Consider the following 114725-nt stretch of genomic DNA (forward strand, 5'->3'; position numbering starts at 1 on the left):
AATTCGCAAGTTCTGATAAACTTGCCCGCAAGTTGTATGGCCTGCCTTTTGTCGGCGGTCATCGGCTTACTGACCACCAAGATGGGGATTTAACGGATGAAACTGAAGAACACCCTGGGCGTCGTGATCGGCTCCATGATCGCCGCTTCCGCCGTGAATGCTTTCGCTCAAGGCCAAGGCGCAGTCGAAGCCGAAGCCTTCGGCAAGCGCTACTTCACTGACAGCACCCGCAACATGAAGAACGGCGACCTCTACGGCGGTTCCGTCGGCTACTTCCTGACCGACGACGTCGAGCTGGCGCTCTCCTACGGTGAATACCACGACATTCGTGGCACCTACGAGTCCGGCAACAAGAAGGTCCATGGCAACCTGGCTTCCCTGGACGCCGTCTACCACTTCGGTACTCCGGGTGTCGGCCTGCGTCCGTACGTTTCCGCCGGTATCGGTCACCAGAGCCTGACCAACGTCAACAGCGCCAACGGCAGCCGTCAGAACCTGACCATGGCCAACATCGGCGCCGGTCTGAAGTACTACTTCACCGAGAACTTCTTCGCCAAGGCCAGCCTCGACGGCCAGTACGGCCTGGAGAAGCGTGACAACGGTCACCAGGGCGAGTGGATGGCTGGCGTCGGCGTCGGCATGAACTTCGGTGGCGGCGCCAAGCCGGCCCCGGCTCCGGAACCGGTCGCTGAAGTCTGCTCCGACGAAGACCACGACGGCGTCTGCGACAACGTCGACAAGTGCCCGAACACCCCGGCCAACGTCACCGTTGACGCCAACGGCTGCCCGGCCGTCGCTGAAGTCGTCCGCGTCCAGCTGGACGTGAAATTCGACTTCGACAAGTCCAAGGTCAAAGAGAACAGCTACGCTGACATCAAGAACCTGGCTGACTTCATGAAGCAGTACCCGTCCACCTCCACCACCGTTGAAGGCCACACCGACTCCGTCGGCACCGACGCCTACAACCAGAAACTGTCCGAGCGTCGTGCCAACGCCGTTCGTGACGTACTGGTCAACGAGTACGGTGTGGAAGGCGGCCGCGTGAACGCCGTTGGTTATGGTGAGAGCCGTCCGGTTGCTGACAACAGCACCGCTGAAGGCCGCGCCGTCAACCGTCGCGTAGAAGCCGAAGTGGAAGCCCAGGCCAAGCAGCAGTAATTGGTCTGAGTTCCAGGAAAAACCCGGCTTCGGCCGGGTTTTTCTTTGTCTGGGGAAAAGCTCGTTTAGGTGGTTGGGATAGGGCTATGGATTCGCTTGCGAGCCCTTGCACCCAACCTAATCTCGTCATTCCCGCGAACGCGGGAACCCAGAGACTTCTTGTTTGGGTGTGTTTGCGCCGCTTCGGCGTGCTCGGATGTTTCTTGTTTCGCCCCCTCGGGCGAGTCCCTTTTGTCAAACGGTGGAAGGCCACCCCCGCAAAAAGGAACCAAAAAGGCTTGCCCCGCATACGGGCCCGACAGAGTCGGGCTACCCTCACGAATTCCCCCGCCACGGAGGCCCGCCCCGAGGGTACGTCCCTGTAGCCCGCGGGGCTCTCGCGACATCCATGTCGCATGACCTCCTGAGCGCGGGTTTCGCTCGGCCTTCTGAAGGGGCGTTTCGGAGTGCGCGGATGTTTCTCTGGAAATCCTGCTCTTCGTAGGAGCGAGCTTGCTCGCGAACCCCGCAGTCACTGGGTTATTCCCCTTCGGGCCAGCGCAAGCGCTGTTCGCGATGGAGCCGCGTCCCGCGTTCGCGGGAATGACGGGGTGGGGTTAGGCGTTTTCAGGATGACTCAGGACTCTCCCCCCACTCAGGACAGCCCCCTCTCCCGCTTGCGGGAGAGGGCTGGGGAGAGGGCGCTCTTTGCAGAGCCCCAACCTCTGCCGCAACCCCGTCGGAAATCCGTAGGGCGCATAACGCCTACGGCGTTATCCGCCGAATCGCGGACAGAGTCCGCTCCTACGGTTCTGGGAAGCACGGGCGTAGGAGCGGACTCTGTCCGCGATTGGATTCCCCGGCCACGCCGAACGCCCCGGTAGCACGGCCAACGGCGGATAACCGCGAACGGTTGTACGCCCTACGTCTCTGCGGAAAGGTCGTTCAGGCGCTACGCGCCAGCTCCAGCGCGGCCTCGGCGGCCACTTCGCCGATCACCAGGATGGCCGGGCTGCGCAGGCCGAAGGCGCTGGCGTCGTCGAGCATCGCGCCCAGGCTGCTGCGACACTCGCGTTGCTGCGGCAGCGAGGCGTTCTCGATCATCGCCACCGGCATGCCCCGGCGCATGCCGCCTGCCAGCAGGCCGTCGCGGACTTCCGCCAGGCGTGCCACGCCCATGTAGACCACCAGGGTGGTGCCGGACTGGGCCAGCGCCGGCCAGTTCGGTTCGCTGTCGTCCTGGGTGTGTGCGGTCACCAGAGTGACGCCGCGGCTGATGCCGCGCAGGGTCAGGGATATGCCGCAGGAAGTGGCGGCGGCCAGCCCGGCGGTGATGCCGTTGACCAGTTCGCAGGCGATGCCGCGGGCCTCCAGCCAGGCCGCTTCCTCGCCGCCACGGCCGAAGATGCACGGGTCGCCGCCTTTCAGGCGCACCACGCTGAAGCCCTGGCGGGCGTAGCGCAGCATCAGGCGCTGGATGAAATCCTGGGGCGTGGAGCGGCAGCCGCCGCGCTTGCCCACGCGCACGACCCGCGCCGCCGGGCAGTGCTCCAGCAGCTGCGGGTTGACCAGGTCGTCGAGCAGCACCACCTGGGCGCCGGACAGGGCGCGCACGGCCTTCAGCGTCAGCAGCTCCGGGTCGCCGGGACCGGCGCCGACCAGCCAGACTTTTCCACTCATCTTCTCTCTCCTCAGGCGTTGGCGGCGAGGGCGCCGGCTTCGCTGGCCAGCAACCGCCGTATTTCGGGAACGCAGGAACCGCATTGAGTGCCGCAGCCCAGTTCGCGCTTCAGGCCGTCCAGGTCCAGGCCGCGGACGATGCCTTCGCGCACCTGGCTCAGGCGCACGTTCCTGCAGTTGCACAGGGTCTTGTCGCTGGCCGCGGCGACCTGCGCGCCGGGCGGGGCGAGCAGTTTGCGGCGCAGGTCGGCGTCGCTTTCGCCGGACAGCCACAGCGCCTTGAGCCAGTCGCTGGCGATGCCGCTGCCGGCCAGGCGCAGGCCGGCGATGCGGCCGTCTTCCAGGCGCACCCGCTTGCCCTGGACGCGGCGCGGGTCGTCGTAGGCCAGCACCGGGCCTTCGAGCAGGTCGAGCAGCGCATCGACCTGCTGCAGCCAGGCGGCGTCCGGCGCCGCGCCGGCGGCGGCGCGCACCTGCAGGGCAGGGCGCTCGCGGCCGGCCAGGGTGAAGCTGGCGTAGTCCAGGCCGTCGAACAGCGGGCGCAGCGCCTCGAAACGTCGCTGCACGTCGCCCTCGACCAGCGCGTAGAACTGCCAGGGCAGCGCTACGGCGGCGACTTCCACGCTGGCGTGCTTGAGTTCCGGCTGCCGCGACAGCGGGTCGAAGGCCGGCAGGGTCAGGGCGTTCACCCCCAGGCCCTTGAGGAAGCGTTCGCCCCAGTGCATGGGCAGGAAGGCCTGGCCGGGCAGCAGGCCGTCGTCGGCCTGCACCGGCAGCACCAGGCTGCCGCGGCGGCTGCTCAGGCGCACCAGCTGGCCGTCTTCCAGGCGCCGCCGGCGCAGTTCCGCCGGGTGCAGGCCCAGGCAGGCTTCCTCGACGTGGCCGAAGGCGCTGGCGGCGGTGCCGGTGCGCGTCATGCCGTGCCACTGGTCGCGCAGCCGGCCGGTGTTGAGGATCAGCGGGAAGCGCGCCTCGCGGCGTTCCTTCGGCGCGCGGTAGGCCTCGGCGATGAAGTGCGCGCGGCCGTTGGCGGTGGCGAAGTTGCCGTCGGCGTAGAGGCGTTTCAGGCCTTGGCTGCTGCCTTCGGGCAACGGCCATTGCTGCGGGCCGCGCGTATCCAGCAGGGCATAACTGATGCCGCCCATGTCCAGGTCGCGACCCTGGGTGAGCGGGCGGTATTCGTCGAACAGCGCCTGGGGTTCGGCGAAGTCGAACAGGCTCGGCTGGCCGGGGCGCAGGCGGCGTTCCAGGCGGCGGGCGAAGTCGCAGGCGATGGACCAGTCGGCGCGGGCCTCGCCGGGGGCCGGCACGGCGCGGCGCACGTGGCTGACGCGGCGCTCGGAGTTGGTCACGGTGCCTTCCTTCTCGCCCCAGCTGGCGGCCGGCAGCAGCAGGTCGGCGTAGCGGCAGGTCTCGCTGGTAGCGAAGGCTTCCTGCACCACCACGAAGGGGCAGGCGGCCAGCGCCTCGCGGACCTGCGCCTGGTCCGGCAGCGATTGCGCGGGGTTGGTGCAGGCGATCCACAGCGCCTTGATGCGCCCGTTGCGTAGCGCGTCGAAAAGCTCGATGGCGGTCAGCCCAGGCGCTTCCGGCAGCGCCTCGACGCCCCAGTACTGCGCGACTTCGGCGCGGTGCGCGGCATCGCCGGCGTCGCGATGGCCGGGCAGCAGGTTGGCCAGGCTGCCGGTCTCGCGGCCGCCCATGGCGTTGGGCTGGCCGGTGAGGGAGAAGGGCCCGGCGCCGGGGCGGCCGATCTGTCCGGTGGCCAGGTGCAGGTTGATCAGCGCGCTGTTCTTGGCGCTGCCGGCGCTGGACTGGTTCAGGCCCATGCACCACAGCGAGAGGAAGCTCGGCGCGCGGCCGATCCACTCGGCGCAGCGCTGCAGGTCTTCCACGGCGATGCCGCAGATGCCCGCCACCGCCAGCGGGCCGTAGTCGCGCACCAGGCTCTTCAGTTCGTCGAAGCCCTGGGTGTGCGCCTCGATGTAGGCGCGGTCCACCCAGCCTTCCCAGAGCAGCAGGTGGAGGATGCCGTGGAACAACGCCACGTCGGTGCCGGGCTGGATCGCCAGGTGCAGGTCGGCCAGCTCGCAGGTGTCGGTGCGCCGCGGGTCGATGACGATCACTTTCATCTGCGGCCGCGCCGCCTTGGCCGCTTCCAGGCGGCGGAACAGCACCGGGTGGGCGTAGGCCATGTTGCTGCCGGCGATCAGCACGCAGTCGCTCTGCTCCAAGTCCTCGTAGCAGCAGGGCGGGGCGTCGGCGCCGAGGCTGCGCTTGTAGCCGACCACCGCCGAGGACATGCACAGCCGCGAGTTGCTGTCGATGTTGTTGCTGCCGACCAGGGCGCGCGCGAGCTTGTTGAAGGCGTAGTAGTCCTCGGTCAGCAACTGCCCGGAGACGTAGAAGGCCACGCTGTCCGGGCCGTGCTCGCGGATGGTCTCGGCGAACACCCCGGCGGCGTGCTCCAGGGCGCTGTCCCAGTCGACACGGCTGCGTGCCAGGGCCTTGCCCAGGCGCAGTTCCGGGTACAGCGCGCGGGCGGCTGCATCGCCGCTCAGGTGCAGGCTGGAACCCTTGCTGCAGAGGCGCCCGAGGTTGGCCGGGTGGTCTGGATCGCCGTGCACGCCGAGGATGCGCTCGCCGTCGTGCTCGATCAGGACGCCGCACCCGACGCCGCAATAGCAGCAGGTGCTGGCGGTGACTTGGCGTTCGCTCATGGGGCTCTCCCGTGTCGCGGCCGCGTCAGGCGCAGGCGGCCAGGTCTTTCAGGGCCAGCAGCACGCGGCCGTTCTCCACCTTCACCGGGTGGCGGTGGGCGCAGCCGACGTCCGGAGCCACGGCGTTGCCGCTGTCCAGCTCGATCTGCCAGTTGTGCAGCGGGCAGGCCACCCGCTTGCCGAAGATCAGGCCCTGGGACAGCGGCCCGCCCTTGTGCGGGCAGCGGTCGTCGAGGGCGAAGACTTCGTCGTCGGCAGTGCGGAACAGGGCGATGTCGCCACGCGGCGCGGCGATCACCCGCGAGCCCAGCGGCTGGATGTCTTCCAGGGCGCAGATGTCTTGCCAGTTCATGGTGTTCTCCCCAGGCCGGTCAGGCGGTTTCCAGTTGCGTGAGCGGGATGCGTTCGAATTCCTTCTTCAGCTGTGGCTGCTCGATGCGCTGTTGCCAGGGGTCCTGTTCCAGCGACAGGGCGTACTGCAGGCGCGCGTTGAGCGCCTGGCGGTTCTCTGCGTCTTCCAGAACGGCCTTCCTGATGTGCTCCATGCCCACGCGTTGCAGGTAGTGCACGGTGCGCTCCAGGTAGAAGGCTTCCTCGCGGTAGAGCTGGAGGAAGGCGCCGCTGTACTCGCGCACTTCGTCCGAGGTCTTGAGCTTGACGAAGAACTCCGCTACCTCGGTCTTGATGCCGCCGTTGCCGCCGATGTACAGCTCCCAGCCGGAGTCCACGCCGATGATGCCGATGTCCTTGATGCCGGCCTCGGCGCAGTTGCGCGGGCAGCCGGAGACCGCGAGCTTGACCTTGTGCGGCGACCACATGTTGAACAGGTCGTGCTCCAGGTCGATGCCCAGCTGCGTCGAGTTCTGCGTGCCGAAGCGGCAGAACTCGCTGCCCACGCAGGTCTTCACGGTGCGGATGGACTTGCCGTAGGCGTGCCCGGAGGGCATGTCGAGGTCCTTCCAGATCGCCGGCAGGTCTTCCTTCTTCACCCCCAGCAGGTCGATGCGCTGGCCGCCGGTGACCTTGACCATGGGCACGTTGTACTTGTCGGCGACGTCGGCGATGCGCCGCAGCTCGGCCGGGTTGGTCACGCCGCCCCACATGCGCGGCACCACCGAGTAGGTGCCGTCCTTCTGGATGTTGGCGTGGGCGCGTTCGTTGATCAGGCGCGACTGCGGATCGTCCTTGGCTTCGCCCGGCCAGGTGGAGATCAGGTAGTAGTTCAGCGCCGGGCGGCAGGTGGCGCAGCCGTTGGGCGTGCTCCAGTCCATGAAGCGCATGGCCTCGGCCATGGAGGTCAGGTGGTGCTCGCGGATGGCCTTGCGCACCTGGCCGTGGTTGAGCTCGCTGCAGCCGCAGATGGCCTTCTCGCTCTTGGGCTTGACGTCTGCCGCGCCGCCCACGGTGCTGATCAGGATCTGCTCCACCAGGCCGGCGCAGGAGCCGCAGCTGCTGGCCGCCTTGGTGTGCTTCTTCACCTCGTCGACGCTGAACAGGCCGTTTTCCTGGATGGCTTTGACGATGGTGCCCTTGCACACGCCGTTGCAGCCGCACACCTCGGCGCTGTCGGGCATGCTCGCGGCGCTGCTCTGGCCCTGGTGGCCGGCGTCGCCCAGGCTGCTTTCGCCGAACATCAGGTGGTCGCGGATCTGCGCCACGTTGTGGTTCTCGCGGATCTGCCGGAAGTACCAGCCGCCGTCGGCGGTGTCGCCGTACAGGCAGGCGCCGACCAGCACGTCGTCCTTGATCACCAGCTTCTTGTAGACGCCGCCGATGGGGTCGGAGAGGGTGATGGTCTCGGTGCCTTCGCCGCCCATGAAGTCGCCGGCGGAGAACAGGTCGATGCCGGTGACCTTGAGCTTGGTCGAGACCACCGAGCCCTTGTAGCTGGCGAAGCCGAACTGGGCCAGGTGGTTGGCGCAGACCTTGGCCTGCTCGAACAGCGGCGCCACCAGGCCGTAGGCGATGCCACGGTGGCTGGCGCATTCGCCGATGGCGTAGATGCGCGGGTCGTAGGTCTGCAGGGTGTCGTTGACCAGGATGCCGCGGTTGCAGGGGATGCCGGATTTTTCCGCCAGCTCGGTGTTGGGGCGGATGCCGGCGGCCATCACCACCAGGTCGGCGGCCACCACGTCGCCGTCCCTGAACTGCACGGCGCAGACGCGGCCGTCGCCGTTGTCCATCAGCTCGTCGGTGACGGTGTTCAGGCGGAAGCGGATGCCGCGCGCTTCCAGGGCCGATTGCAGCAGCTTGCCGGCAGTGCGGTCGAGCTGGCGTTCCAGCAGCCAGTCGGCGAGGTGCACCACGGTGACGTCCATGCCGCGCTGCTTGAGGCCGTTGGCCGCCTCCAGGCCGAGCAGGCCGCCGCCGATCACCACCGCGTGGCTGTGGCGCTTCGCGGTGTCGATCATGGCCTGGGTGTCGGCGATGTCACGGTAGCCGATCACGCCCTCCAGGCGGTTGCCCGGCACCGGCAGGATGAAGGGGTTGGAGCCGGTGGCGATGACCAGGCGGTCGTACTCGGCCTCGCTGCCGTCGGCGGCGTAGACCTTGCGCTGGCGGCGGTCGAGCTTCACCACCTTGCGGTCGAGCAGCAGGCGGATGCCGTTGTCGGCGTACCAGTTGAGGTCGTTGAGGACGATGTCCTCGAAGGTCTGCTCCCCGGCCAGCACCGGCGAGAGCAGGATGCGGTTGTAGTTGGGGTGGGGCTCGGCGCCGAACACGGTGATCTCGTAGAGGTCCGGGGCGATCTTCAGCAGTTCCTCGAGGGTGCGGATGCCGGCCATGCCGTTGCCGATCAGGACGAGCTTGAGCTTCTTCATGGGAGGGCTCCAGGAATCACGGAAAACAAAAAAGGCGTCCCGCCGGTTGCCCGGCGAGGACGCCTTTGTCCAAGTCCCGATCGATCGGGAAGTGCGAGCCTCTTCGTTGAGGGACGCGCTTTTGTAGATTGTTGCCAGGGTATTTGCAGGTGCCGTGCCAGGTCGTCGGCGCGCAGATTTAGCGGGGTTTCGCGGTGCTGCCGGGGTTTTCCTGCACCGCGATGAGGCGGGCGGGTTCGAACTGGTGCGTGCTCAGTGGCGCAGCAACCAGGCCAGCAACGCCAGGTTGAGCAGCAGCGAGGCCAGCGCCAGGGCGCGCCAGAAGCGCAGCGGCTCGCGTTCCAGCAGCGGCCGCGGGCGGCTGGCCAGGCCGGCCTGGCGTTCGCCCTGTTCCAGCGCCAGCAGGGCTTCCTCGGCGGTCTCGAAGCGCTGCGCCGGGTCGGCGGCCACGGCGCGCAGCAGCCAGGCGTCGAGCCAGGCCGGCAGGTCGGGGCGGTAGCGGCTGGCCGGCGTCGGGCTGCCGAAGCGCGGGTGCTGGAAGGCTTCGATTTCGCCGTAGGGGTAGCGTTCGCAGAGCAGGCGATAGAGCATCACGCCGGCGGCGTAGAGGTCCTGGCGCGGCTCCGGGGCGGCGCCCTGGAAGCTTTCCGGGGCCAGGTAGGAGGGCGTGCCGGGCAACTGGTGGGCTTCGTCGCCGGACAGGCCCGGGCAGTAGGCCAGGCCGAAGTCCAGCAGGCGCAGCTCGCCGTCCTCGCCCAGGTGCAGGTTCTCCGGCTTGATGTCGCGGTGCAGGATGTTGCGCCGGTGCAACTGGCCGAGGGCGCGCAACAGGCGCGGCGCCAGGGATTGCCATTGCGCCAGCGGCAGGGGGCCCTGGCGCAGGCGTTCGGCCAGGGTCTGCCCAGGGTATTCGCGCATCACGTAGTACAGGTGCTGGCGTTGCGGCAGGCCGTGCAGCTCGGGGAAGTGGCGGCCCTGCACGCGGCGCAGGAACCATTCCTCCAGCAGCAGGGCCTGGCTGGCCCGTGGCTCATCGTGCAGCGCCGGCGGCAGCGTCTTCAGCAGCCAGGGGCGTTGCTGGGCGTCGCGCACGCGGTAGATCAGCGATTGCCGCGACTGCGCCAGTCGGCCCCCGACCTGCCAGCCCTCGAACATCTGGCCTTCGCGCAGTTCCGGCGGCAGCGGCCAGTGCTCCAGTTGCGCCAGGGTGTCGCCCAGGCCGCTGGCGGGCAGGGCGTCGATGCGCACCAGCAGGGCGCTGGCATTGTCCTGGCTGCCGGCCAGGTGCGCGGCCTTGACCAGGGCCTCGGCGGCGCCCCGGGGTTCGCGGGCATCGGCGAGGATGCGGCGGATGCCGGCGTCGCCCAGGGCGGCCCAGACGCCGTCGCTGACCAGCAGGAAGCTCTCGCCGTCCTGCAGCTCGCCGTCGCGGTAGTCCACCACCAGGTGCTGGTCCAGGCCCAGGGCGCGCTTGAGCACGTGCTGCATGCCCGGTTGTTCCCAGACGTGGTCCTGGGTCAGGCATTCCAGCTCGCCGTCGCGCCAGCGGTACAGGCGGCAGTCGCCGACGTGGGCGAGGGTGAAGCGCCGGCCGCGCAGGACCAGCGCGGTGAGGGTGGTGAGCAGCGGCTGGCCGCCGCCGTTGGCCTGCAGCCAGCGGTTTTGCGAGAGCAGCAGGCGGTCCAGGGCCTGGGCGATGGCCCAGGTCTCCGGGGTGGCGTAGTAGTCGCTGGCCAGCGCCTGCACGGTCAGGCGCGCGGCCAGGCCGCCGTCCGCGCACTGGCTGACGCCGTCGGCCAGGGCGAACAGGTGGCCCTTGCTGGCGGCCAGGTCGGCGGGCGGGGTGACTACCCGCAGGGCGTCCTGGTTTTCCGTGCGCGGGCCGGTGGCGCTGGCTTGGGCGATGGTCAGTTGCAAGGTCATGGGGGCGTTCTGCTCTTCGTAGGAGCGAGCTTGCTCGCGAAGGGGGTTGCCGGTGGCTGCGGAGTTGGGTTCAAGAGCGCCCTCTCCCCAACCCTCTCCCTGAAGGGAGAGGGGGCTGTCCTGAGTAGTTGGAGAGTTCGGAGTCATCCTGATACTCCTCACCCGCGAATGCGGGAACGTAGGGCGAATAACCGTTCGCGGTTATCCGCCGTTGAAAACGGCGGATCGGAAATGACGAGGTGAAAGGATGATGCCGGTCTCCCAGCCCACTCCGAACGGCCCCCTCTCCCTTCAGGGAGAGGGTTGGGGAGAGGGGCTCTTGGACCCGGCACCTACGCCCCAAGAAGCCTTCAAACCCGCGCCGCAGTCACCGCAGCACTGCCCCAGGTGGTACGCCAGCGCCGCTTCACCCCATGCAAGCCGAACCAGGCCAGTACGCCGAGGGCGGCGAACAGCCACAGGCCCAGCTGGTAGTCGCCGCTGGCCTGCTTGATGGCGCCCAGGCCCGCGGTCAGGCAGAAGCCGCCGATGCCGCCGGCCATGCCGATCAGCCCGGTCATCACCCCGATGCTCTGGCGGAAGCGCTGCGGCACCAGCTGGAACACCGCGCCGTTGCCGGCGCCCAGGCTGAGCATGGCGGCCACGAACAGGCCCAGGGCGGCCACCGCGTTGGGCAGGTGGAAGCCGACCGCGGCGATGCACACCGAGGCCACCGTGTACATCGCCAGCAGGCTGCGGATGCCGCCGATGCGGTCGGCCAGGGCGCCGCCCAGCGGGCGCATCAGGCTGCCGGCGAAGACGCAGGCGGCGGTGTAGTAGCCGGCGGTGACCGGGTCCAGGCCGTACTGGTCGTGGAAGTAGCCGGGCAGGGTGGCGGCCAGGCCGAGGAAGCCGCCGAAGGTCACGCTGTAGAAGAACATGAACCACCAGCTGTCGCGGTCGCCCAGGGCCTTGAGGTAGTCGCCCAGGGATTTCGGCGCTGGCCGCTCGGGGGCGTTGCGGGCGAGCAGGGCGAACACCACCAGGGTCAGCAGCAGCGGGATCAGGGCGAAGCCGAAGACGTTCTGCCAGCCGAAGGCCGCCGCCAGCACCGGGGCGAACAGGGCGGCGAACACGGTGCCGGAATTGCCCGCGCCGGCGATGCCCATGGCCTTGCCCTGGTGCTGCGGCGGGTACCACTGCGAGGCCAGCGGCAGGGCCACGGCGAAGGAGGCGCCGGCCATGCCCAGCAGCACGCCGAACAACAGCGCCTGCTCCAGGTTGTGGATGCCCAGGCTCCAGGCGCCGGCGAGGCTGGCGATGACGATCACCTGGGCGAACAGGCCGGCGCGCTTGGGCGACCAGCGGTCGGCCAGCAGGCCCATGACGAAGCGCAGCAGCGCGCCGGAGAGGATCGGCGTTGCGACCATCAGGGCGCGCTGCTGGGTGGTCAGCTGCAGGTCGGCGGCGATCTGCACGGCCAGCGGGCCGAGCAGGTACCAGACCATGAAGCTCAGGTCGAAGTAGAGGAAGGCGGCGAACAGCGTCGGCGCGTGGCCGGCTTTCCAGAAGCTGGTGTTCATGGAGGGTACCTCGTCAGCAACGGTAGAGGGGTTCGTGGCGCCGCCGTCAGTGGCGGTCGCGCGTCTCGTTCAGGTCCCGCACACCCCTGCGCCGGGGTGAAACGAAAAAGGCGCCGCTCCGCGCACTACCCCGGGGGGCAGGTGCGGATGCGACGCCTTTGTCGTGTGAATGGGGGATCGCCGTTGATCGCCACCGCAGGTGCCACAGCAAGGGCCGGGCCAACCGCGCAGGTGGCGTGGAATCGGCTACCTGGCCGGCGAAACCGGCCCAGGGGCGAACCAGAAAGGGGCGCCGGGGCGGGCCCGGTGCCCGCCGATGGGGCGCTTCAGTCCACCCGGTTGACCGTCGGGAAGGCCGCCTTCATGGCCTCGGGCATGGGCACCACCTTGCGCTGGCGGTAGTCGAAGAACACGAAGCCGGACTTGGCCATGGCCACCAGGGTGGCGTCGGCCGGGCGGGTGATGCGGAAGATGATGTCGCCGCCGTACCTGTTGAAGTCCATCACGCCCACCTCGAACAGCAGGCGGTCGCGGGCGTGGGCCTCGGCGCGGTAGGTGGTGGCCAGGTCGGTGACGATGATGCCGGTGCCGTCCGCGCCGACGCCCTCGCTGATGCCGAAGTCGAACAGGAAGCGCGCGCGGGCCTCGGAGATCATCGAGATCATGGAGTCGTTGCCCAGGTGGCGGGCGCCGTTGATGTCGGTGACGCGGACGGTCAGCTGGGTCTGGTAGCAGAACAGTTCCTCGGGGAACTGCAGGTCGAGGCGGGCCATGGATACCTTGCGCGAAGCGGTGGAAGAGGGGGCCGATTCTAGGCCCTGGCGGCCCGCCCGGGCAGCCTGCCGGTGGGCGATTTCAGCGGTGGGCGATGTTGATGTGGTAGAAGGTCACCCGCGCGCCCTCGTCGCTGGGGCCGTAGTTGTCGGCGATGTAGGCGCCGGCCTTGAAGTACAGCAGCTGTTTCGACCAGGTGCTGCTGAGCGCCTTGCTGTAGTAGTTCTCCGCGCCGTCGGCGCTCTGCGCGCGGATGCCCAGGTTGCCCGAGGAAGTGACGCGCAGGCTGTAGGTGACGCGCTCGCCCAGTTGCACACCGTTGAGCAGGGGCACGTTGACCACCGCGGAGTCGTCGGGGTGGTTGCGCACCAGGGCCTCGATGCGCCCGCTGTCCTGGCCGGGAATGTAGTGGTACTGCAGCTTGACCAGCGGCTCGCCGTCGTTGCTGTAGGGCGACTTGCTGTGGATCTGGCCGATGATCACCTTGTTCTTCGACGGCACTTGCTCCACCGCCAGGGTGGCGCGCAGCTCGTTGTCGGCGGCGCGGTAGTACCAGTTGTAGATGGAGCCGTCGGGCAGCGTCTCGCGCAGTTCGCTGCGCGGGAACACGCTGTCGGAGGTGTGCGAGCCGGTGACCGGCACCCAGAAGGTCATCCGCGCGCTGTTGCGGGTGAAGAAGTGGCTCTGGTAGCCGCGGGCGATCTGCTGGGTGGTGACCTCGGTGGGCCTGGGGTCGGTGGGAACGCTGAGGTTCCAGGTACTGATGTCGAGCATGGGTGCCTCTGCTGGGCCGGCTTGGCGGCGCTGACGGGTGGACGTCCGGGTGCCTGGCCAGGCACGCCCACTGCGGGCTTCCGCGCAGGCGGCGGAAGCAGGTCCTGGCCCCGCCATGGCGGCGGGGCGGCGGCAGCATAGGCCGCTTCGCTCGCGGGCTGGGCCAGCAGTGGCGCTGGCGCGATGATCGCGCGGTGCCGCCGCTGGCCACTGGCCGTGGCTCAGTGGCCCAACATCTCGTGCATCGCGATGATCTGCTCGGCGACCTGCACCAGTTTCTGCTGGCGGCTCATGGCCTGGCGGCGCATCAGGGTGTAGGCCTCTTCCTCGGGGCAGTCCTTCATCTTCATCAGCAGCCCCTTGGCCAGCTCGATGCGCTTGCGTTCCACCAGCTGCTGCTCGCGGGCCTGCAACTGGGCGCGCAGGGCCTGGTCGCTCTCGAAGCGGGCCATGGCCACTTCGAGGATCGGCTGCAGGCGCTCGGCCTGGATGCCTTCGACGATGTAGGCGCTGACCCCCGAGCGGATGGCCTGGCGCATCACCTGGGGGTCGTGCTCGTCGGTGAACAGGACGATGGGGCGGGGCTGGTCGCGGCTCACCAGCACCACTTGTTCCAGCACATCGCGGCCGGGCGAGGCGCTGTCGATGAGGATCACGTCCGGGTGCAGGGCCTGGACCCGCGCCGGCAGGTCGACGCTCAGGCCGGATTCGTCGAGCACTTCGAAACCGGCCTCGACCAGTGCGGCGCGCAGGCGCCCGACCGTGCTCGCGGTGTCGTTGATCAGCAGGATGCGCAGCATCTTCGCAGCTCCCTCAGGCGTCGTTCAGGGCGTGCAGGGCGAAGCCGCGAGCGTAGCCGGCCGGGTCCGTGCCGTCCCAGGGCTTGCCGTCGAGCAGCGTCGAACTGCGCAGGCCGCGCTCGTCCACGGCGATGCCCAGGGCCTGGGCGGCTTCGCGGTACAGCGCCTGCTGCTGCACCTGCCCGGCCACGGCGAGGTAGTCCGGCTCACCGCGCAGCAGGCCCCAGCGGCGGAACTGGGTGATGAACCACAGGCCGTCGGACAGCCAGGGCTGGTTGGCCCGCCCGGCGTCGTGGAAGCGCAGCGGGTGGGCGTCCTTCCAGGCATGGCCGAGGCCGTCCTGGTAGTGGCCGAGCAGGCGTGGCTCGATGCTCGACAGGGGCGCGTCGACGTAGTCGCTGCCGCTGATCAGCTGGGCAGTGCCGCGCAGGTTCGCCTCGCTGGCCTCGATGAAGCGGCTGGCGTCGAGCAGGGCCATGACCAGGGCGCGGGCGGCGTTGGGGCATTCCTCGACGAAGGCGCGGGTGGCGCCGAGGACCTTTTCCGGGTGGTCCGGCCAGATGGACTGGCTGGTGGCGACGGTGAAGCCCATGCCTTCGTCGATGGCCAGGGCGCCCCAGGGCCCGCCGGCGCAGAAGCCGTCGATGCGCCCGGCGCGCAGGTGCTCGACCATCTGCGCCGGCGGCACCACCAGGGTGTCGACGTCGCGCAGCGGGTGGATGCCCAGGCTGGCCAGCCAGTAGTAGAGCCACAGGGCGTGGGTGCCGGTGGGGAAGGTGTGCGCCAGAGTCAGCCGCGCGCCCTGGCCCAGGACCAGCTGGCGCAGGGCATCGGCGCTGGTCACGCCGTCGCGCTGCAGGGCGGCGGAGAGGTTGATCGCCTGGCCGTTCTGGCACAGGCCCATGAGCACCGCCATGTCGGTGGCCGGCACCCCGCCGATGCCCAACTGCACGCCGTAGACCAGCCCGTACAGGCAATGGGCGGCATCCAGCTGGCCGCCGAGCAGGCCGTCGCGGAGCATGGCCCAGGAGCCCTGGCGGTGCAGGTTGAGCGTCAGCCCGTAGGGCTGGGCGAAGCCCTGGGTGGCCGCGACTATCAGCGAGGCGGCGTCGCTCAGGGCCATGAAGCCCAGGTCGAGCACGCTCTTTTCTGGTGCATCGGAGCCCGCGACCCAGGCCAGCGGGTGCAGTTTGGCGGTCATGTCGGTCATCGCTACCTCGGGGCAAAAAGGCGCCGCTTCGCGCCGCGTCGGGCGGGCGAAGGGACGCCGGTGTCGGTGGACGACCCGCCGTTGGGCCGTGCCGGAAGGAGTCCAGCAAGGGTTGTGCCAGGCGATCGCCAGGGCATAAAGAAGCCCCGCCGGACGGCGGGGCTGGGAGGAAGGGAGCAGTCCTCGAGAGTCTACAACTGGCACGGGCCCGGCCGCGGATGTCGGCAGGGCCTGTCTTTCACCTTAGCCACCCGGCCGCGGGGCGCAATGTGCAATAGGTACTAGGACCAAAGTCCTGATGGCGCCCGGCCAGGTCCGCGCGGCGGTTGGTGCCGGCCGCTCAGCGCGCCTGGATCTGTTCTATCCACGGCTCCAGGCGTTGGCCGAAGGCCACCTCGGCGCCGAAGGGCTGCGGCTGCTCCTGGGCCGCGCGTTGCTCGGCGCGCGGGGCCAGGCCCTCCAGTTCGTCGTGCCAGCGCTGCGGCACGTTGAGCGCGCGCACGCCCTCGGTGCTGGCGCTGCCGCCCAGGGCCCAGGCGCGGTTGCGGTACAGCGAGAGGGGCCGCACCTGGCCGTGGACGATGGCGTAGTGCTGGCGGTCCGGGTACTGCTGGCGCAGGGCCTGCAGGTCGGTGCCGGCGTCGGCCAGGAACAGCCGGCTGGCGCGCTGTTCCTCGTTGTCCAGGGCGCTGTGCTGGAAGTCGCGCTCGCTCTTCAGGTGCACGTCGTCGGGGCTGGCGGCCAGGCGTTTTTCCGCCTGGGCCAGGCGCTCGCGGGCCAGGGCCAGTTCGCGCTGGTACAGCGGGCCGTCCAGTTCCAGCACCAGCAGGGCGTCGCGGGCCTGCTGGCGGTCGAAGGCCAGGGCGCTGTCGCGGTCGACCTTGTCCGGCACCTGGAAGCCCAGCGCGCGCATGGTCTCCAGCGGGATGCGCGGGGCCCAGGCGGCATTGGCTTCGTCGCCGGGGATGCGCCACAGCAGGCGCAGGCTCACGCCGCTGTTCTCGCGGTGCCAGTCGCTGTTGCGCTGCAGCTCGCGCTCGCTGAGGCTCAGGCGGCTGTCCGGCTCGCCGCTGCGGTTCCAGGCCGCGGCGCCGAGGGCGGCGGCGTTGCTCAGCAGGATCAGGCCCAGGCCCAGCAGCAGGCCGTGGTTGCGGGTGATGTTCATCACAGGCGTCCTCCCAGCAGGCCGTGGGCGTTGCGCAGGTAGCGCAGGAACAGCAGGATCAGCACCGCCGCCACGCCCAGGGCGAGGAAGAACAGGTACTTGGGCAGCACCTCCCACCACCAGTCGTAGAACTTGGTGAAGAGGAAGATGACGAAGAACGCCAGCCCGGTGTTGACCACCTCCGGCCACTCGCGGTGCGCGCCCAGCCAGATGGCCGCGGCGGCGCAGACGAAGCCGAGCACCTGGTACAGCCCCTCGATGCGGTGCGGGGCGAAGGGCAGGTAGCTGCCGTTGCCCCAGTTGGCCAGCACCAGCATGGGCACGAACAGCGCCAGCAGGCCGAACACCCGGTACAGCGCGGCGAAGCCGTCGAAGCGGCGCTGCTCGAACAGCAGCGGCACCAGGAACACCAGCACGGCGGCGGGGAAGAAGTTCTCCGGGCGCTCGCCCGCGTCCAGCCAGTAGACGCCGCCCCAGGTGCCGAAGCGCGCGGCGATGAAGCCCATCAGGCAGAGCAGCCCGGCGCCCAGCAGCAGCCGCGCGTCGCACAGGTAGGCCAGCAGCAGGGCGTAGGCCGCCCAGGGCAGCAGGGCGCGCTCGGACGGGGTGATGTTGAAGATCTGCCCGAGCATGCTGATGTTCAGCACCAGCGCGGCGAAGGCCAGCATGGCCGCCAGCTTGGCGAAGTAGCCGGAGGCGTCGCGGCGTTGCAGCCAGAAGGTGGCCAGCAGGGTGATCACCGAAGCGCCGACGAGGATCCCCACCTGCACGGCTTCGCCGAACAGGCCCCAGAACTGGTAGAAGAGGAAGAACAGGCTGGCGGCCAGGGCCAGCGCGCCGAGGCAGGAGGCGATGCGCATGCCCAGGGACAGGCGGCTGTCCTGGCTGTCGCGGTCGATGTCGAACTGCTCGCGGTATTCGTCCAGCAGGCGCAGGTGGTGCGCCTGCAGGCCCTCGCGCTGGGCAGCGTCCAGGCTTAGCGCGCCTTCCTCGCCCAGGCGCTGCAGCTCGCGGGTGAAGGCGTGGATGTCATCGACGCGCTGCTGGGCGTCGTGATGGCTGAGCGTGGGCATGGCGCACCTCGTAGGAGCAACTGTCTTGCCGACTGCACCGAAGCGCTTTTCGTAGGATGGGTTGAGCCTGCGAAACCCATGCTGCCTTGGTGATGGGTATCGCTTCGCTCAACCCATCCTACGAGTACGTTCATCCGGTGGAGTGGGGGCGGTCACCTTTCCACTCTAGCGACTCCCGCGGCGGCTCTCCACTGCGGCGCTCAGCCGCGGCTGGCCAGCCAGGCGCGCCAGCCGCCGAAGGCGCTGATGTCCTCGGCGCCGGCCAGGCCCCAGGCGTCGCAGATGAAGCCGGTTTCCCAGCTGCCGTCGGCCAGCTCCAGCTTGCCCAGGCCCAGCGGCGCCGGGATGCCGCTGAGGAAGGAGCCCAGCTCGGCGCTGGGCAGTTCCCAGACTTCCACTTCGACGGCCACGCCGCCCTCGGCCACCCGCAGCATGCCCGGGCGCAGCGGCGGGCCGCCGGCCAGGGCGTAGAGCCTGTAGGCCGGCGCGCTGCGGGTGGCCTGCAGCAGGCGCGCGCCGCGCTGGCGCAACTGCCAGTTGAGCGCCAGGCCGTCCAGGTGCGCGCCGCACACCACCAGGCGCGCGCGGTCGTTGTGCGCCGGGGTCTTGGGCGCCGGGCCGGCCAGGGCGTTGCCGCCGACCAGGGGCAGGGCGCTGGCGCGCTGCAGGGCATCGCCCAGGCCGAGCAGGTACTGGTCGCTGAAGGTGCGGCCGAACAGCGTCAGGCCCCAGGGCAGGCCGTTGCCCATGAAGGCGCTGGGCAGGGCCAGGGCGGCGTAGTCCAGCAGGTTCATGAAGTTGGTGTAGTAGCCCAGCTCGGCGTTGCGCAGCACCGGTTCGGCGTGCAGTTCGGCGAGGCTGACCGGGCGGCCGATGGTCGGGGTGAGCACGCAGTCCAGCCCGGCCATGATGGCGTCGCAGCGCGCCTTGAGCGCCTGCAGGCGGTACTGGGCGCGGAACAGTTCCACGGCGCTGGCGCCGGGGGCTTTCTCCAGCACGGCGCGGATCACCGGCAGCACGGCGTCGGGCTGGCGCTCGATCAGCTCGCCGGCGACGCTGTAGCGCTCCGCCACCCAGGGGCCTTCGTAGAGCAGGCGGGCGGCTTCGAGGAAGGGCGCGAAGTCGATCTCCACCGGCGTGCCGCCGATGCCGCGCAGCTGCTCGATAGCCTGGGCGAAGAGCGCCGGGCCTTCCGCGCAGCCGAAGAATTCCAGGTCCTGGGCGCGCGGTACGCCGAAGCGGAAGGGGCGCGGCGCACCGAAGGCGCTGCCGTCGTTCCACGCCGGGTTGGCGCGGCTGTAGGCGTCCAGCGGGTCATGGCGGGCGCTCAGGGCGAGCAGTTCGCTGGCCTCGGCCGCCGTGGCGCTGAAGTAGCTGATGCAGTCGAGGGTGCGGCAGGCCGGCACCAGGCCGTGGTTGGACAGCAGGCCCTTGCTCGGCTTGAGCCCCACCAGGTTGTTCAGCGCCGCCGGCACGCGGCCGGAGCCGGCGGTGTCGGTGCCCAGGGCGAAGCTCGCCACGCCCAGCGCCACGGCCAGCGAGGAACCGGCGCTGGAGCCGCCGGAGGGGTAGTCGGCCAGCACGCTGTTGCGGCATTCGCCGTAGGGCGAGCGGGTGCCGTTGAGGCCGGTGGCGAACTGGTCGAGGTTGGTCTTGCCCAGGGGCACGGCGCCCAGCTCGACCAGCCGTTGCACCAGCGTCGCCGATGTTTGCGGGGTATAGGCGAAGGCCGGGCAGGCGGCGGTGGTGGGGATGCCGGCCAGGTCGATGTTGTCCTTGATGGCGAAGGGGATGCCGTACAGCGGCAGCTCGTCGGGCGAACGGCCGTCCAGCGCGACCAGGTAGGGCTCAAGTTCCGCTGGGGTGAGCAGGTGGATGAACAGGTGGTAGTCCGGGTTCAGCGCGGCGGCCTTGTCGCGCAGCTGGGCGATCAGCTGGCGCGGGGTGGCGCGGCCTTCGCGGTAGGTGGCGCGGAGGGTGGCGAGGCGGAGGTCGAAGGTGTGGGGCATGCTCGGGATTCCAGTTCGGGGCCGGCAACCCTCTCCCCGGCCCTCTCCCTGAAGGGAGAGGGGGAAGAGCGGCCCGGCGCGATGTCGGGTTCAAATCACGGGCTGGACCGTGGTTTCAGGATGAATCGAATCTCTATCCCTGCTCCGAACAGCCCCCTCTCCCGCTTGCGGGAGAGGGCTGGGGAGAGGGGCTCTTTGCTCTTGCTTGGCGGACCCGTTCACGCCTCCTCCAGCACCACCACCCGCTGCCCCGCCCGCACCGGCGAGCCGGGCTGCACGCGGACCTCGCGGACCACGCCGTCGCGCGGGGCGGTCAGGGGGATCTCCATCTTCATCGACTCGAGGATCACCAGGGTGTCGCCGGCCTTGACGCTGGCGCCCTCGCTCACCTGCACCTGCCAGAGGTTGCCGGCGACGTGGCTTTCGATGGCGTGCTGGCCGGCGCCCAGGGGCGCGTCCTCGCCCAGCTCGGGGGCGACTTCCTCGCTCTCGAAGTGGGCCTGGCCGGAGGCGATCCAGCGTTGCCGCTCGGCGTCGAAGGCGGCGCGCTGGTGGCTGCGGAAGGCCTCGATGCCGTCCGCCTCGCGGGCCAGGAAGGCCTGGTAGTCGGCCAGGCGCAGCTCGCTTTCCTCGATGCGCAGCGGGTAGCGGCCCAGCGGGAAGTCGCGGCGGATGCGCAGCAGCTCCTCCGCGCTCACCGGGTAGAAGCGGATCTGGTCGAAGAAGCGCAGCAGCCAGGGCTTGCCGGCGAAGGCCTCGACCTCGCGGTAGCGGTTCCACATCTGCAGGGTGCGGCCGACGAACTGGTAGCCGCCGGGGCCTTCCATGCCGTACACGCACAGGTAGGCGCCGCCGATGCCCACGGAGTTCTCGGCGGTCCAGGTGCGCGCCGGGTTGTACTTGGTGGTGACCAGGCGGTGGCGCGGGTCCAGCGGGGTGGCCACCGGCGCGCCGAGGTAGACGTCGCCCAGGCCCATGACCAGGTAGCTGGCCTCGAACACCGTGCGGTACACCGCCTGCAAGTCCGGCAGCTCGTTGATGCGGCGGATGAACTCCAGGTTGCTCGGGCACCAGGGGGCGTCCTTGCGCACCGTGGTCATGTATTTCTCGATGGCCAGCTGGCAGGCCGGGTCGTCCCAGGACAGCGGCAGGTGGACGATCCGCGAGGGCACCGCCAGGTCGCGTGCCGCGCAGACTTCGTCCCACAGCCCGGCGACCGTCTCCAGCAGTTGCGCCAGGGGCAGCGTCTCGGGCTGGTAGTGCACCTGCAGCGAGCGGATGCCCGGGGTGAGGTCGATCACCCCGGGCAGCGCCAGGGCTTCCAGCGCCTGCATCAGGGCGTGGGCGCGGAAGCGTAGCACCAGGTCCAGCTCGGGTTGGCCGATTTCCAGCAGCAGGTGGGTGTCGCCGGCGAGGCGGGCGAGCAGGCGGGTGTCGTCCTGGCCGAGGTCGAGGACGATGGGCGAGCTTGGCTCGGTTGCTCTCGTAGGAGCGAGCTTGCTCGCGAACAGCTTGGCACCGGGCTCGCGAGCAAGCTCGCTCCTACGAAGAGCGCGATATTCCGCGGATTGGGAGAGAGCCAGTTCGCGGGCGGTGGCGATATCGACCGGTTCGAAGCGCACCTTGTCGCCGGCCTTGAGCTGGCCGAGCTGCCAGAGGTCGGCCTCGATCACCGTCACCGGGCAGACGAAGCCTCCCAGGCTGGGGCCGTCGGGGCCGAGGATCACCGGCATGTCGCCGGTGAAGTCCACCGCGCCGATGGCGTAGGGGTTGTCGTGGATGTTCGAGGGGTGCAGGCCGGCCTCGCCGCCGCTGTCGCGCACCCACTCCGGCTTCGGCCCGATCAGGCGCACGCCGGTGCGGCTGGAGTTGAAGTGGACTTCCCAGTCGGTGGCGAAGAAGGTGCGGATGTACGCCGGGGTGAAGTATTCCGGCGCGCCGTGGGGGCCGTAGATCACCCGGATGCGCCGCAGCGCCGGCAGCTCGGTACGCAGTTCGGCGGGCAGGCTGGCGCCGTGGCGGGCGTCGGCGAGCGGCGCCAGGTGCAGCACGTCGCCGGCGCGCAGGGCGCGGCCGCCGTGGCCGCCGAACTGGCCGAGGGTGAAGGTGCTCTTGCTGCCCAGGTAGTCCGGCAGTTGCAGGCCGCCGCGCAGGCACAGGTAGCTGCGCGCGCCGGCCCCGGCGATGGCGCCGAGGCTCAGGGTGGCGCCGGCGGGCACGAACAGGCTGGTGTCCATGGGCTGCTCGCGGCCGTCCAGTTGCACGGCCAGCGGCGCGCCGGTCACGGCCACCACCGCGTCGGTGTTGAAGCGCAGGCTCGGGCCGCTGAGAGTGATCTCCAGGGCCGCCGCGCCTTCCGGGTTACCCAGCAGGCGGTTGCCCAGGCGCAGCGCGCGGTCGTCCATCGGCCCCGACGGCGGCACGCCCACGGCCCAGTAGCCGAGGCGGCCGGGGTAGTCCTGCACGCTGGTCTGGGTGCCGGCGCCCAGCACCTCGAAGGTGTCGGCGCGGTAGCGCAGGCCCTCCAGGCAGCGCGTCCAGGGCGAGCCGCTGGCGAAGGGCGCGTCGGCGATGATCTGGCGCAGGTAGGCGCGGTTGCTTTCCACGCCGTACAGCAAGGTATCCGCCAGGGCGCGGTCGAGGGCGGCGCTGGCCTCGGCGCGGCTGGGCGCCCAGGCGATCAGCTTGGCGATCATCGGGTCGAAGTAGGGCGGTATCTCGCAGCCGGCTTCCACCCAGGTGTCGATGCGCAGGGCCTGGCCGTCGGCCGGCGGGAAGCGCACGGCGGTGAGCAGGCCGGGGCTGGGCTGGAAGTCGCGGCCCGGGTCCTCGGCGTACAGGCGCGCCTGGATGGCGTGGCCGCTGGGCTTGAGCGCGGCGGCCAGTTCGGCCAGCGGCGGCAGGCAGCCTGCGGCCAGTTCGATCATCCAGCGCACCAGGTCGACGCCCCAGACCTGCTCGGTGACGCCGTGCTCCACCTGCAGGCGGGTGTTCACTTCGAGGAAGTAGAAGCGCTCGGCCTCGCTGTCGTAGACGAATTCCACGGTGCCGGCGCTGCGGTAGCTGACCGCTTTGGCCAACTGGATGGCCGCTGCGCAAAGCTCGTCGGCCATGCCCGTCGGCAGGTTCGGCGCCGGGGTTTCCTCCAGCACCTTCTGGTTGCGCCGCTGCACCGAGCAGTCGCGCACGCCGAGGGCGATGACCTCGCCGGCGCCGTCGCCGAACACCTGCACTTCCAGGTGGCGGGCGCGCTGGATGTATTTCTCGATGAACACCCCGGCGTCGCTGAAGTTGTTCTGCCCCAGGCGCTTCACCGCCTCGAAGGCTTCGCCCAGCTCCTGCGCCGAGCGGCACACGCGCATGCCGATGCCGCCACCGCCGGCGGTGCTCTTGAGCATCACCGGGTAGCCCACGCGTTCGGCGGCGGCGAGGGCGATGTCGAGGCTTTCCAGCAGGTCGGTGCCTTCGAGCATGGGCACGCCCTGTTCGCGGGCCAGGGCACGGGCGGTGTGCTTCAGGCCGAACAGCCGCAGCTGTTCCGGCGTCGGGCCGACGAAGGCGATGCTGGCGGCCTCGCAGGCTTCGGCGAAAGCGGCGTTCTCGGAGAGGAAGCCGTAGCCGGGGTGGATGGCCTGGGCGCCGCTGGCGCGGGCGGCGGCGAGGATCTTGTCGACCGCGAGGTAGGTGCCGGCGGCGGGGCCGGCGCCCAGCTCGAAGGCTTCGTCGGCCTGCTGCACGTGCAGGCTGGCGGCGTCGGCCTCGGCGTAGACCGCCACGCCGCCTACGCGCAGTTCACGAAGCGTCCGCAGGATGCGGCAGGCGATGGCGCCGCGGTTGGCGATCAGGAGCTTGTCGAACATGAGGAAGTCCCCATGGGGTGGCGGGCCGTCCCGCCGTCAGTCGGTGCGCACCACGGTCGTCCGTGGTGGAAACAGGTTCCGTAGGATGGGTCGAGCGAAGCGATACCCATCAATCGCCGGAGGATTCGCGATGGGTTTCGCGGGGCTCAACCCATCCTACGGGGGCTCCGTGCAGGCATTGTCCCGAACGGCTCTGGCACAGCAGGAACAGCCAGCGCCGTACCGCTTGCAGCCTGCCGCTTGCAGCTTGCGGCTGCTTCAGTCCCATACCAGCAACTCCGCCGGCGTCGGGTTCCAGCCGTTGCAGGGGTTGTTCAGCTGCGGGCAGTTGGAGATCAGTACGATGATGTCCATGTGCGCGAGCAGTTCGACGTACTTGCCGGCGGCGGAGATGCCGTCCTCGAAGGTCAGGCCGCCCTCGGCGGTGACCGGCACGTTCATGAAGAAGTTGATGTTGTGGCTGATGTCGGCCTTGCCCAGGCGCCCGTCGTGCAGGGCCGCGCGCAGGAAGTTGTCGCGGCAGCTGTGCATGTAGCGCTTGTCCAGGGCGTAGCGCACCGTGTTGCTTTCCTGGGCGCAGGCGCCGCCGAGGGTGTCGTGGCGGCCGCAGGTGTCGGCGACGATGCTCAGCATCGGGTTGCCGAGGTTGGAATAGAGCACGCTGCCGGCGCTGAGGTAGACGCTGCCCTGTTTGCGCAGGGTGCGCTGCACGTCGTAGCGCTCGCGTGGGTTGCGCGCGTTGTAGAACAGGGTGTCGACCGCCTGGTTGCCTTCCAGGTCGAGGATGCGCAGGGTCTGGCCGGCCTTGAGTTCGCTCAGGCTGGGTTCGCCGGCATTGATGAGAGTGCGCGAGACGGCGGCTTCGGGGTGCTTGGCGCTGTGGCTGATGGGCATGTAAGTGTCCTCTGTCTCTTCCAATCAGATGAACAGGCGTTCGGTGTTGTGGAAGCCGCGGCCGTTCTCCGGGCGCGAGGTGCGGCAGAGCACGCTGATGCCGTCGGATTCGACCTTGTGCCAGCTCAGCCCGATGGGCCTGGGCGCGTATCGCGGGTTCGGGTCCATGGGGTGCTGCAGGGCGGTGAGCACCACCAGGGTGTCCATGGGCGCGTACAGCTCGACGTAGTCGCCGGCCTTCGAATTGCCCTCGGCGAAGCGGAAGCAGCCGTCGGCGTCGACGTCCACGCGGCTGAACAGGTTCAGGCACATCAGTAGGTCCTGCAGGCGCATGTCCCACTTGCCCATTTCCACCAGCAGGTTGTCCGCGCCGTTGCGGTGGAAGCCGTTGCGCAGTTCCTGGTAGCGGCCCTGGCCGTACCTCTCCAGCACCTCGGCGGCGTTGAGCACGCCGCCGAAGCTGTCGTGCCAGCCGCAGGTGTCGGCAGTGATGGCCGCCAGCACCCGGCCCATGTCCGAGTACAGGCAGTGGCCGGCGCTGAGCTTGGCGGTGTGCTGGGCCTTGAGGCTGTCCGGCAGGTTCAGCCGCTCGCTTTTCTCCTGGGCGTTGAACAGCAGCAGGCTGACGTTGCCGCCGCCTTCGAGGTCGGTCAGGCGCAGCAGATGGCCGCGCTTGAGGACGAAGGAGGTGTGGCCGCCGCCGGGGACGGTTTCCTCGTAGAGGGTGGGGCGCAGGGCGAGGGATGCGGTCATGGGGTTTCCTCAGTAGGCCGGGGTGATCACCGGCGCGGCCGGCTGCTCCAGGCGCGCCGCCAGGGGCGCGGGGAGGGCGGCGCGGGCCGCGCGGCGGTCGGCGTTGAGCGGGATGTCGTAGGTGATGCGGGCGCCGTAGGCGTTGGGCGCCTGCGGGTCGTGGCGGACCTTGTCGAAGACCAGCAGGCGGGTGCCCAGGCTGAAGCCCTCGGACAGGTCGTGGGTGACCATGAACACGGTCAGTTGGGTTTCCCGCCAGAGCTGCAGCAGCAGTTCGTGCATGTCCTTGCGGATGCCCGGGTCGAGGGCGCCGAAGGGTTCGTCGAGCAGCAGCACGCGCGGCTTCATCTCCAGCGCCTGGGCGATGGCCAGGCGCTGCTGCATGCCGCCGGAGAGCGCGCTGGGGTACTTGTCCAGGGCATGGCCGAGGCCGACCTTGCGCAGCAGTTCGGCGGCTTGTTCGCGGGCCTCGCGGCGGGCCGCGCCGAACAGCCGGCCGAGCAGCTTCGAGCGCGGCAGCTCCAGGCCCAGGACGACGTTGTCGAGCACGCTCAGGTGCGGGAACACCGAGTAGCGCTGGAACACCACGCCGCGGCTCGGGTCGGGTTCGGCGGCCAGGCGCTTGCCGTCCAGCAGCAGCTCGCCGCGGCTGGGGCGCTCCTGGCCCAGCAGCAGGCGCAGGAAGGTGGACTTGCCGCAGCCGGAGGCGCCGACCAGGGTGCAGAACTCGCCTTCGGCGACGCGCAGGTTCAGGCGTTCGAGGATCACGTTGCCGGCGTATTCCTGCCAGACGTTGTTCACGTCGATGAAGCTCATGCCTTGCCTCCTTCGTACCAGGGGAAGGCGCGCCGGGTGAGCACGCGCAGGGCCCAGTCCATCAGCCAGGCGAGCAGGGTGATCCAGGCCACGTAGGGCAGGATCACGTCCATGGCCAGGTAGCGGCGCACGAGGAAGATGCGGTAGCCCAGGCCGTCGGTGGCGGCGATGGCCTCGGCGGCGATGAGGAACAGCCAGGCCGAGCCGAGCATCAGCCGCAGCGAGACCAGCAGGCGCGGCAGCAGCTGCGGCAGCACCACGCGCAGGATCAGCGTCCAGGTGCTGGCGCCGAGGGTCTGCGCCTTGATCAGCAGCTCGTTGGGGATTTCCCGGGCGCGCTGCTCGATGTCGCGGGCGATGCAGGGGGCGACGCCGATGACGATCAGCACCACCTTGGACAGCTCGCCCAGGCCGAAGACGATGAACAGCACCGGCAATATCGCCAGTGGCGGGATCATCGACAGCACCGTGAGCAGCGGCGACAGCGGCGCGCCGAACAGCGGCACGCTGCCGGCGGCGATGCCCAGCACCAGGCCGAGCAGGGCGGCGATGCCCAGGCCCAGGCCGAGGCGCTGCAGGCTGGCGCCGGTGTCGCCCCAGAACAGCACTTCGCCGGTGCGCTTGTCTTCGTGCAAGGCCAGGCGCTGGACGGCGTCGGCCATCTGCGCGACGCCGGGCAGCAGCTTGTCGTTGGGGTTCTCCGCCAGCCGCGCCGCCGAGCCGGAGAGGTAGGCGAACAGCAGCAGGGCGAAGGGCAGCAGCACCAGGAACAGGCGGCCGCCGCGCTGGGGGTGGAGGTTGATCAGGCGCATGGTTCCCTACCTGTCTGTCGGGGGGCTGCTTCCTGTAGGAGCGAGCTTGCTCGCGAACGATCCCCCGCACCGGAGGCATCAAGGGGGTTCGCGAGGCCGAATCCGTTCCCTACGGATTTCGGCATTTCCCACATCCCTGTGGGGCACAAGCTCGCTCCTACGAAAAGCCTTAGTGCCGGCGTTGAGGTCAGAGCTTGCCGTCGGCGGCCAGCTGCACGTAGGTCGGGTCGAAGCGCAGCTTGAGGTTGCCGGCGTCGCCGTAGCTGGCGCCGCCGGCGAAGCTCATGCCCACCGCGTCGGCCGACCTGGCGCCTTCGCCGAGCAGGCCGTGGGCGAAGGAGAACTTCGCGACGCGCTGCATGGTTTCCGCCAGCGCCGGGCTGGTGGCGAAGGCCAGGGCCTCGGCCGGGGTGGCGAACAGCCGGGTGGTGGCCAGCTGCGCCTGGTAGCCGGCGAGGTCGGTGCCCGAGGCCTTGGCCATGTGTTCCAGGGCGGCCTTGGCTTGCGCGTCGTCGGCCTTCATCAGCGCCACCGTCTCGAACCAGGCGCCGGCCAGGGCCTTGCCCAGGGCCGGGTTGTCCTTCAGCGTCCGGCTGTTGACCACCATCATGTCCATGATCTCGCCGGGCACCTTGCTGGAGTCGAACACCTCGGTTGTGCCGGGCTTGGCGCGTGCCTCGGCGAGCATCGGGTTCCAGGTGGTCACCGCCTGCACCTCGTCGGTGTTGAAGGCCGCGGCGATGTCGGCGTCGGAGGTGTTCACGGTCTTCACGTCCTTCTCGCTCAGCCCGGCGTGCTCCAGGGCGCGGGCCAGCAGGTAGTGGGAGACCGACAGTTCCACCAGGTTGATGTCCATGCCCTTGAGGTCGGCGACGGTCTTGCCCGCGCCCTTGAGCACGATGCCGTCGTTGCCGTTGGAGAAGTCGCTGACGATCAGCGCGGTGGAGTCCACGCCGCCGGCGGCGGGGATGGTCAGGGCGTCCATGTTGGTCATGGTGCAGCCGTCGAACTGGCCGGCGGTGTACTGGTTGATCGACTCGATGTAGTCGTTGAGCTGGGTGACCTTGATCTGGATGCCGTACTTCTTCGCCCACTTGTCGACGATGCCGTGGCTGGCGGCGTATTCCCAGGGCATCCAGCCGGCGTAGATGGTCCAGCAGAGGTTGAAGCTGTCCTTGGGCGCGGCGGAGGCGCCGAGGCTTAGGGCTGTCAGGGCTGCGGCGAGCAGGGCGGGCAGACGGGGCTTGCGCATGGGGAACCTCCGGTTGGTTGTCGGGCGGGCAGGAGTCGGGCGGCTAGGTCGCGCTCTTCTCCCGGGCTTTTGTCCCGCCGTGTAACCTCGCTGGAGGTCGATGGCTCTCGGACCAGTCACTCGCCATGCGAGCCGGAACCCTAGCCATCCATTTTCGAATTGTGGTGCCGCCGGCCCGCGTTGGCGGGCGATTCCTGCACGCCGCTGACAAAGCGAGGGGCGTGCCAACTTCGCCCAGGGCCCGTGGCAGAAGGCTTGGCTCCGCTGGGCGGGGTGTTGCGCCGGGCCGCCATGCGCCCTGATGAGGCACGCCGCCACATCCTGGTGCGCCAGTCGAAAGTCGGTGTCGGCCGGCGCGCGGCCCGCGGCAGACTGCGCGGACCATCCACCCCATCGGAGTCGCCCATGTCGCACCTGCTGTCCTTCGCCAAGGGCGCGCTGGCCATGTTCTGGCTGGCCGCCGCGGTCAACCTGCTGTACCCGTTCGGCGAGCTGTACCGCCCGTTGCTGTCGCTTTCGGTCGTGCTGCTGGCGGTGCACGCCGGCGAGGTGCTGCTGCTGGGCCGGCGCCTGAAGGCGCGCCGGCAACCCTGGCTGGAGCGCCTGCAGGTGCTGTTCTTCGGCGTGCTGCACCTGCCCGCGCTGCGGGTAAATCCGTGATTTACATAAGCTTTACCCTGTATCCGGGCACCGCCGCCGGGGCGCCGGGTCTGATCGTATAAGCCGCTGATTCGAAGCGGATGCCGATCAGGAGTTAGCCATGCGTCGCCTTCTCGTTGCCCTGCTGTTGTTCCTGCCGCTGTCCGGCTGCGTGGTCTACGAACATGACCATGGCGGCTGGCGCGGTGGCCATCGCTACTACGCGCCTCCGCCGCCGCCGGTGCGCTACGCCCCGGCCCCCGGCTACTACTGGCATCGCTGATGCCCCTGCTGACGGCACCTTCGGGTGCCGTCAGTCGTTCTGCGTCGGGCCCTCGACGCCCTGGCCGTCGACCTGCAGCAACAGCTCGACGAATGCCTGCGCCGCCGGCGACAGGCTGCGGCTGGCGTGGCGCACCAGGCCGTAGGCCGAGCCGCGCAGCGCGGCGTCGCCGGCCTGGCGCGGCCAGGGCAGGGTGGCCAGGCGCCCGGCGGCGACGTCGGCGGCCACCACGTCGGCCACCGCCAGGCACAGCACATCGCTGCCGCGCACCAGTTCCTTGAGCATCAGCACGTCGTCGCATTGCACGTCCAGCGGCTGCTCGCGGCCGAGGCTGCGGGCCAGGCGCTGGTGGGCGTCGCGCGGCAGGCGCGGGCCGGCCAGCGGGTAGTCGCGCAGGTCGTCGATGGCCAGGCGCCCGCGCGCCAGCAGCGGGTGGCCGGGACGGCAGAACAGCAGGCTGTCGTGGACCTGCAACGGGTGGATGTCCAGGCGCGGGTCGTCCTGCAACTCGCGGCAGTCGGCGACGAACAGTTCCAGCTCATCGTCCAGCAGGCGCCGGTGCAGCAGCTGCCAGTTCTCGATGGCCAGCGCCACGCTGACCCGCGGGTGGGCCCGGCTGAAGGCCGCGAGGGTCTGCGGCAGCAGGCGCGCGGCGGGGAAGGGGCCGGCGCCCAGGCGCAGTTCGCCGGCCTCCAGGTTGCCCAGCTGGCTCACCGCGTTGTCCAGCGCGCGACTGCCGGCCAGCAGGCGGCGGGCGTGTTCCAGCACCAGCCGGCCGTGGGCGGTCAGGCTGATGCCGCGCGGGTTGCGGTCCAGCAGACGGCAGTCGAGCTGGTTTTCCAGGGCCTGGATGCTGCGCGAGAGCGCCGGCTGGCTGAGGTTCACCGCTTCGGCGGCGCGGGCGAAGTGGCCGTGTTCGGCGAGGGCGACGAAATGGCGGAGCTGGCGCAGGTCGCTCATGCTTGGTTTGCATCAGGATCGGTAAAGGAATGCATTGGAATTATTGCCATGCCTGCCGGCATAGTGCCAGGCATTCCCATAACAAGAACCGGAGTTTTCCATGCTGCGCCTTTCCGCCGCCGTCCTGCTGGCCGGCCTGTCGCCCGTGCTGCTCGCCGCCGACGACCCCGCCGATGCGCCCAAGCCGCCCAGCGCCTTCACCGTGGCCCTGCAGCAGAAGGTCCGCGAGGCGCTGCCGTTCAACGACCGCGCCGACTTCGCGCGGGTCGAGCAGGGCCTGATCAAGCGCCCGGAACAGCTGGTGATCCGCAACGAGGACGGCAGCGTGGCCTGGCAACTGGGCGGCTTCGGCTTCCTCGATGCCGGCCAGGACATCGACAGCATCAACCCCAGCCTGCAGCGCCAGGCCCTGCTCAACCTCAAGTACGGGCTGTACAAGGTCGCCGACGGCATCTACCAGGTGCGCGGCTTCGACCTGGCCAACATCACCTTCGTCCAGGGCGACAGCGGCTGGATCATCATCGACACCCTGACCACCCCGGCCACTTCCAAGGCTGCCTATGCCCTGGTCAGCCAGGAGTTGGGGCAGAAGCCGATCAAGGCGATCATCTACAGCCACGCCCACGTCGACCACTTCGGCGGGGTGAAGGGCCTGGTGAGCCAGGAACAGGTGGACAAGGGCGAGGTGCAGATCATCGCGCCCAAGGGCTTCATGGAGTCGGCGATCAAGGAGAACGTGCTGGCCGGCAACGCCATGCTGCGCCGCGCCACCTACCAGTACGGCACCGAGCTGCCCCAGGGCCCGCGCGGGCTGGTGGACATGGCCATCGGCAAGGCCGTCGCCCACGGGCCGATGAGCCTGATCGCGCCGACCCGGCTGATCGAGAAGGACGACGAGCAGCTGCGCATCGACGGCGTCGACTTCGCCTTCCAGAACACCCCCGGCACCGAGTCGCCCTCGGAGATGAACGTCTGGCTGCCGAAGCAGAAGGCCCTGCTGATGGCCGAGAACGTCACCGGCACCCTGCACAACCTCTACACCCTGCGCGGCGCCGAGACCCGCGATGCGCTGGGCTGGAGCAAGTACATCAACGAGGCGCTGCACCGCTACGGCAACCAGGCCGAGGTGATGTTCGCCGTGCACAACTGGCCGCGCTGGGGGCATGAGGACATCGTCCGCACCCTGGAGAAGCAGCGCGACCTCTACGGCTACCTCAACGACCAGAGTCTGCACCTGGCCAACCAGGGCGTGACCATCAACCAGATCCACGAGCGCTTCCAGCTGCCGCCGGAGCTGGCCAACGAGTGGTATAACCGCGGCTACCACGGCTCGGTCAGCCACAACGTGCGCGCGGTGGTGAACAAGTACCTGGGCTACTACGACGGCAACCCGGCCACCCTCAACCCGCTGGCGCCGGAGGATTCGGCGAAGAAGTACGTGGAATTCATGGGCGGCGCCGAGCACGTGCTGCAGATGGCGCAGAAGTCCTTCGACCAGGGCGAGTACCGCTGGGTGGTGGAGGTGGTCAACAAGCTGGTCTTCGCCGAGCCGGATAACCAGGCCGCCCGCCGCCTGCAGGCCGACGCCCTGGAGCAGCTGGGCTACCAGGCGGAGAACGCCGGCTGGCGCAACAGCTACCTGGCCGCGGCGGACGAGCTGCGCCACGGCGTGCCGCGCGACCTGCCGCCGCTGAAGACCTCCAGCGCCGACGCCCTGGCCGCGATGGACACCGGACTGCTGTTCGACTACCTGGGCGTGCGCCTGAACGCCGGCAAGGCCGAGGGCGAGGACTTCGCCATCAACCTGGTGTTGCCGGACATCGGCCAGGAATACCTGCTGGAGCTGAAGAACTCGCACCTGAACAACATCCGCGGAGTGCACAGCGAAGATGCCGGGCAGACGGTGACCATCGACCGCGCCGACCTCAACCGCCTGCTGCTCAAGGAGGTCAACCCGGTGGTGCTGATCGCCCAGGGCAAGCTGAAGAGCTCGGGCAACCCGCTGTTGCTGGCCAAGCTGTTCGGGATGCTGGATGACTTCGAGTTCTGGTTCGATATCGCCACGCCGGAGAAGCGGGAGGGGTGATCGCGTGGCTTTGCTTTTTGTAGGAGCGAGCTTGCTCGCGAACGGGCGCGGTGCCATGCGGTTCGCGAGCAAGCTCGCTCCTACGAAGGGCGGATCGGCATGGGGCACCGGTGTTCCGGCCGGCGGCGTATAACCGCGAACGGTTATACGCCCTACGCCGCCCCACCCGCGGTGTTCCCCTGTAGGAGCGCGCCCTGCGCGCGAATCGCGGGCAGGGCCCGCTCCTACAGTCCGTCGTGAGGCACGGCATTTCCCCGTAGGAGCGGACCTTGTCCGCGATGGCCGGAACCACCGGTGCGGTTCGCGGATAAGATCCGCTCCTACGCCGCCCCACCCGCGGTGTTCCCCTGTAGGAGCGCGCCCTGCGCGCGAATCGCGGGCAGGGCCCGCTCCTACAGTTTGTCGTGAGGCACGGCATTTCCCCGTAGATACCGTGTCACCTAGCCTCGAGCAAGGGCCAGTTCCACATTGTATGGCTGGCCCGACTTGAGGACGCCATAGGCGATCTGCAGCAGCTTGCGCATGGCAGCACAGATGATCTGTTTACCCGCTTTGCCTTTCTCCTCGAGCCGTAAACGCAGTGCCCGTATCGCCTGGTTATGGCTCATGGCACAGATGGCTGGCATGAACAGGCCTGCCCGCAAGAGGCGTGAGCCGATCTTTGAGATCCTCACCTGGCCCTTGTGTTGGCCGGATTCCCTGAGCCTCGGATTGAGTCCTGCAAAAGCCACGACCGCCCGGGCACTCTCGAAGCGGCTGATTGATCCAAGTTCGGCCAGCAACAGGGCTGCAGTTTTGTCGCTGATACCCTCGATACTCGTCAGCAGATCGCGCTTGCCCCGCAAGTCAGGATCGTTGTCGATATGTTGGCGAATCGCTTCCAGCGTCTGTTCAATCTGCTGTTCCAGATGGGCCGAGACCGACAGGATCGACTCTTTCACCACGTCGCTCTTGGCGGTTTCCAGGCGGTTGATTTCCATCTGGAACAGCTCCTTGAGCTCTTCGTAGCGCCGTACCAGCGCACGGAGTTGCCGCACGCTCACCGGGTCCGGCTGCCAGAGCTGGAGATCCTCGGCATGCCGAGCGCCGTAGAGGGCGATCAACTTGGCGTCGACCTTGTCGGTCTTGACCCGTTGCAACTGGCTTTGCGCATAGCTGGCGATACGTGCCGGATTCATCACGCAGACACGATATCCCCGGGCCAACAGATAATCGCCCAGAGCTTCGTGATAGATGTTGGTGGCTTCCATCACCACCCACGCCCCTGGCTCGGCATGTTTTTGCAGCCACTGGTCAAAGACGCTGAAGCCCGACTGATCGTTGCTCAGATTGCCTTTGGTGCGGTATTTGCCATTGCTCTGCAGAACCGCAATGTCGAAAGTTTTCTTGGCGATATCCACGCCAACTACGATGGCCATAACTCCTGCTACCTCTTACAGCTTTACATCATCAGCACTCCACTCCATCCAACCTTGCCTATACGAGCTACCACCGGGGTGGGGCTCCAGATACCGTTCGGACTCACGAGTGGATTGGGAAGGCAGGAGACTATCTACAGTGCAGGCTCGTAGCCTAGGAGCGGACACGTCTTCCTGGTCTTCCTTCCGGTGATCAGCCGGAGACTACCCGCCGTTATGGCGGGTCGTCGACATACAAGGAGCGGACCTTGTCCGCGATGGCCGGAACCACCGGCGCGATTCGCGGATAGGATCCGCTCCTACGCCGCCCCACACCGCGGTGTTCCCCTGTAGGAGCGCGCCCTGCGCGCGAATCGCGGGCAGGGCCCGCTCCTACAGTCCGTCGTGAGGCACGGCATTTCCCCGTAGGAGCGGACCTTGTCCGCGATGGCCGGAACCACCGGCGCGGTTCGCGGATGGGATCCGCTCCTACGCTGCCCCACCCGCGATGTTCCCTCGTAGGAGCGCGCCCTGCGCGCGAATCGCGGGCAGGGCCCGCTCCTACGGTGTTCCGGTCAATAGGCCACGGTGAAGCGCTGGCGGTGGTGGGCGGGGCGTTCCGCTTCGTCGAGCATGGCCACGGCCAGGTCGGGGAGGGAGATGCGGCTTTCGCCTTTGGCGTCGAACAGCACCTGGTCGCCGCCGATGCGGAAGCTGCCGGTGCGCTGTTCGCCTTCCAGGAGCATGGCCGGGCTGAGGAAGGCCCAGTCCAGGGCCTTTTCGCCGCGCAGTTGGTCGAGGGCGTCGGCGGCGCCCAGGGCGCCCTGTTTCCAGGCTTCCGGGAATTCCGGGCTGTCCACCAGGCGCTGGCCGGGGGCGATTTCCAGGCTGCCGGCGCCGCCGAGCACCAGCAGGCGCTTCACCCCGGCGGCCTTGGCGCCGTCGAGGATGGCCTGGCTGCCGCGGGCGTGGGCGGCGCGGATGTCCGGGTTGCCCCAGCCGGCGTTGAAGGCGCTGATGACCACGTCATGGCCGGCCACCGCCTTGGCCACCTGCGCGGCGTCGTAGACGTCGGCGCGCACGACGGTGAGGCCGGCGCGGTCGGCCAGCTTGGCCGGGTCACGGACCAGCGCCGTCACCAGCAGGCCGCGGCGCAGGGCTTCTTCCAGGAAATAATGGCCGACATGGCCGGTGGCACCGATCAGGGCGATTTTCATCGTAAAGCTCCAGGGCAAAGGCCGTAGCACGGCGGAATGGCGCCCATGATCGGCCACGCCCTGCGCGGGAAAAACCGGCCGGGCCGCCATGCACTCGTAAGCTGCGCTTCACAATCCCTGGTCGAACAGCTTCTGCACCACCGAGAAGTCCTTGTCGCCGAAGCCCTGCTTGAGCAGCAGGCGGTAGAGGCTGGTGGCCAGGCTGCCCAGCGGCGTGGCGTTGCCGGTGAGCTGCGCGGCCTCCTGGGCCAGGCCAAGGTCCTTGGCCATCAGCGCGCTGAGGAAACCGCCCTCGTAGCCGCGCGAGGCCGGGGCGTTCTCCATCACCCCGGGCCAGGGGTTGTAGACCTCCAGCGCCCAGTTGCCGCCGGAGCTGCGCCGCATGATCTCGGACAGCACCAGCGGGTCCAGGCCGTTGGCCACGCCCAGGGCCAGGGATTCGGCGGTGCCGATCATGAGGATGGCCAGCAACTGGTTGTTGCACACCTTGGCCACCTGCCCGGCGCCGTCGCTGCCGGCGTGGAAGATGTTGCGGCCCATGGCGGAGAAGATCGGCTTGGCCTTCTCCAGCACCTGGGCGTCGCCGCCGACCATGAAGGTGAGGGTGCCGGCGACGGCGCCGCCGACGCCGCCGGAGACCGGCGCGTCGAGCATGGGAATCCGGCGTTCCTCCGCCGCATGGTGGACCTTGCGCGCCGAGGCCGGGGCGATGGTGGAGCATTCCAGCACCAGGGTGCCGGGGGCGATGTGCTGCAGCAGGCCCTGCTCGCCGAGGTAGAGCCCCTCGACGTGCTGGCTGGCCGGCAGCATGGTGATCACCACGTCGACGCCGTCCACCGCGTCGTGGGCGCTGCGCGCGGCGCTGGCGCCCAGCGGCACCAGGCCGTCGACGGCGCTCTGCACCAGGTCGAAGACCCGCAGCAGGTAACCGGCCTTGAGCAGGTTGGCGGCCATGGGCGCGCCCATGTGGCCGAGGCCGATGAAGGCTATCTGTTTCATCCGCGTTCTCCTCTGGTTGCCAGGGGTGAACGCAAGGGCCGGGCCGTCGCTGGGCTCCCGCGTTCGCGGGAGTGACGGGGCGGGCGCGGTGCCCATGCCCGTCATCCCCGCGAACGCGGGGATCCAGCGGCGACCGACCGGGGAGGGCGGCTACAGGTCCGCCAGCGGGTGCGCGCCCTCCCAGGTCGCCTCGAAATGCGCGTCCACCACTGCCTCAGGTATGGCAGCGATCCGTGGCCAGTGCCAGTGCGGCGTGTTGTCCTTGTCGATCAGCCGGGCGCGCACGCCCTCCGGGAATTCCGGATGGCGGCAGCAGTTCAGGCTCATGGCGTATTCCATGCGGAACACCTCGGCGAGCGACGAATGGCGCGCGCGGCGGATCTGCTCCCAGACCAGCCGGGCGGTCAGCGGGCAGCCGCTGGCCAGGGTCCGCGCGGCCTTGGCCAGCAACGCGTCGGCGTCGTTCTGCAGGGCGGCCAGGGCCTGCCAGGCGTCGTTGGCGTCGGCCACGTCGAGCAGCTGGTCCAGGCGCTCGCGGCGTGGCAGCAGCTGGGCCTCGGGCAGTTCGCCGCGGGCTTCGTGCTCCAGGGCGCGGAGCAGGCTGTGCAGCTGCACCTCGGGCTGTTCGCGCCAGTTCAGCTGGATCAGCCCGGTGATCAGGTCTTCCTGCTGGTTGTCCAGCAGGAAGCGGTCGGCCAGGTCCAGGTCCAGCGCGTCGCGGGCGTTCATTTGGGTGGCGCCCAGGCCCAGGAACAGGCCCAGGCGCCCCGGCAGGCGGGCGAGGAACCAGCTGGCGCCGACGTCCGGGTACAGGCCGATGCTCACCTCCGGCATGGCCAGGCGGCTGGACGGGGTGACGATGCGCACCCCGGCGCCCTGCATCAGGCCCATGCCGCCGCCCATGACGTAGCCGTGGGCCCAGCAGATCAGTGGCTTGCCGTAGCTGTGGATGAGGTGGTCGAGGCGGTATTCGTCGGCGAAGAAGCGTCGCGCCAGTTCCGGCACCTCGCCGGGGTGTTCACGGCAGGCGTCGACCAGCTTGCGCACGTCGCCGCCGGCGCAGAAGGCCTTGGTGCCGGCGCCGCGCAGCAGCACGCAGGCGATGTGCGGGTCGTCGCGCCAGATCTGCAGGCGCTGCAGCAGCGCCTCGATCATCGGCAGGCTGAGGGCGTTGAGGCTCTTTTCCGCATCCAGGGTCGCTATGCCGATGCGGAAGCCGTGCAGGCCGTGGCGTTCCTCGAAAAGTACATTCATCGGGTCATCCTTACTTGTTGCGCCAGTTCGGTTCGCGTTTCTCCAGGAAGGCGTTGACGCCCTCGCGGGTGTCGTCGGCGTCGAACAGGTCGACGAAGCGCTCGCGCTCCTCCGGCAGCCAGGTGTTCGGGCCGCGCTCGCGGGCGCCCTGGATCAGCGGCTTGATGGTGCGCACCGCCACCGGGCTCTGCCGCGCCACCTTGGCCGCCAGCAGCAGGGCGGTGCCGCGGGCCTCGCCGCTGTCCACCACCTGCTCGACCAGGCCGATGCGCTGGGCGGTCTCGGCGTCCACCCGCTCGCCGCAGAGGATCATGCGCTTGGCCCAGCCTTCGCCGACCAGCCAGGCCAGTGCCTGGGTGCCGCCGGCGCACGGCAGCAGGCCCACGGCGGCTTCGGGCAGGGCCATCTGCGCGTGGCGCTCGGCGATGCGGATGTCGCAGGCCAGGGCGCATTCCAGGCCGCCGCCCATGGCGTAGCCGTTGATCGCGGCGATGGACACGCCGCGGAAGTCGCGCAGGGCCTCGAAGGCCTCGCCGAAGCGCCGGGCCATTTCGCGGGCGCGGGCCTTGTCGCCGTCGGCGAACATGTTCAGGTCGGCGCCGGCGGAGAAGAACTTCGGCCCCTGGCCGGTGATCACCAGGGCGTAGATGTCGTCGTCGCGGTTGAGGTGCTCGATGAGCTGGCGCAGGCCGATCAGCGAGTCGCGGTCCCAGGTGTTGGCCGGCGGGTGGTTGATGGTGACCAGCGCGGTGTGGCCGTGCTTCTCCACGGTGAGCTTGTGGGTCAGGTCGAAGTGGCCGGGCTTGTAGGGTTCGACTGCGGTGCTCATGGGGTTCTCCTTGGCAGGGCGCGGGCCGGGGCCGGCGCCGGGGTATGCGGGGACTCTAGGGGGCCCGGGCCTGGGCGTCCATGTCCGTTGCGTTCGGATTGGACCGCCTGGGCGGGCGTTTTTTCCATCTTTCTGCGCGGTGCTTTTCGTGGCATGGGTATCGCTTCGCTCAACCCATCCTACGGGGCTTCGTGCTTTCCGCTTTTCGCTTTTCGTAGGAGCGAGCTTGCTCGCGAACGATCGGGACGGGTTCGCGAGCAAGCTCGCTCCTACGAAGATCAAAGGCGCTACAGCAGGCGGTCGAGCATGCCGCCCTGGTCGAGCAGGCGGCGCGCGACTATCACCCGCATGATCTCGTTGGTGCCCTCGAGGATCTGGTGCACGCGGCTGTCGCGCACCCAGCGCTCCAGCGGGTAGTCGTTGAGGTAGCCGTAGCCGCCGTGCAGTTGCAGGGCCTCGTTGCACAGGGCGAAGCAGCGGTCGGTGGCGAAGCGCTTGGCCATGGCGCAGTACAGCGTCGCCTCGGCGTCCTTGTGGTCCAGCTTGTGGGCGGCCAGGCGCACCATCTGGCGGCTGGCGGTGAGGTCGGTGAGCATGTCGGCGAGCTTGAACTGCAGGGCCTGGAACTCGGCCAGGGCCTTGCCGAACTGCTTGCGTTCCTCGACGTAGCGCAGCGACTGCTCCAGCGCCGCCTGGGCCGCGCCGAGGGAACAGCTGGCGATGTTCAGGCGGCCGCCGTCCAGGCCCTTCATGGCGTAGACGAAGCCCTGGCCTTCCGGGCCGATGCGGTTGCCTGCCGGGATGCGCACGCCCTCGAAGGTGATGGTGCGGGTGGGCTGGGCCTTCCAGCCCATCTTGTCCTCGTTGCGGCCGTAGCGGATGCCCTCGGCGTTGGCCGGCACCAGGAAGCAGGAGATGCCCTTGGCGCCGTCCGCGCCGGTGCGCGCCATGACGATCAGCACGTCGGTGGAGCCTGCGCCGGAGATGAAGGTCTTGGCGCCGTCCAGCACGTATTCCTCGCCGTCGCGGCGGGCGCGGGTGCGCAGGTGCGCGGCGTCGGAGCCGGCGTCCGGCTCGGTGAGGCAGTAGGAGGCCAGCGACTCGCCGCCGATCAGCCCGGGCAGCCACTGCGCCTTGAGCGCCGCGTCGCCGAAGCTGGCGAGCATCCAGGCGGCCATGTTGTGGATGGTGATGTAGGCGGTGGTGGCCACGCAGCCGGCGGCCAGTTGCTCGAAGATCAGCGACGCGGACAGCCGCGACAGGCCCAGGCCGCCGTCGTCCTCGGCTATGTAGAGGCCGAGGTAGCCCTGCTCGGCGGCGCGGCGGATGACGTCGACCGGGAAGTGGTGCTCGCGGTCCCAGTCCGCGGCGTGCGGCGCCAGTTCGTGGCGGGCGAAGGCCTTGGCGCTTTCCACCAGCAGGCGCTGTTCTTCGCTGAGATCGAATTCCATGGAGCTTCCTCGGTTTGTTCTTGTGGAGTGGGACAGCCTGCCACGGTTATAGCGCGAGGCGGGCCCCGCTGTGGATTGACGATCTTGCCTCGGGGATGGACGATCTTGGCATTGGATCGACTTCCCAGGGTATTCATCCGCATGTCCGGCAGCCCGCTTCTCTCGGCCTGGCCCCTGCCGCAGCAGGGCGTCCGCTTCATCACCCCGCCGCGCCTGCGCCGCGCCCTGGCCCGGCACCCGCTGGGCCAGGCCTGCTACCCGCTGGCGCTGGGCTATTACCCGGCCGCCGCCGGGCACCGCATGGAGCGCCAGGCGCCGGACGATCACCTGCTGATCTACTGCAACGCGGGGGAGGGCTGGCTGACCTGCGCGGATGGACGATTCGAGGTGCTGGCCGGCGACCTGCTGGTGCTGCCCAAGGGCCTGGCCCACGCCTATGGCGCCGCGCCCGGGCGGCCCTGGTCGATCTACTGGGTGCACCTGGACGGCGCCCTGGCCGAGGAGTTCCTGCGCCCGCTGGGCTCCTCGCCACGCTTGCGGGTGGGCGTGCAGCCGCGCCTGCGCGGGGAGTTCGACGCGCTGCTGGCGCTGCGCCGCCAGGGCCTGAGCCTGCCGCACTTCATCCACGCCGCGCACCTGCTGCAGGCCCTGCTGACCTCCCTGGCGCTGCGCCCGGTGCGCGCCCGGCTGAAGTCCGGCGCGGTGCTGGACATCGAGGCGGTGCAGGCGCTGATGCGCGAGCACCTGGACAGCAGCCTCAACCTCGACGAGCTGGCCGCGCAGTTCCGCCTGTCGCGCTTCCACTTCGCCAAGACCTACCGCGCGCTGACCGGCCAGGCGCCGATCCAGGATTTCATCCGGCTGAAGATGACCCACGCCTGCCGCCTGCTCGACCAGGGCCACCTGGAGGTGCGCCAGGTGGCCGAGCAGCTCGGCTATGCCGATGCCTATTACTTTTCGCGGCTGTTCAAGCGGGTGGTGGGGATGGCGCCCAGCCACTACCGGGCGCTGCACCAGGGCTGAGGCTCAGCGGCCGGCGAGCAGGCGCTGCCAGAGCTTCACTTCTTCGTTCAATTGCGTGCGCAACTGCGGGATGGGCTGTTGCAGCGCCGGGCAGCCTTGCGCCAGGCGGCGGAAGGCCGGCAGCTCGGCCAGGGCGTCGCCGGCCAGGGCCGGATTGCGCAGTTGCTCGGCCACCTGCACCAGGTCGGCGAGGTCGGCCGGGCCGTCGTGCTCGCGCTCCCAGCGGCTGCGCTGGCGGGCGCATTCGATGGTCAGGGTGGGCAGCTTCCAGACGGTCATGATGACCACGCCGATGTCGCCGGACAGCTGCTCGCACAGGCGCTGCAGCGACTCGGCATCGCGCGGGTACTGCGGCCAGCGCTCCAGCTCGGCCAGCAGCGGCAGGCTGCCGACGTCCTGCAGCAGGCCGGCGAGGATGGCGTCGTCGGCCTCGGCCACCTGGCTGTGCTGGGCGAGCAGGGCGCCGTAGGCGGCGCGCTCGCGGGCGGCGTTCCAGCGCGCGCGGAACATCTGCTGGAGGATGCGTTCCTTGCCGATGTAGAGGTTGCGCAGGGAGAAGCCCAGCACCAGGTTGCCCAGGCGCCGCGTGCCCAGGCGCGCCAAAACGTCGCGCAGCGAGGCGCAGGGGCGTGCGCCGCGCAGCAGCGGGCTTTCGGCGAACTGCATGAGGTAGGCGGCCAGCGGCGGGTCGGCGTTGATCACCCGCGCCAGCTGCTCCAGCGAAGTGCGCGCATCGCCCAGCAGGCGGCGCACGCGCAGGTGCGACTCGGGCATCTGCGGCACCTTGGCCTCGCCCTTGAGGAAACGGTTGTACAGCGCGAAGCGCACGGCGTCGGCAGGGGGGATGGCAGGAGAGCTTTCCGAGGGATCCATGGACTTTGCCGCATTGACAAGGGGCGGGAGCTTTTCTTAGGGTGCGGCGGCCATGTTCCATCAGGTGTCCCATGACCGAGACCGACGATCGTATCAAACTGGAAGAGAGCTGGAAGAGTGCCCTGCGCGAGGAGTTCGACAAGCCGTACATGCGCGAGCTGGGCGAATTCCTGCGCAAGGAGAAGGCCGCCGGCAAGGTGATCTACCCGCCGGGCCCGCTGATCTTCAACGCCCTCGACTCCACGCCGCTGGACAAGGTGAAGGTGGTGATCATCGGCCAGGACCCCTACCACGGTCCCGGCCAGGCCCACGGCCTGTGCTTCTCGGTGCAGCCGGGGGTGCCGGCGCCGCCGTCGCTGCAGAACATCTACAAGGAGCTGCAGCGCGACCTGAACGTCCCCATTCCCAACCACGGCTACCTGCAGCACTGGGCGGAGCAGGGCGTGCTGCTGCTCAACACCTCGCTGACGGTGGAGCAGGCCCGCGCCGGCTCCCACGCCCAGGCCGGCTGGCAGCAGTTCACCGACCGGGTGATCGAGGTGGTCAACGAGCGCTGCGACGGCGTGGTCTTCCTGCTCTGGGGCTCCCACGCGCAGAGCAAGCAGAAGCTGATCGACCCGCGCAAGCACCTGATCCTCAAGTCCGCCCATCCGTCGCCGTTGTCGGCTTACCGTGGTTTCCTCGGCAACGGGCATTTCAGCCGGACCAACAAGTTCCTCGAGCAGAATGGCAAGACGCCGATCGATTGGGCGTTGCCGGATATTTGAGGGGCTGGGGCGGCGTGGTGTATGCCGGGTGTTTCGGTGCTGGGGGTGGCCGCGCGCCCTCTCCCCAACCCTCGGCTGCGCGCCCCGCCCTGAAGGGAGAGGGGGCTGTCCTGAGCGGAGTGGAAGTCAGGCTTCATCCTGAAAGTTCTACTGCGTTGCGGTATCAGGCTGAAACCGATCAACCCGGCCGCGCCGAACGGCCCCCTCTCCCTCTGGGAGAGGGCTGGGGTGAGGGTAAGGAGGCAACCCGAAACACCATTGCCGACGGGGAGCACAATCGCGGACGGAGTCCGCTCCTACCCCCTCCGGTAAGCACAAGACCCGTAGGATGGTGTTGAGCGAAGCGATACCCATCACCGCAACTGCCAGCGGTGAACACCGTTCGCGAGCAAGCTCGCTCCTACGAAAAGCCTTCAGCCTTCAGCCTTCTCCGCTCAGCTCTCCGGCAGCGTATAGCGCTCGGCGAAATACTGCCGGAAGAACTCCACCGCCACCCGCACCCTGGCCGAACTGGCCAGGGGCGAGGCGTGTACCGCCCAGATGTCCGCCTGCTGCTGGTATTCCGGCAGCACCTGCACCAGGCGGCCGTCGGCCAGGCTGTCGTGCACGTCCCACCAGGAGCGCAGGAGGATGCCGCGGCCGTCCAGGCACCACTGGTGCACCACTTCGCCGTGGTTGGATGACAGCGGACCGGTGACCTTCACGTTCTCCTCGCCGCTGGGCCCCTCCAGGTGCCAGACGCCGAAGGGGTGATCGCGCTCCTTGATCACCAGGCAGTCGTGGCTGGTCAGCTCGGCCAGGCTGCGCGGCGTGCCGCGGCGCTCCAGGTAGGCCGGCGCCGCGCAGAGCACCCGGCGGTTCTTCGCCAGGGGCTTGGCGATGAGGTTGGCGGCGATCTCGTTGCCCACGCGGATGTCCAGGTCCACGCCCTCGGCCACCAGGTCCACCAGGCGGTCGTGGACGTCCAGGCGGATGTCCAACTGCGGGTAGCGCGCCGCCAGCTCCGACAGCGCCGGGGCGACGAAGCGCCGGCCCAGGCCCAGGCTGCTGGCGATGCGCAGCTGGCCGCTGGGTTCGCGGTGCAGCGCCGAGACCTCGTCGCCCATGCGCTGCACCGAATCGAGGATGCGCAGCGCCCAGTGGTACACCCGTTCGCCGTCCTCGCTCACCGACACCCGCCGGGTGGTGCGGTGCAGCAGGCGCACGCCGAGGTTCTGCTCCAGCAGGCGGATGCGCTTGCTGATGAAGGCGGTGGACATGCCCAGCTCGCTGGCGGCGGCGGCGAAGCTCGCGCGCCTGGCGACCTGGACGAAGACGGCGAGGTCTTCCAGGTTCGGCAGATTGTTCACGATTCGTGTCTTAAGAATCCATGGAAAGCAGGATTATGTTTTCGAATGGCGCTTATAGCATGGTCGGCACGACAAGCCCTACAGCCACAAGAGTGTGCCCAGCATGAGCAAGACCTATCGCATCGCCGCCATCGCCGGCGACGGCATCGGCAACGAAGTCCTCCCCGAAGGCCTGCGCGTCGTCCAGGCGGCGGCCGCCAAACACGGCCTGGCGCTGGAGTTCGAGCACTTCGAGTGGGCCAGCTGCGACTACTACCTGCAGCACGGCAAGATGATGCCCGACGACTGGTTCCAGCAGCTGCAGGGCTTCGACGCCCTGTACTTCGGCGCCGTCGGCTGGCCGGACAAGGTGCCCGACCACATCTCCCTGTGGGGCTCGCTGCTGAAGTTCCGCCGCGAGTTCGACCAGTACGTGAACATCCGCCCGGTGCGCCTGTTCCCCGGCGTGCCGTGCCCGCTGGCGAACAAGCAGCCCGGCGACATCGACTTCGTGGTGATCCGCGAGAACACCGAGGGCGAGTACTCCTCCCTGGGCGGGCGCATGTTCGAAGGCACCGAGAACGAGTTCGTGCTGCAGGAATCGGTGTTCACCCGCCGCGGCGTCGACCGCATCCTCAAGTACGCCTTCGACCTGGCCCAGAGCCGCGAGCGCAAGCGCCTGACCTCGGCCACCAAGTCCAACGGCATGGCCGTGAGCATGCCCTACTGGGACGAGCGCACCGAGGCCATGGCCGCGAACTACCCGCAGATCACCTGGGACAAGCAGCACATCGACATCCTCTGCGCGCGCTTCGTGCTGCAGCCCGAGCGCTTCGACGTGGTGGTGGCCTCCAACCTGTTCGGCGACATCCTCTCCGACCTCGGCCCGGCCTGTGCCGGCACCATCGGCATCGCGCCCTCGGCCAACCTCAACCCCGAGCGCAAGTTCCCCTCGCTGTTCGAGCCGGTGCACGGCTCGGCGCCGGACATCTACGGCAAGAACATCGCCAACCCCATCGCCATGATCTGGTCCGGCGCGCTGATGCTGGACTTCCTCGGCCAGGGTGACGCGCGCTACCGCGCCGCCCACGACGACATCCTCGCGGCCATCGAGCAGGTCATCGCCGAAGGCGAGGTGACCCGCGACATGGGCGGCCAGCGTTCCACCCAGGAAGTGGGCGAGGCCATCGCCGCGCGCGTCGCCGGCTGAGTTACCTGGCGGCCCGCTGCGCAACGGGAAGGCGCAGCGGGCCGCCAATCATCCGGAAAGCCCCATGAGACCTGCGCTTCAGGCTTGCAGGGAGAAAGCGTTGCGGGCACAATGTTAACCGTTGGATTTTGGTTAACTTAAGGTTTACAGAAGGAAAAGCAAGCACAGCCGAACGAAACAACCCTTCCCACCCACAGACGGGATTTGCCTACCCGCGGGCGGGGAGACTTCCATAGCTCCAGGAGTCGATTGATGTCGCACAAGAACAAAAAGATTGATGTGTTCCTGATTACCGTAAGCCTCGTCGCCGTGCTGCTCACCGTGGTCGGCCTGGCCGCGTTCCCGGAGCAGTCCGGGCAGTTGGCCAACACCCTGTTCGAACTTTCCACCCGCACCTTCGGCACCAGCGTGCAGCTGCTGGTGTTCTCCAGCTCCCTGGTGGTGCTGTACCTGGCCTTCAGCAAGTACGGCCACATCCGCCTGGGGAGCGGCAAGCCGGAATATTCCACCGCCACCTGGGTGTTCATGTTCATCTGCGCCGGCATGGGCTCCTCGACCCTGTACTGGGGTGTGATGGAGTGGGCCTACTACTACCAGACCCCCGGCCTGAACATGGTTCCCGAGTCGGCCCAGGCGCTGGAGTACAGCGTCAGCTACTCGTTCTTCCACTGGGGCATCAGCGCCTGGTCGATCTACGCCCTGGCCTCGCTGGCCATGGCCTATCACTTCCACGTGCGCAAGAAGAGCGGCCTGAACCTGGCCTCCATCGTCGAGGCCGTCACCGGCTTCAAGGCCACCGGCCCGGTGGGCCGCGCGGTGGACCTGATCTTCCTGCTGACCATGATGGGCGCGCTCACCGTGTCCCTGGCGCTGACCGCCTCGACGCTCACCCGCGGCCTCTCAGGCCTGGTTGGCACGCCGGACACCTTCATGGTGCAGCTGATGGTCATCGGCGTGATCGCCGTGCTCTTCTCGCTCAGCTCCTACATCGGTATCGACGGCGGCCTGCAGCACCTGAGCAAGATGGTCTGCTACGGCGCGCTGGTGTTCGCCGCGGTGGTGCTGCTGGTCGGCCCGACGCAGTTCACCATCAACAACACGGCCAACGCCGTCGGCCTGATGATCCAGAACTACGTGCACATGAGCCTGTTCACCGACCCGGCCGGGGACGGCGCCTTCACCCGCAACTGGACGGTGTTCTACTGGCTCTGGTGGGTGTCCTACGCGCCCGGCGTGGCCATGTTCGTGACCCGCGTGTCGCGCGGCCGGCAGATCAAGGAAGTGGTGTTCGCCCTGCTCATGGGCGGTAGCTTCGGCTGCTGGTTCTTCTTCGGCGCGCTGGAAAGCTACAGCATGCACCAGTTCATCACCGGCGCCATCGACGTGCCGAAGATCCTCAGCGAGCACGGCGGCGAGAGCGCGGTGGAAGCGCTGCTGGCGGCCCTGCCGGCGGGCAAGCTGTTCCTCGGCGTGTACCTGTTCATCATGGCGGTGTTCTGCGCCTCGCACATGGACGCCGCGGCCTACGCGGTGGCCGCCACCAGCACCCGCAACCTGCAGGAAGGCGACGACCCGACGCCGACCCACCGCCTGTTCTGGTGCGTGACCCTGACCCTGGTGCCGCTGGCCATGCTGTTCGCCAAGGCCTCGCTGTCGACCATGAAGACCGCCGTGGTGCTGACCGCCATTCCGTTCATGGCGATCCTGCTGGTGAAGATCTACGGCTTCCTCACGTGGATGGTGCAGGACTACGGCAAGATGCCGGCGCACCTGATCGAGGAAGAGGCCGCCCGCCTGGCCGGCGAGGAGCCTCACGCCGAGCCGCAGCCGGTGGCCGCCGCGGCGCCCGCGCAGTAAGCGATACGGCCCGCCTCCCGGGTGGAGGCGGGCACCTCGCGGCAAATTTTTTTGCTCGGCTTGTTAACCAACAGATATCCGTTAACCAATAAGTAAAAAGCACGGTGACGCCCGTGCCTGAAACCGGAGACCAACCGATGAATGACTTCCAGCGCCTGCCGGCCGATTTCTGCGCCAACCACGAAGAGGCCTTCACCATCCCCGCGCACTTCTACACCAGCAAGGCGGTGTACGAGCATGAGAAGGAAAACATCTTCGCCCGCAGCTGGATCTGCGTGGGACACCGCAGCGAAGTGGCGGAGAACAACGCCTACATCACCCGCGAAGTGATCGGCGAAAGCATCATCGTCGTGCGCGGCCGCGACGGCGTGCTACGCGCCTTCTACAACGTCTGCCCGCACCGCGGCCACCAGCTGCTGGAAGGCAGCGGCAAGGCCAAGAACGTCATCGCCTGCCCGTACCACGCCTGGACCTTCAAGCTCGACGGCGAGCTGACCCACGTGCGCAACTGCGACGCCGTGCAGGGCTTCGACAAGGGCGACTACGGCCTGGTGCCGTTGCGCGTGGAGGAATACGCCGGCTTCATCTTCATCAACATGGACAACGACGCCGGCAGCGTCGAAGACCAGCTGCCGGGCCTGCAGGACCGCATGCGCCAGGCCTGCGCGGTGATCGACGACCTGCAGCTGGCGGCGCGCTTCGTCACCAGCACCCCGGCCAACTGGAAGTCCATCGTCGACAACTACCTGGAGTGCTACCACTGCGGCCCGGCGCACCCCAGCTTCGCCGACTCGGTGGACGTCGGCCAGTACGGCCACACCCTGCACGGCAACTGGTCGCTGCAGTACGGCATCGCCAAGTCCTCGGAGCAGTCGTTCAAGGTCGATGAATCGGTCAAGGACCCGTCCTTCGCCGGCTTCTGGGCCTGGCCGTGCACCATGTTCAACGTGCCGCCGGGCGCCAACTTCATGACCGTGATCTATGAGTTCCCGGTGGACGCCGAGACCACCCTGCAGCACTACGACATCTACTTCCTCGACAAGGAGCTGACCGAGGAGCAGAAGGTGCTGGTGGAGTGGTACCGCGACGTGTTCCGCCCCGAGGACCTGCGCCTGGTGGAAAGCGTGCAGAAGGGCCTGAAGTCCCGCGGCTACCGCGGCCAGGGCCGGATCATGGTGGACAAGCAGCGCAGCGGCATCAGCGAGCACGGCATCGCCCACTTCCACAACCTGATCGCCGTCGCCCACCTGGACGACTGATGGCCAGCGCCGCCGGCCCGCGCGGCCGGCGGCGCTGCCTGGAGAGACTTGCGTGAAACTCAACGATTCGAAACTGTTCCGCCAGCAGGCCTACATCGCCGGCGCCTGGTGCGACGCCGACGACGGCTGCACGGTCGCGGTGACCGACCCGGCCAGCGGCGAGCTGCTCGGCCATGTGCCGCTGATGGGCGGCGCCGAGACCGTGCGCGCCATCGAGGCCGCCGACGCGGCCCTGGAAGGCTGGCGCGCGAAGACCGCCAAGGAGCGTGCCCAGGTGCTGCGCCGCTGGTTCGAGCTGCTGCTGGAACATGAAGACGACCTGGCCCGGCTGATGACCTTCGAGCAGGGCAAGCCGCTGCACGAGGCCCTGGGCGAGATCCGCTACGCCGCCTCCTTCGTCGAGTGGTTCGCCGAGGAAGGCAAGCGCATCTATGGCGACGTCATCCCCAGCCCGAGCAACGACAAGCGCCTGCTGGTGATCAAGCAGGGCATCGGCGTGTGCGCGGCCATCACCCCGTGGAACTTCCCGGCGGCGATGATCACCCGCAAGGTCGCCCCGGCCCTGGCCGCCGGCTGCAGCGTGGTGCTCAAGCCGGCCAACGAGACGCCGTTCAGCGCCCTGGCGCTGGCCGAACTGGCCGAGCGCGCCGGGCTGCCGGCGGGGCTGCTGAACATCGTCACCGGTGACGCCGTGGCCATAGGCGCGCAGCTCACCGGCCACCCGCTGGTGCGCAAGCTGACCTTCACCGGCTCCACCCCGGTGGGCCGCCTGCTGATGGGCCAGTGCGCCGAGACCATCAAGAAAGTCTCCCTGGAGCTGGGCGGCAACGCGCCCTTCATCGTCTTCGACGACGCCGACATAGACGCGGCGGTGGAAGGCGCGCTGATCGCCAAGTACCGCAACGCCGGGCAGACCTGCGTGTGCGTCAACCGTTTCTACGTGCACGACGCGGTGTACGAGCGCTTCGCCGCCCGCTTCGTCGAGCGCGTGCGCGAGCTCAAGGTCGGGCATGGCAGCGCCGAGGGCACCCAGGTCGGCCCGCTGATCAGCGACAAGGCGGTGGCCAAGGTGCGCAGCCTGATCGACGACGCCGTCGGCAAGGGCGCCGAACTGGTGCTGGGCGGCCGCAGCCATGAACTGGGCGGCGGCTTCTTCGAGCCCACGGTGCTGGCCGGCATCCGCCCGGGCATGGCGCTGCTGGAGGAGGAAATCTTCGGCCCGGTGGCGGCGCTGGTGCGCTTCTCCAGCGATGCCGAGGTGATCGAACTGGCCAACGCCACCCAGTACGGCCTGGCCGCCTACTTCTACAGCCGCGACGTCGGCCGTGTGTTCAAGGTCGCCGAGCGCCTCGAATACGGCATGGTCGGCATCAACACCGGGCTGATTTCCAACGAGGTGGCGCCGTTCGGCGGGGTGAAGCAGTCCGGCCTGGGCCGCGAGGGCTCCAAGTACGGCATCGAGGACTATCTGGAAATCAAGTACCTGTGCCTCGCCGTCTGAGCGGGGGAGAGGTCACGGCGAGCGGCAGGGCCTGCCGCTCGCCCATGCAGTCGAGGTGAATGATGGCCAACAAATACGAGATGTTCAGCGTCCGCGTCAGCGCGGTGGAACAGGCGACGCCGCTGATCAAGCGTTTCACCCTGGTGCGCGAGGACGGCCAGGCGCTGCCGGCGTTCAGCGGCGGCAGCCATGTGATCGTGCAGGACCCGGCGGGTAGTTTCAGCAACGCCTACTCGCTGATGAGCGACCCGCGCGACCTCAGCCACTACCAGATCGGCGTGCGCCTGGAAGAGCAGTCCAGGGGCGGCTCGGCCTTCATGCACCAGCAAGTGGAGGTCGGCACCCGGCTGACCATCTCCACGCCGAACAACCTGTTCGCCCTGGACCCGAGCGCCGGGCGCCACGTGCTGATCGCCGGCGGCATCGGCATCACCCCGTTCCTGGCCCAGCTGCACGACCTGGAAGGCGGTGACACGCCCTACGAACTGCACTACGCGTTCCGCAGCCCGGAGCACGGCGCGTTCCAGGCCGAGCTGGAGCAGGGCCCGCACGCCGGGCACGTGCGCTTCTACATCGACAGCCTGGGGCGCAAGCTCGACCTGGCGGCGCTGTTCGCCGGCCTGGCCGGGGATGCCCATGTGTACGTGTGCGGGCCCAAGCCGCTGATCGACGCGGTGATCGAAGGCGCCAAGGCAGCCGGCATCGCGGACGAGCGCGTGCACTGGGAACAGTTCGCCGCCGCCCCGGCCGAAGGCGCCGCCTTCACCGTGGTGCTGGCCCGTTCCGGCCGCGAACTGCGGGTGGAGGAGGGCATGACCATCCTCCAGGCCATCGAGAACGTGAAGGCGGCCAAGGTCGAATGCCTGTGCCGCGAGGGCGTCTGCGGCACCTGCGAGACGGCCATCCTCGAAGGCGAGGCGGAGCATTTCGACCAGTACCTGAGCGACGCGGAAAAGGCTTCGCAGCAGAGCCTGATGCTCTGCGTATCGCGCGCCCGGACGGCGCGGCTGGTGATCGATCTCTGACGCCGATGCGCTCGTGGGCGCGCGCGTTGCGCGCGAATCGCGGGCAGGGCCCGCTCCTACGGGTTGGCCCCGCCCCTGTCCTGACGACTGCGCCGAGGTGCTCTTCGTAGGAGCGAGCTTGCTCGCGAACCCAAACATCCGTCACTGGGTTATTCCCCTTCGGGCCAGCGCAAGCGCTGTTCGCGATGGAGCCGCGTCCCGCGTTCGCGGGAATGACGAGGATAGTAAGGAGTTTCAGGATGACTCCAAACTTCCCATCCGCTCAGGACAGCCCCCTCTCCCGCTTGCGGGAGAGGGTTGGGGAGAGGGGCTATTCGCGCCCGGCCAGCCTCAATGCTTGATCATCACGTGCCGCGCCACCGTGTAGTCCTCCAGGCCGTACAGCGACAGGTCCTTGCCGTAGCCGGACTGCTTGAAGCCGCCGTGGGGCATTTCGCTGCACAGCATGAAGTGGGTATTGACCCAGGTGCAGCCGTACTGCAGGCGCGCCGCCACCCGGCTGGCGCGGCCGACGTCGCGGGTCCACACCGAGCTGGCCAGGCCGTACTCGGAGTCGTTGGCCCAGCGGATGGCCTGCTCGGCGTCGCTGAACGGCGTGACCGAGACCACCGGGCCGAACACCTCGTTGCGCACGATCTCGTCGTCCTGCTGGGCGTTGGCCACCACCGTCGGCTGGTAGAAGAAGCCGTTGCCGGCCACCGCCGCGCCGCCGGTGGCGATGCGGATGTGCGGGCTGGCCTTGGCCCGTTCGACGAAGCCGGAGACGCGCTCGCGCTGGCTGGCGGTGATCAGCGGGCCCAGTTCGGTGGCCGGGTCGTCCTGCAGGCCGGTCTTCAGGCTGGACACGGCGCTGGCCAGGTCGGCGACGAAGTTGTCGTAGATCTTCTTGCCGGCGTAGATGCGGCAGGCCGCGGTGCAGTCCTGCCCGGCGTTGTAGAAGCCGAAGGTGCGGATGCCCTCGACCACGTCGGCCAGGTCGGCGTCGTCGAAGACGATCACCGGGGCCTTGCCGCCCAGTTCCATGTGCAGGCGCTTCACGCTGTCGGCGGCGCTGCGGATGATGTGCTTGCCGGTGCCCACCGAGCCGGTCAGCGAGACCATGCGCACCAGCGCATGGCTGACCAGCGGGCTGCCCACCGTGGGGCCGCGGCCGAACACCAGGTTGACCACCCCGGCGGGGAACAGCTCGGCGATGAACTCGGCCAGGCGCAGGGCGGTCAGCGGCGTCTGCTCCGAGGGCTTGAGCACCACGCAGTTGCCGGCGGCCAGGGCCGGGCCGAGCTTCCAGGCGGCCATCATCAGCGGGTAGTTCCAGGGCGCGATGGAGGCGATCACCCCCACCGGGTCGCGGCGGATCATCGAGGTGAAGCCGGGCAGGTACTCGCCGGCCGCCGAGCCGGGCAGGCAGCGGCAGGCGCCGGCGAAGAAGCGGAACACGTCGGCGATGGCCGGGATCTCGTCGTTCAGCGCGGCGGCGTAGGGCTTGCCGCAGTTCTGCGATTCCAGGCGCGCCAGCTCCGCGGCGTGTTCCTCGATCTTGTCGGCCAGGCGCAGCAGGAGCTGCGCGCGGTCCTTCGGGGTGGTCTGCGACCAGCCGTCGAAGGCGGCGTCGGCGGCGCGCACGGCGGCGTCCACCTGGGCCTCGCTGGCCTCGGCTATCTGGCCCAGCACCTCGCCGGTGGAGGGGTTGAGGATGTCCAGTTTCTCGCCTTCGCCGGCGACGAACTGGCCGTTGATCAGGAGTTTGCTTTGCATTGCGGGGCTCCTCTGCTTCGGTGGCTGGATGCCCGCCGCGGCGGGCCGCCGGTTCACTTGCCGCCGCCGGCCACGTCGCTGGTGCCGCGGGTCAGGTAGTAGGCGCCGAGGATCGGCAGCATGGTCGCCAGCATCACCAGCATGGCCACCACGTTGGTGATGGGCACGTCGCGCGGGCGCGTCAGCTGGTTCAGCAGCCACAGCGGCAGGGTGCGCTCGTGGCCGGCGGTGAAGGTGGTGACGATGATCTCGTCGAAGGACAGCGCGAAGGCCAGCATGCCGCCGGCCAGCAGGGCGGTGGCGATGTTCGGCAGGACGATGTAGCGGAAGGTCTGCCAGCCGTCGGCGCCCAGGTCCATGGAGGCCTCGATGAGGCTGAACGAGGTGCGGCGGAAGCGCGCGATCACGTTGTTGTAGACGATCACCACGCAGAAGGTGGCGTGGCCGATGACGATGGTCAGGAAGCCCGGCTCGATGCCGAGGGTCTTGAACGCCGAGAGCAGCGCGATACCGGTGATGATGCCAGGCAGGGCGATGGGCAGGATGAGCATCAGCGAGATGCCTTCCTTGCCGAAGAAGTCGCGGCGGTACAGCGCGCCGGCGGCCAGGGTGCCGAGGACCATGGCCACCAGGGTGGCGACGCAGGCGATCTTCACCGACAGCCAGATGGCGTCGAGCACGTCGCCGCGCTGGGCCACCTCGGCGAACCAGCGCAGGGTGAAGCCCTGCAGCGGGAAGCTGTAGGCCGACTCCTCGGTGTTGAAGGCGTAGAGCAGGATCACCAGGATCGGGAAGTGCAGGAACACCAGCCCGCCCCAGGCGGCCAGGCGCAAGGCCCAGGAAGCTCGCTCAGAGTGCATCGAAGGCCCCCAGCCGCTTGGCGATGGACAGGTAGACGGCGATCAGCACGATGGGCACCAGGGTGAAGGCCGCGGCCAGCGGCATGTTGCCGATGGAGCCCTGCTGCACGTAGACCATGGTGCCGATGAACAGCCCGCTGGGGCCCACCAGCTGCGGGATGATGAAGTCGCCCAGGGTCAGGCTGAAGGTGAAGATGGAGCCGGCCACCACGCCGGGGAAGGCCAGCGGCAGGATGACCTGGGCGAAGGTCTGCCGCGGCCGCGCGCCCAGGTCGGCGCTGGCCTGCAGCAGCGACGGCGGCAGGCGTTCCAGGGCGGCCTGGATCGGCAGGATCATGAACGGCAGCCAGATGTAGGTGAACACCCAGAAGCGCCCCAGGTGCGAGGTGGACAGGGTGTTGCCGCCCACCCCGGGCACGTCCAGCAGCAGGTCGAGCAGGCCCAGCAGGTGCAGCTTCTCGATGATCCAGTAGAGGATGCCGCCCTTGGCCAGGATCACCGTCCAGGCGTAGGCCTTGACGATGTAGCTGGCCCACATCGGCAGCATCACCGCGATATAGAAGAAGGCCTTTTCCTTGGGCCCGGCGAAGCGCGCCATGTAGTAGGCGATGGGGAAGGCCAGCACGGCGCTGGCCAGGGACACCGCCACGGCCATGCCCAGGGTGCGCAGGACGATGTCGTAGTTGGCCGGGTTGAACAGCGCCGCGTAGTTGGCCAGGGTCAGCTGCGGCGTCACCGCCATGGTGAAGTCGTCGAAGGTGTAGAAGCTCTGCCAGAGCAGGGCGAACAGCGAGCCGATGTAGATCACCCCGAACCACAGCAGCGGCGGGATCAGCAGCATCAGCAGGTAGAGGCTGCTGCGCCGGTAGAGGAAGCTGGAGACGGTGCGCATCATGGCAGCGGTTCCTCGCGCAGCGGCACCAGCGCGCTGCGCGCCCAGCAGGCGCTGACCGCCTCGCCGGGCTGCGGGCGCTGCTCCTCGCGCTCGCCGTTGGGCAGCGCGGCCACCAGCCGGCCGCCGGCGTCCAGGGCGATTTCGTAGCGGCTGGCGGCGCCCAGGTACTGCACGTCCACCAGGGTGCCGGCGACCTGCAGCTCACCCTCGCGCGGCTGGCCGAAGCGCACGTGCTCCGGGCGCAGCGACCAGGCCCCGGCCGCGCCGAGCAGGCGCTGGGCGAGGTCGCCGCGCAGCACGTTGGCGGTGCCGACGAACTCGGCGACGAAGGGCGTGGCCGGCTTCATGTAGAGGTTGCGCGGGGTGTCCACCTGTTCGATGCGGCCCTTGTTGAACACCGCCACGCGGTCGGACATGGACAGCGCCTCGCCCTGGTCGTGGGTGACGAAGATGAAGGTGATGCCCAGCTGGCGCTGCAGTTTCTTCAGTTCCACCTGCATCTGCTCGCGCAGCTTCAGGTCCAGCGCGCCGAGCGGTTCGTCCAGCAGCAGCACCCGCGGGCGGTTGACCAGGGCCCGGGCCAGGGCCACGCGCTGGCGCTGGCCGCCGGAGAGCTGCGCCGGCTTGCGGCTGCCGTAGGTGGCGAGGGCGACCATGTCCAGCGCCTCTTCGGCGCGCTTGAGGCGCTCGGCCTTGGCCACGCCCTTGACCTTGAGGCCGTAGGCGACGTTGTCCAGCACGTTCATGTGCGGGAACAGCGCGTAGTCCTGGAACACCGTGTTCACGTCGCGCTCGTAGGGCGGCAGCCCGGCGGCCTCCTGGCCGTGGATGCGGATGGAGCCGGCGGAGGGCTGCTCGAACCCGGCGATCAGCCGCAGGCAGGTGGTCTTGCCCGAGCCGGAGGGGCCGAGCATGGAGAAGAACTCGCCATCGCGGATTTCGATGGACACCCGGTCGACGGCTTTCACCTCGCCGTAGTGGCGGCTCACCTCGGTGAACTGGACGGCTGTGGTCATGGTGCTACCCGCGTGGCTGGTGTGCTTTAACAGGGTAGTGCATGGGGGAGGGGCCGACGTGGGGCGTACGACCGTTTGCGGTTGTATGCCGTTATACCCGAGGTCGAGCCCGAGTGGGCCGGCGATCGAGGTCAGGTTTCTGTGCGAGGCGAGAGCCCCTCTCCCTAACCCTCTCCCTGAAGGGAGAGGGGACCGTTCGGAGTGCGCGGATGCTCTTGAGTCAGCCGGACACACCGGTGGTTTCAGGTTGAAGCCAGGCCTTCTCTCGGCACGGACAAGCCCCCTCTCCCTTCAGGGAGAGGGCTGGGGAGAGGGCGCTCTTGGTCCTGGCGCCGACGCCACCGGCAAACCCCGTTCGCGAGCAAGCTCGCTCCTACGAAAAGCCGGAGCGCTACCGCCCGCCCATGATCGCGATGTAATCCTGCGTCCAGCGGCTATACGGCACGTACTTCCCGCCCTCCGCCTGCGGCGTCTTCCAGAAGGCGATGCGGTCGAACTGGTCGTAGCCGTTGGTGGCGCAGCCCTGGGCGCCGAGCAGCTGGCTGCCCTTGCAGCCGGCCGGCACCGCCGGCACCGAGCCGAACCAGGCGGCGACGTCGCCCTGCACCTTGGGCTCCAGCGACCAGTTCAGCCACTTGTAGGCGCAGTTCGGGTGCTTGGCGTCGACGTGCAGCATGGTGGTGTCGGCCCAGCCGGTGACGCCCTCGGCGGGGATGGTCGAGGCGATCGGCTGCTTCTCGCCCTGCAGGGCGTTGACCTGGTAGGGCCAGGAGCCGGAGGCGGCCACGCCCTCGTTCTTGAAGTCGCTCATCTGCACGGTCGCGTCGTGCCAGTAGCGGTGGATCAGCGCGTGCTGGGCGCGCAGCAGCTTGAGCACCGCGGCGTACTGTTCCTCGGTCAGCTGGTACGGGTCCTGGATGCCCAGGGACGGTTCGGTGGCCCTGAGGTAGATCGCGGCGTCGGCGATGTAGATGGGCCCGTCGTAGGCCTGCACGCGGCCCTTGTTGCTCTTGCCGTCGGGCAGTTGCTGTTCCTTGAACACCACGCTCCAGCTGTCCGGCGCCTTGGGGAACACCTTGGTGTTGTACATCAGCACGTTCGGGCCCCACTGGTAGGGTGTGCCGTAGTGTTTGCCGTCCACGGTGTGCCAGGGCGCGTCCTGCAGGCGCGGGTCGACGTTCTTCCAGTTGGGGATCAGGCTGACGTCGATCGGCTGCACGCGCTTGCCGTACACCAGGCGCAGCGAGGCATCGCCCGAGGCGGTGACCAGGTCGTAGCCGCCCTTGGCCATCAGGCTGACCATCTCGTCGGAGGTGGCGGCGGTCTTCACGTTGACCTTGCAGCCGGTCTCCTTCTCGAAGGGCGTCACCCAGTCGTAGTTCTTGTCGCTCTCGCCGCGCTCGATGTAGCCGGGCCAGGCGATGATGTCGAGGGCGCCCTCGGGCGCGCCGCTCTGGGCGGCCTGCAGGGCGGCGCTGGCCAGGGCGCAGGCGCCGGCGAAGGCCAGGGGGGCGAGTTTCGGGGAAGGCATGGTCGGACTCCTGTTGGGGGTTCGGAGCCTCTGCGGTCGTACCGCACCGCGGGCGGGGCACCTGGGCGGACAGCATGTGTCATGGCGAAACGACATCTCTGGCAGCCTAGCCGCGCCCGGCGGGGGCTACAAGCGCAGGCTCGCCATCCACGCATAAGCATAGGCGCAAGCGCGCCGGGCCGGTTGCCGCCGCTGGCCTAGACTGAAGCGGTTGGCGCCAAAAGGGGCGGCGCCGGCCCGTTGCCCGCGCCGGTTGCACCAAAGTGGCGCACCCAGGCTGGGCTTGTTTTGCAAGCCATTGAAACCCAAGGCTTTGTTTCGATGGCACGGGGCTTGCGATGGCAAGGCTACTGGTGGCGACAAGGAGTTCGGCATGTCCCGCACTTTCTACGACGAGATGTATGACGCGAATGGCCAGTGCCGGGCGCACTACCGCGAATTCGCCCGCTGGCTGGCGGCGGCGCCGCCGGAGATGCTGGAGCAGCGCCGGCGCGAGGCCGACCTGCTGTTCCACCGCGCCGGCATCACCTTCACCCTCTATGGCGACGAGCAGGGCACCGAGCGCCTGATCCCGTTCGACACCATCCCGCGCAGCATTCCCATGAGCGAATGGCGCGTGGTGGAGCGCGGCTGCATCCAGCGGGTGCGCGCGCTGAACATGTTCCTCGCCGACCTCTACCACGGGCAGCGCATCATCAAGGCCGGGGTGGTGCCGGCGGAACAGGTGCTGACCAACGAGGGCTACCAGATCGCCATGCAGGGCCTGGACCTGCACCGCGACCTCTACGCCCACATCGCCGGCGTCGACCTGGTGCGCGACGCCGACGGCAGCTACTACGTGCTGGAGGACAACCTGCGCACCCCCAGCGGCGTGAGCTACATGCTCGAAGACCGCAAGATGATGATGCGGCTGTTCCCCGAGCTGTTCGCCGCGCAGCGCATCGCGCCCATCGACCACTACCCGAACCTGCTGCTGGAGACTCTGCGCAGCTCCAGCCCGCTGGACAACCCCAGCGTGGTGGTGCTGACCCCCGGGCGCTTCAACAGCGCCTACTTCGAGCACGCCTTCCTGGCCCGCGAGATGGGTGTGGAGCTGGTGGAAGGCGCCGACCTGTTCGTCCGCGACGAGCGCGTGTACATGCGCACCACCGCCGGCCCGCGCCCGGTGGACGTGATCTACCGGCGCCTGGACGACGCCTTCCTCGACCCGCTGGCCTTCAACCCCGAGTCGATGCTCGGCGTGCCCGGCCTGCTGGCGGCCTACCGCGCCGGCAACGTGGTGCTGGCCAACGCCATCGGCACCGGGGTGGCCGACGACAAGTCGATCTACCCGTACGTCGGCGACATGGTGCGTTTCTACCTGTCCGAGGAACCAATACTGAAGAACGTGCCCACCTGGCAGTGTCGCAAGCCGGCCGACCTGTCCCACGTGCTGGCGCACCTGCCGGAGCTGGTGGTCAAGGAAACCCAGGGCTCCGGCGGCTACGGCATGCTCGTCGGCCCGGCTGCAAGCAGCCAGGAGATCGAGGCCTTCCGCGAGCGCATCAAGGCCCGCCCGCACGCCTACATCGCCCAGCCGACGCTGTGCCTGTCGACCTGCCCGACCTACGTCGACAGCGGCATCGCGCCGCGGCACATCGACCTGCGGCCGTTCGTGCTGTCCGGCCGCGAGACGCGCCTGGTGCCCGGCGGGCTGACCCGCGTGGCGCTGCGCGAGGGCTCGCTGGTCGTCAATTCGTCACAGGGTGGCGGTACCAAGGACACCTGGGTGGTGGAGGACTGAGATGCTGAGCCGTACCGCAGCCGACCTGTACTGGATGTCCCGCTACCTGGAGCGCGCGGAGAACCTCGCGCGCATGCTCGACGTGAGCTATTCGCTGTCGCTGATGCCGCCGGACGATCGCGGCGGCGGCGCCGACGAACTGGCCATGCCGCTGTTGATCACCGGCACCATGGACGACTACCTGGAGCGCCACGGGCAGATGCAGCCCGAGCGCATGCTGCACTTCTTCGCCCTCGACGCCGACAACCCGGCGAGCATCTACCGCTGCCTGCAGGCCGCCCGCGGCAACGCCCACGCGGTGCGCGGGCGGATCACCGCGGACATCTGGGAGAACATCAACGCCACCTGGCTGGAGATGCGCAGCATCGCCCAGCAGGGCCTGGGCCGCTACGGCATCAGCCGCTTCTGCGAATGGGTCAAGGAGCGCTCGTACCTGTTCCGCGGCGCCACCTACGGCACCATCATGCGCGGCGAGGCCTCCAGCTTCATCCGCCTGGGCACCTTCATCGAACGCGCCGACAACACCCTGCGCCTGCTCGACGCCCGCTACGAACTGCTCGGCGAGGAGGCCGAGGAGGTCAGCGACACCTCGGCGCGCGGCTACTACCAGTGGAGCGCGCTGCTGCGCGCGCTGTCCTCCTTCGAAGCCTACAACGAGATCTACCGTGGCTCGCCCGATGCCCGCCACGTGTCCGAACTGCTGCTTCTGCGTGCCGAGGTGCCCCGTTCCCTGCAAGCCTGCGTGGAGGAACTGGACGGTATCCTATCCACCTTGCCCGGCGACAACGGCCGCCCGGCGCAGCGCCTGGCCGCCGAACTGGCCGCGCGCCTGCGCTACACGGCGATCGACGAAATCCTCGGTGACGGCCTGCACGCCTGGCTCACCGACTTCATCCTGCTGATCCGCCAGCTGGCCCGGGCAATCCACAGTTCCTATCTGGAGGCCGTATGAAACTCGCCATCAGCCACGACACCACCTACCGCTACGACGACCCGGTGCGCGCCAGCATCCAGTACCTGCGCCTGACGCCCCAGGAAAGCGAGCGCCAGCACGTGCTCAGCTGGGAGCTCACGCTGCCGCGCCCGGCCCGCGCCCAGCGCGACCCCTACGGCAACGTGCTGCACGTGCTGAGCATCGACGAACCCCACGAGGCCGTGGTGATCCGCGCCCGCGGCCTGGTGGAGATCGACGAGAGCCGCGAGGCCGAGCACGACGACCAGTCGCCGCTGCCGTTCCTGCGCTTCACCCGCCTGACCACCCCGGACGACGCCCTGCGCACCTTCGCCCTGGCGCAGTGCGGCGAGGCCCGCGACCGCAACGCGCTGATCAAGCTGATGCATGCCCTGCACGCGCAGATGCCGTTCCAGCCGGGCGCCACCGGGGTGGAGAGCACCGCGGCCGAAGCCTTCGCCGGCGGCGCCGGGGTGTGCCAGGACCACACCCACGCCTTCCTCGCCTGCGCGCGCAGCCTGGGCATTCCGGCGCGCTTCGTCTCCGGCTACCTGTACCGCGGCAGCGACCGGGACCTGGCCAGCCACGCCTGGGCCGAGGCCTGGCTGGACGACGCCTGGTACAGCTTCGACGTGACCAACGAACTGGCGCGCCCGGAGCGCCACCTGAAGCTGGCGGTGGGCCTGGACTACCTGGACGCCTGCCCGGTGCGCGGCATGCGCCGCGGCAGCGGCCTGGGCGAGCAGATGCACGCGCGGGTGGTGGTGGCGCCGCTGCTGCGCAGCCAGCAGTGAGGCCGGTGGAGGAGGGCGCGCCTGGCGCGCCCGCTGCCACGGGACGGAAACCCGTGGTGGTCTAGTATTGCCGGGCAACCCCTGAAGAAGGCCATCCCATGACCTATTGCGTAGCCATGTGCCTGGACGAGGGCCTGGTGTTCGCCTCGGACTCGCGGACCAACGCCGGCATCGACCACATCGCCACCTTCCGCAAGCTGTTCACCTTCGGCGTGCCCGGCGAGCGCCTGATCGTGCTGCAGAGCGCCGGCAACCTGGCCACCTCGCAGTCGGTGGTGAACCTGCTGAAGCAGCGCCTGGACGACGCCGGCCAGGTGAACCTGCACAGCGTGCCGACCCTCTACGAAGCCACCGCGCTGGTGGCCGCCACCGTGCGCGAAGTGGTGGCCCGCGACGCCGCGCCCCTGGCCGGCAACACCGACCTGACCTGCTCCTTCCTGGTCGGCGGGCAGATCGCCGGCGGCCCGCCGGAGCTGTACAGCATCTACCCCCAGGGCAACTTCATCCAGGCCACCGAGGACACGCCCTTCCTGCAGCTGGGCGAGAGCAAGTACGGCAAGCCGATCCTCGACCGCAACCTGGAATTCACCACCAGCCTGGCCGAGGGCCTGCGTTGCGCGCTGGTGTCCTTCGATTCGACGATCCGAAGCAACCTCTCGGTGGGCATGCCGCTGGACCTGCTGGTGTACCACCGCGACAGCCTGATCGTCCCGGCGGGCTACCGGGTGACGGAGGAGGATGCGTACTACGCGAGCATCCGCAAGCAGTGGTCGGCGGGGTTGCATGAGCTGCTGGCGGAGCTGCCGGCGCCGCCGGTGGAGTACAACATTTAGCGGGGGAATGGGGGTTGTCGCGGAGCTGGGTTCAAGAGCGCCCTCTCCCCAGCCCTCTCCCGCAAGCGGGAGAGGGGGCTGTCCTGAGCGGGGTTGGAGTCAGGCACCATGTGGTGGTCAAATAATTTCGGACACTTCGATAGGTTGTCTGGGTGGCCTGCGCTCGTAGCGGGTGGGAGGCAGATAGCCCAGGCTGGAGTGCAGGCGCACGTTGTTGTAGAAGCCGACGATGTAGTCGGCAATGTCGGTCATAGCCTCAGCATGGTTGGCGTAGTCACGTTGCCAGACCCGCTCCATTTTCAGGTTCAGGAAGAAGCGTTCCATGACCGCGTTGTCCCAGCAATTTCCCTTGCGGCTCATGCTCAAGACCAGGCCATGCCGCTTGAGCAGCGCGCGATAAACCTCGCTGGCGTACTGGCTACCACGATCCGAGTGCACGACCAGGCCTGGCGCTGGCTGCCGCTGAGCAATCGCCATCTGTAGCGCCGAACAGACCAGTTCCGCCGACATGTTCGGCGCCATCGCCCAGCCGACGATCTTGCGCGAATACAGGTCCATCACTGCAGCCAGGTACAGCCAGCCACGGCGGGTACGGATGTAGGTGATATCCGCCACCCAGGCCTGGTTTGCCGCCGGAGGATCGAACCGGCGGGCCAGGATATTGGAGGCTATCGGCAGGTCATGCTTGCTGTTGGTCGTGTGCACGAACTTGCGCTTCCAGACTGGCCGAAGCCGGTGCTCGCGCATCAGCCGGCGGACTCGGTAGCGCCCTACATGCACGCCCTCGCCATTGAGCGCGGCTTGCAGGCGACGACTCCCATAGGTACGCCCGCAGCTCATGAACAGGGCCTTCAAGGAAGCGGCTACCGGGCAGTGCAAGGCTGGGCGCAAGGGGCGGCGCTGTGCGGCGTAGTAGCCCGACCGACTGACACCCAGCAGCCGACACAGCCGTGCAACTCCGGCCTTCTGCTGCTGCGCGATCAACCGGTGAATCACTTCAGTTCGCGGGCGAAGAAGGCCGAGGCCTTTTTTAGCAGGTCGTTGTCCTGCTTCAACTGGCGATTCTCGGCCTCCAACTGACGAATCCGCTGCTGCTCGGGTGTCAACGGCTTACCCACTCCCGCCTGCCCCGACAGCTCGGCTTCGTATTGCTGAACCCAGCGGCGAACTGCCGTCTCTCCCAGGTCCATGTCTCGACAGACCTGCGTAATGCTCAGGCCCTGGTCTTTGATCATCTGGACGACTTGCAGCTTGAAGCTGGCATCGAATGCTCTGCGTTTACGGCTCATGAATGACTCCTCTATTCAGTGGATTTTCCACCTATCGAGGTGTCCTAGGAAATTGAACCACCACACCATCCTCCACCCTCGTCATTCCCGCGAACGCGGGAACCCAGTGACGGGTGGTTGGGTTCGCGAGCAAGCTCGCTCCTACGAAGAGCAAAGCAGCTCTGCTCTGGCTTTTGGACTTCCAGAGAAACATCCGCGCACTCCGGAACGCCCCTTCAGAAGGCCGAGCGAAACCGGCGCTCAGGAGGTCATGCGACATGGATGTCGCGAGAGCCCCGCGGGCTACAGGGACGTACCCTCGGGGCGGGCCTCCGTGGCGGGGGAGTTCGTGAGGGTAGCCCGGCTTTATCGGGCCCGTATGTTGGGGCAAGCCTTTTTGGTTCCTTTTGTGGCGTTTGACAAAAGGGACTCGCCCGAGGGGGCGAAACAAGACGGTCGGGCAGACTCGGAGCGGCGCAGAAACACCCAAGCTAAGGCAGCTGGGTTCCCGCGTTCGCGGGAATGACGGGGGTGGGTGAGGAGTATCAGGATGACTCAGGACTCCCCACCGACTCCGAACGGCCCCCTCTCCCTTCAGGGAGAGGGCTGGGGAGAGGGCGCTCTTACCCCCAACACCACAGCCCCCAGCTAACTCCATCCGCAAGCAAGCTCGCCCCCACAACACCCCTCACCGCTCCCGCAACGCCTCCCAACGCGCCTTCAGCACCGGCTTGAGCAAATAATCCAACACACTCTTCTCACCCGTAATGATATCCACCGTCGCCACCATCCCCGGGATGATCAGCAGCGGCTTGTTGTCCGGCCCCAGATGATTCTTGTCGGTACGCACCTGGATCAGATAGAACGCGTTGCCCTTGTCGTCGGTGATGGTGTCGGCGCTGATCATCTCCAGCTTGGCCTTCAGGCCGCCGTAGATGGTGTAGTCGTAGGCGCTGAACTTCACCGTGGCCGGCTGGCCGGGGTGGAGGAAGGCGACGTCCTGCGGGCGGATCTTCGCTTCCACCAGCAGGTTGTCCTCCAGCGGGACGATTTCCACCATGTCGCTGCCCGGCTGCACCACGCCGCCGATGGTGTTGACCTTCAGCTGCTTGACGATGCCGCGCACCGGCGACACCACGGTGGTGCGGCTGACCTTGTCGTCGATGGCGCGACTGGTGGCGGTGAGTTTGTTCAGCTCGGTGCGGGCCTCGTTGAGGTCCTTCAGGGCGTCGGTGCGGAAGGCCTGGCGCGATTCGTCGATCTTCCGCGCGATCTCCTGCATCGCCGCTTCGGCGCGGGGGATGGCCAGGGTGGTGGCGCTCAGCTCGCCGTTGATCTCCACCACGCTGCGGCGCAGGCGCAGCAGTTCCACCGGGGAGATGGCGCCGCTCTTGACCAGCGGCGTGGACATGTTCAGCTCCTGCTGCACCAGGCCGAGGCTGGAACGGTACTGCTGGGCCTTGGCGCGGAATTCCTGCAGTTCCTGGTTCTTCTGCCGCAGCTGTTCCTGGAGGATGCTCACCTCGCTGGCCTGGCGCGCCTGGCGGCTGTGGTAGAGCTGCAGCTGGTCGTCGACCACCTGCGGCGCGGTCTGCTTCAGGGCGTCGGAGAAGTCCGGCTCGCGGCCCTCGGCCTCGGCGCTCAGGCGTTCCACCCGGGCCTCCAGGGCGTTGCGGTCGGCCTCGGTCTCGCCCTTGTTGGAGGCGAAGCGGGTGTCGTCCAGGCGCAGCAGGGTCTGGCCCTTGTCCACCACCTGGCCTTCGTGGACGAAGATTTCCGAGACGATGCCGCCCTCCAGGTTCTGGATGGTCTGCACCTTGCTGGAGGGGATGGCCTTGCCTTCGCCCTTGGTGACTTCCTCCAGGTGCGCGTAGTGCGCCCAGGCCAGCGCGCAGACCAGCAGCGCGAGCACCGCCCAGAGGGTGATGCGCGCGGCCAGCGGCGAGTCCTCCAGCACCGTGCCCTGGACCTCGGGCATGAACTCGGTGTCGCTGCGGCCGCCGAGGTAGCCCGGCGTCGGTTGCATGCTGCTCATGGCTTCACCCCGCTGCCGGGCCGACGTGGCCCTTGCGCAATGCTTCGATCACCGCTTCCTTCGGCCCGTCGGCGACGATGCGCCCGCCGTCGAGGACGATCAGCCGGTCGACCAGGGCGAGCATCGAGGTGCGGTGGGTGACCAGCAGTAGCGTCTTCCCCGCGCAGCACGCCTGCAGGCGCCGGCGCAGGGCTTCCTCGCTGCTGTTGTCCATGGCGCTGGTGGGCTCGTCGAGCACCAGGATCGGCGGGTCCAGCAGCAGCGCGCGGGCCATCAGCACGGCCTGGCGCTGGCCGCCGGAGAGCAGTTGGCCGCGCTCGCCCACCGGGCGGTCGAAGCCGGCCGGGTGCTGCCGGGCCAGTTCGTTGACGCCGGTCAGCTCGGCCACCTCCAGCATGCGCGCGTCGCCGACGTAGCGCGCGCCCAGGGTCAGGTTGTCGCGCAGGCTGCCGGCCAGCAGCGGCAGGTCGTGGGCCACGTAGCCCACCTGCTGGCGCAGGTCGGCCACGTCGATCTGCCGCAGGTCCAGGCCGTCGAGCAGGATCTGCCCCTCGTCCGGCTGGTAGAAGCCCAGCAGCAGGCGCGCCAGGGTGCTCTTGCCCGAGCCGCTGCGGCCGATCAGCCCGACCTTCTCGCCGGGGGCCAGGCGCAGGCCGATCTGGCTCAGCGCCGCGGCGTTCTGCTCGGGGTAGCGGAATTCCACCTGGCGCATCTCCAGCGCGCCGTGCAGCTGGGTGCGCTCCAGCGGGCGCTGGCTGGCCTGGCGCTCCTGGGGCAGGGCCATGAGCGCGTCGGTGCTCTTCATGGTCAGGCGCGCCTGCTGGTGGCGGGTGATCAGCCCGGCGATCTGCCCCAGCGGCGCCAGCACCCGGCTGTTGAGCATGTAGCAGGCGACCAGGGCGCCGACGCTGAGCTGGCCGTCGAGGATGGCGTAGACGCCGCAGATGATCAGGGCCATGCCGGCGAACTGCTGGACGAACAGGGTGCCGTTGGTGGCCAGGGTGGCGAGGAAGCGGGCGTGGTTGTCCAGGCGGGTGAGGGCGCCGTGGGTGGCTTCCCAGCGGTACTGCCGCTCGCTCTCGGCGCCGCACGCCTTGAGCGTTTCCAGGCCGCCGAGGGTTTCGATCAGCAGGGCCTGGCGCTCGGCGCCGAGGGTCAGGCTCTTCTGCACGGTGTCGCGCAGGCGCACCTGGATCAGGTAGGCGAAGCCGATGGTCAGCGGGAAGGCCAGCAGCGGCACCGCCACCAGCCAGCCGCCGAGCAGGCCGATGACCACGATCATCAGCAGCGAGAAGGGCAGGTCGATGAGGCTGGTGAGGGTCAGCGCGGTGAGGAATTCGCGCAGGCCCTGGAAGTCGTGGATGCTCTGGGCGAAGCCGCCGACCGTGGCCGGGCGGAATTTCATGGCCATGCCGGTGATGCGCTCGAACAGCGTGGCCGAGAGCACCACGTCGGTCTTCTTCCCGGCCATGTCCAGCAGGTGCGAGCGCAGCACCCGCAGCAGCAGCTCGAAGAGGGTGCCCAGCAGCAACCCGCTGGCCAGCACCCAGAGGGTGGAGATGGCCTGGTTGGGCACCACGCGGTCGTAGGTCTGCATGACGAACAGCGGCACCAGCATGCTCAGCAGGTTGATCAGCAGGCTCGCCACCAGGGCGTCAGTATAGAGCCAGCGCGACAGCTTGAGGGTGTCGCGGAACCAGGCCTCGACCCGCGGCACCAGCGGTTGGCGCGCCGCTTCCAGCTCGTGGCGCGGGCGGGCGAACAGGGCCAGGCCGCTGTACTGCGCGGCCAGCTCCTCGGTGCTCACCCACTGCTCGCCGCCCTCGGTCTCGCAGGGCAGGATCAGCGCCTGGCCGTCCGCGCCCCACTGGCGCAGCACCGCGCTGCGCCCGCCGTCGAGCAGCAGCAGCACCGGCAGGTTCAGCGCCGGTATGGCCTTCAGCTCGCGGCGCAGCAGGCGCCCCTGCAGGCCGGCGCGGGCCGCGGCGCGGGGCAACAGCTCGGCGTTCAGGCGTTGCTGCGGCAACGGCAGGCCGGCGCTCAGGCTGGTGCGGCTGACCGAGCAGCCGTGCAGGCGGCAGAGGATCAGCAGGCCGTCGAGCAGGGGGTCGTCGTGGCTCAGGCGGGGATCGTCCGCTGCGGGGTTGCCGCGCTCCTGGATGATCATGGTCACGCTACTTCTCCCGGGCTTCTGCGAGCCCCGTGCGGCCGCCGCGCCCCGCAAACGCCGCCGGCCGGTGGGACCGGCGTCGGGCGGCGGGGCGGGCAGGGCCTTATTTCATGTCGGGCAGGCGTGTCTCGGTCTTCACGTCGGACAGCGCCACGCCCTCATGGGGCGGCACGACGTTCTGCGAGCGCAGCAGGGCGCCCATGGCGGCCAGCACGCGGTAGCGCGAGTACTCCTCGGTGTAGCGCACCTGGGTGTAGCGGCGGTTGGCGGTGAAGAGTTCGTTCTCGCTGTCCAGCAGGTCGAGCAGCGTGCGCTGGCCGAGGGTGAACTGCTGCTGGTAGGCCTCGCGGACTTTGCGCGTGTAGTCGGCGTATTCGCGCGCCGGGCCGGTCTGCTTGGTGGCGTTCTCCATGGCGTCCCAGGCCAGCGAGAGGTTCTCGTTGAGCAGGCGCAGGGCGTTGTCGCGGATGTCCTTGGCTTCGTCGATCTGGTGCGAGGTGGCGCCGAGGCGGTTCTTGTCGCGCATGCCGTTGAACAGGTTGTAGCGCATCACCACCTGGGCTTCCCAGTCGTTGTAGTGGCCCACTTCGCCGTCGACGTTGTTGTTCGCCGCCTTCGACAGTTCCAGGTCGAAGCGCGGGTAGAAGGGCGACTTGGCCGCCTCGTACTGCTTCTCGGCGGCATTCACGTCGGCCTGGGCCGACTTGAGCAGCGGGTTGTTGCTCAGCACTTCCTGGCGCGCCTTGTTGATGTCGCCCGGCACCAGGGCCTTGATGGTGGAGGGCGTCTCCAACTCGTCGGGCTGCTTGCCCACGGCGCTGTAGAAGTTGGCCTCGGCGTCGCGCAGGTCGACTTCCTCGGTGTAGAGGTTGTTCTGCGCCAGGGCCAGGCGCGCGGTGGCCTGGTCGTTGTCGGCGGTGCTGCCGACGCCCTGCTGGCTGCGCATGCGGATCTGGTCGCCGATGCGCTGGTGGGCCTGCAGGTTGTTGCGCGCCAGGCTCACCATTTCGCGGTGCTGCAGCACGTTGAGGTAGACCTCGACGGTGCGCAGCGCGGCGTTCTCGGAGGTGCCCAGCACGCGGAACGCCTTGGAATTGACGTTGGCCTCGTTGCGCGCCACCTCGTTGGGCGTGGCGAAGCCGTCGAACAGCATCTGCTGCAGGCGGAGCTCGGCATCGCCGCGGTTGAGCGTTTCCTTGTTGTGGTTGCCTTCCTGACGGGTAGAGGGGCTATCGACGCCTTCGCGGCCGTAACCCAGCAGTAGATCGACGGTGGGCAGGTAGCCGCCGCGGGCGATCTTCAGTTCCTGGTCTGCGGTCAGCCGGCTGTTCATGCTCTGGCTGATCTCCGGGTGATATTGCAGGGTGCTCTGTATGGCTTGGGTCAGGCTCATCGCGTGGGCTTGAGCGCAGGTGGCCGCCAGAAATACACCGCTCCATAGCGTCGCGTTACGACTGCGCATGGCGTTCTCCTGGTGTTCTCGACTTCGATGCTCTTTCAATTCGCCAAAAACTTGGCTTTTTTCTGATATCAAGCGTTTCACGCCTGTAACATCAGAGCTAAGAACAACTTTTCGAGAACCTCAGAAGAATTTTTCACATCCCATATTCAGAAAAAATCTTATGACACCTATGAAAAGCGGCACATTGTAAAACTCGCAAACCCTGATTTTTCTTGGCTATGGGGACGAATAGGGCTTGCACATACAGCCATGTACGTTTCAGGCGGCTAGGGCGGGCGTTTCCGCGAAGTACCGAAGCAAGCGTGGTCAAAAAAATGGCGGATTCATCCGCTGGCTTTTTGATGCCAAAGCGCCTTCAGGCTTCTGCTTCCCTCTACGCATCACTGCGCGCCGGTGACGGCATGGCCAACTCGGAGGTCTTGGGTGCCGCCGGAGGCGGCGCCGGGCGGTGAGCGCGGAGGATGCAGTCATGGCCAGCTTGGTAGGTATCGTCAGCAAGGCGGTGGGCGAGGTCTTCGCCGTGGCCGCGGATGGTTCGCGTCGCGTCCTGCACCAGGGCGACAAGCTGTTCGTCGGCGAACAACTGGTGACCGGGCACGAAGGTGCCGTGGCCGTGGCGATCGCCGGCGGCGGCGAACTCACCCTGGGGCGCGACAGTTCGATGCCGATGAGCAATCAACTGGTCGCCGCCGCCCACCACCAGTACGCGGACAGCGCGCCGGCGCAGGCGCCGGTCGCGCCCAGCCAGCAGGACATCACCGACGTCAAGGCGCTGCAGGCGGCCATCGCCGCCGGGCAGGACCCGAGCCAGGTCGCCGAGGCCACCGCGGCCGGCCCGTCGTTCTCCGCCGGCGGCAACGCCAAGGCCGGCGGCGGGCACTCCTTCGTGCTGCTGACCGAGATCGGCGGCCACATCGATCCGGACATCGGCTTCCCCACCGGGCCCCTGGCCAGCGGCCCGCTGTTCCCGCGGCTGTTCGACGGCATACCCAGCCCCGAGCAGGCACAGGCGGCGCCCCCGCCCGAGCCGCCGAGCCCGCCCGCACCGCCGGCGCCGCCGGTGGACGGCGTACCCACGGCGGGCAATGCCAGCGCGGTTGTGGATGAAGACGGCCTGCCCGGCGGCATCCAGGGCAACGACGGCCTGCCCGGCGTCGGCGCCAGCGCTTCCGGCAGCCTCGGCTACGACTTCGGCGCCGACGGCCCCGGAACCTTCGCCTGGAGCACCACCGGCCTGCCGGCGCTGACCTCCGGCGGCGTGGCCCTGAGCTACAGCGTGAGCCCCGACGGCCACGTGCTGACGGCCTCGGCCAATGGCCAGACGGTGTTCACCCTGAGCCTCACCAACCTCGCCAACGGCACCTATGAACTGGTCCTGCAGCAGCCGCTGGACCACCCGCAGCACGGTGTCGAGGATGACATCGCCCTCAACGTCCCCTACACCCTGACCGACGGCAACGGCACCCCCGCCAGCGGCAACCTGGCCATCCTCATCAACGACGACAGCCCCACCGCCTCCCTGGCCCTGGACGGCGAGGCGCCGAGCCTGCTCAGCCATGACGAGGGCACCCGTGGCGGCGCTTCCGAGAGCGTCTCGGCGGACTTCGCCAGCGCCTTCAAGGCGACCCTGGCCTATGGCGCCGACGGCGCCGGCAGCGTGGCCTGGCACTACAGCCTGAACGTCACCAGCCAGGGCGAGGCCTCGGGCCTGAGCAGCGGCGGCCAGGGTATCCACCTTTACCTGATCGATGGCGTGGTGGTGGGTTCCACCGCCGCCAGCGCCGGCGCGGTCAGCAGCGCCAACACCGTCTTCTCGCTGGCGGTGGACGCCGCCAGCGGCAAGGTCACCCTGACCCAGTACGCCGCCATCGACCATGCCCTGCCGGGCGCCACCAGCGGCTTCGACAGCCAGCAGGTCTCCCTCGGCAGCGACCTGGTGCAACTGCAGGGCAGCGTCACCATCACCGACCGTGACGGCGACCCGGCCAGCGCCAGTCAGAACCTCGACCTGGGCGGCCGGATCGGCTTCGCCGACGACGGCCCGAGCATCGGCATCGGCGCCAGCGGCGCGCAACTCGGCAACCTGGTGACCCAGGATGCGGACACCATCGGCAGCAACTTCGACACTGCCACCACCAGCTTCGCCGCGGCCTTCGCCATCACTTCGCAGAACGCTGGCGCCGACGGCCCGGCCGCGGTGAGCTGGAGCTACGCGTTGAAACTGGACGTGGCCGAAGGCACCCAGTCAGGCCTGAACAGTGCAGGGCAGAAGATCTACCTGTACGAGCAGAACGGCCAGATCATCGGTAGCACTTCCGGCACCGAGGGCGGCGTCGATTCCAGCAATACCATCTTCAGCCTGAAGGTGGACGGCAGCGGCAATGTCACCCTGACGCAATACGCCGAGATCGACCACGCACTGCCGGGCGCAACCAGTAACTATGCCGCGCAGCAGGCCTTCCTCGGCACCGGCCTGGTGAGCCTGGACGCCACCGCGACCATCACCGACTACGACGGCGACAAGGCTTCGTCCAGCGCCAGCATCGACCTGGGCGGCAAGGTGGCCTTCGACGATGACGGCCCGAGCATCAGCGTCGGCCTGAGCGGCAATGCTCCGGTGCTGCTGCACACCCAGGACGCCGACACCATCGGCAGCAACTTCGACACTGCTACCACCAGCTTCGCCGCAGCCTTCGCCATCACTTCGCAGAGCGCTGGCGCCGATACGCCGGCTTCGGTGAGCTGGAGCTACGCGCTGAAACTGGACGTGGCCGAGGGCACTCAGTCGGGCCTGAACAGCGCCGGACAGAAGATTTATCTCTACGAGCAGAACGGCCAGATCATCGGCAGCACTTCCAGCACCGAAGCTGGCGTGGATTCCAGCAACACCATCTTCAACCTGAAGGTCGACGGCAGTGGCAACGTCACTCTGACGCAGTACGCCGAGATCGATCACGCATTGCCGGGCGCGACCGGTAACTACGCCGCGCAGCAGGCCTTCCTCGGTACCGGTCTGGTGAGCCTGGACGCCACCGCGACCATCACCGACTACGACGGCGACAAGGCCTCGTCCACGGCCTCCCTGGATTTGGGCAACAAGGTCGCCTTCGACGACGACGGCCCGAGCATCAGCGTGGGCCTGAGCGGCAACGCTCCGGTGCTGCTGCACACCCAGGACGCCGATACCATCGGCAGCAACTTCGACACTGCCACCACCAGCTTCGCCGCGGCCTTCGCCATCACCTCGCAGAGCGCCGGCGCCGACGGCCCGGCCACGGTGAGCTGGAGCTACGCGCTGAAGCTGGACGTGGCCGAAGGCACCCAGTCGGGCCTGAACAGCGCTGGGCAGAAGATTTATCTGTACGAGCAGAACGGCCAGATCATCGGCAGCACTTCCAGCACCGAAGCTGGCGTGGATTCCAGCAACACCATCTTCAACCTGAAGGTCGACGGCAGTGGCAACGTCACTCTGACGCAGTACGCCGAGATCGATCACGCATTGCCGGGCGCGACCGGTAACTACGCCGCGCAGCAGGCCTTCCTTGGTACCGGTCTGGTGAGCCTGGACGCCACCGCGACCATCACCGACTACGACGGCGACAAGGCCTCGTCCACGGCCTCCCTGGATTTGGGCAACAAGGTCGCCTTCGACGACGACGGCCCGAGCATCAGCGTGGGCCTGAGCGGCAACGCTCCGGTGCTGCTGCACACCCAGGACGCCGATACCATCGGCAGCAACTTCGACACTGCCACCACCAGCTTCGCCGCGGCCTTCGCCATCACCTCGCAGAGCGCCGGCGCCGACGGCCCGGCCACGGTGAGCTGGAGCTACGCGCTGAAGCTGGACGTGGCCGAAGGCACCCAGTCGGGCCTGAACAGCGCTGGGCAGAAGATTTATCTGTACGAGCAGAACGGCCAGATCATCGGCAGCACTTCCAGCACCGAGGGCGGTGTGGATTCCAGCAACACCATCTTTAGCCTCAAGGTCGACGGCAGCGGCAATGTCACCCTGACGCAATACGCCGAGATCGACCACGCGCTGCCGGGCGCGACCAGTAACTATGCCGCGCAGCAGGCCTTCCTCGGCACCGGGCTGGTGAGCCTGGATGCCACTGCGACTATCACCGACTACGACGGTGACAAGGCCTCGTCCAGCGCCAGCATCGACCTGGGCGGCAAGGTCGCCTTCGACGACGACGGCCCGAGCATCAGCGTGGGCCTCAGTGGCAACGCCCCGGTGCTGCTGCACACCCAGGATGCCGACACCATCGGCAGCAACTTCGACACTGCTACCACCAGCTTCGCCGCAGCCTTCGCCATCACTTCGCAGAGCGCTGGCGCCGATACGCCGGCTTCGGTGAGCTGGAGCTACGCGCTGAAACTGGACGTGGCCGAGGGCACTCAGTCGGGCCTGAACAGCGCCGGACAGAAGATTTATCTCTACGAGCAGAACGGCCAGATCATCGGCAGCACTTCCAGCACCGAAGCTGGCGTGGATTCCAGCAACACCATCTTCAACCTGAAGGTCGACGGCAGTGGCAACGTCACTCTGACGCAGTACGCCGAGATCGATCACGCATTGCCGGGCGCGACCGGTAACTACGCCGCGCAGCAGGCCTTCCTCGGTACCGGTCTGGTGAGCCTGGACGCCACCGCGACCATCACCGACTACGACGGCGACAAGGCCTCGTCCACGGCCTCCCTGGATTTGGGCAACAAGGTCGCCTTCGACGACGACGGCCCGAGCATCAGCGTGGGCCTGAGCGGCAACGCTCCGGTGCTGCTGCACACCCAGGACGCCGATACCATCGGCAGCAACTTCGACACTGCCACCACCAGCTTCGCCGCAGCCTTCGCCATCACATCGCAGAGCGCTGGTGCTGACACTCCGGCTTCGGTGAACTGGAGCTACGCGCTGAAGCTGGACGTGGCCGAAGGCACCCAATCGGGCCTGAACAGTGCGGGGCAGAAGATCTACCTGTACGAGCAGAACGGGCAGATCATCGGCAGCACCTCGAACACCGAAGGCGGGGTGAATGCCAGCAACACTATCTTCAACCTGAAGGTGGACGGCAGCGGCAATGTCACCCTGACGCAGTACGCCGAAATCGACCACGCGCTGCCGGGCGCCACCAGCAACTACGCCACCCAGCAGGCGCCCCTGGGCACCGGCCTGGTGAGCCTGCAGGCCACCGCCACCATCACCGACTACGATGGCGACAAGGCCAGCTCCACGGCTTCGCTGGACCTGGGCAACAAGGTGGCCTTCGCCGACGACGGCCCGAGCATCAGCGTCGGCCTGGGCGGCCAGTCCGCCGTCGTGCTGACCCAGGACGCCGACACCATAGGCGCCAACTCCGACACCGCCAGCGGCGACTTCACCGGCGCCTTCGTCATCACCTCGCAGAGTGCTGGCGCCGACGCCCCGGCCTCCGCCGTGAGCTGGAGCTACAGCCTCAAGCTGCTGGCCGGGCAGGGCGCCGACAGCGGGCTGAGCAGCGGCAACGCGACCATCCACCTGTACGACGTCGGCGGCAAGATCGTCGGCAGCACCGCCACCAGCCTGCAGGGCGTGACCACGGCCAACACTGTGTTCGACCTGCGCCTGGACGGCAACAGCGGCAAGGTGATCCTCACCCAGTACTCGGCCATCCAGCACGACGGGCCGGGGGCTTCCGGCAACTACGACAGCCAGGTGGCCTGGCTGAAGACCGGGCTGGTCGGCCTGGAGGGCACCGCCAGCATCACCGACTACGACGGCGACAAGGCCAGCAGCAGCCAGACCCTCGACCTGGGCAACAAGATCGGCTTCGCCGACGACGGCCCCACCGCGGTGGACGACCACCCGGCGTGCCTGCTGGTGCAGCCGCCGCCGGCGGTCAACCTGACGCTGGTGCTCGACGTCTCCGGCAGCATGCAGGGCAGCAAGCTGGCCCAGGCCAAGGCCGCGCTGATCAACATGCTGCACGAGTACGCCTCCATGGGCCTGCTGATCCAGGTCTCGCTGATCAGCTTCGCCACCTCGGCCAGCGCCGCCAGCCACTACAGCTTCGACGACGCCGGCGACAGCGGCTACACCAGCCTGGTGAACGCTATCAACGGCCTGCAGGCCGGCGGCAACACCAACTACGAGGCCGCCCTGAACCGCGCCCAGACCAGCATCAACGCCGACCTGAACGCGCCGGGGGCCGACCCCGCGGCGATCAACCGGGTGTACTTCATCTCCGATGGCGAGCCCACCACGGGTAGCACCAACTCTGCGCTGAACGCCTGGCAGAGCTTCCTCGCGGCGCACAACGGCAGCACCAACAACGTCGAGGCCTTCGCCGTCGGCGTCGGCACCTCCATCACCGACCAGGACCTGGTGCGGGTGGACAGCCACGGCACCCCGGTCATCGTCACCGACCCCAGCGACCTCAGCGCCACCCTGGTCAACCTCAGCCACCTCGACGCGGTCAGCGGCAACGTATTGGCCAATGACTTGCCGGTAAGCGCCGACGGCACCGTGCGCATCACCCAGGTGAGCATCGGCGGCGAGACCTTCGCGGTGGACGCCAACGGCCACCTCACCAACCTCAACCCCAGCGCCAGCCACGCCACCGGCAGCTACAACGCCAGCAGCGGCCTGCTGACCATCAGCACCGACAACGGCACCCTGACGCTGTACCTGAAGGATGGCGGCGGCCACCACGCCGGCGACTACACCTACGCGGTCAAGGCCAGCGTGAGCTTCCCGGAAAGCGGGCAGATCAGCGAGTCGTTCCAGTACACCATCGTCGATGGCGACGGCGACACCGCCTCGGCCAACCTCGACATCTGCGTGAAATACGGCGCGCCGATCCTGGTGGTGGGCAGCAATGCCAGCGATACCGACGGCTCGACGACGCCCCACATCGTGCCCAGCCCGCTCGGGCCGGACCACGGCACCATCGCCGGCAGCTTCGGCAACGACGTGCTGATCGGCGACGTGGGCGGCGTTTCCGTCACCACCACGCCCGGCAAGAACTACAACATCGCGCTGATCATCGACACCTCCGGCAGCATGGCCGACCCCTCCGGGACCGCCGGGCTCAGCCGCATGGCCCTGGCCAAGGCGGCGCTGATCAACCTGCTGAACCAGATCAAGGGCCACGACGGCACCATCAACCTGGCCCTGGTGTCCTTCGCCGACGGCTCGACGCTGACCCAGGTGCATGGCCTGAACAGCACCAACGTGGCCACCCTGATCAGCGCCATCAACAGCCTCAGCGCAGTGGGCGGGACCAACTACGAGGCGGCGCTGAAGTCCACCGTCGACTGGTTCAACGCCACGGTGGGCGGCGGCGCAAACGCCGCCCACGACTACATCAACCTGGCGTTCTTCCTCACCGACGGCAACCCGACCACCTACATCGGCGACACGAGCAACAGCGGCACCGTCACCAACTACCACGACATCAAGGACGCGCTGGACGTCGCCAACAACCTGCTCAACGGCGGCGGCCTGTTCAGCGGCAGCGACCATGTGTCGGTGAACGCCATCGGCATCGGCGACGGCATCAACAGCGGCATCCTGCAGTTCTTCGACAACACCAGCACCACGGGCACCGCCACCCTGCATTTCACCGGCAACACCCCGGACCTCACCGCCAACGTCGGCCAGCCGCAGATCATCAACACCGCCGAACAGCTGCAGACCGCGTTGCAGGAAGGCTTCAGCAACACCTCGCCGCAGGCGGTGGGCCACGACCATCTGGTGGGCGGCGACGGCAACGACATCCTCTTCGGCGACGTGATCAACACCGACGCCCTGAGCTGGACCGGGCACGCCGCCGGCACCCACAACGGCGCCGGCTACCAGGGCCTGGTGGACTACCTGACCGCCGCCAACGGCGGCGCCGCGCCGTCCCAGAGCCAGGTGACCAACTACATCGTCGCCCACGCCTATGAGCTCAACGTCGCCGGCGACACCCGCGGCGGCAACGACATCCTCGAAGGCGGCAAGGGCGACGACCTGCTGTTCGGCCAGGGCGGCAACGACACCCTGCTCGGCGGCGACGGCAACGACATCCTGTTCGGCGGCATGGGCGAAGACACCCTCACCGGCGGCGCCGGCGCCGACCAGTTCGTCTGGCAGAAGGGCGAGATCGGGCATGACGTGATCAAGGACTTCAACATCGGCGAGGGCGACTCGCTGAACCTGGCCGACCTGCTGCAGGGCGAGCACGCCACCGCCGATTCGCTGGCGCAGTACCTGACCTTCTCGGTCAACGCCACCACCTCGACCACCACCATCTCGGTGAACCCCACGGGCGCGACCGGGGGCGCGACGACCCAGAGCATCGACCTGGCCAACGTCGACCTGGTGGCCAAGTACACCGACCACCACGGCGGCGCCATCGTCTCCAGCGGCGACACCCATGCGGTGCTCAACGGCCTGCTGGCCGACCACGCGCTGAAGGTGGACACCGTCTGACCGCGCCGCAAGGGCGCCCGCGACCGCCGCCCTTGGGCGGCGGTCGCGTATCCGCTGGGGGATGGCAGCGCATATCCGGGATGAATGATCATCGCGCCCCGGCATTCGCTCGCCCTATGCTTGGCCGACTGCACCTCCCCAATCGAACAACAAGCAACGAGGTTTCCCATGCGTGAAGTGGTGATCGTCGACAGCGTCCGTACCGGCCTGGCCAAGTCCTTCCGCGGCAAGTTCAACATGACCCGGCCCGACGACATGGTGGCCCACTGCATCGACGCGCTGCTGGCGCGCAACGGCCTGGACCCGCTGCTGGTGGACGACTGCGTGGTCGGCGCCGGCTCCAACGAGGGCGCCCAGGGCCACAACATCGGCCGCAACGCCGCGGTGCTGTCGAAGCTGGGCATCCACGTCGCCGGCATGACCCTCAACCGCTACTGCTCCTCGGGCCTGCAGGCCATCGCCATCGCCGCCAACCAGGTGGCCTCCGGCTGCAGCGACATCCTGGTGGCCGGCGGCGTCGAGTCCATCACCCTGACGGCCAAGTCGCGCAACACCGACCACTTCGTCAACCCGCGCCTGGAAGCGGAATTCCCGGGGATCTACTACCCCATGGGGCAGACCGCTGAGATCGTCGCCCGCCGCTACAACGTCACCCGCGAGGAACAGGACCTCTACGCCCTGCAGAGCCAGCAGCGCACCGCCCGCGCCCAGGCCGAGGGCCTGTTCGACGACGAAATCGTGCCGATGAACGTGCGCTACGCCGTGGAAGACAAGGCCACCGGCGAGAAGAAGGTGGTCGAAGGCGTGGTCGACCGCGACGACTGCAACCGTCCGGACACCACCCTGGAAGGCCTCAACTCGCTGAAGCCGGTGTTCGCCGAAGACGGCTCGGTGACTGCCGGCAACGCCTCGCAGCTTTCCGATGGCGCCTCCATGACCCTGGTGATGAGCCTGGACAAGGCCCTGGAGCTGGGCCTCAAGCCCAAGGCCTTCTTCCGCGGCTTCACCGTGGCCGGCTGCGAGCCGGACGAGATGGGCATCGGCCCGGTGTTCTCGGTGCCCAAGCTGCTCAAGGCCCGCGGCCTGCAGATCGACGACATCGACCTGTGGGAGCTCAACGAAGCCTTCGCCTCGCAGTGCCTGTACGCGCGCAACCGCCTGGGCATCGACAACGAGAAGTACAACGTCAACGGCGGCTCCATCTCCATCGGCCACCCCTTCGGCATGACCGGCTCGCGCCAGGTCGGCCACCTGGTGCGCGAACTGCAGCGGCGCAACCTGCGCTACGGCATCGTGACCATGTGCGTGGGCGGCGGCATGGGTGCCACCGGCCTGTTCGAAGCGGTCCGCTGAGTCTGGCGGCCGTCCCCACGCAGGAGGGCCGATAGCGAAGCCCCGGCAGCGATGCCGGGGCTTTTTTCGTTGGGGGGGCTTTTCGTAGGAGCGAGGGGGGCGCCTAGCTCTTGCTCGCGAATGGTGTTCTGCCGGCCAGGTTCGGCGTGCGTCTTGAAGAGCGCCCTCTCCCTAACCCTCTCCCTGAAGGGAGAGGGGACCGTTCGGTGTGCTCGGGTGTTGCGGCGTTAGCCGGCTACCGCGAAGTTTCCGGCTGACGCCAAATCTTCTCTCGGCACGGACAAGCCCCCTCTCCCTTCAGGGAGAGGGTTGGGGAGAGGGAAGGGAGGTCAGTCGATGCACCAATACACCCGGGAAACTCTGTTCGCGAGCAAGCTCGCTCCTACGAAAAGAACCTGCCCCCGGAAGACCCCCAAAGAAAAACCCCGGCACCTGGCCGGGGTTCATGACCCGAACGACACCTACTGCGCCACCCGCGCATACAGCCCGGCGGCCTGCTGCATCCGGCTGATGTACTGCATCACCTCGCGCTCCGCATCGAAGCGGGTGAAGAACGGCCCTTCCAGCGTGCCTTCGCGGGTTGAGAAGAAATACTGGCCATTGACCGCGCTGATCCGGTCGCTCCGATAGTGGGTGCCCGGCTCGCCGTCAGTCACTCGTTTACCGAACATGAAGACACCTCCCACACCTTGCGGGTTAATGATTTCAGTGTAGTCAGGCCGGGCGGCGGCGGGGCGCAGGCGACGAATGGACGGCGGCGGGGGCCTTGGCGGCTATGCTCAATGGCCAGTGGCGCGAGGCCAGGCGGCTGCATGTCTTTTTGGTTATAAGAAAATCAAAATATATTCTTTTTAATGCACTCCGGCCTTGTGCATAGTGAACCCCACACGAACCAGGAGCCCAACCCATGAGTCTGCGTCTCGGCGACATCGCCCCCGACTTCGAACAGGAATCCAGCGAAGGCCGCATCCGTTTCCACGAATGGCTCGGCGACAGCTGGGGCATTCTCTTCTCCCACCCGGCGGACTTCACCCCGGTGTGCACCACCGAACTGGGCCTGACCGCCAGGCTCAAGGACGACTTCGCCCAGCGCGGCGTCAAGGTGATCGCGCTGTCGGTGGACCCGGTGGAGTCCCACGTGAAGTGGATCGACGACATCAACGAAACCCAGAACACCGTGGTCAACTTCCCGATCATCGCCGACGCCGACCGCAAGGTCTCCGAGCTGTACGACCTGATCCACCCGAACGCTAACGACACCCTGACCGTGCGTTCGCTGTTCGTCATCGACCCGCACAAGAAGGTGCGCCTGACCATCACCTACCCGGCCAGCACCGGGCGCAACTTCAACGAGATCCTGCGGGTGGTGGACTCGCTGCAACTGACCGACAACCACAAGGTCGCCACGCCCGGCAACTGGCAGGACGGCGACGAGGTGGTCATCGTGCCCTCGCTGAAAGACGAGGACGAGATTCGCCGGCGTTTCCCCAAAGGCTACCGCGCGGTCAAGCCGTACCTGCGCCTGACCCCGCAGCCCAACCGCTGATTTTCCCGCGGCTGCCCCGCGCAGCCGCACCTGTTCCAAACCACGAGTAGGGTATTCGGCCGGTTCGCCGGCCGCCTTTTTTTCCGTTCCCGCCCGGCCTCGCGCCGCGCTTTGTTTTCCCGCTCTGACTTGCCCGCCACACGGGGAGAAGACGTCAGCCACGCCGCCAAGGAGATCGACCATGGGTCCGTCCACCTGGCGCCGCAGCCTGACCGCCGCTCTCCTGGCGTGTCTGCCGTTCGGCGCCTTCACTGCCACCGCTTCCGCACAAACGCCGAGGGAAGTCCGCCTGGACTACGCCTACTACGCGCCCACCAGCCTGGTGCTCAGGCACTTCGGCTGGCTGGAGCAGGCGCTCAAGCCCCAGGGCACCGAGGTACGCTGGGTGTTCAGCCAGGGCAGCAATCGCTCGCTGGAATACCTCAACGCCGGCAGCACCGACTTCGCCTCCACCGCGGGGCTGGCCGCGGTGCTCAGCCGCGCCAATGGCAGCCCGCTGAAGACCGTCTACATCGCCTCGCGCCCGGAATGGACCGCGCTGGTGGTGCCCAAGGATTCGCCACTGAAATCCCTGGCCGACCTCAAGGGCCACAAGGTGGCCGCCACCAAGGGCACCGACCCCTACCTGTTCCTGTTGCGCAGCCTGCAGAGCGCCGGCCTGGGCAAGGGCGACGTGGAGATCGTCCACCTGCAGCACCCCGACGGCCGCACCGCGCTGGAGCGCGGCCAGGTGGACGCCTGGGCCGGGCTCGACCCGCACATGGCGGCCAGCGAGCTGCAGGCCGGCTCACGGCTGCTGTACCGCAACGTGAGTTTCAACAGCTACGGCGTGCTCAGCGTCACCGAGCGTTTCGCCAACGAGCAGCCGCAACTGATCAAGCAGGTCATCGGCGCCTACGAGCGGGCCCGCCACTGGGCCATCGAGCATCCGGAGGAGACCGCTAGGCTGCTGGCCGAGGAGGCCAAGCTGCCGCTGGAAGTGGCCAGGCTGCAGCTCTCGCGCACCGACTTCAGCCAGCCGCTGCCCGGCGCCGAGCAGGTTGCCGCGCTCAAGGCCGCCGCGCCCATCCTGGTGGACGAGCAACTGGTGCGCCCCGGCACCGACGTGGCCAAGGTGGTGGACCAGTTGATCGACCCGCAACTGGCCGGCGAGGTCATCGGCAAGCAGCCCCTGGCCAGGACGGAATGAACCATGGGCGTGCCGAGCCAGCCCCTCGACCTGGGCCGTAGCCGCCGCCTGGCCCTGTCGCTGCGGCCGCGCCCGTTGCGCTGGCGGGCCTGGGTGCTGCCGCTGCTGCTGTGCGCCGCGCTGGAGATTTCCGTGCGCGCCGGCTGGCTGGCGGAGAACCAGATGCCGGCGCCCAGCAGCGTCGCGCTCACCCTCTGGCAACTGGGCCATGGCGAGCTGTGGCAGCACATCGGCGCCAGCCTGGCGCGGGTGGCCAGCGGCTTCGCCATCGGCTCCTTCGCCGCCCTGCTGATCGGTACCTGGGTCGGCCTCAGCCAGCGCGCCGAGGCCTACCTGGAGCCGAGCTTCCAGGCCCTGCGGGCCATCCCCAGCCTGGCCTGGGTGCCCTTGCTGCTGCTCTGGCTGGGCATCGACGAGACGCCCAAGGTGGTGCTCATCGCCCTCGGCGCCTTCTTCCCGGTGTACCTGGCGCTGGTCGCCGGCGTGCGCGGGGTGGACCGCAAGTGGGTGGAGCTGGGCCGGTTGTACCACCTGTCGACCTTCACCCTGGCGCGGCGCATCCTCCTGCCGGCGGCGCTGCCGAGCCTGTTCACCGGGTTGCGCGGCGCCCTCAGCCTGAGCTGGATGTTCCTCGTCGCCGCCGAGCTGATCGCTGCCACCCGTGGCCTGGGCTACCTGCTCAGCGACGGCCGCGAGACCTCGCGGCCGGACATCGTCATCGCCGCCATTCTGGTCCTGGCTGTGCTCGGCAAGCTCAGCGACGGCCTGCTCAAGGCCGTGGAACGCCGCGCCCTGGCCTGGCGCGACAGCTTCGAAGGCCTGGAGGGCAAGGCATGAGCGCGCTGCTGGAACTCAACAACATCCGCAAGAGCTTCGACGGCCTGCGCGTGCTCGACGACGTCAGCCTGGCGCTGGCGCCGGGGGAGGTGGTCAGCCTGCTGGGCCCCAGCGGCTGCGGCAAGAGCACCCTGCTGCGCATCGCCGCCGGCCTGGACGCCGACTTCGCCGGGCAGTTGCAGCGCAACCCGCTGCTGGGCTTCGGCCCGGACGGCGAGAGCGGCCGCGGCGGCGGCATCGGCGTGGTGTTCCAGGAGCCGCGCCTGCTGCCCTGGCTGACGGTGGCGCAGAACGTCGGTTTCGCCGACGGCTGGCTCGCCGACGACCAGCGCATCGCCCGGCTGCTGCGCGACGTCGGCCTGGAAGGCAAGGGCGGCCTGCTGCCCAAGCAGCTCTCCGGCGGCATGGCCCAGCGCGCGGCCATCGCCCGCGGGCTCTACGGCCGCCCGCAGGTGCTGCTGCTGGACGAGCCCTTCAGCGCGGTGGACGCCTTCACCCGCCTGCGCCTGCAGGACCTGATCCAGCAACTGGCCCTGGAATACGACATCAGCATCCTGCTGGTCACCCACGACCTCGACGAGGCCTTCTACCTGGGCGACCGCGTGCTGCTCCTGGGCGGCGCCCCGAGCCGCCTGCGCCGCGAGTTCCCGGTGCCCCTGCAACGCCCGCGCGACCGCCGCGCGGTGGAGCTGGCGTATCTGCGGGGCGAGGCGTTGACCGAGTTGCAGCATTCTCACGTTATCTAGATGCCGCGCTGTTCGTAGAAGCGAACTTGCTCGCGAATTGGCGTTTGCTGGTGGCGTAGGTGCTGGGTTCAAGAGCGCCCTCTCCCCAGCCCTCTCCCTGAAGGGAGAGGGGGCTTGTCCGTGCCGAGAAAGGATTTGGTGTCAGCCGGGGGCTCGGTGCAAGCCGGCTAACACCGAAACACCAGCGCACTCCGAACGGTCCCCTCTCCCTTCAGGGAGAGGGTTAGGGAGAGGGAGCGGAGTCCCCCCAGAACACCGCTGCCACAGGTAACTCCCGTTCGCGAGCAAGCTCGCTCCTACAGTCTTTATTTAAGTTATAAGCAAATGAATAAATAACATTTATTGGAATATCAAAACCCCTGTTAAGGTCTATGCACGTTGGTTAGCGAGCCGGCTTCAAGTCGGCTCTTTCAGTTATAAGGAAGCGTGCAATGTATGTGGTGACCCTCTCCGGCAGTCCGAGCCAGCGCTCGCGTTCCGCGGTCCTGCTGGACGTTGCCCGCCGGTGGCTGCATGAGCGTGGGGTGGAGGTGCGTTCCTACCAGGTGCGCGACTTCGCCGCCGAGGACCTGCTGCATGCCCGCTTCGACAGCCCCCAGGTGCTGGAGCTGCTGGAACAGGTGGCGCGGGCCGACGGCCTGGTGATCGCCACCCCGGTGTACAAGGCCTCCATCGCCGGCGCCCTCAAGGTGCTGCTGGACCTGCTGCCCGAGCGCGCCCTGAGCCACAAGGTGGTGCTGCCCCTGGCCACCGGCGGCAGCAGCGCCCACATGCTCGCCGTGGACTACGCGCTCAAGCCGGTGCTGGCGGCGCTGAAGGCCCAGGAGATGCTGCACGGGGTGTTCGCCGAGGATTCGCAGATCGCCTACGCCACGGCCGATGCGCCGGCGCACCTGGAGCCGGCCCTGGAGCGGCGCCTGCTGGAGTCCCTGGAACAGTTCCACGGCGCCCTGGCGCGGCGGCCCCGGCCCATCGACCCGAACCTGCTCAGCGAGCGCCTGCTCAAGGCGCGCTGGAGTATTTGAAAGAAGCGGCTGCAGGCTGCAAGCGGCAAGCTGCAAGAAAAAGCGTGGAACGCTACCGAGCCTCGAATAGGCAGGTGCGTGACTGCCAGACGACAAGAAATCAGGTCCTCAGCATTCCGCCAACGGGAGCGCAGGTCCGGCGAGCACACAACGACAAAGGAGCATGCAATGCGCAACCTCACTTTGCGTGGTGGACTGGCGGCCCTGCTGATCGCGGCCCTGGCCCACGGCGCCCAAGCCGAAGAACAACCCGGTACCCTGCGTATCGGCTACCAGAAGTACGGCACCCTGGTGCTGCTCAAGGCCCGCGGCACGCTGGAGAAGCGCCTGGCCGAGCAGGGCATCAAGGTACAGTGGACGGAATTCCCCGGCGGCCCGCAGCTGCTGGAAGGGCTGAACGTCGGCAGCATCGACTTCGGCGTCACCGGCGAGACGCCGCCGGTGTTCGCCCAGGCCGCCGGCGCCGACCTGGTCTACGTGGCCAACGAGCCGCCGGCGCCCACCAGCGAGGCCATCCTGCTGCCGAAGGACTCGCCGATCAAATCCGTCGCCGAGCTCAAAGGCAGGAAGGTCGCCCTGAACAAGGGCTCCAATGTGCATTACCTGCTGGTGCGCGCCCTGGAGGAGAACGGCCTGAAGTACAGCGACATCCAGCCGGTGTACCTGCCGCCGGCCGACGCCCGCGCCGCCTTCGAGCGCGGCGCCGTCGACGCCTGGGTGATCTGGGACCCGTACCAGGCCGCCGCCGAGAAGCAGTTGCACGCCCGCACCCTGGTCGACGCCCGCGGCCTGGCCGACAACCACCAGTTCTACCTGGCCACCCGCACCTACGCCAAGGAGCACCCGCAGGTGCTGACCACCCTGGTGGAAGAAGTGCGCTCGGTGGGCGAGTGGTCGCAGAAGAACCCCGAGCAGGTCACCGAACAGGTGGCCCCGCTGCTCGGCCTGCCCGCCGACATCACCCTCACCGCGGTCAAGCGCCAGGGCTACGGCGCGCAGTTCATCACCCCCGAGGTGGTGGCCAAGCAGCAGAAGATCGCCGACGCCTTCACCCAGCTGAAGCTGATTCCCAAGGCGCTGAGCATCAAGGACGTGGTCTGGACGCCGCCGGCGGACAGCAAGGCCAAGGTGGCTGCCAGCAACTGACGAGCACGATCACGATGTAGGAGCGAGCTTGCTCGCGAACCCGCCCAGCTTCAGAGCGGCCGGGAGATTTGTTCGCGAGCAAGCTCGCTCCTACGAAGAGCATCACCCCATACACGAATCCCATCATCGCGCGGCTACGCCACGCCGGCGCGCTCAATCTGGAGTTATAGCGATGAGCCTCAACATCTTCTGGTTCCTTCCCACCCACGGCGACGGCCATTACCTTGGCACCGCCGAGGGCGCCCGCGCGGTCGACCACGGCTACCTGCAGCAGGTGGCCCAGGCCGCCGACCGCCTCGGCTTCGGCGGCGTGCTGATCCCCACCGGGCGCTCCTGCGAGGACTCCTGGCTGGTCGCCGCCTCGCTGATCCCGGTGACCCAGCGCCTGAAGTTCCTGGTGGCGCTGCGCCCGGGGATCATTTCGCCGACCGTGGCTGCGCGCCAGGCAGCGACCCTGGACCGTCTGTCCAACGGCCGCGCGCTGTTCAACCTGGTCACCGGTGGTGACCCGGACGAGCTGGCCGGCGACGGCCTACACCTGAACCACGAGGAGCGCTACGAGGCCTCCGTCGAATTCACCCGCATCTGGCGCCGCGTGCTGGAAGGCGAGACCGTGGACTACCCCGGCAAGCACATCCAGGTGCAGGGTGCCAAGCTGCTCTACCCGCCGATCCAGCAGCCGCGTCCGCCGCTGTACTTCGGCGGCTCCTCGGAAGCCGCCCAGGACCTCGCCGCCGAGCAGGTCGAGCTGTACCTGACCTGGGGCGAGCCGCCGGCCGCGGTGGCCGAGAAGATCGCCCAGGTCCGCGAGAAGGCCGCCAAACAGGGCCGCAGTGTGCGCTTCGGCATCCGCCTGCACGTGATCGTCCGCGAAACCAACGAGGAGGCCTGGAAGGCCGCCGACCGCCTGATCAGCCACCTCGACCAGGACACCATCGACCGCGCCCAGGCCTCGCTCGCCCGCTTCGACTCGGTGGGCCAGCAGCGCATGGCCGCCCTGCACGGCGGCAGCAAGGACAACCTGGAAGTCTCGCCCAACCTCTGGGCCGGCGTCGGCCTGGTGCGCGGCGGCGCCGGCACCGCGCTGGTCGGCGACGGCCCGACCGTGGCCGCGCGGGTCAAGGAATACGCCGAGCTGGGCATCGACACCTTCATCTTCTCCGGCTACCCGCACCTGGAAGAGTCCTACCGCGTCGCCGAACTGCTGTTCCCGCACCTGGACCTCGCCCGCCCGCAGCAGCCCGAAGCCCGCGGCTACGTCAGCCCGTTCGGCGAGATGGTGGCCAACGACATCCTGCCCAAGCAGCAGGCCGCGCAGAGCTGAAGTCGACTTTGTAGGAGCGAGCTTGCTCGCGAACCCCGCGAGCAACCCGGAGAAGCACAAGACATGAAGACAAATACTCTCAACCAAGTGGCCCAGCGCCTGGCGCCCTGGGCCCTGCCGGTGGCCCTGGTGCTGGTCTGGCAGGTGGCGGTGGAGGGCGGTTTCCTCTCCAGCCGCATCCTGCCGGCGCCCAGCGCGGTGTTCGAGGCCGGCTACCAACTGGTGAAGAGCGGCGAGCTCTGGCAACACCTGGCGATCAGCACCTGGCGCGCCGCCATCGGCTTCGTCATCGGCGGCTCCATCGGCCTGGCCCTGGGCCTGGTCACCGGGCTGTCGAAGTGGGGCGAGCGCTTCCTCGACAGCTCGGTGCAGATGATCCGCAACGTGCCGCACCTGGCGCTGATCCCGCTGGTGATCCTGTGGTTCGGCATCGACGAGTCGGCGAAGATCTTCCTGGTCGCCCTCGGCACCCTGTTCCCCATCTACCTGAACACCTACCACGGCATCCGCAACATCGATCCGGGGCTGCTGGAGATGGCGCGCAGCTACGGCCTGTCCGGCTTCGCCCTGTTCCGCCAGGTGATCCTGCCCGGCGCGCTGCCGTCGATCCTGGTGGGCGTGCGCTTCGCCCTGGGCTTCATGTGGCTGACGCTGATCGTCGCCGAGACCATCTCCGCCAGCTCCGGCATCGGCTACCTGGCGATGAACGCCCGGGAGTTCCTGCAGACCGACGTGGTGGTCCTGGCGATCCTGCTCTACGCCGTGCTCGGCAAGCTGGCCGACCTCGCCGCCCGCGGCCTGGAGCGCGTCTGGCTGCGCTGGCACCCGGCCTACCAGGCCAAGGGAGGTGCGGCATGAACGCCCTCAGCACTCCGCAGAACCTCAAGCAGGGCATCCCGCTGGCGCTGAACGGCGTGGTCAAGCGCTTCGGCGAGCGCGAGGTGCTCAAGGGCATCGACCTGCGCATCCCCGCCGGCCAGTTCGTCGCCATCGTCGGCCGCAGCGGCTGCGGCAAGAGCACCCTGCTGCGCCTGCTGGCCGGCCTCGACGCCCCCAGTGAAGGTGAGTTGCTGGCCGGCTCCGCGCCCCTGGAAGAGGCCCGCGAAGGCACCCGCCTGATGTTCCAGGACGCCCGCCTGCTGCCTTGGAAACGGGTGATCGACAACGTCGGCCTGGGCCTGTCCGGCGACTGGCGCAAGCAGGCCCTGGAAGCCCTGGAGGCGGTGGGCCTGGCCGACCGCGCCCGGGAATGGCCGGCCAGCCTGTCCGGCGGCCAGAAGCAGCGCGTGGCCCTGGCCCGCGCGCTGATCCACCGGCCGCGCCTGCTGCTGCTGGACGAGCCGCTGGGCGCGCTGGATGCGCTGACCCGCATCGAGATGCAGCGGCTGATCGAGAACCTCTGGCGGCGCCACGGCTTCACCGTGCTGCTGGTCACCCACGACGTCAGCGAGGCGGTGGCCGTCGCCGACCGGGTGATCCTCATCGAGGAAGGCGAGATCGGCCTGGACCTGAACGTCGACCTGGCCCGCCCGCGCTCCCGCGGCTCGGCGCGCCTGGCCGCGCTGGAGGCCGAGGTGCTCGACCGCGTGCTGGCGTTGCCGCCGCTGCCGCCCGAGCCGGAACCCGTATCCCCACTGCCCACGCAACTGCGCTGGGCGCTCTGATCCACCGTTCATCCGTGCACTACCGACATTCCCCATAGGAGAAACGCCATGACCATCAAAGCCATCAACGTCCGTAACCAGTTCAAGGGCACCGTGAAGGAAATCCTCGAAGGCCCGGTACTCTCGGAAATCGACGTGCAGACCGCCGCCGGCATCGTCACCTCGGTGATCACCACCCGCTCCGTGAAGGAACTGGAACTGGCCGTGGGCAGCGAAGTGATCGCCTTCGTGAAATCCACCGAGGTGTCCATCGCCAAGCTGTGAGGCGGGGAGGGCGGCGTTTGCGCTGCTCTGGGTGCGAAAAAAAGGCGGACGCCCCTGTGGAGCGTCCGCCTTTTTCTTTGCCGGCGCGCTCTACATCAGCGCCTGGCGCCGCGCCGCCATGTGCGCGAGGTAGTCGATCAGCTGGTCCAGCTCGGTGTCGTCGAGGGTTTCCGGGGCGAAGCCGGGCATCTTCGCCTGGGGCCAGCGGCGCAGGCTCTGCGGGTCGCGGATGTAGGCGTGGAGGAAGTCCCTGGCGAAGTACTCGGTGGGGCTGTAGGGCTGGTTCAGGTCCGGGCCGAACTGGGCGTCGCCGGCGCCGTTCAGGCGGTGGCAGGCCAGGCAGTGCTTCTGGAACAGGGCGAAGCCGGCCTGCACGTCGGGGCTGGCGTCCTTGGCCGGGACCAGGGCCGGGAAGCGGATTTCCACCGAATCCAGCACGCGCAGGCTGCTGACCTGGAAGGGCCATTGCTCCGGGCCGATGGCCGAGGCCTGCGGGTCGGTCCAGACCAGGTAGAAGGGCCCGGCCGAGGGCTTGTCCTGGCCCAGCGGCGGCCAGGGCTTCTTTTCGTCTTCGATGGCCAGCCAGGCCCGCGCGCCCTCCTTCTGCAGCAGCGGCGCGGCGGGCAGCTCGGCGGCGAAGCCGTCCAGCGCCACGGCCTGCACGTGGGCGCGGCCGTCCACGCCCTCCAGCAGCGCCGCCAGCGGCACCGCGCGGTAGTGCATGGTGCGCTTGTAGGCCACGTCGTCCTTGATCTCGATGTTGCGCGCCTGGGCGTTGCCCAGCAGCTCGGCGCTGCTCAGCGTGCGCGTGCCGGCGGGCAGCTCCAGGGTCAGTTCGGCGGCGAATACGGTGGGGCAGAGCAGGATCAGCAGCGACAGGATGAAGCGCATGGGCGGGCTCCAGCGATGGGCTGCGCAAACATAGCAGAGGATGCCGACGAACGGCACTGCCACCTGCGCTGCGAGGGCCGCGGCCCTTCGGGCGACGCCGGCTTCGCAGCAGCAGGCGGACGGTTGGCTAGCCGACCAGGCGACTGAGGTTGGGAATGATGAGCACCACTGCGGTAACGAAGACGATCAGGCTGGCCTGCCGCCATTTCTTCGGTTGTTGATCCATCATGATGTTCCCGCCTTTCTTGTTGTTGGCCCGCTCCCGCGCGCTCGTACGACCCGGCGCCGGGTGGCTGTGGCCTTGGCTTAGCATACCGGCCGCTCCGGCAAAACCCGGCAGCGACGTCCCATAGGTACTGCGAAATTTCAGTCTAAGCCCCGGCTGGCGCGGGCTTAGACGATCTGGCAGCAAATCCTATGGTTCCAGGCATATTCCATCTATATGACAAGGCGGTGACGGCTCTGGCCTGCGGCTCGACCGCCCATCCGACCGCCCGTCGGCGCGCAGCCCAGAGCGGTGCGCCAGGCGACCGCCGGTCGCCCGGGCTGAGCGCGGGGGTCAATCCGCCTGAGCGATCCGGTCATTGCCGGCCGCCACCGCGCGGTTAAGGTAGGCCGACACGCTGCCTGCGTGACCTCCACGCCAAGAGAGCACTCCCAAGAGAGAACGCCATGACCGAAGCATTGATTTACGACGCGGTGCGCACGCCCCGCGGCAAGGGCAAGAAGGACGGCGCGCTGTACAGCGTCAAGCCGGTCGACCTGATGGCCGGCCTGCTGCGCGAAGTGCAGCGGCGCAACCAGCTGGACACCGCGCAGGTCGACGACATCGTCCTGGGCTGCGTGACCCCGGTGGGCGACCAGGGCGCCGACATCGCCAAGACCGCCGCGCTGGTGGCCGACTGGGACGAGCAGGTGGCGGGCGTGCAGATCAACCGCTTCTGCGCCTCGGGCCTGGAGGCGGTCAACCTGGGCGCCATGAAGGTGCGCTCGGGCTTCGAGGACCTGGTGCTGGTGGGCGGCGTGGAATCCATGTCGCGCGTGCCCATGGGCTCGGACGGCGGCGCCTGGGCGCTGGACCCGCAAACCAACCTGCACACCAGCTTCGTGCCCCAGGGCATCGGCGCCGACCTGATCGCCACCCTGGAAGGCTTCAGCCGCGCCGACGTCGACGCCTTCGCCCTGCGCTCCCAGCAGAAGGCCGCCAAGGCCCGCGCCGAGGGGCTGTTCGGCAAGTCCCTGGTGCCGGTCAGCGACCAGAACGGCATCGTCATCCTCGACCACGACGAGTTCATCCGCGCCGATTCCACCCTGGAAGGCCTCGGCGCGCTCAAGCCGAGCTTCGAGATGATGGGGCAGATGGGCTTCGACGCCACCGCCCTGCGCAAGTACAGCTACGTCGAGCGCATCGAGCACGTGCACACCCCGGGCAACAGCTCGGGCATCGTCGACGGCGCCGCCGCCATGCTCATCGGCTCCGAGGCCAAGGGCCGCGAGCTGGGCCTGAAGGCCCGCGCGCGCATCGTCGCCACGGCGGTCACCAGCACCGACCCGACCATCATGCTCACCGGCCCCGCGCCGGCCACCCGCAAGGCCCTGGCCAAGGCCGGCCTGCGCGTCGACGAGATCGACCTGTTCGAGGTCAACGAGGCCTTCGCCTCGGTGGTGATGAAGTTCATGAAGGACATGGGCGTGCCGGAGAGCAAGGTCAACGTCAACGGCGGCTCCATCGCCATGGGCCACCCCCTGGGCGCTACCGGCTGCATGATCCTCGGCACCCTGCTCGACGAACTGGAGCGGCGCAACCTGCGCTACGGCCTGGCCACCCTCTGCGTGGGCGGCGGCATGGGCATCGCCACCATCATCGAACGAATCTGAGCCGGGGCAGGGGCTGCGTCGACTGGGTTCCCGCGTGCGCGGGAATGACGGGTGAAGCTCGGTGCTCCCCATCGTCATCCCCGCGAACGCGGGGAACCAGAAACCAGCGTCCCTGCGCCAGCCGTCGAAAAGGATTGAAGAAATGACCGAAGCCATCCGCTACGAAAAGGGCCAGGACAACATCGTCGTCCTGACCATGGACATGCCCGGCCAGAGCGCCAACACCATGAACGGCGCCTACCGCGAGGCCATGGCCGCCACCGTCGCCCGCCTGGAGGCCGAGAAGGACTCCATCGCCGGCGTCATCCTGACCTCGGCGAAGAAGACCTTCTTCGCCGGCGGCGACCTCAACGAACTGATCAAGGTCACCAAGGCCGACGCCCCGGCCTTCTACGCCGGCATCCTGGTGCTCAAGGGCCAGCTGCGCCGCCTGGAGACCCTCGGCAAGCCGGTGGTGGCCGCCATCAACGGCGCGGCCCTGGGCGGCGGCTGGGAAATCTGCCTGGCCTGCCATCACCGCATCGCCCTGGATGAAAGCCATGTGCAGCTGGGCCTGCCGGAAGTCACCCTGGGCCTGCTGCCCGGCGGCGGCGGGGTAGTGCGCATGGTGCGCCTGCTGGGCCTGGAGAAGGCCCTGCCGTACCTCGCCGAAGGCAAGAAGGTGCGCCCGGAACAAGCGCTCAAGGCTGGGCTGATCCACCAGCTGGCCTCCAGCCGCGAAGACATGCTGGCCAAGGCCCGCGAATGGATCGCCGCCAACCCCAACGCCAAGCAGCCGTGGGACACGGCGGGCTACAAGATCCCCGGCGGCACCCCGTCCAGTCCGAACGTGGCGCAGATGCTGGCCATCGCCCCCTCGGTGCTGCGTGACAAGACCAAGGGTTGCTTCCCGGCGCCGGAGAAGATCATGTGCGCCGCCGTCGAAGGCGCCCAGGTGGACTTCGACACCGCGCAACTGATCGAGGCGCGCTACTTCACCGAGCTGACCACCGGCCAGGTGGCGAAGAACATGATCGGCACCTTCTGGTTCCAGTTGAACGAGATCAACGCCGGCAAGTCGCGCCCGCAGGGCTACCCGCAGCAGCAGACGAAGAAGGTCGGCGTGCTCGGCGCCGGCATGATGGGCGCGGGCATCGCCTACGTCTCGGCCGCCGCCGGCATCGAGGTGGTGCTCAAGGACGTCTCCATCGAAGCGGCGGAGAAGGGCAAGGCCTACTCGGCCGCGCTGCTGGAGAAGAAGGTCGGCAAGGGCCAGATGACCGCCGAGAAGCGTGATGCCTTCCTCGCCCGCATCAAGCCGAGCGCCAGCGAAGCCGACTTCGAGGGCTGCGACCTGATCATCGAGGCGGTGTTCGAGGACCGCGCGCTCAAGGGCAAGGTCACCGCCGCCGCCGAGGCCGCCGCGCTGCCTGATGCGGTGATCGCCTCCAACACCTCGACCCTGCCGATCACCGGCCTGGCCCAGGCCGTGGCGCAACCGCAGAAGTTCATCGGCCTGCACTTCTTCAGCCCGGTGGACAAGATGCCGCTGGTGGAGATCATCCGCGGCGAGAAGACCGACGACGCCACCCTGGCCCGCGCCTTCGACTACGTCCTGCAGATCAAGAAGACGCCGATCGTGGTCAACGACAGCCGCGGCTTCTTCACCTCGCGGGTGTTCGGCACCTTCACCAACGAAGGCCTGGCCATGCTCGGCGAGGGCGTGTCGGCGGCGATGATCGAGAACCAGGCGCGCCAGGCCGGCATGCCGGTGGGCCCGCTGGCGATCAGCGACGAGGTCTCGCTGAGCCTGATGAGCCACATCCGCGAGCAGACCCGCAAGGATCTGGAAGCCGAAGGCAAGGCCCTGCCGCAGCACCCGGCCTTCGCCGTGGTCGACCTGATGCTCAACGAGTACAAGCGCCCGGGCAAGGCGGCCGGCGGCGGCTTCTACGACTACCCCGCCAACGGCAGGAAGCACCTGTGGCCGGAGCTGAAGCAGCGCTTCGAGAAGCCCGACGGCATGATCCCGGCCGAGGACGTGCGCGACCGCATCCTCTTCGTCCAGGCCATCGAGACGGTGCGCTGCGTGGAGGAGGGCGTGCTGCTGTCGACCGCCGACGCCAACATCGGCTCGATCTTCGGCATCGGCTTCGCCGCCTGGAGCGGCGGCGCGCTGCAGTTCATCAACCAGTACGGCCTGCAGGACTTCATCGCCCGCTCGCAATACCTGGCCGAGCAGTACGGAGAACGCTTCGAGCCGCCGGCGTTGTTGCTGGACAAGGCGTTGCGCAACGAGACCTTCTGAATGGGTTTGGTGTAGGAGCGAGGGGGACGCCTGGTTCTTGCTCGCGAACGGGAGTCTGCCGGAGAGCGCGGTGCCTGGGATCGGCTCCGCTCCCTCTCCCTAACCCTCTCCCTGAAGGGAGAGGGGACCGTTCGGCGCGGTCTGGTTTTCCCGCGTCAGCTGGTAGGCAGATGGTTTCCGGCTGAAACCATTCCCTATCTCGGCACGATCTAGCCCCCTCTCCCTTCAGGGAGAGGGCTGGGGAGAGGGGACGGAGCAACCGGAAACACCATGGCCGCCGGCGAGCACCGTTCGCGAGCAAGCTCGCTCCTACGAAAAGCAAAAGCCAAAGCAAGGACGTGCCCCCCCGAAACCGCCCCCACCACCGGTTTTTTCTTCCCCGCGCGCCCGTAGGATGGCGTTGAGCGCAGCGAAACCCATCACCCCGGACCCACCATGCCCAACCCCCGCCCTGATCATCATCGACATGCAAAGGCAGAGTCCACGCCATGGCCCTGGGCAACCTGCAGGGCGAGTACGCCTGGGTGCTGGAGACCGCGCAGGCGCTGGGGATGGCGCGGGACGGCTGAGCAGCCGGTCGCCATCGTTTCCGCCGGCATTGATGCGCGGCGGTTTTTCGGGTATTTCCCCTGAAATTCCGACGCAAGGAATGGCTTTGCCATCTTGTGTCGTGAAAAAACAGTGTGTAGTTTTCACGGGGCGTGCAGTTTGTTAAGAAAACGCGCGTTCGTGCCCGCTTAACATCAGGAACCCACCACTACATGTCGCTGCAAATCTGCATTCTGGAAACCGATATCCTGCGTCCCGAGCTGATCGACCAGTACACCGGCTACGGCTGGATGTTCCAGCAGCTGTTCGCCAAGCAACCGGTGCCCGCCGAGTTCAAGGTGTACAACGTGGTGGAGGGCCATTACCCGCCCGACAGCGAGCACTACGACGCCTACCTGGTGACCGGCAGCAAGTACGACTCCTTCGGCGACGAACCCTGGATCCGTAAGCTCAAGGACTACCTGCTGAGCCGCTACGAGCGTGGCGACAAGCTGCTGGGCGTGTGCTTCGGCCACCAGCTGCTGGCCCTGCTGCTGGGCGGCAAGACCGAGCGCGCCGACCAGGGCTGGGGCGTGGGCATCCATGACTACCGCATCGAAGAGCAGCCGCAGTGGATGCAGCCGCAACTGGACGACCTGACCCTGCTGGTCAGCCACCAGGACCAGGTCACCCAGTTGCCCGAGGGCGCCCGGCGCATCGCCAGCAGCGACTTCTGCCCGAACGCCGCCTACGCCATCGGCGACCAGGTGCTGTGCTTCCAGGGCCACCCGGAGTTCGTCGCCGACTACTCCCAGGCGATCCTCGACCTGCGCCGCGAGATCTTCAGCGAGCCGGTCTACCGGAAGGGCATCGACAGCCTCGACCGCGAGCACCAGGGCGCCACCGTGGCGGAATGGATGATGCGCTTCGTCCAGCTGGGCCGGAAAAAGGACGAGCAGAACGCCGCCTGAGCCCGCCGCGCCCACCAACGCCGCTCCCCGGAGCGGCGTTTTCATTCACGCGCCGAGGCAAACCGCCTTTCGTAGGAGCGAGCTTGCTCGCGAACAGGTTCCGCAGCGGGGTTTGTTCGCGAGCAAGCTCGCTCCTACGAAGAGCATCCCGGCGCAATCGGCAGGTCAGAGCCAATCCGCCTGCTTGAAGCTGACGTACAGCCCGATGCAGCCGATCACCAGCAGGCCCATCACCAGGAAGTAGCCGTAGTGCCAGTGCAACTCCGGGATGTACTCGAAGTTCATCCCGTAGATGCCGGCCACCGCCGTGGGCAAGCCGAGGATCGCCGCCCAGGCGGCGAACTTGCGCTGCACTACGCTCTGCCGCGAGGACTCCAGCAGCAGGCCGACCTCGATGGTCTGGCTGGCGATGTCGCGCAGCGAGTTGAGGTCTTCCAGCAGGCGGTTGACGTGGATCGCCACGTCGCGGAAGTAGGGGCGCATCTGCTTGTCGATGAAGGGGAAGTCCAGGCGCTGCAACTCCTGGCAGATCTCCACCATGGGCGCCGCGTAGTGGCGCAGCTTGAGCACCTCGCGGCGCAGGCCGTAGATGCGCTCGATCTCCTCCTGGCTCAGCGAGGTGCGCAGGGCGCGCTGCTCCAGCACCTCGATCTCGCCGCGGATCTCCTCCACCACCGGCTCGTAGTTGCCGACCACGAAGTCGAGCAGGGCGTAGAGCACGAAGTCGGTGCCGTGGGCCAGCAGCAGCGGGCGCGCCTCGCAGCGCTGGCGCACCTGCGAGTACGACTGCGAGAAGCCGTGGCGGGCGCTGATGATGTAGCCGATGCCGGCGAACAGGTGGGTTTCCACGAACATCAGCCGGCTGTCCGCGCGCACCGGCGAGTAGATCACCATGAACAGCGCGTCGCCGAAGGTCTCCAGCTTCGGCCGGCTGTGCTTCTCCAGGGCGTCGGCGATCGCCAGCTCGTGCAGGTTGAACTGCTTCTGCAGGTTCATCAGCTCTTCCGGCGTGGGTTCCTGCAGGCCGGTCCAGACGAAGTGGTCGGGCTGGCAGGCCCAGCGATAGCCCGCCTCCAGCGGGATATCGGCGACCTTCTTGCCCTTGCAGTAGACGGCGGATGCGACGACTCGACCCATGGCGCGTTCTCCCGGCAGGCGGAGGCGGGCGGTGCCGGCGGGCGCCGGCGGCGATCTGCAAAGTATGGGCAAGCTGGCGCAGGCCGCCAGCGCGGGTTCAGGAGTGCGGGCGCAGGCTCTGCTGCAGCACCGCCAGGGCGTTGGGCAGCACCTCGTTGAAACGCTGGAACAGCGCGCTCTTGTCCACGCCGTCCGGCTGGATGTTGCGGGTGAGTTGGAAGCCGCCGCTCAGGGCCAGCGCCACCAGGACCACGATGCTATACAGGCCGATGCTGGCGAGGGCGCCGTTGCGCAGGGTGCGGGCGGTGGAGCGGTGCATGGCGGTGGCTGCCGGAAGTGGGAGTGGGGCCAGTTTCCCAGCAGTCTGGTCGATGGAATAACGAAGTTCGTTGCTTTCAACTATCGGTGGAATTGATGTTTTGCCGCCTGCCGCGAGGGGGATGCGGCCTTGATGCGGGTCAAGGTCCGTGGTACGGCCAGGCGTAACGTGGAAATAGACGGGAGCGCAAGGCAAGGCTTCCGAGGTACTCCACCGAGCAAGGAAAGATCCATGATTCGAGAAGTTGAAGGCGACATTCTGCTGAGCAAGGCCCAGGTCATCGCCCATGGCATCGCGCCCCAGGACCCGTTCGACAGCGGCCTGGCCCTGGCCCTGCGCGAGCGCTGGCCGTCGCTGGTCCGCGACTACCGTCATGCGGCCCATGCCTCGGCGCCCGCGCCGGGCTCCATCTGGGCCTGGTCGGGGGTGGACGCCGACGGTTCGACCCGCGGCATCGTCAACCTGCTGACCCAGGACATGCAGGGCAGCGGGCGCAGCGCCAAGCCGGCCAAGGCCAGCCTGGAGAACGTCGGGCACTGCCTGCGGGAGTTGGCGAAGTACGTCGAGGGGGAGGGCGTTCGCAGCCTGGCGCTGCCGTGCCTGGCCACCGGTGTCGGCGGGCTGGACTGGAAGGACGTGCGACCGTTGCTGGACAGGTATCTCGGCCATCTGGACATCCCCGTAGTGGTCTATGCGGTCTATCGCAAGGGAGTCGCCGCCGACGAGAAGCTCGGCTGAGGCGTGGCCGGCGGCCTGGCGCGTCCCGGAGCCGGGGCGCGTGGCCGTCGGAGTGCCGGCGAGCGCCGGTCAGCCCTGGTGGGCGGGGGTAGCGTCGTGCTGCTGGCTGGCGGTCCGCTCGGCCTGGTGCTGCAGCGCGGCCTGGTTCAGGTTGACCATGCGGTTCTGCATCAGCGGCGATTCTTCGGCGAAGCCGGCCTGGGCACCGAGCAGGGTGGCGCTGGCGAGGAGGGCAGTGGCGATCAGTTGGAGTTTCATGATGAACACCTCGTTGGTTGCTTTTCCTGTGGGTTCATCAATAGGTTAACGCGCAATAATTTTTGAAAAAGACTGAACTGGCTTAATCAGTTTTGCCTTTTTCGTAACTATTCGAGGCGCCCCCGTAGGAGCGGGCCCTGCCCGCGAAATCGCGCGCAGGGCGCGCTCCTACAAGAGAATCGCGCCGGAATGGCCGGCTATCGCGGACAAGGTCCGCTCCTACAGGGAATGGTGTGGGGCAGGGTCTTAGCGGCTGTGCCGAGGGGCTCTTCGTAGGAGCGAGCTTGCTCGCGAACAGAGTCCGCAGCGGGGCCACATTCGCGAGCAAGCTCGCTCCTACGAGAAGCCGTGCCCGCCCGTATGGTAGGAGCGGATCTCATCCGCGAACCGCGCCGATATGTCCGGCCATCGCGGACAAGGTCCGCTCCTACGGGGAAACGCCATGCCTAACGGCGAATTGTAGGAGCGGGCCCTGCCCGCGATATCGCACGCAGGGCGCGGGTGGGGCGGCGTAGGAGCACCTCAGGCCAGGTGCTGCTTGTCCTTCTCGATGGCCTGGTCCAGGGTTTCCAGCAGTTGCCGGCGCACCTTCAGCTTGGTGTTGCGGTGCGCGGTCATGTTCAGCTTCTTCAACTGTTGTGCGGCGGCGCGGGCGGTGTCCAGCAGTTCCTCGGCGCTCACCACCTTGTCCAGGAAGCCGGCGGCCATGGCCTCCTGCGGGGCGAACATCTCGGCGTTGATCACCGAACGGTTGAAGGCCGACTTGCGTAGGCGGTCGCGGGCCAGCTCGATGCCCACGTGGTGCATGGTCATGCCGATGGCCACTTCGTTCAGGCCGATCTGGAAGGGGCCGTCGACGCCGATGCGGTAGTCCGCCGAGAGCAGCAGGAAGGCACCCTTGGCCACGGCGTGGCCGGGGCAGGCGACGATGATCGGGAAGGGGTGGGCCAGCATGCGCCGGGCCAGGGTCGAGCCGGCGGCCACCAGGGCCACGGCGTTCTCCGGGCCGGAGGTCATCACCTTGAGGTCGTAGCCGCCGGAGAGGATGCCCGGCTGGCCGGTGAGGATCACCACCGCGCGGTCCTGCTCGGCACGGTCCAGCGCCTGGTTGAAGGCCTCGATCACGGCGGGGGAGATGGCATTCACCTTGCCGTTGGCGAGGGTCAGGGTGGCGACGCCGTCGTCGAGTTGATAGCTGATCAGTTCACTCATGGCAGGACATCCGGAAAAGGGGCGTGGCGCAGAACATACTGGCGACCACGGCGACCGTAAAGCGCTGTGTCCGACCGGCCGGTCACCGCGGTTTTGCGACAGACTTCACTCTCCGATGGGCGAGCCGGTGAATTTCGCGGGGTGTACGTGGAGGCGCGCAGGCCGTGCTGTTAAGCTGCCAGCACCGTCGTCCGTATCAATCCGCTTACAGGGAAGTCCTTCCGAATGTCGAAACTGCTCAAGTGGGGCCTGCTCGGCATCGTGGCCGTCGCGCTCATCATCAAGGTGTCGCTGTGGCTGTCCGTGCGCAGCATTGTCGACGACGCCGTGGCGCGCCTGTCGCCGATGGTGGAGATCACCTACGGCGGGATTTCCTCTTCCTTCGACGGCCGCGTCGGCCTGAAGAACGTGGAGATCCGTGTGCCGGCCGCCCGCGACAGTCTGAAGGTGGCCCATGCCCAGCTCAGGTTCAACGGCCTGCGCGAGCTGCTGAGCTTCAAGGAGCGCCTGGCCGAGGGCAAGCTGCCCAAGCAGATGGCCATGGAACTCACCGGCGTCGAGCTGCAAGTGCACGGCCCGTTCATGCAGGCGCTGTACCAGCAGCCGGCGGAGAGCAGTGTGTTCACCGCCATGAGCGAGGTGGCCTGCGGCAACATCCGCAACATCGGCTCCGACGAGCTGCTCCAGATGGGCTACCGCACCCTGGAATCGGACATCGAGTTCTCGTACCTGTTCGAACCCGGCGCGCAGAAGTTGACCTTCAACCTGCGTTCGGACGCCCGCGGCATGCTCGACACCCGCGTCGGCATGTCCCTGAGCAACGTCTCCGAACGCCCCGGCGACATGCGCGTGAACCCGCCGCGGGTGTCCCAGGTGACCGTCGAGCTGGACGACAACCAGTACCAGCGCAAGGTCCAGGAGTTCTGCGCCGCGCGCTTGGGCGTCAAGCGCGAGGAGTACCTCAAGCAGGCCCTGGCGCAGTTCGACAAGGCCATGCGCAGCCAGCGCGTGGCGCTGGACCAGCCGCTGCTCGACGCCTATGCCCGCTACCTGGCCGACCCGCAGTCGCTGCGCCTGGAACTCAACCCCAGCGAGGGCATGACCTGGAGCGGGCTGCAGTTCTTCGAGGCCAAGGACGTGGTCGGCATGCTGCGCCCGGTGGTACTGGTGAACCAGCAGGCGGTGAACCCGATCGGCTTCGCTTGGGTCGACCCGCTGAAGCACAAGGTCACCGCCGATTCGGCCACGCAGAAGATTTCAGCCGAAGAAACGGTTGAGTCGGAGAAGAGAACGCAGCAATATGGCTTCGTCAGTATCGACAGCCTTGCCCAGTACACCGGCAAGCGCCTGCAGTTCATCACCTTCGATGGTGCCTATTATCAGGGTGTACTGCACAAGGTGGAGAACGGCCGAGTCTATATCACGGTCCTCATGGGGACGGGCTCGGCCGAGATGAACCTCCGCCTGAACAAGATCAATCAGGTGCGCGTCGAGTTGTGAGACGCGCAAGAGGAGAGTGCAAGTGAGTGAGTCGTTGTCCATCCATCATGATGAGTCCAGCCACCAGTTCGTCACGACGGTGGACGGTCATCGTGCCTACCTGGCCTATATGGATCTGGGCAAGCAGACGCTGGACATCTACCGCACCTTCGTGCCCGACAGCCTGCGCGGCCGCGGCATCGCCGCGGCGCTCACCGAGCACGCGCTGCAGTACGCCGAGCGCAAGGGCTACAGCGTGATTCCCTCCTGCTCCTACGTCGAGCGCTACCTGGAGCGCCATCCGCGCCACGCCGACCGCATGGCCTGAGCCGCCAGCACCAATGAAAACGCCGGGCATTGCCCGGCTTTTTGTTTTTGTAAGTTATTGATATATATGGGTTAGATTTTTCTATCCGTACTTTTTCCACACTTTTACCCACACAAAGTCCAGTGCTAAAAAAATGATCATCTTTTACGTGTAGTAACCGCAGATTAGGACCATAGACCGCCACGGATAAAGAGCTACGCAGAACCGTCATTTCTTGTCCCGTGATGCCAACAGCGTACTTTGATGTTTCCTACCCATCTGCTCTTGGAGCAGGTACTAGCATCCCGGTTGGCCTGGAGTCGATGCGGTCAAAGCCTTCCTCCACTGCAGCGATGGAGTTGGTCATGCCGAGGCCAAGGTTGTGGTAGGCGTATTGAGTCAGGCTACAGTTGCCTCTGGCAGCAGCGTTTGGAGACTATGCAAAAGATGTCGTGCCAGACACTGCTTGGGGTGCTCTGCCATAGTGGCTTGAAGACATAGGCTGGAACCGTTTGGACGAAAGCCGCTGATCCCTAATTTTCGACTGCACTTCTTCCCGCAACTATTCTGCTTCTGCTGAAGTCTTGTCGGGAGAAAGCCATGAGCACTTGCAAGCAACATCCTCATCATGACCACCAGCACCAGCCCGGCTGTGGTCATACCGCCATCGAGCATGATGGCCATGTCGACTACCTGCACGATGGCCATTTGCACCATGTCCATGCCGGCCATGTCGATGAGCACCTCCTGGAGGTGAACGACCAGAATCCTGAGCGCTGTACGCCCCAACATCAATGTGGCGGCCATCCGGCAGGGCATGTCCACGGTCCGGGCTGTGGTCACGAGGCTGTGCCCCACGGCGATCACGTGGACTATCTGGTGGATGGACATTTGCACCATCCGCATGGCGATCATTGCGACGACCATGGTCCGGTGAAGGTGGTGAAATGACTGCCAGTCCCCCTGTGCCTCCAGCCGAATGTTCTCGGCCGAGACACAGGGGAGGAGGGCTGGAGAATCTCGGCGGCGGCCGAGGCGGTAAGCGTTTCGGTTACCAGGTCTCCCTGGCTTACAGGGCTCAGAGGATCGTCGGGTTAGGCGCGTCGCCGTATATGGCTTCCGGCCTGAAGGTTTTTTCCGTCTCGGTGAAAAGCAGTTCCTGTGTGCTGGCTCGCTCCGCGCCGACCGGCACCCGCCGATAAAAGCAGGATCGATACCCCACGTGGCAGCTCGCTCCGGAACCGGCCACCTGCACGCTCAGCCAGATGGCGTCCTGGTCGTCGTCGATGCGCATTTCCACCACGTTCTGCACCAGGCCGCTGGTGGCGCCCTTGTGCCAGAGGCACTGTCGCGATCGGCTCCAGTAATGGGCTTCTCCGGTGCGTATGGTTCTTTCCAGCGCATCTTCGTTCATGTAGCCCAGCATGAGTACCTCGCCGCTGCTTGCGTCCGTCGTGATGCAGGCGATCAGGGCATGCTCGTCGAACTTGGGGGCCAGTTGCGTGCCTTCCTCCACCTGCTCGATGGACTTGCGCGGGAAGAACAGGCAGGTGTCCGCGGGGCGGTTCGTATTGTTCATGTTCGTATCTCTTGGCGGCTCAGGTAGGGGGTTACGTTTCCAGGAATTGCAGGGGACGCCCCATGGGTGGCGCGTCGGTCAGGGCCTCGTCGCGTACGACTACCTGGCCGCGCACGACCGTATGGATCGGCCAGCCAGTGACCGTCTTGCCGTCGTATGGCGTCCAGCCGCTGACGCTGGCGATCCATTCGTTGCGGATGGTGCGCTGGGCGACCAGATCGATGATCGTCAGGTCGGCGTCGTAGCCCAGTGCGATGCGTCCCTTGCCTTCGATCCCGAAGATGCGTGCCGGGCCCGCGCTGGTGAGGTCGATCAGCCGCTGCAGGCTCAGGCGGCCTGCATGCACGTGATCCAGGAGCAGCGGCAGCAAGGTCTGGACGCCCGTCATGCCGCTGGGTGACTGGGGATAGGGAAGGGCCTTCTCCTCCAGTGTATGGGGGGCGTGGTCGCTACCGACCACGTCGACGACGCCGTCGCGAATGGCTTTCCAGAGCGCCTCCTGGTGGCGGCGTTCGCGTATCGGCGGGTTCATCTGCGCCAGGCTGCCCAACCGCTCGTAGCACTCGGGTGCCTCCATCGACAGATGATGCGGCGTCACCTCCACGGTAACCCGGCGCTTGTGTTCGGCCAGGAATGCCATTTCCTCTGCCGTGGAAACATGCAGCACATGCAGCCGGCGCTTGGCTTCGGCAGCCAGGCGGACGATACGCTGGGTCGCCAGCAGGGCGCTCTGCACGTCACGCCAGTTGGGGTGCTGCCGAACGTCGCCCGTCTCGCTGGCTATTTCCTTGCGCTCGCGCAGCCGGGCTTCGTCCTCGGCATGCACCGCCAGGCGACGGCGACCGTTGCCCAGTATTCGACGCAGCACCTCTTCGTCGTCCGCCAGCAGATCGCCGAACGAGCTCCCCATGAAGACCTTGACGCCCGCGCAGCCGGGAAGGTTCTCCAGCGCGGCCAAGCACTCGGCATTCACGGCCGAGCCGCCGATGTAGAACGCATGGTCGCACCAGGCACGGCCTCGGGCGATATCCAGCTTTGCCTGGATATCGGCGGCGCTCAGGGTGAGGGGTTGGGTGTTCGGCATTTCGAAGACCGCCGTCACGCCACCCAGAACGGCTCCTCGGGTACCGGCCTTGAAGGTTTCCTTGTGCGTCAGTCCTGGCTCGCGAAAGTGCACCTGGCTGTCGATGACGCCAGGCAGGACCATCAGCCCCTTGGCGTCGAGCCTGTCCCAGGCGCTCCAGAAGCCGGCCAGGTCGCCCAGGGCGATGATCCGTCCGCCGGCGCAGGCGATGTCGATACGTTCGGCACCATAGGGGGTCATGATGATTCCCCCCTGTACGAGCAGCTCCGCATGGCGAAGCTCCAGGTGCTTGTGCAGTGCGTCTGTCATGCCGTCTCTTCCATGGGAGCGTTCGTCCGCGGGGAGGACGGAGCGGTCAAACGCTGCAACAGTGTGGCCTGCATCGTCTGTCGTCCTGCCACATCCGGCGCATCGGTGTGTTCCCGGAGGAAGGCGAGCAGTTCGTCCAGGGCGAGTACGCCGATTTCCGTGCCGTCCTGGCTGCGGACGGCTACGCTGCCCGCGGCGGCTTCCTTGGTGCCGACGACCAGCAGGAAGGGGATGCGTTGCAGGCTCTGCTCGCGGATCTTGTAGCCGATCTTCTCGTTGCGTATGTCGGCCGCCGCGCGAATGCCCGCTCCGCGCAGCAGTTGCGCCACGTCGCTGGCGTAGGCCGCATGCGCCTCGGTGATCGACAGCACCATGGTCTGCACCGGCGCCAACCAGGCGGGCAGCTTGCCGGCATGGTGCTCGATGAGAATCCCGGTGAAGCGTTCGAGCGAACCGAACAGCGCCCGGTGCAACATGACCGGACGCTTTCGCTGCCCCGCGTCGTCGATGTATTCGATGCCGAAGCGCTCGGGCAGGTTCATGTCCACCTGCAGGGTCCCGCACTGCCAATCGCGACCAATGGCGTCCCTCAAGACGAATTCGAGCTTGGGACCGTAGAAGGCGCCCTCGCCGGGGTTGAGCCGGTAGCTCAGCCCCATGCCTTCCAGGGCCCGTACCAGTGCATTTTCCAGCAGGTCCCAGGTGGCCTCGCTGCCCATGCGGTTTTCCGGGCGGGTGGAGAGCTTGATGCGCACGTCGTCGAAGCCGAACTGGCGGTAGATGTCCAGGACCAGGGCGACCACTGCCCGGCACTCTTCGTCCATCTGCTCCGGGGTACAGTAGATGTGCGCGTCGTCCTGGGTGAAGTGGCGCACACGCAGCAGGCCGTGCAGCGACCCGGAAGGCTCGTATCGATGCACCTTGCCGAACTCGGCCATGCGGATCGGGAGGTCGCGATAGCTTTTCAGGCCGTGCCGGTAGAGCAGCACGCTGCCGGGGCAGCTCATGGGCTTGAGCGCCAGCGCGCGGCCATCTTCGGTCTGGGTGGTGAACATGTGGTCGCGATAGTTGTGCCAGTGGCCCGAGACTTCCCACAGGCTGCGATCCATCACGTCGGGCGAGTTGACCTCGACATAGCCGGCGTCCTGCTGGCGGCGCCGCATGTAGTCGATCAGCGACTGGAACAGCGTCCAGCCGCGCGGATGCCAGAAGACCGCTCCCGGCGCAGCCTCCTGGAAATGGAACAGGTCGAGCTCACGGCCGATCTTGCGGTGATCACGCCGCTCCGCCTCCTCAATCCGTTGCAGATAGCCTTCGAGGTCCTTCTTGTCGGGCCAGGCTGTTCCGTAGATGCGCTGGAGTTGCTCGTTCTTCGCATCGCCACGCCAGTAGGCGCCGGAAAGCCTGGTCAGTCTGAAGTGTTTCAGGAATCGTGTGTTGGGAACGTGCGGGCCGCGGCACATGTCCACGTACTCCTCATGGAAGTACATGCCCATCCGTGCGACCTCCGGCATGTCCTCGATCAGCCGGAGCTTGTAATCCTCCCCACGCGCCCTGAACAGCCGGATCGCCTCATCACGCGGCATCATGTGTTTCACGACATCGTAGTCGCGGGCGATCAGCTCGCGCATGCGCCGCTCGATGGCGGCCAGGTCTTCGGGGGTGAAGGGGCGCTCGTAGGCGATGTCATAGTAGAAGCCATCCTCTATCACCGGGCCGATGACCATCCGGGCGCCCGGGTACAACTGCTTAACCGCGTGGCCAAGCAGGTGGGCACAGGAGTGCCGGATGATTTCGACGCCTTCAGGATCCTTCGGTGTGATGATCTGCAACGTCGCGTCCCGGTCGATCTGGTCGCAGGCGTCCAGCAGTCGTCCGTTCACTTTGCCGGCCAGGGTGTTCCTGGCCAGGCCGGAACCTATGGCCGCCGCAACCGTGGCGACGCTGACGGGATGATCGAACCGGCGCTGCGAACCGTCGGGCAGCGTGACGTTCACGGGGTGATTGGGCGCGAGAGTGGCCATGTTTCAGAACTCGTTCTGGATGTGCTTGTAGCCGAGCACCAGTTCGTTGTTGGTGCGGGCTACGTCTTCGGAGAATTCGCTGGCGTCGGCGGGGACCTGGGGCAGGGCAGCGAGATCGGTTTCCGGGCCGATACGTTCTGTCGAGCGGACATAGAACCCCGCCGGCAAATGCACGCCGTCGACGACCGCGTTGTAGCGAACCACACAGCCGTCCTCCACGGTGCAGTTGAACAGCACGCTGTTGAAGCCGATGAACACGCCGTTACCTACCTGGCAGGGGCCATGCACGATGGCGCGATGGGCGATCGACGTGCGCTCTCCGATGCTGACCGGTGCACCGGACTTGGAGTGGATGACCACTCCGTCCTGGATGTTGGAATGGGCGCCGATCACGATGGGGTCGATGTGCCCATTGGCATCCATTTCATCGGCGCGGATGACCGCGTATGGACCGATGAAGACGTTTTCCTCGACCACCACCAGGCCGCAGAGGATGGCAGTCGGGTCGACGAATGCACTGGGGTGGATTTGCGGCAGGTCGCCGCGGGGGTTCTTTCGGATCATTGAAGGCTCACGTATTGGTACTGGCAGTTGTTGTGCTCGATTGTGGAAACCGATGACGCGCCCCCAGCAGCAAGCGCCGTAGTGCCGTCAGATGAGGGAATTCGACCAGCATGCCGATCACCATCGCGGCATAGATCAAGGGTTGGCCCGGCAGCGCGGCCATGGTTACGGCCAGCATCAACGGCGCATTGCGTGCAGCAATGGTCATCGTCAGCAAGGCGTGCTCCGGGTAGCGCAGATGGCATAGCCGGCTGATGCCCTCGCCAAGCAGGAAGGTCAGCGCGAAGAACACGAAGACCGCCAACAGCACCCAGGCGAAGACGGCGCGGTGTTCCAGGATCACCGGGATGTTCCCGGCAAAGATCTCCAGTACCAGTAGCGCGATCACCCACGGGGTGCCCTGATCCACGCCATGCAGCAAACGCTCGAAACGGACTGCACCCAGCAATCGACGCAGCCCCTGATGGGCGAGCACCGCGGCCACTAGAGGCTGCAAAAACCATTGCAGCAGCGTGCTGCCGATCACGTCGGCTTCAACCTGTACGGTGTTGTGGGTGAACCACTGCAGGTACAGCGGATACAGCAGTAACTGCACTACCATGTTGAGTGGGATCAGCGCAGTGCCGAGCGCCACGTTGCCGCCGGATAAGCGGGTGAAGCCGAGAAACCAATCGGTACAGGGCGACATGAAGTAAATGACTAGCCCGATCATGATCAGTGGATGGTCGGCGAGGAAGATCGAGGCCACGCCATAGCCGATCCAGGGCACCAGCAGGAAGTTGGTCGCCAGTGCGATGCCGAGGAAGCGCAGGTTGCCTAAGGCCTGTACGAGTGCGCTGAAGCGCACCCCGAAGAACAACAGGCCGACCAGCACGAGCAAGGTGGGGTCCACACGTTCCTCCAGCCATTGCCCGCTAACCGGAAGGAAGTGGCCAAGCAGTGCTCCCAGCGTGATACCGGCTATCAGCAGCAAGGAGGTCACGGCTAGGCCGGGCAGCCGTTGCGCGGGCAATGAGCTCAGCATTGGCAGCTCTCGCAGCAGTCACTGTTGCCGAACGGTCCCCAAGCCCCGTCGCCTGCGTGCAAGGCAGAGGTGTCGATGTCCAGACGTTCAGCTATGTGGCCGGCGATCAGAGCGAAACGTTGGCGGAATTTGTAGATGAAGCAGTAGATGAGCGGGTCATGACGTACCTGCGGGCCGACCAGGAACAGCCCGGGCGTGCGGATGGATTCGTCCAGTTCGCTCAGTACGAGCCGGTCTTCCTCGTCCCAGTCCCAGAGCTCGGTTATCTGCCGGGCTCCGCCGCCCTTGAGGAAACCTGTACCAAGAATGGGCGCGTGCTCCTCATCCCAGTATCGGCCGTCACCCGCATGGATGCGGTAGCGGTTCTCAGCTTCCTGTGTGATAGCCAGTACATCCACCCCGAACACAATCTCCAGGCGTTCCGTACTCATCGCCTGGCGAAGTCGGCCACGGGTATAGGGTGACAGTGACAGGCTGGGGTCGTAGGAACTGTCAGGCTCCCAGGTGGACTTGCGGGCCAACAGGCGCACTGTGCGGCCTAGTCGAACCAGTTGCACCGCAGCGTCGACGCCACTCTCATACCCCCCAATCACCGTGTAGCGCGGCGCGTCGAAGTCTGCCCAACTGGAGACTTGCGCATAGTGAGGACACCATTGTGCACCTGGGAATGGAGCCAGATCGGGAAACTGGTACTCACCTGTCGCCCAGACCACGAAACGGCTGTGCAATTCACCCTGTGCGGTAGAAAGGACGAATCCGCCCTCCGGAGCGGGCATGACCCGCAATACCTTGCAATCCTCCATGATGGGAAGTTCATGTTCTTGGGCGATGAAAGTCAGATAGTGAGCGTACTGTTCGCCGCTCGGGTGTTCGGATCCGGTGACGATGGCGGGTGAGCTGGTTTCGTTGACGGCATTGAGATCGGTCAGTCCGAACGGATTGCTATGGAAGGACGGGGTGATAAAGCGTGTCTGCTGTGGCCAGCGACGGAGAGACTCCCCAATGCGGGTACCTTCGAGTACGCCATAACGAAGCGTTGGCAGTTTGTCCAAGGTCAACGCCATACCGATGCCGGCCGGACCTGCCCCCACAATCACAACGTCAAGGCTACGCATGGGCACCTCCTTTAAAACGGGAATCCGCATTGGTTCCAGGCATTTGTTGCGTGCGCTTGTTTCCGGGCTGTGGATTGGCTGGGTACTCGCCGTGCTTGAGGCGCCCGAGGAGGGTGGGCGCGTACCATTCATGGCTGATCGCCAGCGGTGGGATCAGCATTGGCTGTTCTCCTCGCTGGATCTGGGGGTACTGGGTCGTACCCGCCGGGGTGCAGTGGGTGACAGCGTCCTATACGCATCAAGGTGAGCCATGAGCCCTTGAGCGCGCCATGGGTTCGCAGCGCCTCAATGGCATATTGCGAACAGCTGGGCTGGAAGCGGCAGCGTGGACCGAGCAATGGGCTGATGAGCAGTTGGTAGCCGCGTACCAGCAGCACCAGTACTCTGGCGGGGCAGCGCTTCATGACTGCTCCTTGGCGACTGGACGTAACTTTGATCCTGCAGGGCTGTCCTCGACCCTGAAGCCCAGACTTTCCAGTTCTTTGCGCAGATCATCTGCCTGGGCGAAATCGCGGCGTCGACGTGCCTGTTCACGTTGCTCCAGCAAGGCCTTGAGCCTGCTGTTATTGAGATAGGATCTGACGGCTGCCGGCGTTGCCGGACATAGCGTTGCCAGGGCCGCATGAGGCTCCTGTTGCAGCAATCCCATCAGTCCGGCAGAGGCCAGCAGCAGTGACTTGGCATGCGCCTGCCGGGCCGGAGTGTCCCCGTCATCGAGCTGTTTCAACAAAACGTGTAATCGCCCCAATGCGCCTGGGATGTTGAGATCATTGCGCAACGCTTCCAGTACCTCGGGATCTATTTCGGTTCGCGGCAGGACGGGTACCTGTTCGACCTTTGCCAGGCTTTGGTAATAGCGCGTCAAGGTCTGCTTCGCAGCCTGGAGACGCTGTGCGTTCCAGTCCAGCGGCCGCCGGTAATGAGAGGACAGCAGCGCCAGCCGGATCGCTTCGCCCGGCGCCTGCTCCAGCAGGTCGCGTACCAGCAGCACATTGCCTAGCGACTTGGACATCTTCTGCCCATTCACCGTAACGAAGCTGTTGTGAGCCCAGTGGCGGCAGTAGAGCTCGCCGTGGGCGCAGGTGCCCTGGGCGATCTCGTTCTCGTGATGGGGGAAGATCAGATCCCTGCCGCCACAGTGGATGTCGACGGTGTCGCCGATCAGTTGGCCAATCATGGCGGAGCACTCGATGTGCCAGCCTGGCCGACCGTATCCCCATGGGCTATCCCACCCCGGCATGTTGCCCATGGAGGGTTTCCAGAGTACGAAGTCCAGCGGCGAGCGCTTGTACGGAGCGACTTCGACCCGCGCCCCCGCGAGCATGTCCTCTGGCTGGCGCCCGGAGAGTTGTCCATAGGCCGGGTAGGAGGGCACATGGAACAGCACGTGGTCTTGCGCGACGTAGGCATGGCCTTTGTCAATCAGCTTTTGAACCAGCCCAACGATGGCGGGAATATGCTCGGTGACGCGGGGCTCGAAGGTGGGCGCCAGTACATTCAGCGCCTGCATGTCCTCATGGAAGGCCTTGATGTAGCGATCGGTGATGATGCCGATGGGAACGCCTTCAGCCTGCGCGGCGGCATTGATCTTGTCGTCCACGTCAGTGAAGTTTCGGACATGGATCACCTCGGCATAGTGCTGGCGCAGCACTCGCGCAAGGACATCGAATACCACCGCGGGACGGGCGTTGCCGATATGCGCGTAGTTGTAGACCGTAGGCCCGCAAACATACAGGCTGACCCTGTCGGGGTGGCCTGTGCGCAGTGCCTGCTTGCGGCGCGTCAGGGTGTCGTGGAGTCGAACAGCCGAGGTCATGTCTTCTCTTCCTGGTGCGCCGATGCCAGTTGGCGGAACAAGCCGAAGGTGGCTTCGATGGTTTCCCGGCCGACGTCGCGGGTGATGAATACGATGCGTGAGCGATGGTCCTCGCTCGGCCAGGTGGGCAGGGGAACCGGAGGGTGAAACAGGTGTTGCACGCCGTGCAGTACTATGGGGCTCGCATGGCCCTCGACGTTGAGGATGCCCTTGACCCGAAGGATGTTGTCGCCCGCGATGGCCATCAACAGGTCCAGCCAGTCGCCGAGAAGATCCTCGGGTAATGGCTCTTCCACCGTGAAGCAGAATGCCCTGATGTGATCGTCGTGCCGATTCACGTCGTCTTGCGGCCTGGCGTGCAGCGCGGTGTGCCGGGACGGGCTGACGACGAAGGCATGGTTGGCGGGCGCCACTGTGACGAGGGAAGGTCTGCTGTACGCTTCCTCCTTGAGCCAGCGCTCCACATCGGGCGTCTTGCGCTCGCTCGAGAACAGGCCCAGGTTCAGCAGCTTCCCGGCGCCGATCTCGCCATTGCGGACGATCCAGCGAGGGGCCGCCGGGTTGATGCCGTTCAGCCGCCGCTGGAGTGCGTCGTGTTGCTCCGAGCTGGCGACGTCGGCCTTGGTGAGCAGCAGGACATCGGCCATCGCCGCCTGCTTGACGGCTTCCATCTGTCGATCCAGCGTAGCGAGGCCCGTGGCGAGATCGATGGTCGCCACGAGCCCGTCGAGCCGGTATCGCGATGCGATCTGGGGATTGCTCATCAGGGTGTGGAGGATGGGCGCCGGATCCGCCAGGCCGGTCGTTTCGATCAGGACGCGTCGGAACTGGCGCTGCCCATTGCGCGAGAAACGCCAGTGGATGTCCCGCAGTGTCTGCACCAGGTCGCCGCGTATCGTGCAGCACAGGCAGCCGCTGGACATCTCCATGACCAGGTTTTCCGTACTGTGGGCAACCAGCAGGTGATCCAGCGGCATTTCGCCGAATTCGTTGATGATGACCAGCGTGTCGGCCATTTCCGGCTGACGCACCAACTGGTTGAGCAACGTGGTCTTCCCGCTTCCGAGAAAGCCGCTGAGGATGGTAATGGGGATCAAGCCGGATTCCTGATTCATGACCGGGCTCCGTTTCGCGCTGGCGAGACCTGGGCGTCTGAGCCGCTTCGATAAGCGGGCTCAGGTGCATGGATGGGGGACTCGCCGCCTTGCATGCCGGCCCGATCAAGCACGGCCGGGAGAGGCGAGGCTCCGGATATGTAGATGTCTGAACGTAGAGCGCTCATGCTCATTCCTGACCGGGTGCTGTCCCGTCCTGCTTCGAGGGCGGCCGGAGAAGAGGGCGGCGGCATCAGGGCCAATCGGCGAATGGCGCTCGCCAGCTCACCCAGGCGTCAGGCCCCTTTGCCATTTCCTGGTCCGTCAGCAGGCACGCGTCGAATCGTGCGCGTAGCGCGGTCTCGTCCATGCCTATGCCGATCAGCACGAGTTCCTGGCGCGCATCGCCTACGTTCTCGTCCCATTTCGAGCGGATGATGGCCCGTGACTCCGGATCCTCGGGCCATTTTTCGGGGGGGATGGCCGCCCCACCAGTAACCTGCCGGTGGATGCCGGGCGACAGCGCCGGCCTGCGACCAGGAGCCGGCCAGCAGCGGATGGCTGGCCAGCCAGAAGTAGCCCTTGGATCGGACCACGCCTGGCCATTGGCTTTGCACCCACGTGTAAAAGCGCTGGGGATGGAATGGCCGGCGTGCGCGATAGACGAAGCTGTGGATTCCGTATTCTTCGGTTTCGGGCGTGTGGGTGCCGCGCCACTCCTGTAGCCAGCCAGGGGCCTGCGAGGCGGCCGCAAAATCGAAGAGGCCGGTTTGCAGAACGCGGTCCAGGGGGACGGCGCCGAATTCCGCGAACTCGATTCGGGCCCTGGGGTTGAGCCCTTTCAGAATGGCGAGTAGATGGTCCCGGTCTTCGGCGCCGATCAGGTCCATCTTGTTGAGCACGATGACATCGCAGAATTCGACCTGGTCGACCAGAAGGTCGACGACCGTGCGTTCGTCTTCATCGCCCAGGGACTCGCCGCGGGAGGTCAGGCTGTCCCGCGAACCGTAGTCGCGCAGGAAGTTGAACGCGTCGACCACCGTGACCATGGTGTCGAGTTGCGCGACGTCGCTCAGGCTGTGGCCGCTCTCGCTTTCGAAGGTGAAGGTCTCGGCCACCGGCAAAGGCTCGGCGATGCCGGTGGACTCGATCACCAACTGGTCGAATTTCCCTTCCCGGGCCAATCGATCCACCTCGAGCAGCAGGTCCTCGCGCAGCGTGCAGCAGATGCAGCCATTACTCATCTCCACCAGCTTTTCGTCGGTGCGGGATAAGGCGGCGCCGCCTTGCCGCACCAGATCGGCATCGATGTTGACTTCCGACATGTCGTTGACGATGACGGCAACGCGCCGACCCTCGCGATTGTTGAGGATGTGGTTGAGCAATGTGGTCTTCCCGGCACCGAGGAAACCCGAGAGAACGGTGACTGGGAGTTTTTTGAAGGGCGGTGAATTGCGTTCAGGCTCTTTCATGGCTTCAAGGCTGCTCAGCATATTGAGATCGTCGTGCGGGAGCGCTCACTTGCGTCCCGTTGATGCGCCGCTTGCACAGGCGGCGCACGTGCCGCGTATTTCGAGGGTGCTGCCAAGTGAGAAGGCGTGCTTCGTGATCCAGCGTTCCAGGTTGCCGCTGATGTCACCAACGTTGAGTTCATCGATATGGCCGCAGGTGTCGCAAATGGCGAAAGCACATAACCCGGGCGTCGAGTGCTCTGACGTGGAACTGCTCACGTAGGCGTTCAGTGACTTCAGGTGATGCACCAAGCCGTGCTCCGCCAGTTTGTCCAAGGCCCGGTACACCTGCGTCGGAGCGTTGAAACCCATGCCGCGCAGTTGCGCGAGCAACGCATAGGCCCCTATCGGGCCACCTGCGCGCTGCAGCATTTCCAGGACATGCCGCTGCTTCTGCGTCAATCGCATCAAGGCTCTCCTGTCTGCGTCTTGCGACACTTCAAGAAAGGTAACGTTATAACATAACATTTTTCAAATCCAGCCCTGAGTCCATCATTGGTGGTCATCGACCCGCCCTATAGATAAGAAACCCTGATCGTGAAATGGCCTGCTTTCGATCCCGAGGGCTGCCCGGTTTGTACGCGGTCTTAACTTTAATCAGCAATTTATTGGCCCCATCGGCAAGCGCGTGGCCGAACTGGGCAGGGGCATCGGCATGCACGTGGTCTTCCATGACCGCGGCGGTCGCTACGCCGGGCCCAGCTACGTACCGCTGGACACGCTGCGGCAGCTCAGCGACGTGCTGATGATCAACTGCCCGCTGACCGACGAGACCCGCGACCTGGTCGGCGCCGCCGAGCTGGCGCGGATGAAGCCCGACGCGGTGATCGTCAACACCGGCCGCGGCGGCGTGGTCAACGAGGCCGCGCTGATCGAGGCGATGCTCGCCGGGCGCCTCGGCGGCGCCGCGCTGGACGTGCTGGTGGACGAGCCGGTGCAGCCGGACAACCCGATCCTGCAGTTGATCGAGCAGGACATCTTCATCCTCACGCCGCACGTGGCCTGGAGCAGCAACGATGCGATGCAGCGGCTGATCGACCAGAGCGTCGGCAACATCGCCGAGTTCGTCGCCTTGAGCGACGGCGCGCAACGGCTCGGGGTGCTCAAGTGAACACCGGCCCGGCCTGCCGCGCGGCGGGCTGAGCTTTAACGATCTCCACTTGTGCTGCCCACCGGCAAAGGTGCGCAGCACTTTTTTATCAGATGCAACCTGACGTCCAACGACAATCAACGAGGTATGCAGATGAATCGCCCCCCGCTGGAACAGCTCGAAGGTGAGCTCTACGACGTCGTCGTCGTGGGCGCTGGCGCCGTGGGTTGCACCGCGGCCCGGCAACTGGCCGGGCGCGGCTTCAGCACGCTGCTGGTCGACCGCGGCGACATCTGCGCCGGCACCTCGTCGCGCTCGAGCCGCATGCTCTACTCGGGCCTGGGCTACCTGGCCGCCCGCTACCCGCTGTGGCAGATGCCGTTCCGCCCGCTCGACATGCTCCGGAAGCTGCGCTACACGCGCGACGTGATGCAGTGCCGGGCCGAGCTGGTGCGCGAGATGCCCGGCCACCTGACCCGCCACCGCTTCCACTATCCCTTCCGGCAGGGCGACCGCTACCCGACCTGGCTGGTGGACATGGGCTTCCGGCTGGTGGAGGCCCTGGGCGGCTGGAAGGTGCCCCTGGCCTTGGCCTACCGCCGCCTACCCCCTGCGCAGGCCGCCAGCGAGAGCGCCCTGGCGGCGGGGCTGGGCGGGACGCTGAAGGGCGTCGTCGTGTTCGAGGAATACATGTACGCCTGGCCGGAGCGCATCTGCGTGGACATCGCGCTGGACGCGGAGCGGCGGGGCGCGCGGATTCGCACCTATGCCGAGGTGGAGAACATAGCCCCGGCCGCGGAGGGCTGGGAGGTCACGCTGCGCGAGCGTGCCCCCGAATGCATCGGCCGGGCGCGGCTCAAGGCCCGCCTGGTGGTCAACGCCGCCGGGCCCTGGATGGACCGCGTGCACGGCGCGGGCGGCGATGTGGCCCGGCGCGTGCTGGGGATCAAGGGAGTGAACCTCATGGTCCGCCTGCCGGCCGCCTACCAGGGGCAGGGGCTGGAAGCGTTCTCCAGCAGGAGCGAACCCTTCTACGTATTCCCCTGGCGGGACTACCACTTCATCGGCCCCACCGAAACCGTCTTCACCGACGACCCGGACGAGGTGCGCGTCCAGGATGCCGAGATCGACTACATCCTCGGCGAGGCCAACCGGCTGTTCCCCGACCTGAAGCTCGGCCGCGAGCACGTCCACCACTGCTGGTGCGGCGTGCGCCCGACTTCGAGCCTGGACGGCCGGACCACCAGCCTGCCTGTGCGCCTTTCCGAGGAGCCGCAACGGCCGGGCATCCTCACCCTGACCAGCTCGACCATCATGCTGCACCGGCACGCCGCCAGGCTGGTCGCCAAGGCGGTGGAGGCGCGCCTGGGCAAGCGCGGCAGGGCGCCCAAGGGCCTGCTGGCCGGCAAGGCCATCGACCTCGCCGACCTCGACAGGATCATCGCCGGCGAGCACGTGGTGCGCATTGCCGACCTCATCCGCCGCCACCTGCGCGATGGCCTCGACCCCGACCTGGGACGGGGCAGGGCGGAGGCGCTCTCGCGGATCGCCGCTACGAGGCTCGGCTGGTCCGAGGCCCGTCGTCAGGAAGAGCTGTGCCATTTCGAACAGGACACCGCCCAGGTATACCGCCAACTCTGGGGCGATACCCCAATTGGTCTCCCTGCTGCTGGGGATCTCAGCTTGTCTGGGACGGCATGACGGTTGTCCCGAAATGAAAATCCCCCATCCAGGGGGAGCAGAGTCTGGATGGGGGAGGTCTTGTAGACCCGCTGTGGCTGGTTATCGGGCCCGAAGGGCCACGACGTCGATCTTCAGCGTCGCGGGGTCGATGACCACGCCATAGTGCGGTTTCGCCGATTCGATGCTGATGTATTCGTCCAGCACGCCTTCCAGCACGTCGTTAGCCGGGCGCTGGTGCGGGTTGCCCCAGCCGCCACCGGTGCTTTCGCACATGAATACCTCATGACCGGCGAGGGCTATAGCGTTCATGGGTAGCGGTGCCGAGCACGCTGCAGAGGCGCATCGAGAGAGGCTGCGGGACGCCGAGTGCGGAAGTTCCTGGCGGGCAGCCTGAGGCTCCACCAGGGAGACACGGATGCAGGTCTAAGACACCGGCTTCGCCAACATGACTAGCCGGCGCCGAAAGTGTGGAAGCCTTAGCGGACGTCGGCGAAACGGCCGCGAAAGTCGACAGTGCCGGGCTCGCGAACAGGGCCTTGCCCATTGAGCGAAACCTCTCAGGAGGAATGAGCCATGACCCGGGAGGGCGCGCGGCGTAGTGGATGTTTCGTGCAGGACGCGCCAGCGGAAGCGATGGACCGCCTGGAAAGTGCTGTTTGCCTTCAAAACGCTTTTCGCCGCAAAGCTCGGGCACGCGGTTCGGCCGGGTCCCCGGTGGAGCCAAAGGCTCCACCGGGTGAGGGCTTAGCTGCGCCCGCCTCCATGGCTGTGCTGCCCGCCCTTGCGGCCGGCTTCGGAGGCTTTCCCACGGTCGTTGGCGAAGTTGCCGCCGCTTTGCTGACCGCCTTTCTTCCCTGCCTCGGAGGCTTTTTCGCGATCGTTGGCGAAGTTGCCGGGGTTGGTGTTTTTGGAAGTCATGAAAGTGCTCCT

General features: G+C 67.5%; 91 protein-coding genes, 2 pseudogenes and 1 riboswitch. Of the genes and pseudogenes, 35 read left to right on the forward strand and 58 right to left on the reverse strand.

Annotated features, from left to right (window positions below):
• The first annotated feature begins 96 nt into the window (after positions 1–96).
• Complete coding sequence (locus tag ACTWJ5_RS11400; protein WP_074986027.1) at positions 97–1158, forward strand: OmpA family protein; 1062 nt, start codon at positions 97–99, stop codon at positions 1156–1158.
• Between the two features lie 924 nt (positions 1159–2082).
• Here ACTWJ5_RS11400 and cobA read toward each other — a convergent pair.
• The 19 genes from cobA to ACTWJ5_RS11495 form a co-directional block, all read right to left on the reverse strand.
• Positions 2083–2817: a uroporphyrinogen-III C-methyltransferase gene (gene cobA / locus ACTWJ5_RS11405; RefSeq protein ID WP_249919582.1), complete on the reverse strand. Its 735-nt coding sequence runs from the start codon at positions 2815–2817 to the stop codon at positions 2083–2085.
• An 11-nt stretch (positions 2818–2828) separates the two neighbouring features.
• Entirely contained in the window at positions 2829–5537 is a 2709-nt protein-coding gene (locus ACTWJ5_RS11410; RefSeq protein ID WP_444438563.1) for a nitrate reductase, read from the reverse strand.
• Between the two features lie 25 nt (positions 5538–5562).
• On the reverse strand, positions 5563–5889 hold the full coding sequence (gene nirD, locus ACTWJ5_RS11415; protein ID WP_009618737.1) for a nitrite reductase small subunit NirD: 327 nt from the start codon (positions 5887–5889) through the stop codon (positions 5563–5565).
• Between the two features lie 19 nt (positions 5890–5908).
• Positions 5909–8359, reverse strand: a complete 2451-nt coding sequence (gene nirB, locus ACTWJ5_RS11420) for a nitrite reductase large subunit NirB (protein WP_444438566.1) — start codon at positions 8357–8359, stop codon at positions 5909–5911.
• A 252-nt stretch (positions 8360–8611) separates the two neighbouring features.
• Positions 8612–10282 carry a protein kinase domain-containing protein gene (locus tag ACTWJ5_RS11425; RefSeq protein ID WP_444438568.1) on the reverse strand — a complete coding sequence of 557 codons (1671 nt, stop codon included), beginning with the start codon at positions 10280–10282 and terminating at the stop codon, positions 8612–8614.
• Positions 10283–10632: 350 nt separating this feature from the next.
• Positions 10633–11844 (reverse strand): nitrate/nitrite transporter, encoded by a 1212-nt coding sequence (locus ACTWJ5_RS11430; RefSeq protein ID WP_253390148.1) that lies wholly within the window; start codon positions 11842–11844, stop codon positions 10633–10635.
• 326 nt (positions 11845–12170) lie between these two features.
• On the reverse strand, positions 12171–12617 hold the full coding sequence (locus ACTWJ5_RS11435) for a thioesterase family protein (RefSeq protein WP_444438569.1): 447 nt from the start codon (positions 12615–12617) through the stop codon (positions 12171–12173).
• An 82-nt stretch (positions 12618–12699) separates the two neighbouring features.
• Positions 12700–13392: a polysaccharide lyase family 7 protein gene (locus ACTWJ5_RS11440; protein ID WP_444438571.1), complete on the reverse strand. Its 693-nt coding sequence runs from the start codon at positions 13390–13392 to the stop codon at positions 12700–12702.
• A gap of 221 nt (positions 13393–13613) precedes the next feature.
• Entirely contained in the window at positions 13614–14192 is a 579-nt protein-coding gene (locus ACTWJ5_RS11445) for an ANTAR domain-containing response regulator (RefSeq protein ID WP_444438573.1), read from the reverse strand.
• 13 nt (positions 14193–14205) lie between these two features.
• Complete coding sequence (locus ACTWJ5_RS11450; protein ID WP_444438575.1) at positions 14206–15402, reverse strand: CmpA/NrtA family ABC transporter substrate-binding protein; 1197 nt, start codon at positions 15400–15402, stop codon at positions 14206–14208.
• A 340-nt stretch (positions 15403–15742) separates the two neighbouring features.
• A complete protein-coding gene (locus tag ACTWJ5_RS11455; protein WP_444438577.1) occupies positions 15743–16567 on the reverse strand; it encodes a DUF4824 family protein in 825 nt (274 codons plus the stop codon).
• Positions 16567–17640: a DUF2157 domain-containing protein gene (locus ACTWJ5_RS11460; protein WP_074985780.1), complete on the reverse strand. Its 1074-nt coding sequence runs from the start codon at positions 17638–17640 to the stop codon at positions 16567–16569. Before ACTWJ5_RS11460 ends, ACTWJ5_RS11455 begins: the two co-directional genes overlap by 1 nt.
• Before the next feature lie 200 nt (positions 17641–17840).
• A complete protein-coding gene (gene atzF, locus ACTWJ5_RS11465) occupies positions 17841–19649 on the reverse strand; it encodes an allophanate hydrolase (protein ID WP_444438579.1) in 1809 nt (602 codons plus the stop codon).
• 218 nt (positions 19650–19867) lie between these two features.
• Entirely contained in the window at positions 19868–23509 is a 3642-nt protein-coding gene (gene uca / locus ACTWJ5_RS11470; RefSeq protein ID WP_444438581.1) for an urea carboxylase, read from the reverse strand.
• A 258-nt stretch (positions 23510–23767) separates the two neighbouring features.
• On the reverse strand, positions 23768–24403 hold the full coding sequence (locus ACTWJ5_RS11475; RefSeq protein ID WP_253390154.1) for an urea amidolyase associated protein UAAP2: 636 nt from the start codon (positions 24401–24403) through the stop codon (positions 23768–23770).
• A 24-nt stretch (positions 24404–24427) separates the two neighbouring features.
• Complete coding sequence (locus tag ACTWJ5_RS11480; RefSeq protein ID WP_444438583.1) at positions 24428–25156, reverse strand: urea amidolyase associated protein UAAP1; 729 nt, start codon at positions 25154–25156, stop codon at positions 24428–24430.
• Positions 25157–25165: 9 nt separating this feature from the next.
• Positions 25166–25972 carry an ABC transporter ATP-binding protein gene (locus tag ACTWJ5_RS11485; RefSeq protein WP_074985770.1) on the reverse strand — a complete coding sequence of 269 codons (807 nt, stop codon included), beginning with the start codon at positions 25970–25972 and terminating at the stop codon, positions 25166–25168.
• Complete coding sequence (locus ACTWJ5_RS11490; RefSeq protein WP_444438586.1) at positions 25969–26784, reverse strand: ABC transporter permease; 816 nt, start codon at positions 26782–26784, stop codon at positions 25969–25971. Before ACTWJ5_RS11490 ends, ACTWJ5_RS11485 begins: the two co-directional genes overlap by 4 nt.
• A gap of 187 nt (positions 26785–26971) precedes the next feature.
• Positions 26972–28036, reverse strand: a complete 1065-nt coding sequence (locus ACTWJ5_RS11495) for a putative urea ABC transporter substrate-binding protein (protein WP_444438588.1) — start codon at positions 28034–28036, stop codon at positions 26972–26974.
• A gap of 56 nt (positions 28037–28092) precedes the next feature.
• Positions 28093–28191, reverse strand: a riboswitch (guanidine-I (ykkC/yxkD leader).
• Between the two features lie 250 nt (positions 28192–28441).
• On the opposite strand from ACTWJ5_RS11495, the gene ACTWJ5_RS11500 reads away from it, so the two are divergent.
• Positions 28442–28696 (forward strand): DUF1145 domain-containing protein, encoded by a 255-nt coding sequence (locus ACTWJ5_RS11500; protein ID WP_043318182.1) that lies wholly within the window; start codon positions 28442–28444, stop codon positions 28694–28696.
• A 100-nt stretch (positions 28697–28796) separates the two neighbouring features.
• On the forward strand, positions 28797–28958 hold the full coding sequence (locus ACTWJ5_RS11505; protein ID WP_009618749.1) for a hypothetical protein: 162 nt from the start codon (positions 28797–28799) through the stop codon (positions 28956–28958).
• A gap of 30 nt (positions 28959–28988) precedes the next feature.
• Here the strand turns inward: ACTWJ5_RS11505 and ACTWJ5_RS11510 are convergent, their stop codons facing one another.
• Positions 28989–29918, reverse strand: coding sequence for a LysR family transcriptional regulator (locus tag ACTWJ5_RS11510; RefSeq protein WP_444438590.1), 930 nt, complete (start codon positions 29916–29918; stop codon positions 28989–28991).
• Positions 29919–30018: 100 nt separating this feature from the next.
• Here ACTWJ5_RS11510 and ACTWJ5_RS11515 point away from each other — a divergent pair, with 100 nt between their 5' ends.
• Positions 30019–32004 (forward strand): alkyl/aryl-sulfatase, encoded by a 1986-nt coding sequence (locus ACTWJ5_RS11515; protein ID WP_444438592.1) that lies wholly within the window; start codon positions 30019–30021, stop codon positions 32002–32004.
• A 440-nt stretch (positions 32005–32444) separates the two neighbouring features.
• Here ACTWJ5_RS11515 and ACTWJ5_RS11520 read toward each other — a convergent pair whose 3' ends face one another.
• From ACTWJ5_RS11520 to ACTWJ5_RS11545, 6 genes are all read right to left on the reverse strand, one after another.
• Complete coding sequence (locus tag ACTWJ5_RS11520; RefSeq protein ID WP_444436200.1) at positions 32445–33422, reverse strand: IS110 family transposase; 978 nt, start codon at positions 33420–33422, stop codon at positions 32445–32447.
• 554 nt (positions 33423–33976) lie between these two features.
• Positions 33977–34618: an NAD(P)-dependent oxidoreductase gene (locus ACTWJ5_RS11525; protein ID WP_043318189.1), complete on the reverse strand. Its 642-nt coding sequence runs from the start codon at positions 34616–34618 to the stop codon at positions 33977–33979.
• A gap of 108 nt (positions 34619–34726) precedes the next feature.
• Entirely contained in the window at positions 34727–35617 is an 891-nt protein-coding gene (mmsB, locus tag ACTWJ5_RS11530) for a 3-hydroxyisobutyrate dehydrogenase (RefSeq protein WP_444438595.1), read from the reverse strand.
• A gap of 150 nt (positions 35618–35767) precedes the next feature.
• Positions 35768–36871 carry an enoyl-CoA hydratase/isomerase family protein gene (locus tag ACTWJ5_RS11535; RefSeq protein ID WP_444438597.1) on the reverse strand — a complete coding sequence of 368 codons (1104 nt, stop codon included), beginning with the start codon at positions 36869–36871 and terminating at the stop codon, positions 35768–35770.
• A gap of 10 nt (positions 36872–36881) precedes the next feature.
• Positions 36882–37700 carry an enoyl-CoA hydratase gene (locus ACTWJ5_RS11540; RefSeq protein ID WP_009618757.1) on the reverse strand — a complete coding sequence of 273 codons (819 nt, stop codon included), beginning with the start codon at positions 37698–37700 and terminating at the stop codon, positions 36882–36884.
• A gap of 287 nt (positions 37701–37987) precedes the next feature.
• Positions 37988–39151, reverse strand: a complete 1164-nt coding sequence (locus ACTWJ5_RS11545; RefSeq protein WP_058070267.1) for an isobutyryl-CoA dehydrogenase — start codon at positions 39149–39151, stop codon at positions 37988–37990.
• A gap of 141 nt (positions 39152–39292) precedes the next feature.
• On the opposite strand from ACTWJ5_RS11545, the gene ACTWJ5_RS11550 reads away from it, so the two are divergent.
• Positions 39293–40174 carry an AraC family transcriptional regulator gene (locus ACTWJ5_RS11550; protein WP_116424051.1) on the forward strand — a complete coding sequence of 294 codons (882 nt, stop codon included), beginning with the start codon at positions 39293–39295 and terminating at the stop codon, positions 40172–40174.
• A 3-nt stretch (positions 40175–40177) separates the two neighbouring features.
• Here the strand turns inward: ACTWJ5_RS11550 and ACTWJ5_RS11555 are convergent, their stop codons facing one another.
• Positions 40178–41047, reverse strand: coding sequence for an HDOD domain-containing protein (locus ACTWJ5_RS11555; RefSeq protein ID WP_444438600.1), 870 nt, complete (start codon positions 41045–41047; stop codon positions 40178–40180).
• 71 nt (positions 41048–41118) lie between these two features.
• Between ACTWJ5_RS11555 and ung the strand changes: the two genes are divergently transcribed.
• On the forward strand, positions 41119–41814 hold the full coding sequence (ung, locus tag ACTWJ5_RS11560; RefSeq protein ID WP_444438602.1) for a uracil-DNA glycosylase: 696 nt from the start codon (positions 41119–41121) through the stop codon (positions 41812–41814).
• Positions 41815–42248: 434 nt separating this feature from the next.
• Here ung and ACTWJ5_RS11565 read toward each other — a convergent pair whose 3' ends face one another.
• Positions 42249–43163, reverse strand: a complete 915-nt coding sequence (locus ACTWJ5_RS11565) for a LysR substrate-binding domain-containing protein (RefSeq protein ID WP_444438604.1) — start codon at positions 43161–43163, stop codon at positions 42249–42251.
• 103 nt (positions 43164–43266) lie between these two features.
• Between ACTWJ5_RS11565 and ACTWJ5_RS11570 the strand changes: the two genes are divergently transcribed.
• From ACTWJ5_RS11570 to ACTWJ5_RS11590, 5 genes are all read left to right on the forward strand, one after another.
• Positions 43267–44352 (forward strand): tartrate dehydrogenase, encoded by a 1086-nt coding sequence (locus ACTWJ5_RS11570; RefSeq protein ID WP_058490192.1) that lies wholly within the window; start codon positions 43267–43269, stop codon positions 44350–44352.
• 252 nt (positions 44353–44604) lie between these two features.
• A complete protein-coding gene (locus ACTWJ5_RS11575; protein ID WP_444438606.1) occupies positions 44605–46209 on the forward strand; it encodes a BCCT family transporter in 1605 nt (534 codons plus the stop codon).
• Between the two features lie 137 nt (positions 46210–46346).
• Positions 46347–47468 carry an aromatic ring-hydroxylating oxygenase subunit alpha gene (locus ACTWJ5_RS11580; RefSeq protein ID WP_444438608.1) on the forward strand — a complete coding sequence of 374 codons (1122 nt, stop codon included), beginning with the start codon at positions 46347–46349 and terminating at the stop codon, positions 47466–47468.
• 52 nt (positions 47469–47520) lie between these two features.
• Entirely contained in the window at positions 47521–48969 is a 1449-nt protein-coding gene (locus ACTWJ5_RS11585) for an NAD-dependent succinate-semialdehyde dehydrogenase (protein WP_444438610.1), read from the forward strand.
• Positions 48970–49031: 62 nt separating this feature from the next.
• On the forward strand, positions 49032–49994 hold the full coding sequence (locus ACTWJ5_RS11590) for a PDR/VanB family oxidoreductase (protein ID WP_444438612.1): 963 nt from the start codon (positions 49032–49034) through the stop codon (positions 49992–49994).
• Between the two features lie 330 nt (positions 49995–50324).
• Here ACTWJ5_RS11590 and ACTWJ5_RS11595 read toward each other — a convergent pair whose 3' ends face one another.
• The 5 genes from ACTWJ5_RS11595 to ydcS all read right to left on the reverse strand — a co-directional run bounded on the left by ACTWJ5_RS11595 (position 50325) and on the right by ydcS (position 56051).
• Entirely contained in the window at positions 50325–51749 is a 1425-nt protein-coding gene (locus ACTWJ5_RS11595; protein WP_444438614.1) for a gamma-aminobutyraldehyde dehydrogenase, read from the reverse strand.
• 53 nt (positions 51750–51802) lie between these two features.
• A complete protein-coding gene (locus tag ACTWJ5_RS11600; protein ID WP_009618775.1) occupies positions 51803–52609 on the reverse strand; it encodes an ABC transporter permease in 807 nt (268 codons plus the stop codon).
• The gene (locus ACTWJ5_RS11605; protein ID WP_116424043.1) at positions 52599–53504 is read right to left on the reverse strand and encodes an ABC transporter permease; all 906 of its coding nucleotides are present in this window, start codon (positions 53502–53504) and stop codon (positions 52599–52601) included. Before ACTWJ5_RS11605 ends, ACTWJ5_RS11600 begins: the two co-directional genes overlap by 11 nt.
• Positions 53501–54520, reverse strand: a complete 1020-nt coding sequence (locus ACTWJ5_RS11610; RefSeq protein WP_043318213.1) for an ABC transporter ATP-binding protein — start codon at positions 54518–54520, stop codon at positions 53501–53503. Before ACTWJ5_RS11610 ends, ACTWJ5_RS11605 begins: the two co-directional genes overlap by 4 nt.
• A gap of 391 nt (positions 54521–54911) precedes the next feature.
• On the reverse strand, positions 54912–56051 hold the full coding sequence (ydcS, locus tag ACTWJ5_RS11615; protein WP_253390167.1) for a putative ABC transporter substrate-binding protein YdcS: 1140 nt from the start codon (positions 56049–56051) through the stop codon (positions 54912–54914).
• Positions 56052–56424: 373 nt separating this feature from the next.
• On the opposite strand from ydcS, the gene ACTWJ5_RS11620 reads away from it, so the two are divergent.
• The 4 genes from ACTWJ5_RS11620 to ACTWJ5_RS11635 all read left to right on the forward strand — a co-directional run bounded on the left by ACTWJ5_RS11620 (position 56425) and on the right by ACTWJ5_RS11635 (position 60413).
• Positions 56425–57834: a circularly permuted type 2 ATP-grasp protein gene (locus tag ACTWJ5_RS11620; RefSeq protein WP_074980703.1), complete on the forward strand. Its 1410-nt coding sequence runs from the start codon at positions 56425–56427 to the stop codon at positions 57832–57834.
• A gap of 1 nt (position 57835) precedes the next feature.
• Positions 57836–58786, forward strand: coding sequence for an alpha-E domain-containing protein (locus ACTWJ5_RS11625; protein ID WP_074980702.1), 951 nt, complete (start codon positions 57836–57838; stop codon positions 58784–58786).
• Complete coding sequence (locus tag ACTWJ5_RS11630) at positions 58783–59580, forward strand: transglutaminase family protein (RefSeq protein ID WP_253390168.1); 798 nt, start codon at positions 58783–58785, stop codon at positions 59578–59580. Before ACTWJ5_RS11625 ends, ACTWJ5_RS11630 begins: the two co-directional genes overlap by 4 nt.
• Positions 59581–59678: 98 nt before the next feature.
• Positions 59679–60413, forward strand: coding sequence for a proteasome-type protease (locus ACTWJ5_RS11635; protein ID WP_069864240.1), 735 nt, complete (start codon positions 59679–59681; stop codon positions 60411–60413).
• A gap of 117 nt (positions 60414–60530) precedes the next feature.
• Here the strand turns inward: ACTWJ5_RS11635 and ACTWJ5_RS11640 are convergent.
• The 4 genes from ACTWJ5_RS11640 to ACTWJ5_RS11655 form a co-directional block, all read right to left on the reverse strand.
• A protein-coding gene (locus ACTWJ5_RS11640; protein WP_444436531.1) for an IS3 family transposase occupies positions 60531–61702 on the reverse strand; the annotation gives its coding sequence in 2 pieces (ribosomal slippage) (positions 60531–61435 and positions 61435–61702; 1173 coding nt in all).
• A 667-nt stretch (positions 61703–62369) separates the two neighbouring features.
• Positions 62370–63716, reverse strand: coding sequence for an HlyD family type I secretion periplasmic adaptor subunit (locus tag ACTWJ5_RS11645; RefSeq protein ID WP_074980701.1), 1347 nt, complete (start codon positions 63714–63716; stop codon positions 62370–62372).
• A 4-nt stretch (positions 63717–63720) separates the two neighbouring features.
• Positions 63721–65883 (reverse strand): type I secretion system permease/ATPase, encoded by a 2163-nt coding sequence (locus ACTWJ5_RS11650; protein WP_444439577.1) that lies wholly within the window; start codon positions 65881–65883, stop codon positions 63721–63723.
• 106 nt (positions 65884–65989) lie between these two features.
• A complete protein-coding gene (locus tag ACTWJ5_RS11655) occupies positions 65990–67348 on the reverse strand; it encodes a TolC family outer membrane protein (RefSeq protein ID WP_444438618.1) in 1359 nt (452 codons plus the stop codon).
• 469 nt (positions 67349–67817) lie between these two features.
• On the opposite strand from ACTWJ5_RS11655, the gene ACTWJ5_RS11660 reads away from it, so the two are divergent.
• Positions 67818–75803, forward strand: coding sequence for a retention module-containing protein (locus ACTWJ5_RS11660; protein ID WP_444438620.1), 7986 nt, complete (start codon positions 67818–67820; stop codon positions 75801–75803).
• Positions 75804–75971: 168 nt separating this feature from the next.
• Positions 75972–77156 (forward strand): thiolase family protein, encoded by a 1185-nt coding sequence (locus ACTWJ5_RS11665; RefSeq protein WP_058070283.1) that lies wholly within the window; start codon positions 75972–75974, stop codon positions 77154–77156.
• Between the two features lie 461 nt (positions 77157–77617).
• Here the strand turns inward: ACTWJ5_RS11665 and ACTWJ5_RS11670 are convergent, their stop codons facing one another.
• The gene (locus ACTWJ5_RS11670; protein WP_009618794.1) at positions 77618–77827 is read right to left on the reverse strand and encodes a DUF6316 family protein; all 210 of its coding nucleotides are present in this window, start codon (positions 77825–77827) and stop codon (positions 77618–77620) included.
• A gap of 236 nt (positions 77828–78063) precedes the next feature.
• Between ACTWJ5_RS11670 and ACTWJ5_RS11675 the strand changes: the two genes are divergently transcribed.
• The 10 genes from ACTWJ5_RS11675 to ACTWJ5_RS11720 all read left to right on the forward strand — a co-directional run bounded on the left by ACTWJ5_RS11675 (position 78064) and on the right by ACTWJ5_RS11720 (position 86897).
• A complete protein-coding gene (locus ACTWJ5_RS11675) occupies positions 78064–78702 on the forward strand; it encodes a peroxiredoxin (RefSeq protein WP_074980698.1) in 639 nt (212 codons plus the stop codon).
• 181 nt (positions 78703–78883) lie between these two features.
• Entirely contained in the window at positions 78884–79891 is a 1008-nt protein-coding gene (locus tag ACTWJ5_RS11680) for an aliphatic sulfonate ABC transporter substrate-binding protein (RefSeq protein WP_116424035.1), read from the forward strand.
• A 9-nt stretch (positions 79892–79900) separates the two neighbouring features.
• Entirely contained in the window at positions 79901–80728 is an 828-nt protein-coding gene (locus ACTWJ5_RS11685) for an ABC transporter permease (RefSeq protein WP_444439579.1), read from the forward strand.
• Entirely contained in the window at positions 80725–81474 is a 750-nt protein-coding gene (locus ACTWJ5_RS11690; RefSeq protein ID WP_009618802.1) for an ABC transporter ATP-binding protein, read from the forward strand. The genes ACTWJ5_RS11685 and ACTWJ5_RS11690 overlap by 4 nt, the downstream gene beginning before the upstream one ends.
• A gap of 431 nt (positions 81475–81905) precedes the next feature.
• Positions 81906–82499 carry an NADPH-dependent FMN reductase gene (gene ssuE, locus ACTWJ5_RS11695; protein WP_444438624.1) on the forward strand — a complete coding sequence of 198 codons (594 nt, stop codon included), beginning with the start codon at positions 81906–81908 and terminating at the stop codon, positions 82497–82499.
• A 168-nt stretch (positions 82500–82667) separates the two neighbouring features.
• The gene (locus tag ACTWJ5_RS11700; protein ID WP_074980696.1) at positions 82668–83645 is read left to right on the forward strand and encodes a sulfonate ABC transporter substrate-binding protein; all 978 of its coding nucleotides are present in this window, start codon (positions 82668–82670) and stop codon (positions 83643–83645) included.
• Between the two features lie 172 nt (positions 83646–83817).
• The gene (ssuD, locus tag ACTWJ5_RS11705; RefSeq protein ID WP_249919612.1) at positions 83818–84969 is read left to right on the forward strand and encodes an FMNH2-dependent alkanesulfonate monooxygenase; all 1152 of its coding nucleotides are present in this window, start codon (positions 83818–83820) and stop codon (positions 84967–84969) included.
• 63 nt (positions 84970–85032) lie between these two features.
• Complete coding sequence (gene ssuC / locus ACTWJ5_RS11710) at positions 85033–85827, forward strand: aliphatic sulfonate ABC transporter permease SsuC (protein WP_261746452.1); 795 nt, start codon at positions 85033–85035, stop codon at positions 85825–85827.
• The gene (gene ssuB, locus ACTWJ5_RS11715) at positions 85824–86633 is read left to right on the forward strand and encodes an aliphatic sulfonates ABC transporter ATP-binding protein (RefSeq protein WP_444438627.1); all 810 of its coding nucleotides are present in this window, start codon (positions 85824–85826) and stop codon (positions 86631–86633) included. The genes ssuC and ssuB overlap by 4 nt, the downstream gene beginning before the upstream one ends.
• A 48-nt stretch (positions 86634–86681) precedes the next feature.
• Positions 86682–86897 (forward strand): TOBE domain-containing protein, encoded by a 216-nt coding sequence (locus ACTWJ5_RS11720; protein WP_009618813.1) that lies wholly within the window; start codon positions 86682–86684, stop codon positions 86895–86897.
• Positions 86898–86987: 90 nt separating this feature from the next.
• Here the strand turns inward: ACTWJ5_RS11720 and ACTWJ5_RS11725 are convergent, their stop codons facing one another.
• Positions 86988–87788 carry a c-type cytochrome gene (locus ACTWJ5_RS11725; protein ID WP_253390175.1) on the reverse strand — a complete coding sequence of 267 codons (801 nt, stop codon included), beginning with the start codon at positions 87786–87788 and terminating at the stop codon, positions 86988–86990.
• Positions 87789–88460: 672 nt separating this feature from the next.
• Here ACTWJ5_RS11725 and ACTWJ5_RS11730 point away from each other — a divergent pair.
• From ACTWJ5_RS11730 to ACTWJ5_RS11740, 3 genes are all read left to right on the forward strand, one after another.
• Entirely contained in the window at positions 88461–89666 is a 1206-nt protein-coding gene (locus tag ACTWJ5_RS11730; RefSeq protein ID WP_253390176.1) for an acetyl-CoA C-acetyltransferase, read from the forward strand.
• A 142-nt stretch (positions 89667–89808) separates the two neighbouring features.
• Complete coding sequence (locus tag ACTWJ5_RS11735; RefSeq protein ID WP_444438630.1) at positions 89809–91953, forward strand: 3-hydroxyacyl-CoA dehydrogenase NAD-binding domain-containing protein; 2145 nt, start codon at positions 89809–89811, stop codon at positions 91951–91953.
• Between the two features lie 761 nt (positions 91954–92714).
• Positions 92715–93452, forward strand: coding sequence for an amidotransferase (locus ACTWJ5_RS11740; RefSeq protein ID WP_074980688.1), 738 nt, complete (start codon positions 92715–92717; stop codon positions 93450–93452).
• Positions 93453–93617: 165 nt separating this feature from the next.
• On the opposite strand, the gene ACTWJ5_RS11745 is transcribed toward ACTWJ5_RS11740, so the two are convergent.
• Together ACTWJ5_RS11745 and ACTWJ5_RS11750 are read right to left on the reverse strand one after the other, a co-directional pair.
• Positions 93618–94589, reverse strand: a complete 972-nt coding sequence (locus ACTWJ5_RS11745) for a magnesium and cobalt transport protein CorA (protein ID WP_009618833.1) — start codon at positions 94587–94589, stop codon at positions 93618–93620.
• Between the two features lie 97 nt (positions 94590–94686).
• A complete protein-coding gene (locus tag ACTWJ5_RS11750; RefSeq protein ID WP_058490170.1) occupies positions 94687–94908 on the reverse strand; it encodes a hypothetical protein in 222 nt (73 codons plus the stop codon).
• 231 nt (positions 94909–95139) lie between these two features.
• On the opposite strand from ACTWJ5_RS11750, the gene ACTWJ5_RS11755 reads away from it, so the two are divergent.
• A complete protein-coding gene (locus ACTWJ5_RS11755; protein ID WP_009618837.1) occupies positions 95140–95646 on the forward strand; it encodes a macro domain-containing protein in 507 nt (168 codons plus the stop codon).
• A gap of 69 nt (positions 95647–95715) precedes the next feature.
• On the opposite strand, the gene ACTWJ5_RS11760 is transcribed toward ACTWJ5_RS11755, so the two are convergent.
• Both ACTWJ5_RS11760 and ACTWJ5_RS11765 read right to left on the reverse strand, forming a co-directional pair.
• On the reverse strand, positions 95716–95904 hold the full coding sequence (locus tag ACTWJ5_RS11760; RefSeq protein WP_074980716.1) for a hypothetical protein: 189 nt from the start codon (positions 95902–95904) through the stop codon (positions 95716–95718).
• A gap of 522 nt (positions 95905–96426) precedes the next feature.
• The gene (locus ACTWJ5_RS11765) at positions 96427–97116 is read right to left on the reverse strand and encodes a crotonase/enoyl-CoA hydratase family protein (RefSeq protein WP_253390179.1); all 690 of its coding nucleotides are present in this window, start codon (positions 97114–97116) and stop codon (positions 96427–96429) included.
• Positions 97117–97341: 225 nt separating this feature from the next.
• On the opposite strand from ACTWJ5_RS11765, the gene ACTWJ5_RS11770 reads away from it, so the two are divergent.
• On the forward strand, positions 97342–98616 hold the full coding sequence (locus ACTWJ5_RS11770; protein WP_074980686.1) for a hypothetical protein: 1275 nt from the start codon (positions 97342–97344) through the stop codon (positions 98614–98616).
• A gap of 22 nt (positions 98617–98638) precedes the next feature.
• Positions 98639–98923: a GNAT family N-acetyltransferase gene (locus ACTWJ5_RS11775; RefSeq protein ID WP_009623398.1), complete on the forward strand. Its 285-nt coding sequence runs from the start codon at positions 98639–98641 to the stop codon at positions 98921–98923.
• A 378-nt stretch (positions 98924–99301) separates the two neighbouring features.
• Here the strand turns inward: ACTWJ5_RS11775 and ACTWJ5_RS11780 are convergent, their stop codons facing one another.
• The 13 genes and pseudogenes from ACTWJ5_RS11780 to ACTWJ5_RS11840 all read right to left on the reverse strand — a co-directional run bounded on the left by ACTWJ5_RS11780 (position 99302) and on the right by ACTWJ5_RS11840 (position 111430).
• Entirely contained in the window at positions 99302–99793 is a 492-nt protein-coding gene (locus ACTWJ5_RS11780) for a hypothetical protein (RefSeq protein ID WP_444438635.1), read from the reverse strand.
• Positions 99794–99980: 187 nt separating this feature from the next.
• Complete coding sequence (gene hisI / locus ACTWJ5_RS11785; RefSeq protein WP_069865676.1) at positions 99981–100481, reverse strand: phosphoribosyl-AMP cyclohydrolase; 501 nt, start codon at positions 100479–100481, stop codon at positions 99981–99983.
• Positions 100482–100512: 31 nt separating this feature from the next.
• A complete protein-coding gene (locus ACTWJ5_RS11790; RefSeq protein ID WP_444438637.1) occupies positions 100513–101874 on the reverse strand; it encodes a dihydroorotase in 1362 nt (453 codons plus the stop codon).
• Positions 101871–103898, reverse strand: a complete 2028-nt coding sequence (thrS, locus tag ACTWJ5_RS11795) for a threonine--tRNA ligase (RefSeq protein ID WP_444438638.1) — start codon at positions 103896–103898, stop codon at positions 101871–101873. Before thrS ends, ACTWJ5_RS11790 begins: the two co-directional genes overlap by 4 nt.
• 3 nt (positions 103899–103901) lie before the next feature.
• Positions 103902–104462 (reverse strand): gamma carbonic anhydrase family protein, encoded by a 561-nt coding sequence (locus tag ACTWJ5_RS11800; protein ID WP_064583425.1) that lies wholly within the window; start codon positions 104460–104462, stop codon positions 103902–103904.
• Positions 104463–104469: 7 nt separating this feature from the next.
• Positions 104470–105486, reverse strand: coding sequence for an arsenic resistance protein (locus ACTWJ5_RS11805; RefSeq protein WP_064583424.1), 1017 nt, complete (start codon positions 105484–105486; stop codon positions 104470–104472).
• Positions 105480–106601, reverse strand: coding sequence for an NAD(P)-binding domain-containing protein (locus ACTWJ5_RS11810; RefSeq protein WP_444438641.1), 1122 nt, complete (start codon positions 106599–106601; stop codon positions 105480–105482). The genes ACTWJ5_RS11805 and ACTWJ5_RS11810 overlap by 7 nt, the downstream gene beginning before the upstream one ends.
• Positions 106594–106761, reverse strand: a complete 168-nt coding sequence (locus tag ACTWJ5_RS11815; RefSeq protein ID WP_444439716.1) for a hypothetical protein — start codon at positions 106759–106761, stop codon at positions 106594–106596. Before ACTWJ5_RS11815 ends, ACTWJ5_RS11810 begins: the two co-directional genes overlap by 8 nt.
• Entirely contained in the window at positions 106730–107005 is a 276-nt protein-coding gene (yidD, locus tag ACTWJ5_RS11820) for a membrane protein insertion efficiency factor YidD (protein ID WP_444438643.1), read from the reverse strand. Before yidD ends, ACTWJ5_RS11815 begins: the two co-directional genes overlap by 32 nt.
• Positions 107002–108417 (reverse strand): cysteine--tRNA ligase, encoded by a 1416-nt coding sequence (gene cysS, locus ACTWJ5_RS11825; RefSeq protein ID WP_444438645.1) that lies wholly within the window; start codon positions 108415–108417, stop codon positions 107002–107004. The genes yidD and cysS overlap by 4 nt, the downstream gene beginning before the upstream one ends.
• Positions 108414–109532 (reverse strand): CobW family GTP-binding protein, encoded by a 1119-nt coding sequence (locus ACTWJ5_RS11830; RefSeq protein ID WP_444438647.1) that lies wholly within the window; start codon positions 109530–109532, stop codon positions 108414–108416. Before ACTWJ5_RS11830 ends, cysS begins: the two co-directional genes overlap by 4 nt.
• 232 nt (positions 109533–109764) lie before the next feature.
• Positions 109765–110983 (reverse strand): annotated as a pseudogene (zigA, locus tag ACTWJ5_RS11835) (zinc metallochaperone GTPase ZigA).
• A 45-nt stretch (positions 110984–111028) separates the two neighbouring features.
• Entirely contained in the window at positions 111029–111430 is a 402-nt protein-coding gene (locus ACTWJ5_RS11840) for a Fur family transcriptional regulator (protein ID WP_069865663.1), read from the reverse strand.
• Positions 111431–111677: 247 nt separating this feature from the next.
• Here ACTWJ5_RS11840 and ACTWJ5_RS11845 point away from each other — a divergent pair, with 247 nt between their 5' ends.
• Both ACTWJ5_RS11845 and ACTWJ5_RS11850 read left to right on the forward strand, forming a co-directional pair.
• Entirely contained in the window at positions 111678–112133 is a 456-nt protein-coding gene (locus ACTWJ5_RS11845; RefSeq protein WP_444438649.1) for an NAD(P)-dependent oxidoreductase, read from the forward strand.
• A 132-nt stretch (positions 112134–112265) separates the two neighbouring features.
• A complete protein-coding gene (locus ACTWJ5_RS11850; protein ID WP_444438651.1) occupies positions 112266–113813 on the forward strand; it encodes an FAD-dependent oxidoreductase in 1548 nt (515 codons plus the stop codon).
• Between the two features lie 81 nt (positions 113814–113894).
• Here ACTWJ5_RS11850 and ACTWJ5_RS11855 read toward each other — a convergent pair whose 3' ends face one another.
• Both ACTWJ5_RS11855 and ACTWJ5_RS11860 read right to left on the reverse strand, forming a co-directional pair.
• Positions 113895–114068 (reverse strand): hypothetical protein, encoded by a 174-nt coding sequence (locus tag ACTWJ5_RS11855; RefSeq protein ID WP_444438653.1) that lies wholly within the window; start codon positions 114066–114068, stop codon positions 113895–113897.
• 471 nt (positions 114069–114539) lie between these two features.
• Positions 114540–114689: pseudogene (locus ACTWJ5_RS11860) on the reverse strand (general stress protein); the annotation flags it as partial.
• Positions 114690–114725: the final 36 nt, after the last annotated feature.

Origin of the sequence: Pseudomonas sp. A6, assembly GCF_052367875.1 — a bacterium.
Lineage (GTDB): Bacteria > Pseudomonadota > Gammaproteobacteria > Pseudomonadales > Pseudomonadaceae > Pseudomonas > Pseudomonas citronellolis.

Coding starts and splice junctions, on each gene's coding strand:
- ACTWJ5_RS11425 (WP_444438568.1), bottom strand. CDS start 10,282: ATGACCTTGCAACTGACCATCGCCCAAGCCAGCGCCACCGGCCCGCGC.
- ACTWJ5_RS11440 (WP_444438571.1), bottom strand. CDS start 13,392: ATGCTCGACATCAGTACCTGGAACCTCAGCGTTCCCACCGACCCCAGG.
- ACTWJ5_RS11430 (WP_253390148.1), bottom strand. CDS start 11,844: ATGAACACCAGCTTCTGGAAAGCCGGCCACGCGCCGACGCTGTTCGCC.
- ACTWJ5_RS11635 (WP_069864240.1), top strand. CDS start 59,679: ATGACCTATTGCGTAGCCATGTGCCTGGACGAGGGCCTGGTGTTCGCC.
- ACTWJ5_RS11605 (WP_116424043.1), bottom strand. CDS start 53,504: ATGATGCGCACCGTCTCCAGCTTCCTCTACCGGCGCAGCAGCCTCTAC.
- ACTWJ5_RS11680 (WP_116424035.1), top strand. CDS start 78,884: ATGGGTCCGTCCACCTGGCGCCGCAGCCTGACCGCCGCTCTCCTGGCG.
- ACTWJ5_RS11400 (WP_074986027.1), top strand. CDS start 97: ATGAAACTGAAGAACACCCTGGGCGTCGTGATCGGCTCCATGATCGCC.
- ACTWJ5_RS11780 (WP_444438635.1), bottom strand. CDS start 99,793: ATGTCCATCCACCAGATAGTCCACGTGATCGCCGTGGGGCACAGCCTC.
- ACTWJ5_RS11750 (WP_058490170.1), bottom strand. CDS start 94,908: ATGCACCGCTCCACCGCCCGCACCCTGCGCAACGGCGCCCTCGCCAGC.
- ACTWJ5_RS11840 (WP_069865663.1), bottom strand. CDS start 111,430: ATGCGATTGACGCAGAAGCAGCGGCATGTCCTGGAAATGCTGCAGCGC.
- ACTWJ5_RS11790 (WP_444438637.1), bottom strand. CDS start 101,874: ATGACAGACGCACTGCACAAGCACCTGGAGCTTCGCCATGCGGAGCTG.
- nirB (WP_444438566.1), bottom strand. CDS start 8,359: ATGAAGAAGCTCAAGCTCGTCCTGATCGGCAACGGCATGGCCGGCATC.
- ACTWJ5_RS11485 (WP_074985770.1), bottom strand. CDS start 25,972: ATGAGCTTCATCGACGTGAACAACGTCTGGCAGGAATACGCCGGCAAC.
- ACTWJ5_RS11580 (WP_444438608.1), top strand. CDS start 46,347: ATGAATGACTTCCAGCGCCTGCCGGCCGATTTCTGCGCCAACCACGAA.
- ACTWJ5_RS11630 (WP_253390168.1), top strand. CDS start 58,783: ATGAAACTCGCCATCAGCCACGACACCACCTACCGCTACGACGACCCG.
- ssuD (WP_249919612.1), top strand. CDS start 83,818: ATGAGCCTCAACATCTTCTGGTTCCTTCCCACCCACGGCGACGGCCAT.
- ACTWJ5_RS11800 (WP_064583425.1), bottom strand. CDS start 104,462: ATGATCCGAAAGAACCCCCGCGGCGACCTGCCGCAAATCCACCCCAGT.
- ACTWJ5_RS11570 (WP_058490192.1), top strand. CDS start 43,267: ATGAGCAAGACCTATCGCATCGCCGCCATCGCCGGCGACGGCATCGGC.
- yidD (WP_444438643.1), bottom strand. CDS start 107,005: ATGAAGCGCTGCCCCGCCAGAGTACTGGTGCTGCTGGTACGCGGCTAC.
- hisI (WP_069865676.1), bottom strand. CDS start 100,481: ATGAACAATACGAACCGCCCCGCGGACACCTGCCTGTTCTTCCCGCGC.
- ACTWJ5_RS11760 (WP_074980716.1), bottom strand. CDS start 95,904: ATGAAACTCCAACTGATCGCCACTGCCCTCCTCGCCAGCGCCACCCTG.
- ACTWJ5_RS11650 (WP_444439577.1), bottom strand. CDS start 65,883: ATGATCATCCAGGAGCGCGGCAACCCCGCAGCGGACGATCCCCGCCTG.
- ACTWJ5_RS11845 (WP_444438649.1), top strand. CDS start 111,678: ATGCACGTGGTCTTCCATGACCGCGGCGGTCGCTACGCCGGGCCCAGC.
- ssuC (WP_261746452.1), top strand. CDS start 85,033: ATGAAGACAAATACTCTCAACCAAGTGGCCCAGCGCCTGGCGCCCTGG.
- ACTWJ5_RS11480 (WP_444438583.1), bottom strand. CDS start 25,156: ATGACCGCATCCCTCGCCCTGCGCCCCACCCTCTACGAGGAAACCGTC.
- ACTWJ5_RS11510 (WP_444438590.1), bottom strand. CDS start 29,918: ATGAGCGACCTGCGCCAGCTCCGCCATTTCGTCGCCCTCGCCGAACAC.
- ACTWJ5_RS11670 (WP_009618794.1), bottom strand. CDS start 77,827: ATGTTCGGTAAACGAGTGACTGACGGCGAGCCGGGCACCCACTATCGG.
- ACTWJ5_RS11850 (WP_444438651.1), top strand. CDS start 112,266: ATGAATCGCCCCCCGCTGGAACAGCTCGAAGGTGAGCTCTACGACGTC.
- ACTWJ5_RS11620 (WP_074980703.1), top strand. CDS start 56,425: ATGTCCCGCACTTTCTACGACGAGATGTATGACGCGAATGGCCAGTGC.
- ACTWJ5_RS11505 (WP_009618749.1), top strand. CDS start 28,797: ATGCGTCGCCTTCTCGTTGCCCTGCTGTTGTTCCTGCCGCTGTCCGGC.
- ACTWJ5_RS11595 (WP_444438614.1), bottom strand. CDS start 51,749: ATGCAAAGCAAACTCCTGATCAACGGCCAGTTCGTCGCCGGCGAAGGC.
- ACTWJ5_RS11435 (WP_444438569.1), bottom strand. CDS start 12,617: ATGGCCCGCCTCGACCTGCAGTTCCCCGAGGAACTGTTCTGCTACCAG.
- mmsB (WP_444438595.1), bottom strand. CDS start 35,617: ATGAAACAGATAGCCTTCATCGGCCTCGGCCACATGGGCGCGCCCATG.
- ACTWJ5_RS11555 (WP_444438600.1), bottom strand. CDS start 41,047: ATGGATCCCTCGGAAAGCTCTCCTGCCATCCCCCCTGCCGACGCCGTG.
- cobA (WP_249919582.1), bottom strand. CDS start 2,817: ATGAGTGGAAAAGTCTGGCTGGTCGGCGCCGGTCCCGGCGACCCGGAG.
- ACTWJ5_RS11540 (WP_009618757.1), bottom strand. CDS start 37,700: ATGAGCACCGCAGTCGAACCCTACAAGCCCGGCCACTTCGACCTGACC.
- ACTWJ5_RS11495 (WP_444438588.1), bottom strand. CDS start 28,036: ATGCGCAAGCCCCGTCTGCCCGCCCTGCTCGCCGCAGCCCTGACAGCC.
- ACTWJ5_RS11735 (WP_444438630.1), top strand. CDS start 89,809: ATGACCGAAGCCATCCGCTACGAAAAGGGCCAGGACAACATCGTCGTC.
- ACTWJ5_RS11675 (WP_074980698.1), top strand. CDS start 78,064: ATGAGTCTGCGTCTCGGCGACATCGCCCCCGACTTCGAACAGGAATCC.
- ssuB (WP_444438627.1), top strand. CDS start 85,824: ATGAACGCCCTCAGCACTCCGCAGAACCTCAAGCAGGGCATCCCGCTG.
- ACTWJ5_RS11535 (WP_444438597.1), bottom strand. CDS start 36,871: ATGAATGTACTTTTCGAGGAACGCCACGGCCTGCACGGCTTCCGCATC.
- ACTWJ5_RS11665 (WP_058070283.1), top strand. CDS start 75,972: ATGCGTGAAGTGGTGATCGTCGACAGCGTCCGTACCGGCCTGGCCAAG.
- nirD (WP_009618737.1), bottom strand. CDS start 5,889: ATGAACTGGCAAGACATCTGCGCCCTGGAAGACATCCAGCCGCTGGGC.
- ACTWJ5_RS11475 (WP_253390154.1), bottom strand. CDS start 24,403: ATGCCCATCAGCCACAGCGCCAAGCACCCCGAAGCCGCCGTCTCGCGC.
- ssuE (WP_444438624.1), top strand. CDS start 81,906: ATGTATGTGGTGACCCTCTCCGGCAGTCCGAGCCAGCGCTCGCGTTCC.
- ACTWJ5_RS11725 (WP_253390175.1), bottom strand. CDS start 87,788: ATGCGCTTCATCCTGTCGCTGCTGATCCTGCTCTGCCCCACCGTATTC.
- ACTWJ5_RS11720 (WP_009618813.1), top strand. CDS start 86,682: ATGACCATCAAAGCCATCAACGTCCGTAACCAGTTCAAGGGCACCGTG.
- ACTWJ5_RS11455 (WP_444438577.1), bottom strand. CDS start 16,567: ATGAACATCACCCGCAACCACGGCCTGCTGCTGGGCCTGGGCCTGATC.
- ACTWJ5_RS11755 (WP_009618837.1), top strand. CDS start 95,140: ATGATTCGAGAAGTTGAAGGCGACATTCTGCTGAGCAAGGCCCAGGTC.
- ACTWJ5_RS11550 (WP_116424051.1), top strand. CDS start 39,293: ATGTCCGGCAGCCCGCTTCTCTCGGCCTGGCCCCTGCCGCAGCAGGGC.
- ACTWJ5_RS11600 (WP_009618775.1), bottom strand. CDS start 52,609: ATGCACTCTGAGCGAGCTTCCTGGGCCTTGCGCCTGGCCGCCTGGGGC.
- ACTWJ5_RS11500 (WP_043318182.1), top strand. CDS start 28,442: ATGTCGCACCTGCTGTCCTTCGCCAAGGGCGCGCTGGCCATGTTCTGG.
- ACTWJ5_RS11700 (WP_074980696.1), top strand. CDS start 82,668: ATGCGCAACCTCACTTTGCGTGGTGGACTGGCGGCCCTGCTGATCGCG.
- ACTWJ5_RS11645 (WP_074980701.1), bottom strand. CDS start 63,716: ATGAGCAGCATGCAACCGACGCCGGGCTACCTCGGCGGCCGCAGCGAC.
- ACTWJ5_RS11690 (WP_009618802.1), top strand. CDS start 80,725: ATGAGCGCGCTGCTGGAACTCAACAACATCCGCAAGAGCTTCGACGGC.
- ACTWJ5_RS11830 (WP_444438647.1), bottom strand. CDS start 109,532: ATGAATCAGGAATCCGGCTTGATCCCCATTACCATCCTCAGCGGCTTT.
- ACTWJ5_RS11815 (WP_444439716.1), bottom strand. CDS start 106,761: ATGCTGATCCCACCGCTGGCGATCAGCCATGAATGGTACGCGCCCACC.
- ACTWJ5_RS11745 (WP_009618833.1), bottom strand. CDS start 94,589: ATGGGTCGAGTCGTCGCATCCGCCGTCTACTGCAAGGGCAAGAAGGTC.
- ACTWJ5_RS11805 (WP_064583424.1), bottom strand. CDS start 105,486: ATGCTGAGCTCATTGCCCGCGCAACGGCTGCCCGGCCTAGCCGTGACC.
- ung (WP_444438602.1), top strand. CDS start 41,119: ATGACCGAGACCGACGATCGTATCAAACTGGAAGAGAGCTGGAAGAGT.
- ydcS (WP_253390167.1), bottom strand. CDS start 56,051: ATGCCTTCCCCGAAACTCGCCCCCCTGGCCTTCGCCGGCGCCTGCGCC.
- ACTWJ5_RS11520 (WP_444436200.1), bottom strand. CDS start 33,422: ATGGCCATCGTAGTTGGCGTGGATATCGCCAAGAAAACTTTCGACATT.
- cysS (WP_444438645.1), bottom strand. CDS start 108,417: ATGACCTCGGCTGTTCGACTCCACGACACCCTGACGCGCCGCAAGCAG.
- ACTWJ5_RS11545 (WP_058070267.1), bottom strand. CDS start 39,151: ATGGAATTCGATCTCAGCGAAGAACAGCGCCTGCTGGTGGAAAGCGCC.
- ACTWJ5_RS11730 (WP_253390176.1), top strand. CDS start 88,461: ATGACCGAAGCATTGATTTACGACGCGGTGCGCACGCCCCGCGGCAAG.
- ACTWJ5_RS11655 (WP_444438618.1), bottom strand. CDS start 67,348: ATGCGCAGTCGTAACGCGACGCTATGGAGCGGTGTATTTCTGGCGGCC.
- ACTWJ5_RS11575 (WP_444438606.1), top strand. CDS start 44,605: ATGTCGCACAAGAACAAAAAGATTGATGTGTTCCTGATTACCGTAAGC.
- ACTWJ5_RS11410 (WP_444438563.1), bottom strand. CDS start 5,537: ATGAGCGAACGCCAAGTCACCGCCAGCACCTGCTGCTATTGCGGCGTC.
- ACTWJ5_RS11445 (WP_444438573.1), bottom strand. CDS start 14,192: ATGCTGCGCATCCTGCTGATCAACGACACCGCGAGCACGGTCGGGCGC.
- ACTWJ5_RS11450 (WP_444438575.1), bottom strand. CDS start 15,402: ATGACCGACATGACCGCCAAACTGCACCCGCTGGCCTGGGTCGCGGGC.
- ACTWJ5_RS11460 (WP_074985780.1), bottom strand. CDS start 17,640: ATGCCCACGCTCAGCCATCACGACGCCCAGCAGCGCGTCGATGACATC.
- atzF (WP_444438579.1), bottom strand. CDS start 19,649: ATGCCCCACACCTTCGACCTCCGCCTCGCCACCCTCCGCGCCACCTAC.
- ACTWJ5_RS11765 (WP_253390179.1), bottom strand. CDS start 97,116: ATGAGTGAACTGATCAGCTATCAACTCGACGACGGCGTCGCCACCCTG.
- uca (WP_444438581.1), bottom strand. CDS start 23,509: ATGTTCGACAAGCTCCTGATCGCCAACCGCGGCGCCATCGCCTGCCGC.
- ACTWJ5_RS11610 (WP_043318213.1), bottom strand. CDS start 54,520: ATGACCACAGCCGTCCAGTTCACCGAGGTGAGCCGCCACTACGGCGAG.
- ACTWJ5_RS11660 (WP_444438620.1), top strand. CDS start 67,818: ATGGCCAGCTTGGTAGGTATCGTCAGCAAGGCGGTGGGCGAGGTCTTC.
- ACTWJ5_RS11740 (WP_074980688.1), top strand. CDS start 92,715: ATGTCGCTGCAAATCTGCATTCTGGAAACCGATATCCTGCGTCCCGAG.
- ACTWJ5_RS11515 (WP_444438592.1), top strand. CDS start 30,019: ATGCTGCGCCTTTCCGCCGCCGTCCTGCTGGCCGGCCTGTCGCCCGTG.
- ACTWJ5_RS11525 (WP_043318189.1), bottom strand. CDS start 34,618: ATGAAAATCGCCCTGATCGGTGCCACCGGCCATGTCGGCCATTATTTC.
- ACTWJ5_RS11625 (WP_074980702.1), top strand. CDS start 57,836: ATGCTGAGCCGTACCGCAGCCGACCTGTACTGGATGTCCCGCTACCTG.
- ACTWJ5_RS11590 (WP_444438612.1), top strand. CDS start 49,032: ATGGCCAACAAATACGAGATGTTCAGCGTCCGCGTCAGCGCGGTGGAA.
- ACTWJ5_RS11490 (WP_444438586.1), bottom strand. CDS start 26,784: ATGCGCCTGATCAACCTCCACCCCCAGCGCGGCGGCCGCCTGTTCCTG.
- ACTWJ5_RS11855 (WP_444438653.1), bottom strand. CDS start 114,068: ATGTGCGAAAGCACCGGTGGCGGCTGGGGCAACCCGCACCAGCGCCCG.
- ACTWJ5_RS11770 (WP_074980686.1), top strand. CDS start 97,342: ATGTCGAAACTGCTCAAGTGGGGCCTGCTCGGCATCGTGGCCGTCGCG.
- ACTWJ5_RS11810 (WP_444438641.1), bottom strand. CDS start 106,601: ATGCGTAGCCTTGACGTTGTGATTGTGGGGGCAGGTCCGGCCGGCATC.
- thrS (WP_444438638.1), bottom strand. CDS start 103,898: ATGGCCACTCTCGCGCCCAATCACCCCGTGAACGTCACGCTGCCCGAC.